We start from the raw sequence: 93722 nt of genomic DNA, 5'->3' as shown, positions 1-93722 counted from the left end.
ACTTGACGCGGTGAGTCGCAATTGATCACGGCGTTCTCTTCCGAATGAAGGCAGCCGCAGTCGCCGGCCTCCTCGCGATCGCACTGGTTCGGAAGTCCCGTGGCGTTCCCGTTGTAACCGACGGCGAGCACCTTGCGATAATCCGTGCTGGTGATCACCGTGCCGACATTCAGGCGGGAACAGGTCGAGCGATTCGCCAGCGTGCGCGCCAGATTCAGGTAGATGTTTTCAAAACTCGGTCGACTGCTTGCTTCCATGGGCTCGAGATTGCTCCTTCGACACGGTCCGGTAGCTGGGGTTGTGCCGGCCGCAGCATCAGTCTCCCGGGGGGTCGGATAATCTACCGGAGCCTCGACGAGCGCGAAACGCCCAGGGGGCACGGGCGCTTTTTTCGCTCAATCATTTCTCGTTTTTTGCCGATAGACTGGGAATGCGAGGATTGTCAACAGTCCTGCTTGCGGGTCTGTGTCTCTCTGGAACCGGATGCTGGGTCTTGGAAGAGATCGACAAGGGCCAGGCGATTCTGGAGCACCACTCTTCCGCCCCCAAGAACAAAGCTGCCGAAGAAGCGGACGGCGCAAAAGCCGGTGGCGGATTCTCTCTGGCAGCGCTGAAGGAGAAGGGCGCTGACGCCTTCAAGGATATTTCCGGTCGCGTAGAAGAAGCCCTGAAAAAAGAACCCGACCCCGAAAACGTGGTCGTCCGCTGTTGGATCGAAGGCCGCATGGAGTACGCGCGGAAATTCGATTGTCAGAGCAAGGGCGGGCGAATCGCCCAGCGCTGAACATCCAGCCGGTTCTCGCATCTCTTTGTCTCCTCGCTGCATTCCTCTCGCGGTCCAGCCATGGGCTCCGCCAGATCAATTTTGCTATTGCCTGTGATCGCATCCCAAGGAGCAGGGGCGAGGAGCACGGGTGAGCGGATCCAAGCCAGAGAAACCCAGGACGACCTACCGCCGCGACTACGCCCCACCCGACTATTGGGTAGACAGCGTACAGCTGGAGTTTGATCTCGACGAACACTGCACCCGGGTCCGGGCGATCCTCGCGGTTCGGCGCAATGAGACGCTTTCGGGAGATCCGCCGACCTTCGTCCTGAATGGGGAAGAACTCGAGCTTGTCCGGGTTGCGCTCGACGGGCGCACCCTCGACGAGAGCGAGTTCGAGGCAGACGGCGACGAGTTGCGCATCCGCAGTGTCCCCGCACAGTTTACCCTCGAAACCGAAGTGACAATCGACCCCAAGGCCAACACTGCGTTGTCGGGTCTCTACTGCAGCGGGAATCTGTTCTGTACCCAATGTGAAGCGATGGGCTTTCGGCGGATCACCTACTTCCCCGATCGCCCGGACATCATGTCGCGCTACACGACGACCATCACGGCCCAGGACGCCGACTACCCGGTCTTGCTTTCCAACGGCAATCTGGTCGAAGACGAAACTCTCGCCGACGGTCGCCGGCGCGTGCGCTGGGAGGACCCGTTCCCCAAGCCTTGTTACTTGTTTGCTCTGGTCGCCGGGAAGCTCCTCTGTCACGGCGGCAGCTTCGTCACGCAGTCGGGGCGTGAGGTCAAACTCGAGATCTGGGTCGAACCCGAGAACATCGAACTCTGCCACCACGCCCTCGTCTCCCTGCGGAAAGCCATGAAGTGGGACGAGGAGAAATTTGGTCGCGAGTACGATCTCGACATCTACATGATCGTGGCGGTCAACGACTTCAACATGGGCGCGATGGAGAACAAGGGGCTCAACGTCTTCAATTCGAAGTACGTGCTCGCTCAGCCGGAAACCGCAACGGACGACGATTACGAGGGCATCGAAGCCGTGATTGGGCACGAGTACTTCCACAACTGGACCGGCAATCGAGTGACCTGTCGCGACTGGTTCCAGTTGACGCTGAAGGAGGGGCTGACGGTCTTTCGCGACCAGTGCTTCACCGCCGACATGACATCGGACGCAGTCAAGCGCATCGCCGACGTGAAGATCCTCCGGTCTGCGCAGTTCGCGGAAGATGCCGGCCCGATGAAACATCCCATTCGACCCGACTCGTATATTTCGATGGATAATTTCTACACGCCCACGGTCTACAACAAGGGCGCGGAAGTCATTCGCATGCTCAGCACCCTGCTCGGCGTCGACGGTTTTCGCCGGGGAATGGATCTCTATTTCGAGCGACATGACGGTTCGGCGGTGACTTGCGACGATTTCGTCGCTGCCCTCGCCGATGCCAACGACGAAGATCTCGAGTCGTTCAAGCACTGGTATCGGCAACCGGGTACCCCCGAAGTCCACGCCTCGGGGAGCTACGATGAAGCCACGGGCCGCTACACCCTGAGCCTTCGCCAGAGCAATCTGGCGAGTGGAAGCGGTGGTGAGACGGAAAACGACGAAGCGCCTCCGCTGCATATTCCGGTCGTCGTGGGTCTGCTCGGGGCCGACGGCGCCGATTTTCCCCTCGATCTCGCGTCCGGGACCGCGCGCCCGCGCGGGACCAGCTGCGTGCTCGAGCTGAGCGAAAGAGAGCAGGACTTCGTGTTTCGCGGGCTTACGCAAAGACCCGTGCCCTCGGTACTGCGCGACTTTTCTGCGCCCGTAAGGCTCCGGATGGACCGAACTCGCGAAGAACTCGCCTTCCTCATGGCGCACGACGGCGATGCGTTCTCGCGTTGGGATGCCGGGCAGGAACTTGCATCCCGGCTGCTTTTGGAGCTCGCCGAAGATTCCGCCGCGGGTCGTTCGCTCTCACTGCTTCCGTTGTTCAGCGAAGCCTTCGGCAAGATCCTCGCCGACGATCGACTCGACCATTCCCTGCGCGCCCTCGCGCTGATTCTGCCGGGTGAGAAAGTTCTGGGGCAAGAGACGAAAATCATCGACGTCGACGGACTCCATTGTGCACGCGAGTTTGTCATCTGTTCCCTGGCTTCCGATCATCGCGAATCTTTGGCAGATCTCTACGGTTCGCTTGCCAGTCCTCGGCCCTATCGAAACGACAGTGGTTCGATTGCGGATCGTCGAATCAAGAACACCTCGCTCGGCTATCTCGCCTGTCTCGAGTCAGACGAGATTACGTCCTGGATCTACGAACAGTTCACCAGCGCGAACAACATGACGGATACTCAATGGGCGCTGGGGTTGCTGGTGGATCTCGGCGGCGATGAGTGCGAGCAGGCGCTTGCGGCGTTCTACGAGCGTTGGCACAACGATCCCCTGGTGCTCGACAAATGGTTTTCGGCGCAAGCCATGTGCAAACGTCCCGAAGCGCTCGAGCAGGTCATGTCCCTGTCGCGACATCGCGACTTCAGCCTCAAGAACCCGAACCGATTGCGCTCCCTGATCGGCGTGTTCTGTGCGGCGAATCAGGTTCGTTTTCACGATGCCAGCGGCAAGGGATACCGCTTCCTGGCAGACGTGGTGCTCGAACTCGACGACATGAACCCGCAGATCGCGGCGCGGATGGTCTCTCAATTCAATCAGTGGAAGCGCTTCCCATCCGAACGCCGGGCGTTGATGAAGATCGAACTCGAGCGAATTGCCGGGCGCCCAGCGCTGTCCAAGGATGTTTTCGAGATTGTCGAACGCGCGCTCAGCGACTAGGCGCTCACTTCTTGCTTTGCGAGGGCGGCCCGTTGTGCTTCGAGGCTCGCTTCCGGGTCGTGGTCGATGAAGGAAGCCAGCGCAAGTGCTCGCTCGAGCGGAATCGCTGGGTAGACCTGATCGCGCAGGGCATGGATCAATTTGAGGGTCGCCAGGGCATCAAAGCTCTCGTTGAGGGATTGGCGCGTATTCCCCTTGTTTTGAAGAGCTTTTTGGGTTGTCTCGAGTGCACCGCAAGTATTCAGGAGTTGTTCGAGGCGCGCCGCGTCTACGTCGGTCTGTTGTGCGTGAAGCGCGAGAAACTGCGAGACCGGGGCGGTGGGTTGTTCGGCGATTGATGCGAGCGTTGCGAGCCAGACGCCGAGCCAGTCGAAGCTCCGGGGATCGTATGCGGAGAAGGGTTCGCCGCTTTGCGCTCGGGCGTGGCCCGCCAACACAGCGTGTCCCGTACCAAAGGGAACCCGCTCGGATTTGCGGCCACTGAGCAAGATGGGCTCTCCGGGGAGCGATCGAACTTCGCCAACCTTCGCGAGTTTCGCGAGCAGATGAAAATCTTCTGCGGCTTCACGTCGCGGAAATCCGCGAACCTGAGCGTAGGCATTCGCATGGATCGCCATCGTGCTGCCGATCGAATGAAACGCGTAGGGCGAGCCAGCACTTCGCAACCCCAAGACGTAGTACCGCAGGAAGATTTCGTACTCCAGGATCGCCATGTCGCCTGGGGAGTTCCCGCCTGCGGGGTGGCGAAAGTCATACAACAAGGCGGCTGGCGCAGCACCGTCCGAGTTTGCCTTCAGCTCCATCGTGTTGGCAGTGGGGCGGTCGAAGTAGTCTGCCGGTAGCGTCACGTCCGCGTCGGTGCAGTGTATCCAGGGGCTGTTGCATCCCCCCGCAGCCCAGAGTGCGATGGCAAAGTCGGCGCCGATCTTGCGCGCAAGTCCAACGCCCTGGCGCTCTGGAAAACGTTGACCCGCAGAGGTTCGATCGATCAAGACCATGTCAGATTCCGAGGCCACGAGTAGTTCAACATTGGCTCCGAGCGTCTGGCGCGGTCCAGCGCGCAGATGTTCGAGGATCTTGCGGTTCGCGTTGTTCGCTTCGGCGGGACACTCGTCGCGTTGGTTGACGACCAGGACGACCAACGGTTTGCCATCCCTGCAACGGGGGACACTGGCGAGCGCCTGCAACAGCAATTCGTGCTCACCATAGGCGGGGATCACCACCACCGCCGGATAGGGTGCGCCGAGGCCTGCCAGCGCCGTTGCGAAAGTAGCTTCGGGTTCAGCGTGACGTTCGAGATATTTGCGCGCGGCCTTTGTGAGCCTTGGCGATCCGGTGGGCATTGGCGGTTGAGTGTAGTGCCTCGCTACTGTGCGTCAGTGCAGCGCGGCGCGGATTTCGAGTCGGTCCACGATCGACGCTTCGGCGTCGAGCAAGGCGTCGAGACGCGGATCGATTCGCACTGCCGGGAAGTAGGTTTGCGCCAGGTCGATAAAGACGTCTTTGTGGCGAGCCTCAGAGTCTGTGATGCCCCGGTAGAACTTTGCCAGGGCGGGGTCTGAAAGCGCGTCGGCGATCAGCCCGAATCGCTCACAGCCACGGGCCTCTACGATTCCGGCCACCAGAAGCCGGTCTAGAAAATAGTCGTCGCTGCCGCTGCGGATCTGTCCGCGTAGCTCGCGCACGTAGACGTCCTTGCGATCTTTCGCCAAGCTGAGTCCGCGCGCGATCAGCTGGCGATACACCTGGTAGAAGTGTTCGAGTTCTTCCCTGGCCAGGTCCATCATGGCGGCGACCAGACGCTCCCGGTCGGGATAGTGGCTGATCAGCGAAAGGGCCACGGCAGAGGCCTTTCGCTCGGCGGCGGCGTGATCGAGTAGAAAGGCGTCGAAGTCCTCGAGCACTGCGTCGAGCCACCGTGGGGGAGTTGATACGCGCAATCGAATCATCTCGGTTCTGGGAAAGCCTCCTCAGCTCGATCATAGGGTACAACGTTCCGGTTGCTATCCAGGGTTCTTCGCGTCAACCTTTGAAACCACGGATGCTGTTTCGTGAACGGGACTATGGGATGAATGCGATGTGTACCTGTTTGAGACGAGAAGAGAGAGAATCTTGAAATTTCGAACTGCCGTCGATTGTTGTTGGGTCGCGTTATCGATCAGCTTGCTCGCGAGTAGCGACTCCGCGGCAGAGCGGGTCGACCCCAAACCTCCGACTTTGAGGTTCTCCGCAATTCCCGACCAAAACGAGACTCGCCTGCGAGAGAAATTTGGCCCGGTGGCGGCGTACCTCAGCCAATCTCTCGGGGTTCCGGTCGAGTACGTCCACGCGACCAAGTACTCGGATGCAGTCGATCTGTTCAAGAATGGGGACATTCAACTTGCCTGGTTTGGCGGGCTCACTGGAGTACAAGCTCGACACGCAGTAAAGGGAGCTCGTGCGATCGCGCAAGGTGCGGAAGATCCGGAGTTCTACACCTATTTCATTGCGCACAAGGATGCGGGCATCGAACGAAGCGAAGAATTTCCCGTCGCGATTGCCGGCAAGCGCTTTACCTTTGGTTCCATGGGATCGACTTCGGGTCGCCTGATGCCCGAATACTTCATTCGGGAGAATACTGGGGAGAGCCCGCGCGAATATTTATCGACCATCAGCTTCTCGGGGAGCCACGATCGCACCGCCGAGCTCGTTGAGTCGGGACAATTCGAAGTCGGCGTACTCAACTATCAGGTGTACGAGCGTCGGGTGGCAGAAGGCACGACCGATCCTTCCATCGTCAAGATCATCTGGAGTACGCCGCTCTATCCCGACTACAACTTCACGGCCCATCCCGATCTCGAATCGACGTACGGGGTTGGCTTCACCGACAAGCTTCAAAAGGCGTTGATCGAGATGAACGATCCGGATCTACTTTCGGCCTTTCCCCGTAGTGCCATGATTCGCGCCAGTAACTCCGACTTCGATGCCATTCACAAACTGGCGCTGGAGCTCGATTTCATACGCTAGTCCGGAGACGTGGTGGCGAACAGCGCGGAGTTCTTGCTAGAAGGCGTATCGGTGGAGTACGGGTCCGCTCTCGCGCTCGACGCTGTCGACCTGAAAGTGCAACCCGGCGAAGCCGTGGGTTTTGTCGGGCCCAGCGGTTCGGGCAAGACCACGCTGCTTCGACTGTTCAACGGCAGCGAACGTCCGAGCGAAGGTTGGGCTCACGTCGGGGACAAGCGGCTGATCGATTTCTCCCGGCGCGAACTCAAACAAATGCGCAGCCGCATCGGCTTCATCCATCAAGGGCTCGATCTCGTTCCCAATCTGCGAGTCTCCCAGAACGTCATTGCAGGCCGTCTGGGGCAGGTGGGTTTTGCGCGGTCGCTTTCACTGCTGCTATTTCCGTCGCGCCAGATTCTGGGTGAAGTGTTCGACATTCTCGAGCGGGTGGGGATCTCCGAAAAGCTCTTCGAGCGAACCGATCGGCTTTCGGGGGGGCAGCAGCAGCGCGTGGCCCTCGCCCGGGCGCTGTTTCAGCAACCGACGGCGCTGATCGCCGATGAACCCGTTTCGAGTGTCGACCCCGCTCGCGCGCGAGACACCGTCGAATTGCTGACTCGCATTTCGCGGGAAGAAGGACTGACGCTCTGCATGAGTCTCCACAACCTCGAACTGGCGCGAGAGTTCCTGCCCAGACTCGTCGGCCTTCGCAATGGAAAGGTGATCTTCGATTGCGCGAGCGAAGACATCGGCGACGAGCAGTTCGATGCGCTCTACTCCCTCGACAGCGGCGAGATGTGGCGCAATGGGTCTTGATGATCTCCCCCGGCCAAAGCCGGTCGGAATCCGCATCCGCATATTGATCGGTCTCATTTTGGCCGGTGCGATTGCAGTCTCCCTGTTGGATCTGCACCTGCAAGATCTGATGCCCTCTTCGGGTGGCCTCGCAACGGCGGGCAAGTTCTTCTCCCGCGCATTGTCGCCAGCGCTTCAATCGGAGGGCCGCTTCGTTCCCGCCGACGCACCGCCGCTGCTCTCCGTCGCATTGCGTGCGACCTGGACAACGCTCATTACCGGGGCCGCTGCAATGAGCCTTTCCCTGGTTCTCGGAGTCATCCTCGGGTTTGCCGCTTCGTCGGCGTGGTGGAGCAATCCGGGGATCGACGGCGGCAAAGGGACGCTGGGTTTCATGCAACGCTCGATTGCTCCAGCGGTGTGTGGGCTCAGCCGCTTGACGATCATCCTGATGCGCTCGGTCCACGAATTGATGTGGGCCGTATTGTTTCTCGCCGCGATCGGTCTCAATAGCCTCGCGGCTGTAATTGCCATCGCGATCCCCTACGGCGGCACCCTCGCCAAGATGTTTTCCGAACTCGTGGACGAGGCACCGCGGGACAGCGCGCACTCCTTGCGCGGGCTCGGTGCTTCGGGCTTTCAAACGTACTGCTTCGCCTTGCTTCCCCGGGCGCTACCGGATCTCATCGCCTACGCGTTCTACCGCTTCGAATGCGTGTTGCGTTCGTCCGCCGTCCTCGGATTCTTTGGCTTTCCAACCCTCGGGCTCTATATCCGCCAATCGTTCAGCGCCACCAACTATGGTGAGGTGTGGACCTTCCTCTATGCATTGCTGGCCTTGGTGATTCTCGCGGACACCTGGAGTGGAGCCGTTCGCAAGCGAGTCTTGGCATGAGTCGCGACGAAGTCGTAGAGGAGTTGTGGCAGAATCGGCCGCGCAGCAAGTTCGTTCGGGCGAGCTTGTGGGCGGTGTTCGGTTTGATGATTCTGTCGTGGGCCCTCGGAGAGTTTGATTGGGCCGATCTCTTTTCCCCGCGCCGACGCGCGAACCTGGCGCGCTTCTTGGTCGACGTCCGACCCTATCCGCTTCAGGGTGTGGATTGGGATTGGGGGATCGCGTGGTCCTGGGGGCGCGATCTCTTTGCTGCGCGGGGAGCCGAGGCCGCTCGCACGACCCTCGGGATTTCATTGCTGGCCATTCTGCTCGCCGGAGTCCTCAGTATCGGGCTCTCGCTGCCAGCGGCGCGAAACTTTGCATCGCCGGAGCCGTTCTTGCCCCTGGGGCGACCGCCGTCTCTGTGGCTTCGATTGGCGTGGAGTACGGTCTGTCATGCGACTCGATTCGTACTGATACTGCTGCGGGCGATTCCGGAGTATCTCGCCGCGTTCCTGCTGTTGGCGATTCTCGGGCCGACGCCATGGACGGCCATCATCGCGTTGACGATCCACAATGCGGGGATCCTCGGTCGACTTGGCGCCGAGAGTATCGAGAACATTCCAATCGAAGCCCCGCGCTCACTGCGAGCCCTCGGGGCCGGGCGCATGCGGATCGCGAGCTGGATTTTCTTTCCGGAATTGTTGCCGCGCTTGCTGTTGTATTTTTTCTACCGCTGGGAAACCTGTGTGCGCGAATCCACCGTGCTCGGATTGTTGGGAATCGTCTCACTCGGTTTCTGGATCGACGATGCACGAACCCGAGGGCAGATGGACGTGCTCGTCTATTTCGTGATTCTCGGAGTGATGATCGTGATCATCGGCGATATCGTCTCGAGCCTGGCCCGGGAGTTCTTGCGGCGAGCCAACTAGGAGCCTGACCCAAGACTCCGCAATCACTTGATCGAACTGAGTAGCCCGAGCAGCCTCGACTCCTCGAGGGCCGACGTGAAACTCTCGTGGATCTGGGGAATGTCGGTTTCAGAGAGCGCGAGTTTGCACCAGACCGGATCCAGTCGCGCCGGATTGCAAATCGACTCCAGCAATCCAAAGTCGAACGAGTTGGCGAGCCAATCCGCCACGTGGATCACCCGGACGAAGGTGCGAGAGGGAAGGGGAGCCGCCTCGGGATCGTCGTGATACTTTGCCCCCTGGCCTATTGCCTCGGCAATCCGCCAGGTTTCTACGATGTTGCCTCCGATCTCCGCATGTGTGACTCCGAAGCGCTTCTTCTCCATCACCTCGAGCGCCTCCTCTTTGGCAGCGCATTGGTCGATCAGTCGCGTGTATCGCTGTTTCAGGGCGGTCGCCATCGGGAGCACCCCGATATCGTGCAACAGACCGGCCGGAAAGTATTCTGTGATCGGAAACGCGGGCTCGGAACTCGCCACAGGAGAAGCTCCTGCGACGATCTCCGCGAGCAGTCCGGTTGCAATGCAATGCTGCCAGTAGCGGACGTAGTTAAAATTGCATTTGGCTTTCTTGAAACCGTCGATCACACCGATGGTGATCACGATGCGCCGAACTTCGTCGAAACCCACCCGCGCAATCGCATCGCTGGCCGAAACGACGCGATCCGTGCTCGGATTGAAGAGGACACTGTTTGCGACCTTGAGAACCCGGGCTGTCATCGCGGGATCTTCGGCAATGACAGCCGCGACATCCAGCGCACCGTTGCGGTTCACGTCGAGGTGCGTGAGAGCGAGGTGTACGACCTGAGGGAGCGTAGGGAGATTGCGGGTCCGTGATAACTGTTTTAGTAGATCCTGATCACGTGACACGTTCAGACCTCGAGACACACTTCCACAGCAGGCGGAGTGCAACTCTCAAGCACTATCGGATTCGCGAGATGCGCCCTTGAGGTCGCCAGATCCATTGGGGAAATGGAAGTCGGATTCTGATGGAGTTGCTCAATACAACTCCCCACAGATCGGAGTCGCTTGGCGCACAGCTGTGCGAGACGACGTGGACGCAATCTCGACGAACCCGTAATCTTGTCGTATACGTCGGTCGTCTGCACCCAGGTACGCGCCCAACGAGAAGGCAAGCATCGCCATGTTGACCGACGAACAGCAACGCCAATACGATGAATGTGGCTATCTCGTCGTGCCCGGTTTGTTTGACGCAGCAGAGATCGCCCCATGGTATCAGCGCTTTCTCGACATCGTCGAGGGCAGGGTCGAGCCCGCCAAGGACATGTTGGTGATGCGCGACGTGATGGTGGCCAAGGGAGTGGTGGATCCGCAGTCGCCCGCCCGAGCGATCGCGAAGATCCAGGATTTTCACAACGACCCGGTGCTGTTCGACGGGTACGCAAAACACAGCAGGTTGCTCGATTGGGTCGAGGCGTTTATCGGTCCCGACATCAAATCGGTCCACAATATGCTGATCAACAAGCCCCCGGGCGTCGATGGCCGGCACCCCCTGCACCAGGACCTGCTGTACTTTCCCTTCCGGCCCGCCGACCTGATCGTTGCGACCTGGACGGCACTCGAGGTGTGCACCCGGGAGAACGGCTGCCTTGTCGCGGTTCCGGGCAGCCACAAGGGGGAGTTGCTCGCCCACGGAAACACGGACTGGGAGCATCAGAATTATGCCTACTTCGCCGCAAAGGATGTCGGGGCGCACGAGGGGCGCGTGCATCTGGAGATGCAGCCCGGAGATACGGTGTTCTTTCACCCGTTGTTGTTGCACGGATCGGGGACGAACCGCAGCGACGGGTTCCGGCGCGCGGTTTCGTGTCACTTCGCGAGTGCGGCGTGCAAATACTTGCCCGAGCAAGCTGGATTGCTGCATCGACCCTATCTGTTGGTCAAGGGCGAAGAGCACGCCGGCGGAATCTAGCGGGCTGCGTTTTTCGACTCAGCGCTTGGTTTTGATTTGATCGGGGTCGCGCACGGCTCCGCGCGAGGCGCTCGTCGTCATCAGTGCATAGGCTTGCAGGGCCTTTGAAACGGCGCGTTCGCGCTTTTCATCGGGTTGCCAAGCGTTGCGCCCGCGTTTTTCCATGACCGCTCGCCTGGCCTGGAGTTCTTCATCCCCGATCGCGAGGTTGATGCTTCGCTCGACGATGTTGATGCGGATGAGGTCTCCCGCTTCGATCAGCGCGATGGCGCCACCTTCCGCCGCTTCAGGAGAAACGTGGCCAATCGACAAACCCGAGGATCCACCGCTGAAACGGCCGTCGGTGACGAGCGCGCAGGCCTTTCCGAGCTTCTTGGATTTCAGGTAGGAGGTCGGGTAGAGCATCTCCTGCATTCCGGGGCCGCCCTTTGGGCCCTCGTAGCGGATGACGATGACGTCGCCTTCCTGGACCTGGCCCTGAATGATCCCGTCGCAGGTCGAATCCTGAGATTCGTAGATTCGTGCCGGTCCTTCAAAGATCAAATTCGATTCGTCTACGCCAGCGGTCTTCACGATACAGCCATCCTCGGCAATGTTGCCGTGGAGCACCGCGAGCCCACCGTCTCTGCTGTACGCGTGGCTGTTCTCGCGGATGCAACCGTTTTCACCGTCGAGGTCCGCAGATTCGTAGTACTTGTCCTGAGAGAACGCGACAATGGTTCGGACGCCGCCTGGTGCCGCCAGGGAGCGCCGGTGTGCATCGTCGCTGGCGGTTCCCGTGCGAATGTCGTTCGCGGCGATGGCCGCGCCCAGGGTCTCGGTGTGGATGGTTGCCGCGTCGGAGTGAAGGCAGCCGGCGCGTTCGAGGGCGCCGAGCAGCGTGAAGATTCCCCCGGCGCGTCCCACATCCTCCATGTGATAGCTCGACGAGGGGGCCACTTTGGCGAGCATCGGGGTCACTCGGGAAATTCGATCGATGTCTTCCATCTTGAAGTCGACTTCTGCCTCGTGAGCAATCGCCAGCAGATGCAGCACCGTGTTGGTCGAACCGCCCATCGCGATGTCGAGAGTCATGGCGTTTTCAAAAGCGTCAAAGGTCGCGATATTCCTCGGCAGGACACTGTCGTCGTCTTCTTCGTAGTAGAGCTTCGCGGCTTCGACGATACGCTTGCCCGCTCGTTCGAAGAGTTCCCAGCGCATGACGTGGGTGGCGAGCAGGCTGCCGTTGCCCGGCAACGACAAGCCGAGGGCCTCCGTCAGACAGTTCATGCTGTTGGCGGTGAACATCCCCGAGCAGGATCCACAGGTCGGGCAGGCGGACTTTTCGATGATGGCGAGGGTATCGTCGTCGATGTCTTCGTTTTGCGATTGAATGATCGCATCGATCAGGTCGAGAGATTCGGGCAGGGCGTTGCCGTGGCGATCAAACATCCCGACCGCTTTGCCGGCTTCCATCGGTCCGCCAGATATGAAGATCGTGGGGACGTTGAGGCGCATGGCGGCCATCAGCATGCCCGGCGTGATCTTGTCGCAGTTCGAAATACACACGAGGGCGTCTGCCACGTGAGCGTTCACCATGTATTCAACGCTGTCGGCGATCAGGTCGCGACTCGGCAGCGAGTAGAGCATGCCGTCGTGGCCCATCGCGATGCCGTCGTCTACGGCGATGGTGTTGAACTCGACCCCATATCCGCCGGCCGCGTCGATGACTTTTTTGATACGCTGTCCGACATCCCAGAGGTGTACGTGTCCGGGGACGAACTGGGTGAAACTATTTGCGATTGCGATGATGGGCTTGTTGAAGTCATCGTCGGTCATGCCGGTGGCGCGCCATAGCGCGCGTGCGCCCGCCATGTTCCGGCCGCGAGTGGTGGTGTAGCTGCGATATCCCTTGCTCATGAGCAGAAGTGTATCTCTTCAGCCACTGGCTGCAGCAAGAGTGGGCGGCGGCGTACTGCCCGGGCGAGTGAATTTCTAGCGGCGCCCGGCCGTCGAAAGTGCGAAGATGGGGCCCGGATTGGCCCCGCGGGGCCAGAGGGCTGGGCGTCAGCTGCGCCCGTGCTGATCAATAGGGAGAAGATCCAATGCGTTTGATGTGTTCGTTGCGTGGCGCGATGCGGTCGACGGGTGCCGTGGCACTTGTCGTCGTCGCGACACTCTGGTTCGGCAGCACGACGGGTTGCGCGCCGGTGGCCAGCCGTGGCGGCGCCGGTACCCTGAACCCGGGACTCGACGACGCCGCGCTCAGCACGGGCCTGGACAAGGTCGATCTAGACTACCTGACCGAAGAAATTCTGAACGCGTTGTTCGATTCGATCTTCTGGCAGCGCGAGATTCTCGACGCCCCAGACGATCAGCCTTGGGTCACGATCTTTCCGATTCGCAACGACACGAGTGAACACATCGACGATCAACTCGATACCTTGCTCGGCTCGATCGAGACGTTTCTGGTCAACAGCGGTTCGGTAGGGGTCGTGAGCCGCGAGATACAGGCAGAGATGATGCGCGAAGTGAAGTTTCAACAGTCGGGCGACATCGACCCCGCGACCGCGGCCCGAATCGGTAGACAACTCGGCGCCAAGTACTACTTCACGGGCAAGATCGGGGCGGTCGACGAACGACTCAACAAGCAGCGCAGGGTGCAGTACACCCTCTTTCTCCAGGTCATTGAAGTGGAAACGAGCCGGATTCGCTTCCAGCACGAGGCCGCGAGAAGCAAAGCCATCAAGCGCTGAGTCGCTCGGTGGCTCACGCACAAGCAAAGCCTGATCCGGAGAATCACGCGATTCCCGGCAGCGCCAGGCCCCCACGCTCGCTTCCGCTCTGCTTGCTGTTCCTTGGGGCGCTGCTCGCTGGATCGGGTTGTGCGACCTATTCCGACCATACCGCGGGAGCCCGCAACTACGCCCAGCGCGGTGACTATGACTCCGCCATTGCTGAGCTCGACAAGTTGCTCGGCGTCGAGGATGGTCACGCCCACCCCGAGAAATTTCGCGACGACAGCGCGCTCGTGCTGCTCGAGCGGGGCATGCTCCACCAGGCGCGGGGCGACTATGACGGTTCGCGCGAGGATCTGCAGGTCCTACCGGATTTCACCCGTCGAGCGACTTTCACTCAACGCGCTGAACATGCTGAATTATCTGGCAGTCGGAGATCTGGGAGGAGCCCGGGTTGAAGCCAAGCGCTTCACCGTGATGCGAAACTATCTGCGGGACACAAACCCCGATCACGCTCACGGCGCCATCGGCTCGTATCTCGCGGGTTTCGTCCACGAACAACTCGGCGAAGATTCGAGGGCCATGCGTCACTACAACGACGCACTCCAAGGGGGACGCATCGCCAGTCTCGCCGCACCCGTGCGCGGGTTGGCCGAGCGAGTCTCGGTTCGCGGCACCCAGGTTCGGGATCTGCTCGCAGAGCCTGGGGAACCCCCGGTTCGAGGAGGCGGAGAAATCCTGGTCGTTACGGCGGTGGGCCGGGTTCCGTTCAAGGTGCCAAAGCGCATCCCGATCGGTGCCGTTGTGGGGATCGTCGCGGCCGATGCTAGCGACAATTTCGATGTGTTGGAGCGCAGCGCTTTCAAGGTGCTGATCTTTCCCGAACTCGTGCCGGCGCTGGGGACCTACGACAGCGCGTTGGCTCGCATCGACGGATCCGACGTTCCGATGGATGCAATTACCAACTTCGGGGCCGAGTTGGTTCGCGAGTACGAAAAGATCAAACCAAAAATCATTGCGGCGGCTCTGTCGCGCATGGTTGCGCGCGCGGTGGTGGCCGAAGGTGCGCGCAAGATAGGGAAAGAAGTGGGAAACGGCGGAGAGTTGGCTGGGGTGTTGGCCGGCTTGCTCAGCGAAAGTCTGTTGGTCGCCGCCGACAAGCCCGATACGCGTTCCTGGACATTGCTTCCCAACAAGATCTTCGTTTCACGCAAGCGCGTTCCGGCGGGCACCCATCAGGTGGAAGTCGGACTCGGGTCGGGCGACTCGGTTTGGCAGCGCTTCGCGGTCGATGTTCCCGAAGGCGGCTACGCGCTGGTGATCGTCATGCCGCTTCACTGAGCCTGGTTCGGCGCGCCAGAGGGTGCCCCCGTCAGAAGAAGCCACCGATCGCGGCCATGGGGAGCAGCACGAGGTCCAGGGGAATGGTGACCAGGAAGAAGAGCGGCTTCATCGCCGGAACGATCGTCGAACTCGCCACGCCCTTGGTCAAACCAAAAATGAATCCGCTGTTGTATACGTCGTCGCGCATGTCGAGGGAGGAACTCGAACTCACGGGGGGTGAGTCGAGTTGCGACTCATAGGTTGCACCCATGCGCGTATCTGCCGCCGAAGCCGTGTCCGCACTACCGAGGCCCATGAAGAGTTGGAGTCCGAAGGCAAGCGTCACGATCAGGAGCAGGTTGCCCGCGCGTGGGAGATGCCCGGATTTCTGCGCTGACTTGTCGGGAAAAATCTTCCCCCTCATGTCGTAACCCTCCCGATGGAATTGTATTGAAATTTATTCGCCGGATCCTCTGGCCTCCGGAGTATGACGCAGATCGTCCCTGAGTTATTCACAGCACGGGTGATTCACTTTTGGGTGAGCTGGGGCTGTTTTCGCCTTCCGCTCTACTCCTCGATCAAGTCGTCGTCTGCTTCCCCGGTCAGCACCTTCTTCAGAACCTTGCCCGCAGCGTTTCGGGGCAGGGGCTCGCTGCGAACCTCCCAGAGGCTCGGAACCTTGAAGGGCGCGAGGATCTCTCCTGTCCAGACGGCGAGTGCATCGGTATCGAGCTCGCGAATGCCTGCCCTCGGGACCACGATGGCTTTGACTTCCTGGCCGAGTATTGCGTGATCCACGCCGATCACCGCAGATTCGGCGACATCGGGATGTGCGTCGATCCGGTGTTCGATCTCGACGGGATAGACGTTTTCGGCGGCGCGGAGAATCATGTCTCGCGCTCTTGCGTTGATGTAGAGGTAGCCGTCTTTCAGTTGGCCGATGTCTCCGGTGGCAAGCCATCGCCCGGGCCGCAAGGTCTCGGCGGTTGCCTCCGGATTGTTCCAGTATTCGAGCATCAGGTAGGGGCTGCGGAGATGGATCTCGCCGTAGACCCCTTCCGCGACGGCCTTGCCCTCCGCGTCCCGAATTTCGATTTGGTTGGTGATCGAGGCACGCCCGGTCGAGGTGGGGTGACTTGCGAGTTCGCTGCCCCCAATGGATGCAGCGAGCCCTCCCGATTCGCTCAGCCCATACCCCATGCCCAGGTTCTTTGCCGAGTTGGGAAACGCACGACACATCCTTTCCTGCAAAGCGGGGCTGGTCGGCGCGCCACCAAAGCCGATGTTCCGCATGCTCGATAGATCAAACTGGTCGAGGGTCGGATGCGATATCACCTGAGGTCCCATGCTGCCGAGCGCGCTCCAGATCGTGATTTTCTCCCGCTCGATCAGACGCAGCACATCTTCAGGATCGAAACGCCCGGAGCGATAAACCGTCTTGGCTCCCGCGGCCAACATCATGATGGCACCGGTGTAGAGACCCGAAAGATGAAACAGCGGTGCGGTGACGAGTGCGGCCGGAGCCGGGGCATCTCCGCTCGGGAGTTGGCCGAGTTTGCTCGCGACCAATATCCGCTCCAGGCTCAGGATTCCGTTCACTTGTACAAATCCCAGCAGCGCGCGGTGCGACACGACCACACCCTTGGGCCGTCCCGTGGTTCCACTGGTGAAGAGAATCAGCGCAGGGTCGTCTTCGACGATGGGGGTATTGGGCAAAATGGCTTCGCGTGCGAATTGTTCCAGCGCGCCGAAATCCGTTTCGATCTCGAGGATTGAAACGCCAAGGTCGGTCCCCGCGATTCGTTCGAGTCGTTTCCGATCGCCTACGAGCAACTTGCATCCCGTATGTTCGATGCCGAAACGGATTTCATCTGCGGTCCACCACCCGTTCAAGGCAGTGACGACGGCCCCGAGACTGGTCACTGCCCAGAAGGTGAAGACCCACTCGGGACAGTTTGCGGCGAGAATCGCGACCCGGTCTCCCTTTCCGATGCCGTGAGTTTTGGCCAGGCCTGCCGCGACCGATGCGACGATTCGCACGGTCGACCCATAGCTGATGCGGCGATCGCCGTGGACGATGTACTCCTTCTGGTCGTGCAGGGCCGATTGCGCCAGCAGTTCGCGCAGCGAGCCCAGCCGGTTCTTGAAGACCGCCATCCGTTCGCCCAGAACTTCTTCGTCGATCATTTCGAACGGCGCACCGGGGCCGGTGAGTTGTTGTCGGACCTCGGCTCGTATTTTCAATTCTGCTGGGCTGGTAGCGTCTGGGGCTTTCGTGTCAGCTGTCATTTCGAGAGATCTTTTTGGGTTGTTTGGTTTTGGCCGACCGGATCAGGTCGATTGCCGTCTGCTGTGCCCAGGAGCCTCGAAGTGACTCCGCGTCCAAATTGCGTGCGAGTTGCCGCCTGCTTGCCGTCGCCGGGTTCGCAATTCGCGTCCTGAGTCTACCCCGGGGTCCCCGCAACTCAAACCCGGCACTCTGCTGTTTTCCCTCTCGTTTTTGCCCCTGAAGTCGGTCGATCGCGGGTTTTGTTTTGGGGTCGTTTGGCCGATTAGGAAGTGTCGGGCCGCGCCATCTCCAATGGGCGGTATACGGAATCGGACCCGCTCAGGCGGAAAATCAGGAGTGGTTTGCGCAATGCTGGCGGTGGTCTTCGAAGATTTCGAAGGGTTCAAGAAGGAGTATCACGAGAACCTTACCAAGGGAGGTCTCTTCGTACCCACTCAAAATCCCCTCGAGCTTCGCACTCGAATCGCGGTCGGGATCGATCTCGCGTTTTGCCGCGAGGCCATCGTGCTCGAAGGCGAGGTCGTTCACTGCGTACCACCGGAACTGGCGACGGCCGGTGCCGTCCCAGGCGTGGCGGTCCAGTTCGATCAGACCGCGGCCGAATTGACGGAAATCTTCGAAAACCTGATCGGTCCGCTTTCCGATTCAGCGGAAGAACAGGAATCCGAACCCGATTCTTCTGCGACAGGGAGAAATCGGCGCGGCGCGGCGCGCGAAGTGGTGCGGGTAGGGGCACGAGTCTGCAACAGCCGAGGAGAGCAACTCCAAGGCATGACTCGAAACCTCAGCTCTTCCGGTTTGCTGTTTTCGGTGGAGGGAGATTCTCTGCCCATTGGCGAGCAGGTCGTCGTAACGCTCACGAACTCGAAGACCGGCGAAAGTCTCGATATTCCATCCGAGGTCAAGCGTCAAGTAAAGGACGAAGCCGGGGACGTACCGGCGCTGGGCATTCAATTCAGTCCGGACAAACAAAGTCAGGAAAAGACCAAGGCATTTTTGCGAAGGCTCCGGGATATGGACCACACCCGACGTCTCGGCGGGATCAGTGGTGAAATCGAGGAACTCGGCATGGCGGGTTTGCTGCAGTCCTTCGGAGTCTCTACCCATGAGGGGACCCTGACGGTGATCAACGGCAGCCAGGAGGGATACATCGCGTTTTCCCAGGGAGCTCTGGTCGCGACGCGGTCTGGGAAGGTCACGGGCAAGAAAGCGCTGGTTCGCCTGTTGCGCTGGACGACGGGCCAATTCGAATTTCACTCGCTCATCGACAACCAGATTGTGCGCGAGCCCCCGGAGCATCTGGAGGGTGCCATCCTTGACGCCCTGCGCGAAATCGACGAATCGCGACGGAATCTGGACGTTTGCTTCCCAGCGGATATCAGCTTTGAGCTGGCGCGGGACGCGATTACGAACATTGGGGCCGACCTGGGCAAAATTGAATGCGCGATCCTCGATCTCGTTCGGGTGGGTGCAAACGTGCGAAAATTGCTCGACGTCATTCCCGAAGCCGATGTGCGCATCCATAGGGCGATTTCGTGGTTGATCGAAAACGAGATTCTATTTCCGCGGACGCCGGAAAGTTGAAAGAAATCAGCCAAACCGCGATGGGCCCCTCAACGCAGTCGAGCAAACTGCCGATGTTCGCTGCATGACCAGTATCCCCAATCCGTTTCGCGAGTCTCAAGAGGACGAATCGGTACCGTCCCTGCCGAGCTGCAGCAGCATACTCGAGCGACTCGGTGAGAGATTTGACGCCTGTGGCTCTCTGGGCCTCGTCATTGTCGACGCTTCGTTTCTCGAGGTGATCGAGCGACGAAACGGAGATCAAGCCAGGCGATCCGCGTTGAAGGCCCTCGGGAATCTGGTGCAAAAGGTCACCGAGCGAACCCTCAAAGAGAGCGACCTCGTGATGAACGGCGAGGCGGGGCGAAACGAAATCTGGGTGGTGTTCCTGCGCGAAGGGGAAGACGCGGCGCTGGTTCGCCAGGAGATTCCGAACTTCGAAGTCGCACTCAAGCGTCTGATCGAGCAAAACGCGGGCAAGGCCTTCTATCCGCATCTGCGCCAGGCGCCGAGCGTGGCGATCGGTTCAGAGGTATGCCTGCGCAACCCCCGGTTCAGCACAGAGACCCAGATCATTCGAGCTGCCGAGCTGGCGCGCCGGGACTTGCAGCTCAGCTTGCAGGTGGAAGACCGCGAAAGACGGCGGCGATTTCGAGAGATGCTGTTCGAACGCCGCATCTACTCGGTCTACGAACCGATCGTCGAAGTCAACAATCGCGTCGTGTTCGGCTATGAGGCGCTGGTGCGCGGACCCGAAAAATCGGAATTCATGACGCCCTTGACTTTGTTCGGTGCCGCCGAACAGTACGACATGGTCTACGAACTCGACTGTCTATGCCGTTCGAGTGGACTCAGTGGAGCGATCGACTTCCCCGAAGGCACCAAGCTGTTCCTGAATATTCTTCCGACCGCTTTCCACGACCCCAACTTTCGCGCCGAGCGGTTGATCAAGACCCTCGAAAAATGTGAGCTCAGTCCTACCGACGTGGTGTTCGAGATTTCGGAGCAAGAGTCGATCGAGAACTTCAGCGTGTTCAAGGAGGCCCGAGACAATCTCCGGGCACTCGGATTCCAATTTGCGCTCGACGACATGGGATCGGGCTATGCGGGGCTCGAAGCCCTGCTCGAAATATCACCCGAGTACATCAAGATGGATCGCGCGTTCGTGACCGGTGTCGATGAAGATTCCGCGCGCCAGGATCTGCTCTCGACACTCCTCACCCTGGCGGAAAAGATGGGCTCCAAGGTGATCGGCGAAGGGCTCGATACCATCGAAGAGCTGGAGATGCTGGGGAAGCTCGGTATCCACTTCGGCCAGGGTTGGCTGTTTGGCCACGCGACGCCCTTGCGCGCGCGCGACTGAAAGATCGCACGCGAGCTTCCGCTTCCAGGAATTCCATGACCGCCCTCGCGAAGGCGCCTCAGCTCTGGGATTTCGATGAGATCAGGCGCAGGGCCGGGTCGAGGGATGCGAGCCCAGGGCTGTTGAATTGTGCAATCGGATCGTCCTGCTCGTCGGCGAACACGCTGCGAAAGAACGACGCCACCAGGGCACACAACGCAGGATGCATGCGCGTTTCCGAAAGCATGTCCACATAGGGACGGGTCTCCCGGGTCTGGAGCGGCCGCTTGTTTTTTTCGTGAAGACCGTGGAGCAAAGCGATGTTGTCACAGAAGTGAAAGTGATCGACACCCTCGATGCCCACCAATGCGCTGGGGCTCGCCATGCGCTCGAAGAGTGGCGCGATGCTCGTTTCGATGTCGACCAGCACGTCGCTGAGGCCCGCAATGAATAAAGTCGGAAGCGAAGGCGAGAATGGCAACTCGCCCGGGGTGAAGGCTTTGCGACCGACAAAGGGTTCGGATGCCGGCGCCAGCCCGCATACCGCGCAGATGCGAGAGTCGAGCGCCGGCAGCTTGAGGCTGGTCCAGCCACCATAGCTGTGGCCCAGGGCGCCTATGGCTTTGAAGTCGAGCGCCGGACAGCTTCCTCGGCTTGCGAGCATGGCGTCGGCGACGGCGAGCATGTCGCGCGGGCGGTTTTGACGCGCTTCAAAGTGGCGGCTCTTGCGTTGTTCTTCGCTGCGGATCTCGAGAGAATCAGAAAATGTATTTCCCACGTGGTCCGGGGCTGCGACGACAATGCCCCAACTTGCGAGATGGGTGGTGAGGAAGGTCGATTGGCGGCGAAAGCCGGAATTGCCGTGCGAGAAGAGCACCAGCGGAAAACATCCATCCGCGGGTGCAAGGCCCATCCGCGCTCGATGGGGAGCCTTCAGCGGGTGGTCCGCGGGTGTGTGCGTGGTTTCGTCATCACTGGGGCTCGCCGGGTACCAGACATCTACCGGAAGCATTCGATCGGCATCCGCCGGATCGGCCAACTTGAAACTCCACAATCCCACCGGGTAGGGGCCACGTTGCGAATGCGCGATCAAATCGGACGGCGCGATCGATTGCACTTTGCGGGACAGATTGGAAGACATTGAGAACAGGTGTAGGTCGATCGAGCGAAGTCGGCCACCCCGCATTCCCTCGCGGCAAAGTCTGTCCTGTGGCCTCACATCGCCGCACGGGTGCGCCGATGCCGAAACGGAACCGAGTGTCCTGTCAACCGATGTCACGCATGGAGATCGTCAGCTTAGAAATGCTGTCCCGGATGTTTTCTCTCCACGCACTGCTGATCTTCTCGTTGGTGTCCACCGACGTGCGGCCGGCCTGTGCGGACGCGGTCGAAACGGCCGGCGATGTTTTGCAGTTCGGCATTCCCGCGATTGCTCTGGGGATGACCGGGTACCGTCGCGATCTCCCGGGTGCCGGTTATCTGACCGCGTCGGCCCTGGTCACCGAAGCCTGGGTCTGGACGCTGAAGCTAACCGTCAAGGAAGAGCGTCCCTCTGGAGGGGGGCAGGGCTTTCCTTCGGGCCACGCCGCCACGGCTGCCTTTGGAGCGGGCTATATGCATCGACGCTACGGACTCCGCTATGCGATTCCCCTCTACCTCGGGACGGGGTTCGTCGCCTGGAGTCGCTACCACGCGCGCGCTCATCGTCCACTGGACCTGCTGGCCGGGATCGCCATTGGGCTTGGCACTTCGTTGGTGATCACGGAGCCGTGGAAGCGCGACATCGTGGTCGCTCCGCTGGCTCTGGACGGCGGGTTCGGCGCGCTCGTTGCCGTGCGGTTTTGAAGCCCGCAGTCCCGCCGTTCAATTCTCCGAGCGAGCATACTAGCGGGCGGTGAGTCGTCCTACGATGTGGAGGGGTTCGAGGGCGCCGGCATCCAGCTTTGCTTCGTCGAGGTTTGCGATCTGTTCGATGAAACGGCGGTCGCGATCGTCCGCGGGGTTGAAGTTAGGGCCGATTTCCGGGCTCACAAAGCGATCCACAAGATGCCCGAACGAGGCGAAGTCCTGGAAGACGAAGTGGGCGCGCAGATTCGCGAGCAAATCGGCTTGACCTGCCAGTCCGGCATCTTCGACCCAATAATTGGATTCGCTTTCCTGGGTAAATCGATTGAGTTTGTAGCGCTCGGGCATCAGCTGCCAGATGCGATCCCCCATCTCGCGCGCGGTTTGGCTGTTGGCGATTCCGACGCGCTCCGACACTGCGATCATCGCGCCGTCATTTGCGGCGAAGACGAGAGCTTCGATCAATGAGTCGAGGCGCTTGCTGCCGGACAGGGCGCCGTCGCTGATGATCGCGCCAAACTCGCTGACTTCGAGTGCTTGGCCGCGATCGGGCGAAAACGGAACCAGCTCCTGGTCGAGGCCCAGCTGGCTCGCCTTGCGCACGATCTCGGTGCCATGTCCCGGGTTTGATTCGGGGAAATAAATTCGGAAGCCCTCGTGACCGCCCCGGCGCAGACTCCGGGCGATTCGCAGTTCGAATTCGGGGTCGATCCCGCCGAGACTCAAGATGTGGGTCATCTCCCCCCGGTTTGCGTCCAGCAACGGATGCAAGCATCCGACAAAGTAGTCGTCGATTCCGTCGACCCCCAGCGGTGCGAGCTTCTTGGCGATCTGTTTGTCGCGCCACATATGGAAAATCGCAGGGGGCCCCTCGGAACTTCGTTTCGGCGTCAATGACGCCAAGGCGAGTTTCTGATCATCGCCTGCGCGGGAGTTCGAGGTTGCCGACAGCGTCTCCAGGTCAGTCGCGGGTTCAAAGCTGGTTGCTTCCGTCTCGGCATGCATCATGTCCGTGATGCCCTCCGTGACGTCCGTGCTGTCGCTCGTGATCTCGGCAGGTTCTGGTAGTGGCCCCAGGTCTCCGGTTGCGGCGTGATCACTTGTGTCTCGAAACTCGCGAATGTCTGATGGCGCGGTCGTGGCGTCGGACGTCCGGTTTGAGGAGGTCTCCGTTTCGACTCCTGTTCGCTCGTCGGTTCCAGAAAGCAGGGACTCAGCCTGATGGGATGCTGAAGCAGGTTTTCCGACGCCCGGGTCAGCCGCCGGCAGTACGGTTGCCGCCTTGCCGATCGAGGCCAGGGTTTCGCGCAAAGTCGCCAGCGTTGCCTCCCGCTCGGCACCACGGCTGCGCGCTCGGGCGAGAGCCTGTTGCTCGGTGGCGAGATCGTCGGTCAGCGAGTCGCGACTCATCTGTGTTCGGGTAAGCAATTCTCGCACTTCGGAAATTTCGCTGTCGCGTTTGTCGAGGCGCGTGCGCAGCAAATCGATTTCACTCGAACGATCTCTGAGGTTCTGTTCGAGCCTCGGCAGGGTCAAGTTCATCTGCGTCAATTCACTCGACTGCTGGCCGGATCGTTCCTGCTGAGCCGTGAGTTCGTTGTCGAGGGCAGAATTTTGCAACTCGACTCGCTGCAGTTTTTCGGTTGCGGCTGCGAGTTCGATCTTGCTGGTCTTCAACTCGGTGCGGCGGGCCTCGAGGGTTTCGCGCGCGATGGAAAGCGCCGCCTGCAGTTCTTCGTTCTCGCACGCCCGCGCCTGAGCCTGTATTTGATTCGTAGCCAAGGCCGCCCGCAGAGCGCTCGCCTCCGCTTCCCGGGCCGTGACGCGGTTGCGGGTATCGCCCATGGCTTCTTTGGTGCGTTGGGCGACTTTCTCCGCATCTGCTGCGATCTGCTGCGCTTTGAGGAGTTCCCGCCTCAGGTTGTTGCTCTCTTCGGTCAGGTTGCTGATGTTGATCGTTCGCGTCTCGAGATTGGCCTTCAGGCGCCGCAACTGGGTTCTTTCTTCGGCCTGGCTTTCGCATTCGAGCCGAAGTTCTTGCACGGTGTTGCGCAATGTCGTCCGTTCTTTCTGGATCTTCGCAAGCTCAGTGTCGCGTTCTGCCAACTGCTCCTCGAGAACTCGCCGGGCGGTGTGGGCCACGTGCAGGAGTCGTCGGAGCGACCCACTCTCTGCCGCCGCTGGACGCGCCGCCGCAAAGGGCTTCGGCTTGTCCGCCGCTCTGTTCGTCGCCTGGATGGGCGCCGGAACCGATGTCTCGCGGTAATGACGTTCCCGGCCGATGATCGAGGTTCGCACTTCGGCCACTTCGTGACTCAGTTCCTGGAGCCGCTCTTCGGTGTCGGTCTTGGCGCTTTGGGTCGAGGAAAGGTCGCGACTCAGGGTTTCAACTTGCTTGGCTCGGCGCTGGAGTTCTGCGCGCAAGCGATCGACGAGATCACTGTTCTCTCGCTCGATCGCAATCTGACCGTTTCGAGCCGCAACGCCTGCGATGGCGTTCGGGTCGGCGAGAGCCGAAAAGTTGGCGAGTTCGTCCTCGGCGCCGACGGTGTTGGCTTTGCGCAAGAGCGATTCATTGTCCGGACCCGTTGGGTCCGCGATGTGGGATGTGTCTGCACTGGTCATCGCAATGTCTCCCGGGCGAGGAGTTTTACGGCGCGGCGATGATCACGAGTGATCTCGTCTCCGCTCTAACTCTCGAACCACTGCGCAATCGGCAGCGGGGCGTTTCCTCTTGAGGATTGAAGAGCTGCGTTATGCATTGCGCGCAGAATGCGTGCAAATGAGAGACGGATAAGCGGGGTAAGGCCGGAGGCGGCCTCGGGGGTTTTGCGGACTCGAGGGGACTAGCGCGTCTGGGTTGCTTTCTCGACGCGTTCGAGAATCTCCGCCAGAATGCGGCGCGAAGTTGCGAAGTTGAGCCGAGTAAATTTCCCGAAACCCACGCCAAAGGTTCGCCCCTCGTTCAGCGCGAGTCTTTGATCCTTCAGGATGTGCGCTGTGGGCGAGCCCTCTACTTCGACCGCACTGCAGTCGAGCCACGCGAGATAGGTCGCTTCACTTGGATGGTGAATGATGTTGGGAAGACGCGTGGATACGAATTCCGCCACGAAGTCCCGGTTGGCCTGGAGATAGTCGCGGACACTGTCGAGCCAGTCGCTGGATTGCTGCCACGCGGCCATCGTTGCGTAGATGCCGAGCAGTCCCACACCACCTCGGAGATGACGGGGAATGCTGTGGTAGCGCTTCCGCAAACGCTCGCTGCCGAAGTGAGCAATGGCGCAACGCAGGCCGGGGATGTTGAAGGCCTTGGTGGCCGAGGCCAGCGTGATGGTGCGAGTAGCGATCTCCGCGGACAGCGATGCGATCGGGATGTGCTCGCGACCGTCAAAGACGAGATCGGCGTGGACCTCGTCGGCGACCACGACCAGATCGTGTTCGCAGGCGATCTGCGCCAGCTGTTCGAGTTCGTCGCGTCGGAACACGCGCCCGGTCGGATTGTGTGGGTTGCAGAGCAAGAGCACGCGGGTGCGGCTGTCGATGCTCGCCCGCAGTGCATCGAAATCGATCTCCCAACCGTTCGGGCCGACGACCAGGCGGTTTTCGATCAATTTACGCTTGGTGTCCGCAACCGCGCTGAGAAAGGGCGGGTAGATCGGTGTCTGCACGATGATCCCGTCTCCCGGATCCGATAGCACCTCGATGGCCACGTAGATTCCCTGCACGATATCGGTGATCACGTCGGCGTCCTTGGCTTCGGTCTGCCAACCAAAGCGGCTCGCCATTCGCTGGGAAAAGACTTCCGGCAGCCCGGTGTCACTCAGACCGATGGGGTAGCCGAGGTCACCGCGTTCGAGGGCGTTCGCGAGAATCTCGCGAATCGGATCGGCGAGGGGATAGTCCATCTCCGCAACCCACGCGGGCAGAACATCCGCTGGATAAGTGTTCCACTTCTCGCTAAGTCGAGACTTCAATACCTCGATGTCGAGGTCGTCTAGATTCAGTTCGAATTTGGACACGGGTCGTTCTCCGGTGGCGGTTTCATCCCAACCCAGCGGGTAAATGGGATCAGCGAGCGTAGTCGAGATCTGTTTAATCCGCCCGATGGGCGGAGTTTGCGAAGAAGTCTCGCAGGCGAGCCTGAATCGCGTCCCGGGTATCGCGGAATCGTCCCCTCGCGTCGTCCTCGGTTCCCCTCGCGCCGGCGGGATCTCTCAGGGGCCAATGCAGGATCTCGATATCGCCCGATAGGATCGGACAGACCTCTTCGTCACACAGCGTGATGACCGTCGCGATGCACTCGGTGGGAATCGCAGCGATCGCCTTCGAGTGGTGATGAGAAATGTCGATGTTGATTTCGGCGAGGACCTCGACGGCCAGGGGGTGAAGCTGGCCCGGGTCGGAGCCCGCGCTGTGTACGCCCACCGCTTCGGGCGCCATCGCGCGCGCGAGCCCCTCGGCGAGTTGACTGCGAGCGGAGTTTGCGACACACAGAAACAGCAAGTCCGTGCGCTCACTTTTTGTTGCTGTCATGGCGCAAGGCTCCACGCGAATTCGGACAGATTTCAAAACGAGTCAACGCGCAACGAGCATAACTGTCCGTCGGGTAGATCGACGGTATAGAAAAGGTCTGGGCCTGTGTAGTCGATACCCGGCTCTCCCGGTCGCACGCGAATTTGCGAGGGGCCGTGGTCGCCCGTCACGGTGTCGAATGGTTCGGTCAGGTTCTGGACCGTTCCGAGGGAAAAGCAGCTGCCCGGGAGTGGGATCTGGTCGCAACAAGTGTCGGTTCCCACTGCGGCTCCACAACTCATGATCGGGTCGAGGAGATTGACCTGGGTAATGGTTCCATCGCAGCGCTCCAGCACGTACGCCGACTCTCCTGCTTCGTTGATCGCCACGAACGTCCAGCCCTCACACAGGATCGGGTGGGGGCCGTCCTCGCGATCCGGAATTGTAAAGGGATTGTCGGCGTCGAAGATGCGGGCGTCTGGGAAATCGGGATCGCTGCCGTCCAGCCAGACGACGTCGCTCTGGAAGTAGAGCGTTTCGTCTTCGAAGACCCGCAGATCGATTGCGTAGAGGACCCGCAGGGTCCACGAGCCAATCATGCCGACGCGTTGGGCGGGATCGATCGTCAGACCATCGAAGCTCAGGCCAGCGTCGCCCATGGGAACGGTCGCGACGAGTCGCCGGGAGGCAGCGTCGATGACGTCTATGAACGATTCCGTCAGGATGTTGGCTTGACCGATGCCGGGGCCAACGGCCCCGCTGTTCGTGACGAATACGAGCTCGCGACCGATGCTTGTTGTGTAACGCGAGACACCCGTCGGATTGAACCCGGTCGTAAACAGCACGGGCGTGTCCACGTTCGGTTGAATCGCGGGGGGATCGGAACGGATATCGAAGTCGTAGACCAACACAGTTCCCGGGAAGTACCGGCCGAGAAAATTGTTCGGGAGATCGAGATTCGAGGTTGCCACGTACAAATGATCTGCTGCGAGGGACAAGCCGGCGGTGAAGGCGGTGAAAAAACTCGGAACGTCAGTGCGGCGGTCGCAACAGGGATGCTGGCCCACGGCGTCGCCGATCGAAGTCGTGACCGCTCCACCGGTCAAGTAGATGCAGGCCTTGGTGGTGATCGCCGTGCGCTCGTCCGAATCTGCGGGCAGATAGGGATAGTCCTCTCCGTAGTAGCTGCCGGATGCGCTGTCGGGGGGATTGGTTACGTCGAAGCTGGTGAGATCACCGTTCGGAGCGCGGAAGAACATCACCTGCTCGTAGCCGCTCGCCGCGACGAAGCCCAGCTGTTCGGAGACGCCGAGAGGTTCGCCAAGTACAGTGATCTCGCCGATCATATCCGAAGCGCACAGGCGTTGATCTTCGTCGCTGAATCCATCGTCGTCGCTGTCCGGGGGAATGATCCCCAACGTGCCCTGGGCGAGCAGTTCAGGCCGGTCGTCGTTCATGTCGAAGAAGAGGGCGGCTGGTGGGGCGTCCTGAACCGCGATCGCATGCCCAAGATCGCCCGGCAGCCAATCGAAGCCCGGCGGAAATTGTCCGACGATGGGGGCGCATTCGGTCGCCTTGATGATGCGGGTCGGTGCACTCCCTCCCGAGCCATCTCCTTCGCCGCACTTGCTTCCGAGCAGGGGAAGCCCGGCGATTGCAATCAGGAGCACGAGTTTGCGTTTCACCATTGCGCCTCCACGCCAACTCGCAGGTTGCGTCCCGGTTGTGGAAACGAAAGGCTGTCACGGATTGCGATGTTGCTGATGTTGTCGATCGCGGCGTGAGCCCACAAACGCCGAAGTTTCTGATCGCTTCGCTTCCCTTGAAGCAAGTGGCTCAGCTCGAACTCGAGTGATGCGTTCCACGAGGTTCGAGAGGGCAGCAAGTAATTCCCGCTCTCGGTAACAGAAATGGACCCTGTACGTTGCATCTCGCCGACGGCCTTTACGACGCCAGCACGTCCCAGCTCGATTCGCACATGGGTTTCGCGTTCGGCACGCCCGGGCAACCGAATGCCGTCGGGTCTCGTCCGCGCCCGCAATTCGGTGTGATTGGCCGAAAACGTGATATACGGCCCGAGTCCAACGCTGGACGAAATCTCGACTCCCTCTGTGTAACTGCGACCCGAGTTGATGGGTTGGACCTTGTAGGGACTCCTGCGCACCCAGATGATCGAGTCATCGATTTCCGAGCGAAACAGCGAGGTCGCGAGTCGGATGTTGTGAAGGAAGAAAAATGAATCAAGAACCAGCTCAAAGCCGAGGTCGTAGTTGGTGGCGCGTTCGGGCTCGAGATCGGGGTTGCCGCTAATCGAGCCGCGGTCGGGCAGGTACAGGTCCTGGAAGCTGGGGTTGCGATAGGAGCGGTTGACGTTGCCCTTGACGTGCAACCAGGGCCAGGGGGCAACGACAATTCCCAAGCTCGGGATCAGGCGGCTTCCCGATTGGTCGGTCCAATCGAGGCGCACGCCGGGTTCGATGCGGAGATGTCGTCCGAAGAATCGGACGTTGTCGCGCAGCACCCAGGCAACGCCAATGCGCTCGCGCAACCGGTCTCCGCTCGCCCGAGCGGCATCCCGAGTCAGGAGCAATTCGCTGTTGAAATGGTGATCGCCCCCCCACCCCCGAACAGTCCATTCCGGTCGCAGGGATAATGCAGTCGACATGTCGTCAAACTGATCATCGATCGGTGCCAATAGAGCGGGATTCGGGTCGTTGAATCTCGAGTTCTCGAAGCGATGGCTGAGCGAGGCCTGAATGCTCGCGCCCTCGAGACCCAGCTCGAATTCTTCCCATCGCAGCTGAGAGAGGCTGCGCAAGACACGTTGATGGGCAAGGCGCTGCTGCCCCGCAATGATGCTCGGGACTTCTCGATCGAGTCCCGGCTGCCCGCGATCGTTGTAGGAGAAGCTCTGTTGAGCGAGCAGGTAGCCCGCCGAGTCGAGATCGACTCCCAGGCTCAAATGACCGTTGTGTTGGGTGTGCTTGTTGTTGATGCGGGTCGCACTCGGGGTTGATGGGAGAATGATCTGGCCACTGGGAAGTCGAGTTTCGACGCGAGCAAACTCAAAATCTCCATCCGTTCTGAAACCGCTGTATCCGAATCCCAGATCTGCCACGCGGCCCGGCTGGGTGCGGTAGAAGGAGACGTCGTAGGTGTTGAAAGAACCCGCCTGGGCGCTGGCGAGTTGGGACGGAAAGTCGGGCCGCCGGGTTCGGAGTTCGACGACGCCGCCCATGGCACCGCTCCCGGCGCGCAGGGAACTCCCGCCTCGGGTGACAGACACACTTTCGAGCTGCGCCAGTGGAATGCTCGAGAGGTCTACGCCGCCGCCCATTCCATTATTGAGTGTCATGCCGTCGAGTTGCACCACGACCTGGGACGATGCAAAACCGCGAATGGAAATCTCGGCTCGCTCCCCCGGTCCGCCAAAGCGTCGCAGTTGCACGCCAACGGTTTGTGCCAACAGGTCCTCGAGGCGGCGCTGCTCGCCCTCGAAGCGTTGGAGATCGATCTCGCTGGAGAAAGAGGTGGCGTCCATGGGCAACGCTCCCATCTTGACCCCAACGACGATCATCTCCTCGATCGCCTCATCCTCCGGGTCCGTGACTTGTGCCGTCGCAATCTGCGGCAGCGCACTCGCCCCGAGTGCGAATGCGGCTCCGAGCAGGGCAGCCCAGTGAGGTTTGGCTCTGCGAATCATCGCCGGTCTATCTCGGTCGTCGTTGACTTGAAACGCTTCCGCGTTCGCGTCTGCGCGAGAGCCATGCGAGCCCGAGGGCTCCCGCGATCAAACCGGTCTCGGTCCCGGGTTCGGGTACGTTGATCGCACCGACTGCGTCGATGTCGAAGCCTCCCGTGATGAACGGAGTGGGAAAAGGGTCGTAGATCGGATTGCCCATGAAATCGCTCCGGGAACCGTTGCCCACGACATCCTCGATGCGCACGTACAGGATCGCATTGAGATCCACGTCGCCGCTGATCACCAGGGGGTGATTGCTGAGCTCGAACAGATCGAATTCCGTGCCGGTGCCCGCAAGACGATTGCCCCCGAGGTTGTCGTAGTCGTCGGGGTCGGTCTCTTCAAAGCTGGCCACTGCGGTCGTGCGCGAGGTGAGGGCGCCAAAGCGAGCGAAGTTGATGCCGTCGCTCGAGACTTCCACGAAGCCGAGTTCCATGAAGATCAGAGCGGGGTCACCAGAACTGATGCCATTCTCGAAGACCGCAAAATCGAAGTCGGGGCCGTCGTAGATCGGATCGGCGAACTTCACGGTGACCGACCCCGCATCGCCCAGGGATACGGCTTCGGTCGGGACGCCCGACGCGATGCCGAGGATGTCTGCGGGATCGCCATAGGTGACGTTCCCGGCTTCGGGTACATCGATGTTGATGGCACCGCGGATCAACTCGACGACCTCAGTCGCCCAGGCATTGATCTCCGCGATGGTGCATCCGGGCGCGGTGCAGTTCGCGGCACTCGCAACTTTGCTGATTGAATTCACGGCGAGGATCGCGCACACGAGCGCCGCGGCGGCCCGTGCGGGCCGTCTTCGTTCTTTCATGGATCGCATGGTTCCGGTTCCCTTCCCATCGTGCGTCGTCCCGGACGCAGGGTTGCCTCGACGGCAACGTCGAAACGACGGCGTTGCCGGATCGCAAGCGCTGCGGCGAAGTGCAGGACTGATGGACAGGGTTCAGGCGAAGCGCCGGGTCGGTAGACAAAATGTCGGACCGGTACCTCGCTCTACACTCCTGCTCCGAAGAGTCGTAAAGCACTTACCACGTTTCACCGTGGCATCCCGCATAGAGGGCCGGTCTTCTGGCTTCTGGATCACTCGATGATGCGGGCCTTCCCAGTCGTCTTTCATTCATTTGCCATTTGCGTTAAGCGCGCAATGCAAACAGGACCAGTGGCACAGATCCGCTCATCGTCCCCAGTTACAGCGACGGGCTCGCGCCGGACTTGCACCGGCTTCCCGCAGTTTCCCGGTGCAACATCGCAGTGATTCGCGAAGCACCGGGGAACCGCCTGCAAAAATTTCAACGCGCAAATCTTCGCAGGGCACCCTCTAGCTCTTGATCGAGGTCAACGATCGCCCATGCACACTGGCTTGGCAATATGAACGGCGCCACAAACCCAGTGCCGCGCGCGACTGGGCTCAGAGCCGCTTTAGCGCTCTGGCGGCACGACGGAGGCTCATGAGAGCTGGACGTTCAAGGCCGGCCACCGCGCGGACGATGTGTTCTCGAAGCCGCCAGTTTCCGTGGTTTCCCTCCTCCGACAGGAGATCGCCGTGCAGACCCAACATCATCCTCGCTACAAGAAGCGCATCCCGTGCGAATTCGAAGACGACCAGGGGCACCACCTCGGGATGGTGCTGAACGTCTCTCAGAGCGGCTTGTTCTTGAGTTCGCGGGTGACACCGCGGGTGGGGTCAAAGATCGTGCTGCATCTCTCACCTGGCAGTGGGCCGCGTTCCACCGACGTCGCCGCCCGGGTGGTGTGGAAGCGCAAGGTGCACCGCTCAGCCCAGGTGATGGGGGACGGAGGGTTTGGGCTCGAGATCGAGGGAGCGTGTGAGGGTTACGATCGCCTGATGCGGGATTTGGTGCCCGCGATGGCACATCAGGCGGCGAACGCGCAGGCCACTGCCGAAGAGGGTGGGGCGTGCGAGCCGACGCCAGCGACGTTTTGCGTGCGCGCAGCGCTCGCCGGGACACCCCGGACCCGAAGCCTGGAGATCCGCGCGGTCGACGACCAGGAGGCATGCGCTCGAGCGCTCGGCAGCCTGGGCGAGGGATGGCAAATCCTCGGTGTGGCTCCGGTAACTCCAAAGCCCTAGCGGAGCGACACCGTGTTGGCGGTGCAACGCCGCCCTGTCGGCGCAACATCCGCCCCATTCAGCCTGATTTACCCAGGAATTTCGGGCTTTTCGACAACTGGCAGAAAAAGAGGGCTATTGGTCATTGCTGACAGGCCATCCGGCTGGCAGTGTCGGGCCATGGGTTTTTGGCCTGACGACAGTTTCAAGCGAGACGCGAGCGACGGGCATCCGAAGCGCCCCAGGCGCATCGTCATGCTGGCCTATGACGACGCGCAGATCCTCGACATCACCGGTCCGCTGGAAGTCTTCTCTACCGCAGCGAGCGTGGGCGAGGCAGAGACCGGAGAGATCTCCGGTCCCGCATACTCGATCGAACTCGCAGCCCTGGCTTCCGGCCCCGTGCGTATGTCTTCCGGACTCGAGTTGGTGGCGCGCAGAAGTCTCGACGACGTGTGTAACGATGAAGCTGCCATCGACACCCTGATGGTGCCGGGGGGGACGGGAACCGAGCGCGCTGTTCAGAACCCGGCTCACATCGCCTGGATTCAAGCGTTGGCGCCCCGGGCGCGCAGGGTTGCTTCGGTTTGCTCGGGAACCTTCTTGCTCGCCCGGGCCGGGCTGCTCGAGGGGCGGCGTGTCACGACGCATTGGGCATCCTGTGATCTCCTGGAGAAGTTCTACCCGGGCCTGCGCGTCGATCCCGAGCCCATCTTCATCAAGGATGGCAACGTCTATACGTCGGCCGGTGTCACCGCGGGCATGGACCTCGCCCTCGCGCTGGTCGAAGAAGACTTTGGGCGCCAGACGGCGCTCCAAGTGGCGCGCACCCTGGTGATGTTCTTGAAGCGTCCGGGAGGCCAATCTCAGTTCAGCGCGCAGCTTTCGGCCCAGTTGGCGGAGCGAGACAGTTTGCGCGAAGTCCAGAGCTATATCGTCGAGCATCCGAACGCCGATCTCAGTGTCGAAAACCTCGCTGCGCGCAGTGCAATGAGCCCGCGCAACTTTGCACGAGTCTTCAGCGCCGAAGTCGGGAGCACTCCGGCTCGCTTCGTCGAAACGACCCGGGTGGAAGCCGCACGCACGCGACTCGAAGAAACTCGCGGCGGCGTCGAGGTCATTGCCGAAGCCTGTGGTTTCGGCAGCAGCGAAACCATGCGCCGAGCATTTCTGCGCAACTTGCACGTGGCACCCACGGAGTACCGCGACCGTTTCCGGAGCAATGCCACGGGCCAGACCGACCAGAAGGAGAAGACAGCATGACCGATTCGACGACGAGCGAGAGCAGCAAGACCATCGTAGTGGGCATCGTTCTCTATCCCGACGCCGAAGAACTGGATTGGGCGGGGCCCTACGAGGTGTTCAGCATGGCCGCGCTTGGCCAGGATCAAATGCAGGTGGTCACCATCGCGCAAAGCAAGGATCCCGTGCGCTGTTCCAAGGGGCTGCGGGTGCTTCCCGACCATTCCTTTGAGGACGCGCCCGCACTCGACGTCGTTGTGGTTCCGGGTGGGGCGGGCAGTCGCAGCGAAATGGAAAATCCAACGCTGCTTGCCTGGCTGCAAGAGATTGCTCCGGCCTGCAGCTGGGTGACCAGCGTATGCACGGGTTCGATGATCTTGACCAAGGCTGGCCTCACCAAGGGTTGCCAAATTACGACCCACTGGGGTTGTATCGAAGAACTGCGCAAGCACGCCGTCGACAGCGAAGTACTCGAACGCATCCGCTACGTGCGCGATGGTCGGCTGGTCACCTCGGCGGGAGTCTCGGCCGGGATCGACATGTCGCTCTGGGTGGTGGGACAGATGTTCAGCCCCGAGCACGCGCGCAACACCCAACGCATGATGGAGTACGACCCAGCACCGCCGTATTCTGCGGCGGTGTAGCTCTTGGTGTAGACCAGCTTCCTAATGGGTCCGTCGTCCGCGAAGGACTCTTCGGCGCTGGGCGAGCAAACCGAGAAGGACGAGGGCTGTGCCCTGGAGCAGGACGTGGCTCGGTTCGGGGATTATGACTCCGCCGGGGGGGTCCGAACACCCGCCACGGGGACCGAGTTCCACCAAAAGGTCGAAGCCCGGTGGGAACTCAGTACCGGAATTGTAGGACGTGGTTGCGTCGACCAGAATGCAACCTCGCTGAAAATTCAACGCGCGGCTGAGGTCGGCATCGCAGATATCCGCACCGCGCAGGTCGGTCGGGATGCCTCCCGTGGCGAGCGTGCACGTTGTCCCGTCGGTGACGGCGCCCAGCGCGAACTGGGTCTTGTTGAAGTTTGCGTTCGAAAAGTTCGCGCCGCTCAGATCTGTTTCGCTCAGGTCCGCGAAAGCCAGATCCGCGGCTGAGAAATCCTTGCTCGATAGATTCGAAGCGGAAAAGTCGATCTGCCGCAGGTCGTTGTTCGCAGCGGTGGTAAAGAAGTCATCGGGCACGCTGTTGAAGTCGAAGCCCGACAGGGTGGCGCCGACCAGGCTTGCCCCGGTGATGTCCAGGCAGTCCATGAGCGTGGCGCAGAAGGTTACCGTGGGATCGAAGATGGCGTTGTCGAGATTGGCGCCGGCGAAGTTCGTAGTGCTGTCGAAGTCGATGTTGATGAATCGGGCGCCACTGAAGTTCGCAGAGGTTGTGCATGTCATTGTGGCAGAGGTGTCTACGTTTGCGAAGTTTCCTTCGAACAATGCACTTCGTGCATCGACGCCGCACAGGTTGGCACCCTCGAAATTGGTACAGATCTCGACGCCATCAAAGATGCGACAGCCGGCTCTGGCAGACACCAAGCTAGCGTTCTCGAAGATCACACCGGATAGATCAGTCGCTGTAAAATCCACCCCGGAGAAGTCTCGATCGCTGAAGTCGAAATTTGAAAGATTGGAGTTGATGAAGAGCGCGGCGCTAAAATCGATGACTTTATCCGCACCGGTGCCAAAACTGACGACAGTGAGGTCGAGACCACTCAGATCCGCGTTCGACAGGCTCGAGTTCGTTCCGGTGATGCTGAGGCATGCGCCCATGGGAATACACAGATCGACCACTTCGGTAAAGTCGGTGCTCGCAAGGCTTACGTTCTTGAACGTGGCGCCGGCGATGTTGGCGGTCATGAAGTCGCGTCCCGAGAAGTTGATCAGGATCTCGGGGTTGCTGCTTCCGAATGTCGCGCCTTCAAAGGTCACACAGCCTACGGTGTCACAGAACGGCTCGACGGAGAACAACTCCGCGTCCGTAAAATCGATGCCGTTCATATTCATGCCCGTGATGTTGGCACCGCTGAAATCTGTGCGGGTGAGGTCGGGTCCGTCGATCGTCTGAAAGAAGTCTTGTGGGGTGGCGCCTGCTGAGGTGTCATCGAACAGGTCGGTGAAGTCGATGTTTTGGAAGCTTGCCCCAGCCAGCTTCGCTCCCACGAGGGTGAGACACGACACCGTCGTCTGTTCGAGTGGCGCACAAGAATCTTGCGAAGCGGCAACCGTTCCGCACAGAACTCCGATGCCCTCTCCGTTGCTATCAGGGATTTCATCGAGGATCGCATCCGTCAGGTCGGCCCCATTGAGGTTCGCACCCACGAGATCCGCGCCGGTCATGTCTACATGGTGAAGGTCGAGGGTCGCTCCCACGATCTCTAGCGTCGCGTGGGCAAAGGAGACACCTTTGAGGTTCGGGTATGGGACCGGGGGAGTTTCATCGTCGGTGACTTCCGTAACTCCGTCGGCTTGCTTGACGGTCGCCACTCCCTGAAAGACATCGGCCAAATCCACGTCGTCAAAATTCACGTTGGTGAAGTTGGCACCTTCCAGTTCGGAGGCGTCCAGGCTAAACGTCGCCCCCGAGATCGTGGCACGGACAAATACGGCATTTCGCAGGTCCGCGCCCGACGTCGCCAGTCCGGTCAGTCGCTGTCCCGTGAGATTTGCGCAGCTGAAGATCGTCGCCCTCAGGTCGGGTGTCGGATCGATTGTTGCGACGTTGTCGTCATCGCTGGTGCAGATGTCGTCGCGGCTCTCGGCTGCGTGGCCCAGCTTCGTGAAGAAGTCGTTGGGAAGCCCCGAGAAGTTCTGGTAGCTGAGATCGGCTCCCGCGAGAACTGCTCCATTCCAGAGTGTGAGAGCATTGAAATCGAACCCGCTGGTCGGGGTAACGGACGTGTGGCTGAGATTCGCATTGGTGAAATTCACGCACTCAGCGCTGGCGTTGGTGATCGCGCCCCCAGCGAATAAGTCGAGTGGGGCTTGGGTGAAATCCGTGCCGCTGAAATCAGCAGCCTCCTGGTCGTTGCAGTCGGTGCTGCCCACCAGACTTGTCGCGGAGAAAGTGGGGCAGGTGGTGACCGAATCGACCGTCCTGCAGATCGTTGCGTCCTTGAGGCGAATGCCGTCGAGGGTCGCGCCGGTGAAGTCTGCACCGCTGACGTCGCTGCCCTCGAAGTCGGCACCGGTCAAAGTGATGCTCGAGGAATTGTCCGAAAAATTGTAGTCCTGGAGATCTGCGCTTCTCAGCTTGATGCCGCTGAGGTCGGGATCGACGAATTGGAAGAGCTCGGTAGCAGCGTTGGGTGCACCCAGCATGTCGGTGGTGACGAGGGACGCGAAGCTCGTATTCGAAATATCTGCACAGTCGAGCATTGCCCCAGTGATCTCAGCGCAATCGACGCCCCCGTTGCAGCTGCTCACGAGGCCATCGAGCGTTGTGTTGCCCAGGTCGGCATCGACGAACTTGGTGTTGGTCACCGTAACCCCGGTGAGGTCTGCACCGCTCAGGTCGTAGCCCGTGAGATCCAGGCCGCTCAGGTCCGAGCCGCTGAGATCGACTCCGGAGAACATCGTGGTGTTGGTACCGATGAGGCCATCGAAGTAATCATCGAACTGCACGTTGGTGAATTTGGCACCCGTCAACGTGGCCCCAGTGAAGTCGACCCCCGTGAGGTTGGCACTGTCGAAACTCCAGTTGGTCAGGGTGACTCCGGTGAAGTCGAAATTGCTGAGATCTTGCGAGTCGAGATTCACTCCCAGTGCGTCGGCCGCAGTCTCACCGGCCCCGGGGATGAACGAAACCGTGTCCTCGAACAGGCTGGTAGAGCCCGTGAGATCTACGCCAGCCAAAATGATGCCGTCGAGTTGAGAACCACCGCCGCCGTTGAGTTGGGTGGCGCTATCGAACTGAGCGCCGGTGAAGTTCACTCCAGAAAGATCGGAAACCGAGAAGACTGCACCCGAAAGATCGGCGTTGCTGAAATCGACGTTCGTGAGATCGGCGCGGGTGAATATCGCACCCGAAAGATCGGCGTTGCTGAAATTGGCGTTCGTGAGATCGGCGTCGGTGAATATCGCGCCGTCGAAGAAAGTTGACGTCAGCATGGCGCCCACGAGAGACGTAGACGTACCGATGAAGGTCGCACCGCTGAACGTGCCGCCGCCGCCGTTGCTGCCGTCGAGAATCGCGTCGTTGAAGTACACACCGGCCATGCTGGCATTGGATAGATTGGAGGAGGTGAGGTTGGCGCCGGTGAAATCCAGACCGGTGATGACCGCTCCGCTGAAGTTGGCACTGACGAGGCTCGACCCTACGAAATCCACCATGGCCGCTACAACGTTTGCGTCGCTGAAGCTGGCGTTGTCGAGGTCCATGTAGCTGAGGTCATTGACCAGCGTGCTGAGTGCCGAGCACGCCAATATGTTGTCGAAGGTGACACTGCGCATACGAATGTTGTGTTTGCCGGCGACCAGACCCGTGTCGACGAACACCCCCGAAAAGTTTGCGCAATCACCACAGTCTTCGGCGAAGTTGTCGATGTCACCTACGTTGGTGGTGCAACCCAAGTTGGCGAAATCGAGCACGACGTTGCTGAAGCTTGCGTTTGTGAAGTCGGTGCCGCCGAGTTTGGCCTGGACAAAGCTCGAGTCGGTGATCGTGGTGTTGCGGAAATCGGCCTTGATCCCGACCGGATACTCGCTGGCAAAAGCCGCGCAAAGAGCGATGTCGTCCGCGTCACCGGGGGTGATCTCGCAAATGGAGTCAATCAGATCGAACTTCGTGTCTGTAAAGTTCGAGCCTTCAAAGCGGATCCCGGCGACAAATACGTCGGAAAAATCCCCATCCTCAAAATCGAGATTGCGCATGTCCGAGCCGCGCAGATCAGAGCGGCTCAGGATCGTCAGGCCCTCAACCAGCGGGTTCATCCCCGTCGGGTCGTCGCCCCAAAGCATGCACCGGGTCGGAGACAGCAAACAGGGTTCGGAGATGCCTGCGAAGACGGCGCCGGTGAGGACGGCGCCTCGAAAATTGGCCCCCGAGAAGACGAGCAGGTCTCCCACTGTATCTGGACCGAAGTATGTGGAGGTAAAGATTGCGTTCGTGAAGTCAGTTTCGACAAACGAGGGACAGATGTCCGGAAAGTCGCTGGATGAATCTCCGTCTGGATCAGGGACGCAACTGAACTGGGTATTGCTGAAATTGGTACCCGTGAAAATTGCTCCGTCGAAGTTTCCCGCGCGTACGATGGCTCGCTGGAACTTGGCACCGGTGAAGTCGGCGTCCGTGAAAATTGAGAGTCGAATGTATATATTGTTGAGTATTGCAGACGTCAAGATTGCGTTGTTGAAGTCGGAGTCGGTGATGTCGGTAAAGGAGAAGTCTGTCATGTCGAGATCAAATGGAGTTCCGATTGTTTGGATCCCGTCTATAGATTCAAATTTATGGACGTGTCCGGCGTGATCCGTGACGCCGCCTTCATCGACAAACAACGTCTGCGCCGACGCTCCGCTCGAAAGCGAAAGCGCCGCGCACAAGACCAGCAGCAGGCCAGGGCGCCGTCCGAGCCAGGCTCGAGGTTTGGATGTCAGCAACGTCAACTTCATCGCAGTACTCAATCTCCGAAGAGTTCGAGGATGTCACTCCCTCGAACAAATCGCGTCGGGTGAATGGCTTCAGCCAATTGCTCCAGGCTGATTCCGTCGGGTTTGATGTCTTGCAGCCAGCGGCGCTGAATGCGTTTGTACTCCCCGGACGTCAAGCCGAGGTTTCGATGGTATGAGAACAGACGATCGAGATCTTCTAGCGCCTGGTAGGCGTCAAATTGTGAATTGGGTCGGTTGCGCAAATAGCGGCGGAACTCGAAGCCCAGTACCCGGCGTGTAGTACTGGTAGCCAAGTAGTCGTCCAATGCCGCCTGCAAGGCCTGGCGGACATGCTCCGCGCGATTTCCATCCTTTCCGAACAGTCGATCGAAGCGATCGGCCACGGCTTCCGCGTCCCGTGCGAGGACGCGCGAAATCGACACGGTGACCCGGTCGGATGACCGGTCGGGCAGGTCACTGCCGACATCATCAATGATGCCGGCGCCATCGAGGCGGCCGTGGATGGCCCGAGGTGAGTCCGTGCGGGCCTCGATCTCGAGTCGCGCCAGCAGGGCTTCGTCCGATGGCATGAAGGGTTCTGCGCGCCAGGCCGTGGGTGCCGGCACGATTTCCTTGCCAAAGAATACGCTCGAAAAATCGTCCCGGGTCGCACCGGTGGGGTGCAGGTCGGGAGGGGCGTCGGCCAGAGTCCAATCGAAGTCAGCGGCCGCGATGGCGCGGTTGTTGGCGTTCAAGCCCGCGACGGGAAACGACGCCAGGTTTGCGTCTGCCGTATACGGATTGAGCAGGCCAAAGCTCGCTGTCTTTCCGCTGCCAATGAGTTCGATTGCGCCGTTGAGGTGAATCGTATTGGCGACGAGGTCGACGCCCGCATCACTCGCGAGCGATCCGTCGAGGCCCAGGTAACGACCGGCGCTGCGCAGCACGATGGCGATTCGGGCGGCGATGACATCGATCGTGACCGCCGACAGATCCCCGATCAAGGCTTCCAGTGCGCCTGGCTTTCCGATCGTGAGCGCACCCCCTACCGAGAGCTTCTCGCCCTCGGACATGGCAAATTTGTTGACGTCGAAAACCAAATCCCCGCTCCGCTTTCCGATCGTCGCGGTGGTCGAGGCGCGTTCCGTCACGGGGATCTCGCCGCTGAACCCGTCGAGATCTGCCTCGGGAGTCGCGAAGATCTCGACACTGTCGGCGCGCACCATCTGTATTGCACCGTCGCCGCCAAATTCGACGCGCGGGAAATCTGCTGACGTAGGATCCAGGTTGATCCTCAAGCTGCCCGTTGTCAGCAGATCGATATCGCCGTCGATCCGCAGGTGCTCGCGCACGTTCAAGGTGAGGTCTTCATCCTTGCCCGCCATGACCGCTGAGATATCTTCGGTGAAATGCAGGGTGTCCCCGGTCAGCTCGGCCGTGTTTTCGATTTCCACCGTTCCGTAATACGTCTGGTCTGTGATCGTGGCCAGATGGACATCCGTGATGCGGATACTCAGCGGGTCATTGACCTTTCCAATGACGAGGGAGTTGAGCTGGATGTCAGCGTCGCGGTCCGGCAGGTCGGCGCTGACTTTGACGTCGAAATCGCCTCCGCCCTTGCCGAGCAAGGTGAGGTCTACCCCCTGCAGGAACGGGTCGCTGCCGACCAACATCTTCGAGGCGATCTGGGTCGTGAGCTCGACATACCCAGCAATCGATTCGAGGGTGTAGTGGAGCAATGGAAAACTGCTCCGCAAATCGAATTGACTCAGATCCGGGAGCGCATCGAGCGAAGCCATCGCGCAATCTACGGCGCCTTCGCAGATGTCGGCACTATCGTGGCGAATCGTGAAGCGCAGGGGATCGAGCGCGGGACCCGATTCCCCCTTGTGAAAAATTACGTCCAGATCGCTCGCTCTTACGATCCCGCTCCCGTTGGCAGCGAGGATGATCTCGTCGGCGGTGATGTCCACGCTGTCGTAGGCGGTAAGGTCCGTGTCGGTCGCGGTTACGTCCTGGATTGTGACGGTTCCCTGGCCGAGGGGGTCGGCGGCTCCGGCCGTCAGCTCGAGCTGAGCGACCGAACCGGCGGTGCCTGGGAAGTAGGGAACGAACGTTGCCGCTAGATCCGTAATCGTGATGTTCCCAGCATCCGAAACCAGGCGGAGGGTTCCGATCTCGTTCGGCCCTTGGATCTGGATCAACCCGGCGATCAAGCTTTCACCGTTTATGGCGATGCCCAAATTATCGACGAAGCCCGCGTCCTGGCGGATCTCGAATACAGTGTCGGGCGGGTCGCCGGAATCGGCGGTGTCGACAAAATTGAACTCCGTCGAGTTGGTGGTCACGTCGACAGCAGGAGTTTCACCGTTGCCCGCGAGTTGGCCATCCACGCCCGCGCGAAGTCTGATCGCGTTGGCGGTGAGGATCACAAGCTGCCCGAAGCTCAGGTCGCCGTCGGAGCCCGCGTTTCCGGCGTTTATCTCAATTCCGGTTTCGGAAACGATTTCGAAGTTGTCCACGCTCGTCGCGTCGCCAATGACGAGTGAATGATTCGCGTTGATGACCAGGTTTGCCAGGTTGTAGGTAGTCGACGAGCCCGAGGATTGATTCCAGTCGATCATGGCGTCGTCCGCGCGCAGCACAATTCGCAGATCCATGAATTCGACGTATTGTGCTGCGCTATTGAGTTCCACATTTCCCTCGAAAGTGTCGAGCTCGAGGCGCAGGGCGGAATCGTCGTCGGGATCGTCGTGGGTCGTCAGGAGCGGGGCGCCAAGGCTGTCGCGAATTTCTTCCAGAACATCTTTCGTGATGTCTGCCTCTTGGGAAAGCAAAATGGCAATGGGCGTAGTCGCAGGCGAGCTGGCGAAGTCAATCAGAGCGGGAGTGAAGAGTTCTGAAGCGTCGTCGTCCTGGCTGCGCTCGAAGTCGGTAAATGTGGGCACATTCTCGCTGGCGAAGTCGTAGATCGAGATGCTGAGCGGGACCGAACCCTCGGTATCGAGCAGGTCATCGGCGCGGAGTTCGATCGTGTTCGCCCGGATTTCCAGATTGAACGAAGCGTTTCCTTGTGCGAAGTCGGAAACGAGATCGAGATTGTCATCACGCGCGATTGTGACGTGTTCTCCCGAGAGGATGAGGCGGTTGGTCGCCAACGGCAGGTTGTCGAAGTCGGTGATCAAGATGCTCGGCGGCGGTGCAAATAATAGACTGCCGTCGTGGTCCGAGTGGACGACATAGATATCCGGTGCGACGCCGTTGAAGAACTTATCAATCAAAGGAAGGTTGTTCTGCGCGATGGCGTCGTCCTGGCGGAAGACGAATGTTGTGACCGGCACGGTGTCTCCACCCGCTCCCCGGAAAGTCGGCCGGTTTTCAGCAGCTGCATTGTTGTCGAGTATGACCCGCGATTCGATTTGCCCCGCCAGGCCATCGCCGGCCACCAGGCGGATTTCGTCTGCGTCAATGTTGAAGCTCGTATCGGTTTCACTCCCGTCCAAGCTTCCATCGAAGCTGAGGTCGCCGGTTCCCGACATGCCTGCGCGAATCACCAGCACCCCGCCGGCGTCAACCTTGAACTCGTTGTTGAGATCCCGGGTATAGGCGAAGGAATCGAGACCGCCGATATCGAGGTTCTGTACCTGAAGGCTACCGCCGGTGAACACCGGGTCGATCGTGCCGAACGCGTGAAGCGAGAGGGATGTGTCTTCCAGCTTGCTGTTGGCAATCTCGTCGACGCCGCCGATCCCCCCAGCATCCGAGCGCAGGGCGTAGTTTACGCCGGCGACACCCGACACGAACTGAGTGGTGTTGTTGGGGATGGTTGCGTCGGTGATGGAAGCCGACTGCCGCAGTGTGAATGCGGTCGAGCTACCCATGAGATCGAAATTGACCTGCTCCACCATACCGGCCGCATCCAGCGCGAGGACCCGGGGTGCATCGACCAGGCTTCCGCCGCTGGCTCCGCTTCCGGCCCAGAGGGTGATTTCGTTCGCGGTAAGGGTCGGCGTCGAAGCGCCGTTGAACGTGAGGTCTCCAGCGCCCCCGGCGCCCCCGCGCAGCAACATCGAAGCGCTACTGGTGAGCGTCAAGTCGGCGTCGATCGAGAGTCCCGCCTCATCGGTGTTTGTGAGTGTCCCCAAGGCCCCCGCCGTAATGCTGAGGTCAATGGGGTGGGCGACGCTGGCGGCGTTGATCTCGCTGGCGAGGGTGCTCCCCACCGCGAAGGCATCGAAAACTTCGAGGTTCAGGCTGGACTCCACGTTCAACGTGCTGCCGGTGAAGTTGATGTCTTCTTTTGCAGAGAGGGTCAACTCGTCGCTGAGCGCCAGATTGACACCCGTGAGTTGAATGTCTTTGTCGAAGGATCGCAATGTGAGCTGATCCAAAGCGGTTGCAGGAACGATGAACTGGGTGGTGACGGGCGCGTTGTTGCCGTCGATCGTGGCATCTTGGCTGATCGTCAGCTCTTCCGGGTTCGCGGTGCCGGCACCATCAGCGAATTGCAACCCGCCACCCGTGAGAACGACCTCTGAGGTTGCAAAGGCTCCAGTGCCGTCCCCCGCAGTGAGATTGATCTGGTCAGCGGCCAGTTCGATCGAGCCGAATGTGCTGTCGATGCTCAAATTCTGACCGCGATCGGCCCCCGCTGAGATATTGATCCGGCTGTCGGCGAGCAGTTTGATGCCGCTGGTGCCTGTCGCCTGGAGGCTTGTGAACAGGCGCGCGGCGATCGTAATATCGCCATCTTCGTCGGGGTCGCTACTCGTGTTGCGAGTATCGATCGTGGCTTCGCCGATCGTCACGTTCGAGTCGCTGAGTACGACGAAGTCTCCGCCGCCGGTTTTCAGCATGGGATCCGTCGTTACGCTCCGACGGTCAATGATCTCAACGCCCCGAGCATCACCCACGACCGTTACGGTAATATCGCCGCCTACGAAATCGCTGTCGGAATTTTCCGTGTCGATCTCGCCGTAGATATTGACGAGGGTCTCTCCGTCCCCGCCGGGGCTCGTGATGGCATCCGTGAATGCAACGAGGTCGACCTTGCCTCCATCGGTGACGATGACCCCAGTCGTTGCAATCTCGACTTTCCCGCCGGCCTCGCTGAAGCTGCTGCCATCATCGCTGACGGTGAGGGTTCGGACCGCCTGGACAAATACGTCCCCGCCCCCCGAATCGAGGGTTCCAGCGACGCTGACGTCGGCGCCGAATAAATCGATATTCCCCCCATCGGTGTCGATCGTCTTTGTGGCATTGAGATTAACGTTGATGCCGCTGAGCAACACCGAGCCGCCGCCGGTTTCGATCAGCGCATCGATCGTGAGGTCACCCAGCAACGCGTAGTTGATCGTCTCGTGTTCGAGTTCGGGTTGACCCGAGTCGTTCGCTCGGAAGTCGAGGTCGAGAGTCAGATTGCTGTCGTTGTTGCTGATCGTGTTGCTGATCGTGATGTCGCCAGCGGCGAACAGGGACAGCGAAGCTTTGGTGTCGAACAGGGCGCCGCCCGAAAAAATCAGGTCAGCCTTGAAGTTGATATTCCCAACCTCGTCACCCGCATCACTCCCTTCGCCCTGGGTCGTGATGGTGACGTTCGCACCGCTCAGTAGAACTTCCTTGAGCAGGTCGACTTGAATCTCAGAGGGGTTAGAACTGCCAAACACCGTAGTAGTGAAGACTAGATCGGGGTCATAGCTCCCGTCTTCGATGAGATCGTCGTCCAGGCAAGTCGTCGTGCAAATCGCCACGATGTCAATGTTGAATGGATCGAGCAACCACTCCCCACCGCGATCGTCCGCGTTGCCACTGCGCGCATAAATCAGCGGACTGCTCAACACGTCGAGATGCTCGAGCCCCGAGGTCTCGACAAAGCCACCATTACCAGAATCGACTCCGCCGAGCGCAGAGATCGTGCCGTAGCTGCGCGTACCCCCGTCCGACCACACGATGATCTTGCCACCGTCGCCCGAGTGCGTGGCATCCGCCCGCAACAGGGTGTGCTTGCCGACGTAAGTGCTCTTCGACGTCCGGGTGCCGGCTGCTCCGCCGCGATCGCCGCCGACCAGGATCTCGCCTCCGCCGGAGTGCCCGGATGCGTCCAGCACGGCTTCGTCTGCGATGGCCACGTAGTCGCCGAGAACGGCAATGGTTCCCCCGACACCGCCTACCTGGGAGTTTCCTGCGTCGAGTATCCCGCCACCGGAGACTTCGACCAGACTGCCTTCCCCCGCTTCGAGTCTGATTTCACGGGCTCGAATGCGCCCCTGGTTGCGAATGGCGAAGGAGAGCATGTCCCCGGCCAGCAAACGCACGCTCCCCGTTCCAGCGTCGATCGTCCCCGAGTTGTCGATCGCCGGGAGTTCGTCGAACTCTCCTGCATCGCTCAGTCGGCCTGGGTCGGGGAGTTGCGCGTGGATCACCACGTTGCTGTCGTGTTCGCGCAACCAAACCTCTTGGCCCACCACGGCGGTCAAGGTGCCGTCGGCGATGTAGATCTCTCCGCCGTTGGTGATGCGGGCACCGATCAGCAGCGCGCTGTCGGCGTGAATTTGGCCGAAGTTGTGCACTTCGCCGTTGATGTTTTCGGCGTGGAGATCTCCCGCCCGGAAATCCTGCACTGAAACGTTGCCCGCGATCGTGACCAGGCGCGTCACATCGATATAGGATCCGTCGGCAAAGGTCACTCCCGCTTCGTTGGCGAACACGCATGACTCGCAGTCGATCCGCCCGCGAAACACCGAAGGTGAAATCCCCTGCGCCTGATTGAGCACGCTATCACCCTGGTTCTGAATGAACGTCAGGGTGTTGTCGGCTTGCTGATCCATGACGTCCCAATGGATCACCGCCCGACTCGTATCCTGCTCGAATGTCGTGTGGGTCTGGGTGTTTTCGGTGAAGGCCCCGTCCTGGGTCGTTGCGTTGCCGATCGCGGTTGCGGTGGATTCGTTCGCGAAGCTCACGCTGGCGGGGCTCACGAAGAAGCTGAACAAGGTGAGCCAGGCAACCCGGCGCTTCCACGGGCCGTTGCGCACGCGCAGATGCTCTGCCAGGCGAGGGGAAGACTTGCCTCCCCGGCTCCGGACACCACCCTCGCGTTTGAAATTACAATCTCTCATTGCCAACCACTCATCCGTTTCTGCTTGCTCCCGCCTTCATTTCGTCTTCCACATTCAACCGAAACCCGCCTGCAAACTCGCTCGAGATTGCCGTTCAGTACATGATGCTGAAGAGGAAATGAAACTTACCCTTCGGGTCAATTTTGACCCGGCCAGCCGAGTTGCTGTGCGATTCCACGATGCCCCGGGCCCAGTCGGCGCGCAGGCGCATGTTTCCCTTGAACGTCGTTTCCAACCCTACACCAGCGGACATCAATAGTTGGTCGGTTTCGAAAACACCCTCGCCGCCGTTGCGGTCGCTGTACCCGACGTCGAAAAAGCCGCGAAGCACCAGATCCCAGTCAGGTCGGCCATACACTTGCTGGGGGCTTGCGCGAAAGTCGCCGATCAGGGGGACGCTCAGGGGTTGCCGTCGGATCGACAGGGCGCGGGGCAAGTGGAAGCGATACTCGACGCTACCTATATAGACGGAGTCGCCGACCGACGCGCCTTGCTCAAAGCCCCGCACGCTGTACAGGCCCCCGATCAGCTGGGAGATCTGCGGGATCAGGCGGTAGTTGAAGGCGTATTGGCCGCGAATGCTGAGCGCAATTTCGTGTGCGAGGGTCGAACTCTCGGCCGTCGTGGGATCGGCCCAGGCCTCGCGGTTGAGCAGCGGTTCGAGATAATGGCTGATCCCGATGTTCCAGTGCAGCGCGACCCAATCTTTGGCGGCATCCGGGCGACTCTGGGCACTGAAGTCTTCGTTACTTCCCTTCGCACTGCCCACCTCGACGCTCAGACGACTGCGCAGGCTCGAGTACTCGTTGACGCGCTCGATTTTGGCACCAAAGGTTCCGGTCGAAAGGTCGAGGTTTCCCTTGTTGCCGAGCGTTGTGTTCTTGAACTCCACTCGGCGAAGTTTGGCGACGACAAAGGTGTCGATGAACAAATTGTTGCGCTGCCAAGTTTCGTAGATCAGTTCGCCAGCGAGGTTCCAGTCCGTGGTGATCGCCTTGTCGACCTGGGAGAGTTCGGGTTCACCGAAGCCGATGGCGACTCGGCTAAATCCTCCCGATGCGCGCAAACGCAGACGGTCACTTCCCCACCACGGAATCTTGTCTCGGTTGATCCAGCTCCGCCATCCCGGCTCGAAGCCGCTGTTCTTCATCCAACGCGGGCGCTGCTCGCCGAACCAGGGCAATTCGTAGGAACCGTTGATGCCATTGAGATTGTCGAAGCCGGCGTTCAGGTATTCGAGATTGAGGATGTCGTCACGATTGGTGAGCTGGCGGTGAATGAACCCCAGGCGACTTTGCCAGTTGTTGGTGCGTGCGGTGCCGGTGTCTGCAACCTGCAGGTATGCGGTAAAGGGGCGTGCCTCGTGAACTCGATAGTCCAACGCCACGCCGGTGCCGTCTTCAGAAGCTGCGAGCGCTGCCTCTACATGGCGACCGGGATGTCGATTCAGCCGAAACAGATAGTCCTCGAGCACGTCTTTTTGAATCAGATCCGTGGTTCCCTCGCCGGCGTAGATCAGGGGTTGCAGAGGAGACTGATCGCGAATCTCGTTGTGGTATTTGTGATCGACCACCCAGTCACCCCGGATACGGTCGCCCACGGCGATGGTGCGGACTTCGTGAATTCGCCCGGTCGATATCAAAAATCTCAGCAGCTGCCGCGGTTCGTGCTCGGATTTGACGCGCAGATCCTTTTCGCTGCGCGGATCGATGTCGAGCGGGTCGGGCAGGACGTAGACGCCCAACAGGCCGAGTTGATGAGTCGCGCGCAACAGTGAGCGAGAAATTGTCGCCAGCGCACTGGCGTGAAAGCGGGCCAGCGGCTGCGGATCACCCGTGAGGGTTACGCGCTCGATTTCAGCGCCTGGGCGGGGAGCAACATATCCGCTGGCTGTGGGTTGGAGATCGACTGTGTGGGGGAAAATATGCACCAGCCAGGGATGGTCGGGGTGGGGCTCGCGGTAATTGAGGGCGAAGCCGTCCACCTCGAACACCGGGCCGTCGGCACCGGTTTCCGACCGGGTTTCCGAAAATGCCGGTAAGCTCACGAAAATGCTGTACAAAACGGCGAACAGGACGAGACGTCCGCGGTTGCGGAATGGGGGGCGCGTCGGGAACCCAGGGGGGCAGACCCGGCTCATCGACCAGTCTCTCTAAACGCGGGCATGGGAGCCTACTCGCTTTGTACGGCAGTTATCTGTTTGGGGGTGTACAGCCTTTGACACCCACAGCACTGGAAGTAGTTCGCCTAAATCACGGAGAGAACACGCCTTTGAGCGAATCTCTCCCGGGCGCGCCCCACTTTAGCGAGCATATGCAAAACATCGAGCCGATCGGGGGACTTACTCGATCCCCGCCGCCACGGGGAGCGCTCTCCATCTTGGCCGAGATCCGGGCGAGATCGATCATCGGATCTCAACGTCCGGTGGTCATCGATGCGATGATCTGTTTCAGGTCGGCTGCGTTCGCTTCTTCGAGCGGAGCGCACGAGCGCAGTTTCTCCGCTTCACCCGGGTTGGAACACGCGTCGGCAAAGGCCCGCCATGCCGCCGCACCCGCGAGTTCTGCTTCGGCCTAAAGCGCAAACTGATCCGGCAGCGCCAGCCCATCGAACAGGCCCAGATACTGGTGCTGCAGCTGTGGATTGTCTTTTAGCATCTGTTCCTGCATCGCCGCCGCGTCGGGCTCCAGGGATTCGACCCGCTGAGCGATTTCTTCTTCGCGCCCGGCGCAGCCGAGCAGGGTACTGCGCTGGTCCTCATCGCCGATGGCTTCCGCCCAGGCGCGATAACGCGAGGCGGCGATTCTTTCGGCGAGCGCTGCGAATATACGTTGATCTTGGGAGCTGTACTTGGCGATTGCGGGCCCGACGAGCTCCGCGATGGTGATGTTCTTTATCATTGAGCCTCATTGGGTAAATTCGGTTTGCCGGATCGTGCTCTCGCCGGCCGGTGACCTGTCACCCAGTTTAGCCGTTGTGTTGTTCCACGTCGCTTGTCCGGAGCCGAAGGTGAGCTGCTGTGGGGTTGATCGAAACCGGAAAGGGGAGCGCTATCGTGCGCTGAGATGACAGCTCGGCATCGGGTGCGATCGCGGGTTTGGGAGGGAGAAGAAGCAGATGAAGTGGGTGCTCTACGGGCTGGTGGCGTGCCTGGCGCTTACGTTTTCGTTCTTCGCGCTCGGGGCCAACTTCGAACGTTTCATGAATCGGGTCGAGCCGCTTCCACTTCCAGTCGTGAGTGAACACGCTCGGGCGCTGCATCGGTCATCGTTCGTGGTCGACCTGCACGCAGACTCCTCGCTGACGGGGCGCGACTTGCTCGAACGCTCGGAGGTCGGCCATGTCGATTTGCCTCGGCTGGTCGAGGGCGGCGTCGGGCTGCAGTTCTTTACTGCGCCGACCCAGGTTCCGCTGTCCTCTGATATTCACGCAACCGACGGCAACGACCTCGACTTGTTGACCCTGATGGAGTTCGCACAGCGGGGCCCGTCTGGTCTGTCGAGTCCGTACCGACGGGGAATGCTGCAGGGAGCCCGGATCCGTCGCACGGTCGAACTCTCTCGGGGCCAACTGGTCTTGATCCGGACGCGTGCAGATCTCGAGGCGCTGCTCGACGCGCGCGCCAGAAACGAGAACCGGATCGGAGCCCTGCTCGGACTGGAAGGCGCGCAGGCTCTGGAGAATCCAGCAACAGATTTGGCGCGCTTTGATCTCGCTGGCGTTCGGATGATCGGTCTCACGCACTTTTTCGACAACGCCTATGCGGGTTCGGCCCACGGAATTGAAAAAGGCGGGCTCACGCCTCTGGGTCGCGAGTTGGTGGCGGGCATGGTCGACCGGGGCATCATGATCGATCTCGCGCACGTTTCGCCTACGGCCATAAATGAAGTGCTCGCCATGGTGAAGGTTCCAACGGTGGTTTCCCATACCGGAGTCAAGGGAACCTGCGACAACCCCCGCAACCTTTCCGATCGACAGGTGCGCGCGATCGCTGAGGGCGGTGGGGTGATCGGAGTGGGGTACTGGGTGACGGCGGTCTGTGGGACGTCGCCCCAGAAGATTGTCGCCGCGATGCTCCACATCATCGCGCTGGTGGGAGACGAGCACGTTTCTCTGGGCTCGGACTACGACGGTTCGACCACCGTCGCCTTCGATACCAGTCAGTTGCCCGTGCTCACCCAGGCCATGATCGACGCCGGGCTCTCCGATGCATCCATCGCAAAAATTTTGGGTGGAAATATTTTGCGGGTCATGCGACAAGTACTGCCCGCAGGATGAACCCCCGCCCGGGCGGGCAAACCCGCGACGCGACAGGCCTTTGCAATGGTTCCGTCGGGTTGGGTTCAGCCGGAACCCGAGCCATCTCTAGAATGAGGGGAATTAACACCGCATGGACTTCGGGTTTAATTGGCCGATGGCCTCCGTGGAGTTCAGGTCGAACCCAAAATTCCCGATAGAAAATCCGTGCTTGCCGGTTTGTGATGTGTTCGGTGTCGCGCGCCAATGTGTGCGTGCGAAATTCCGTACTATCGGAGCCTCGAAGCGTGGCGGGGCTTCACGCGGGTCGAACTTTCGGTTTTGAAGGACAAAAGTTGGGAATGGTTTCCGGTTTCAACACGAACATTCGCCACCGCGGCGTTCTCTTCCACGTCCAGAGTGAGGCGAGTGGTGTCAGCAACCCGCACATCCTCACGCACTTGTTCAAAGGCGGAGACATCCTCGCCTCCATGAAGGGCGAGTACGCCGACATGCTCGGAGCGGATGATCTCGATCAACAAGTCCGATCGATGATGGAAAACCAGCACAAGACCATGCTGCGCGGTCTGACCAGGGGAGAACACGACGAAGCGATCGTTTCGCGTCTGGGCCCCAATATTTTTGACGACGAGAAGGGGCCGGACACCGATGTTACTATTCCTCCGCCGGAGATCGTCGAGCCAAGCCCGGTTGCGACCAAGGCTTCAGAGGAGACGCCCGCAGGTGCAGCGCCTTCCAATGGAACAGAGCCCGAGTCGGCGAAGGAGCAGCTGACCCGCGCCTTCGGTGACGGTGTGGTGTCACAGAAACCCTTGGACGAAGTCGTACTCGATTTTCTCGTCGATAACGCACGTAAGCGCAAGCGTCCGCCAAAGTGACGCTGCGAGAGCCCATGCGTAAGGGCTCGAGCGACGAACTTTCGGTGCGGATGTATCACGTATCCAAGTCGTACTCGGCGGGTACGTTTGCGCTGCACGACGTGAGCCTCGAGTTCAAGCGCGGCGAGTTCGCATTTCTCACCGGTTCCAGCGGCGCGGGCAAGACCACCTTGCTCAAGCATTTGTTCGCCGCCGAACGTCCAAGCGAAGGCCAGATCCTGGTGCTCGGTCGCAACATCGCCCGGCTCGAGGGGGCGGCCATTCCTTATCTGCGCCGTCGCATTGGAGTCGTGTTCCAGGACTTCAAACTGCTGCAGAATCGCACCCTCGAAGAAAACGTCGGGATGTCGTTGGACGTTCTCGGCACGCCCCGCCGCGAAACCCGCAACCGAACCTTTCAGGTGCTCAAACAAGTGGGGCTGCAGCACCGGCGTTTCCATCATCCGCTTTCGCTTTCGGGAGGTGAGCAGCAGCGGGTCGCGATCGCCCGGGCGCTGGTGAACCAACCCGAAATCCTGCTCGCAGACGAGCCCACGGGAAATCTCGACCCGGAGCTCACCCTCGAAATCATGGATCTGATCGTCGATTCCGCGACCCGCGGTACCACCGTGATCGTCGCCACTCACGACATGCACTTGATCGAGCGCTACGGCAAGCGGGTGGTGCGTCTCGAAGCAGGTCGCGTCGTCGAGGATATCCCCGCCACTGGGCGTATTGTGTGAGTCGAGTCCGGACAGTCATTTTTCTCCTGATCCGGACCGCGTTTCGCGGCATGCGCTCGAGCGGTGTGACGTGCATTGCCGCAATCGTGACGATCGCGGTAACCCTGGTCCTGGTGGGAGCCTTCGCGTTGCTGGTGGGCAATATGAGCGGGATGCTCGAGCGAATCGGCCAAGATCTCCAGGTCACCGCCTACCTCGAACCCGATCTTCACATGGAGGAAGCGCGCCTGATCGCCGTCCGGGTGGCGACGGTCGAAGGCGTCCATTCCGTGAGCCTGGTATCGCCGGAAGAAGCCATGGCTCGCTTCGAAAAGACCGCAGGTGCCGCAGCCATGCTCGAAGGCCTGGACAGCAACCCGCTGCCGACGTCGATCGAAATATCACTGCTGCCCGAGCATCGCACCGAGCAGGGTCTCCAGATCGTGGCAGAGGCTCTCGAAGGCCTGCCCGGAATTGCGGAACTTGCCAAGGGGCAGGAATGGATTGGCGGATACACTCGGGCTGCAGCGCTGGTCCGCTTCATCGCCGTGGGCCTGGGCGCCGTGTTGGCGATTTCGGCGCTGATGATTGTCGCCAATACGATTCGTCTCGCGATCTACTCCCGGAGCGACGAACTCGAGATTCTTTCCCTGGTCGGGGCGTCCCGCACCTTCGTTCGCGTGCCCTTCTTGTTGGAGGGAACGCTGCAGGGCATGGCCGGTGGGTTGCTTGCCGTGCTCCTGCTCTATATCGCTTTCGAACTCTTTGCTCCTCAAATTCAATTCGGCCTTTCCTTCTTTCTGGGTAGCGCGAAACCCCGCTTCTTCGACTTTGGCGAGTTGATGAGTCTGGTGCTGGGCGGGGCGACACTTGGAGCCATTGGATCGCTGGCTGCGCTGCTGGGATGGCGCGGAAACTCGGGTTAAGTCGTGTCCGCCCGGGATTGCTCTCGTCTCGCGAAGGCTGATTATTTTCGAAGGGCTGCCAGTGCATTGGTTCTCGTCGCAGCCCTGACCTCCGCGACTGGGGCTCGAGCACAAGAAGAGGTTGATGAATCCGAGGGCGGACTGCTCAACGAACTTCGTGAGCAGATCCTCGATGCCCGGAAACGCGTCGGACAGAAGGAAGAAAAAGAGCGCGAGATCTTTGGCCGCCTCGAAGAGATCGACCGCAGAGTCGATGCGCTGACCCGCAAGGTCGCGGCTGCCAAGATCGCCGCCGAAAGCGCGCAAGTGGCCCTGGCCGAGAGCCTGAAAAATGAGGCCCGGGCGCAAGCAAAACTCGACCGAACTCGCGACGCCATGAGCAAGCGGGTCGTCGGTCTATACAAAACCGGGGAAGTCGGACCTCTGCGGGTGCTGTTCTCTTCGAGCTCATTGCCCGAACTGATCAGCCGGGCGTCGTTCTTGCGCAAGCTGCTCGAACACGACACCGACCTGGTCGAACGGTTCAATCGCGAACATCGAGCGTTGGAGGCAGTGCGCAGTGAGGCGCAGCGCCGAGCGCAACGGCGAGACGAGACGGCACGAGAACTGGAACATCGCAGTGTCGCTTTGAGAGAAGAGCGCGGCAGCAAGACCACATTGCTAGCTCGGGTACGAAGCGATCGGTCAATGGAACGGGCGATGTTGGTGGAACTCGAACGCGCGGCGCGAGCTCTCGAAGAAAAACTAGTCGCGCTTGGCGAATCCAGTCGTCCCGGGGCATCGGGACTCGACAATGTGCACTTCGAGGCCCAGAAGGGGAAGCTCCCCGCTCCGGTCCGGGGCGAGGCCACCTCTGCGTTTGGTCTGGTGATCGATTCCGAGTACCGCACCGAGACCTTCAATAAAGGCATCGAGTTCGGCGTCGCACTCGGCGACTCGATCCACGCCGTGGCGTTTGGCGAGGTGCGTTACGCGGGTTGGTTCCTCGGTTATGGGAAGATCGTGATTCTCGATCACGGCGACCGTTACTTCACCGTCTCGGGTCATCTCGCCGATATTTTCGTCGAAGTCGGCCAGACGGTCGACCGGGGTGATACCTTGGCGACCGCCGGTGAGTCGGGTTCGCTTTCGGGACCCAGCTTCTATTTCGAGGTGCGCCGGGGCGGTGAGCCACTCGACCCAGTCGAGTGGCTGCAGTAACCCGACTAAACCCGGCTGAGGTGTTGGTTCTTCGATCAGCTGCTAGTTTTTCTCGCCCAACGCTGGATTGTCAACAGGGTAGGTGTCAACAGGGGTAGGTGTGATGTCGCTAGGCGTTTCTCATTCTTGGCGTTCTTTCATTCTCGGCTGCGTGCTGACGGTATCGCTGCTTTGCATCGTGGCGGCCGGCGTCACGGCGGCGAGTTCTCGCTACGAGGATCTCGCGCTCTTTTCGACCGTCTTGACCCACGTTCGCGGGAACTATGTCGAAGCCGTCGACGAACACGATTTGCTGGTCGGCGCGCTCAACGGCATGTTGCGCGAACTGGATCCGCATTCTGCCTTTCTCGACTCCGAGGCCTATCGAGAAATGCAGGTCGATACCCGCGGTGAGTTTCACGGTCTGGGGATCGAGATCACCAAGCGACAAGGAGAACCGATCGAGGTCGTCTCCCCGATCGACGGAACTCCCGCAGATCGAGCCGGCATTCACGCGCGCGATCGCATCGTGACGATCTGCCCGACCGAGCGTCCCGACGATTGGAGCGAAGACTGTCGTGGCACCAAGAACATGTCGCTTCTCGAAGCCGTGCACTTGATGCGCGGACCCAAGGGATCCGAAATCACGATTCACATCTTTCGCAAGGATTTCGACGAGCCGCGACCCTTTACGCTGACGCGGGATGTGGTGAAACTCAATAGTGTCGAGGGGAGGTTGCTGGAGCCGGGCTACGGCTACGTGCGAATCAGCGCATTCCAGGAGCGAACAGACGAAGAAATGCGCGATGCGCTCGAAAAGATTCACCGCGAGACGGCCGCAGCGCACAGCGATCCCGAGTCCAAAGCAGGTGTGGGCGTCCTCAAAGGTCTGGTGATCGATCTGCGAGACAACCCGGGCGGACTGCTCGATCAGGCGGTGAAGGTTTCCGATACCTGGTTGAGCGCTGGAGTGATCGTCTACACCCAGGGGCGTGAAGTAACCCAGCGCGAGGACTACATCGCGAGTCTCGACGGCACCGAACCGGACTATCCGATCGTGGTGCTGGTAAACGAAGGAAGCGCGAGCGCGTCGGAGATCGTGGCGGGCGCGTTGCAGGATCATCAGCGAGCCCTGGTGCTCGGGGTAGAGACATTCGGCAAAGGTTCGGTGCAGACCGTGTATCCCCTGGAAGGCGGGGCCGCGTTGCGTCTCACGACAGCGCTCTACTACACGCCCTCTGGGCGCTCGATTCAGGAGACCGGGATCCAACCCGACATCGTCGTCGAACAACCCCCAGAGTCGGACGAAATGGTGGTGCAGCCCCGACGGGTGCGAGAACGGGATCTCGAGGGACACTTCACCCAGGAAGAAGCCGATCCGGAAAGCGAAGGGTCGGCTGGCAGCGGTGAATCTGACGATTCCGCAGACAGGCCAGACCGACAACTCGACCGCGGTCTCGAAGTCCTGAAGACCTGGCGCTACTTCGATCACCTGCGCAAATCCGCTGATCCCGCGACCGATCCGCCGCAGCATGGCTGAACCCGAAAGCCGAGCATCTGCCCGCAAGATCTATTCAGTCGGTGCGCTGCTCGCGGGGATCAACGGTCTGCTGCAGGACCGAGTCGGCCGCGTGTGGGTGCAGGGGGAAATCAGCAACCTCCACCGCGCTTCTTCCGGTCACTGCTACTTCACCTTGAAGGACGATCGCGGCCAGCTGCGGGCGGCGTTGTTTCGCGGCGCAGCAGGGCGACTGCGTTTCGAACTCGAAGAAGGCACCGAAGTCATCGTGAGCGCGGATGTCGGGGTTTACGAAGCCCGCGGCGACCTGCAGTTGATCGTCAAGAACGTCGAACCCGTCGGCCTTGGGGCGCTGCAGCTGGCCTTCGAGCAATTGCGACGCAAGCTCGAAAGCGAGGGGCTCTTCGAGGCAGATCGCAAGCTGGCTTTGCCCGAGATCCCGAGGCGCGTGGGTGTCGTGACATCGCCCACGAGTGCAGCGGTGCGTGATGTCATCGATGTCAGCGGCCGCCGCTTTCCGGAAGCCACGCTCTTGATCTCCCCAACCCGGGTGCAAGGAGAGGGCGCGGAAAACGAAATTGTTGCAGCCCTCGACGCGTTGGTCGCCCATGGCAATGTCGACGTCATCCTCGTCGTGCGAGGTGGGGGATCGCTAGAAGATCTTTGGGCGTTCAACAGTGAGGTCGTTGCCCGGGCGGTTGCGCGTTCTACGGTTCCGATCATCAGCGGGGTGGGGCACGAGACGGACGTCACCATCTGTGATCTGGTCGCCGACTTGAGAGCTCCGACGCCTTCGGCCGCCGCAGAACTCGCGTTGCCGGACCGCGAAGCGTTGGCGGCGGGACTGTCGGGCAGCATTCGTCGCCTGGTCAACGGCATGACCGGATTGATTGAAGCGGCCCGCAGTCGGCACATAAAAGAAAGAGACGCCCTGCGCATGCTCGCGCCAACTGCACGGGTGGCTGCCCAACGCGCAAGGTTCGTCGCGGCCGCCCGGGCGCTCGGCCGCTTGGGGCGGAGTCTGCACATTGGGGGTCGCGGGTTGCTGGCTGCCCAGGCGGCACGGCTCGATTCGCTGTCGCCATTGGCTGTTCTCGGCCGGGGCTACGCGCTGGTCCGCCGTGGCGTCGACGGGAGCATTGTGCGTCGCGCCGAGGATGTGGACGCGGGGGATTCACTGGCGATTCGGCTGGCGGAGATCGAGTTGGACGCCACCGTGGATCAGGTGCGAAAGCTCCCGGTACGCTGATCGAGCGAGCGGCCGAGATTGTCGGTCCGGTGTCCGGAAACCCAATGAAAGCGATAGCTTGGATACCCTCCGCGATGGCAGCGGTCGCGCCCCTCAGGTACGATGCCCGCCAGCGCTTAGCGCGCGTTCCCCTGAGGCAAGCAACCTCGACCGCGGCATGAGCATGTTGAGTAGTGAGTAGTGAGTAGAGAGACGGCACCCAAAACACATGGCAGCCCGCAAAAAAGCCAAAGCCAGCAAAGCCGCAAAAGACGGCAACGGTAGTGAACCTGCCGAGGCCCTCGGCTTCGAAGCGGCGCTCGAACGACTGGAAGGTCTGGTAGACCGGCTGGAAGACGGCGATCTCGAACTCGAAGAGTCCCTCGGCGTGTTCGAACAAGGCGTCGCGCTCTCGAAGCAGTGTGCGGCCAAGCTCGAATCCGCGGAACGCAAGGTTGAGCAACTCGTACGAGAAGGTGGCGAGTGGCTAACCAGGCCCTTCGAGGATACAGGGGTCGACGGGGTTGATGACGGCGACTACGAGGAGCGTTGAGGGTGGATCTTCAGGAATACATGCGAGATCGCGTCCCATTGGTTGACGCCGCACTGGAAAAGCTGCTGCCCGGCGCCGAAGAACCGCCGATCGCGCTTCACGCCGCGATGCGCCACTTGCTCTTTCCCAGTGGCAAACGCTTTCGCCCGATTCTGGCCATGGCGGGGGCCGAAGCTGTCGGTGGCTCGCCCCAAGACGCCTTGCCCATAGCCAGCGCCGTTGAACTCATTCACAGCTACAGCCTGGTGCACGACGATTTGCCCTGCATGGACGACGACGCCCTGCGCCGGGGCCGACCCACGGTTCATGTTCTCTACGGTGAAGCGATCGCCGTATTGGCGGGCGACGCGCTGCAGAGCCTCGCATTCGAGGTCCTCGCCAGTGCGGCAAATCCCGGCAATGCCGAAGCTGTGGCCCAGGCCTTGCGCGGCCTGGCCGCGACAGCGGGCTCCCGGCAATTGGCGGGGGGCCAGGCGGACGATCTGGCCTACGATTCAGGCGACGTGAACCCAACCCGGATCGAAAGCGTTCATGCCCGAAAGTCCGCGGCCCTGATCGCGACTTCGATCACGGGTGGCGCACTGTTGGCAGGGGGGAGCGCAGAACAGGTGTCCCAACTCGAGGAGTTTGGCCTGGAAGTCGGGGTGGCCTTTCAAATCGCAGACGACCTGCTGGACGAAGACGAAGAAGATCAGTGTTCACTCGCAAAAGCCTTGGGCCACGAAGGCGCTGCCGCGAGAGCCACCGAGTTGTTGTCAAGTGCTTTGGGACGAATTGATGACATGGGTGAGCCTGCGGCTCCCCTGCGTGAACTGGCCCGATTTGCAGTGCAGAGGATGGTATGAGCGACGAAATATTGTTGTATTCGATTGATTGCCCAGCGGATCTTCGCAAGCTCCCCAGGGAGCGAGTCGAGCAGGTCGCGGACGAGATCCGCAGTGAGATCTTGCAGCGGGTTTCGCAGACCGGCGGCCACCTGGCTTCGAGCCTTGGCGCGGTAGAACTCATTACTGCACTTCACTACGTCTTTGATACCCCCACCGACCGCGTCGTATTCGACGTGGGCCACCAGGGTTACCCCCACAAAATGCTCACGGGCCGGCGCAACGATTTTGATACCATCGGCCAGCTAAATGGCATCTCCAAGTTCTTGAGCCGGAGCGAATCTCCCTACGACACCTTTGGTGCGGGGCACGCCGGCACTTCCATTTCGGCGGCCCTCGGCATGGCGCGCGGCATGTGCCACCGGGGAGAAAACGCCCTCGCCATCGCGTTCATCGGCGATGGTGCCATGACCGCAGGGATGGCCTTCGAGGCGCTCAACCACGCTGGTCACATTCAGGCAAAGAACCTGATCGTGATCTTGAATGACAACGAGATGTCCATCAGCCCCAACGTGGGTGCCCTGTCTTCGTACTTGTCGCGCAAGTTCTCCGCCCCGCTGGCGCGTCGCATGAAGGGCTGGGTGCGAGATTTGATTACCAGCATGCCCGGCGACATGCTCCACTGGGCGCGCAAGGCTGAAGAATCCATCAAGGTATTCTTCTCACCGGGCTTGCTCTTTGAAGCGCTGAACTTCCACTACGTAGGCCCGATCGAAGGGCACCGCATGGATGTCGTGCTCGAGACTTTTGAAAACGTCAAAGAGATGATCGCCGCCGGAGACGGCCCCATCCTGATCCACGCGTTGACCGAAAAGGGTCACGGCTACGAGCCCGCCGAGCGCGACCCGCTGAAGTACCACGGAGTGACCAAGTTCGACGTCGAGTCCGGACAGTTCGCCCCCAAGAAGAGTGGCCCTCCGTCTTATACTCGCGTGTTTTCCGACACCTTGATCCGCCTGGCCCGAGAAGACGAGCGCATCATCGGGATCACCGCGGCCATGGCCCCGGGAACCGGGCTCGACCGCTTCGAAAAGGAATTCCCCGACCGCTTCTACGATGTGGGCATTGCCGAACAACACGCCGTGACCTTTGCCGCAGGCCTGGCCGCAGAAGGGATGAAGCCCGTCGCTGCCATCTACTCGACCTTCTTGCAGCGCGCTTACGACCAGGTCGTGCACGACGTCTGTGTGCAGAATCTCGACGTCACCTTTGTCCTGGACCGAGGCGGACTCGTGGGCGCCGATGGGGCCACCCACCAGGGTCTCTACGACTACACGTACCTCCGCTCGCTCCCCAACACGGTCGTGATGGCGCCCAAAGACGAAAACGAACTGCAACACATGCTCGCCACCGCGATTGATTATCCGGGACCCGCCGCCATTCGCTTTCCCCGCGGATCGGGCCTGGGCGTGCCGATGGATCCCGACATCAAGGCCATCTCCCTGGGCGAAGCCGAGGTCTTGCGCGATGGTGATGATGTATTGATCGCCGCGGTGGGCAGCGTGGTGCACCCCGCGCTCGAAGCTGCCAACGAACTCAGCAGTCGAGGCGTTTCCGCTGCGGTGCTCAACGCGCGCTTCATTTGCCCGTTGGATACCGACCGGCTGATCGCGCTGGCGGAACGCTGCAAGATGGTCGTGACCGTAGAAGAGCACACCGGTGCCGGTGGTTTTGGCAGTGCGGTGCTCGAAGCGCTCTCGGCATCGGGTTTGCACGTTCAGACGCTTTGCCTCGCGCTCCCAGCCGGGATCATCGAGCACGGTCACTCGCTCGAGGACTTCGGTCTCGACGCTGCTGGCATTGCAAAGAGCGTGCAAGAATTTCTTCGCTCGGACTGACCTCCTGCCGAGTCCCATCCCCACGAAAGAGGCCCACCCGGATGAAGGGCAAACGCCTTGACGAACTCTTGGTAGCAGAGGGACTGGCCGAGACGCGCTCTCGCGCCAAGGCGCTGATCATGGCAGGGAAGGTTCTCGTCGACGACCTTCCGGTGGACAAAGCCGGGACACAGATCAAGGCTGAAGCAAAAATCCGGATCAAGGGTGAAGCGAGAACCTATGTTTCGCGGGGCGGGGACAAGCTTGCCGGCGCCCTCGATGATCTGGGGATCGATCCGACGGGATTGTATTGCCTGGATATCGGCGCGAGCACCGGGGGATTTACCGATTGCCTGTTGCAGCGCGGGGCGCGAGGGGTGGTCGCGCTGGATGTCGGGCATTCGCAGTTGCACGACACGATCCGGCGGGATGCGCGGGTGCACGTTCTCGAGAAGGTCAACGCGCGGGAGATTGCGCCAGAGCATTTGCCCGAGCCGGTGGATCTGGTGGTGGCCGACGTTTCGTTCATTTCGCTCGAGTTGTTGCTGAAGCCGATACAGGCTGTGGCGCCCCGGGCAGAATTGCTCTTGATGGTGAAGCCGCAATTCGAAGTCGGCAGGGGTCAGGTGAGCAAGGGTGGGGTCGTGACCGATGATGCGTTGCGGGCGGGGGCGGTGGAGAAGATTTCCACCTGTGCTCGGGAGTTGGGTTACGAGGAGTTGGGGCGGGTGGATAGTCGGGTGAGTGGGCCCAAGGGAAACCGAGAGATTTTTCTTTGGCTGAGGAGTTAGGCTCGCAATGGCCGAGTTGCCCGAGAGGGACCCGATCGACGATGGTTTCGGCGGCGCAGTGGCCAGGCGTCTCGAGCAACTCGGACTTCTTCCCAGTCTATTGATCGCAGCATCCAGTGGTTTCGTGATCGCACTGGGGGCGCCTCCCGACGGCTTGCGATTTGCCAACTGGGTGGGCTTCGTTCCGCTGATCTTGATGGCAACCCGCGACGCCGTAAGTACAAAAGAAGCGGCAGCCATGGGTCTCGCGGGGGGACTCGGGATCGGGCTCGGCGGCTTTCCATGGATCGGCGAGATGCTCGTGAAGTTCGCCGGAGTGCCGGTCGTCGTAGGTTGCCTCGGGGTGTTGCTGTTCTCGGCCTGGATGGCAATCCCTTACGGAATCTGGGCGGCTGGACTCAGGCTGGGTCCGCGACGGGGCTTGCCGGGTTGGCTCTGGCCGGCGGCGCTGTTTGCAGCCGTGCAGTATTCGTGGCCGGTTCTCTTTCCATACTCTCCGATCCTCGGCTTTGCCGAGACGCCTCCGATGATGCAACTCGCCGAGGTGTTGGGGGTTCACGGAATCGAGGCCGTGGTCGTGGCCGCATCGGTGTTCCTCGCTCGCGGGATCGTGGCGCGGGGCTGGCGGTCTCGCATCGGCAACCTGGTGCTCTGGTCGATCGCGCCCCTGCTTCTGTACGTCGGCGGCGATTTGCGAATGCAGGCCATCGATCGCGAAGCCGAGAACGCGCCCAAGCTCCGGGTGGGAATCATCCAACCCAACCTCGGAATCCATTCGGTTTCGCGCGGACAGAAAATGCAGCGTCTGACGGAAACCTCGCTGCGCGCAGAAGAGCAGGGCGCGGAACTCATCGTGTGGCCGGAGGCCGGGACCTACCCGTATCTCATCAGTCGACCATTTACCGGGGACTCGAACCAGGCGCGTAGCCGGGTGCTTGCCCGGCACAAAACGCCCACGGTCTTTGGAGCGAGGTCTCGCGATCCGGGGGCTCGCTTCAACTACAACAGTGCGTATTTCATCGATGGCGCTGGCCGCGCGTTGGGTGCCTACGACAAGGTCAACCTCGTTCCCCTTGGCGAGTCGATCCCGATCATCGATCCCGCTTGGGTAACCGAGCGAATCCCCGAGATCGGACACCGCCTGGCCGGAGATACACCGGCGCGGTTCGTGCTCCCCAGACGAGCGCGCGGGCCCGCTGGTCTGGCAAACGTCGATCCGAAGGAGATCTCGTTTGCACCGCTGATTTGTTACGAAGACATCATCCCAGGTTATGTTCGCCTGGCCGCTGCTCAAACGGGCGGAGTCGACTTGTTCGTAAATCTGACGATCGATTCGTGGTATGGAGACACGGCTGAACCCTGGGAACACCTTGCACTGGCGCAGTTTCGCGCGGTGGAACATCGCGTCCCCATCGTGCGCAGCGTGAGCACTGGGGTGAGTGCGGTGATCGACGCCAATGGCCGGGTCGTCTCCTTTGTTCCACTGCGTCCGGTGACGCCCGAAAACCTCGAAGAATTCCCCCCCGAGTTGCTGGTCGAGACCCTGTCCCTGGCGCGCAATACCGCGCGGAATCCAACCGTGTATGCGCGCTTCGGATGGATGTTCCCGCATCTATGTCAGTTGGTGGCGATCCTGGGTTTCGTCAACTGGCTGTGGCGCTCGCGTCTGGAGACGTAGTACCCGAGTCGTCTCCGAATTCGCACCCGATCAAGGCCCGACGACACTCCACGCCAGTAGCAGCAGCGACAAGATCGACACGCCGCGTGCCGCATGACTCGTGGTCCCCGACCACAGTCGGTAACCCGTCCAGGCGAACATCACCAGCAACACCGCGTCGAAGGTCGAGATCATGACCACTCGACCTCCCGCCAGATGCGCCCGGAAAGGATCAGCATCAAGACCGAGATGCCCGCACCCATGGCGATGATTTCGAGGGGGACGTCGAGGCGGAGCTGGCCCGGAGCGAAGTCGGGGACAACCGTGTCGAGGGTGGGGTTGCTCACGACGCTCATGACGTGGAGCACGGCCCCGGGCGGTTTGGGGTCGAGCGCGGCTCGGAAGAGAGACCGCGCGCTCAAGGCCAATGCCGACAGCACGAGTACGAACCCAATCAGTCGCCTTCCGCCCAGCAGGTCATAGGCGTTTCGCATCTGAATGAACAGTAGGGCGAACGCGGTGTTGGGAAGGATACAGGTGGTGAGAACCGTCAGGGCAAGGCTGCCCCAGTGGAGCTGGACTCGGGCGCCGAAGGCTTCGACAATGGGGGCGAGTGGGGCCAGCGACTGAGAGGTTTGAACCGTCCAGTAAATCGCGAGCACCATGAGCAATGCGACGGTCGCAGTGCCTCCCATGTAGAGAAAGCGAATTGAGAGTTGGACCTCGCCGGATACCGGGGACTGGTAGAGCATGACCATTTCGCCGCGATCCGCTTCGCGAGCGTGTGAGATCCAAAAGCCCAACAGCATGAGCCCGGTGAGCCCTACGGTCGTTGCGGCGGTTACGGCCTGTCGCGGGCGAACTGCGAACTGGAGTTCTTCTGGGATCGCAACCGGAATGACGGATGGCGCTGCGGCCGGATCGTCATCGACCTGTGCTTGAGCGACGGGAGGTCTGGAGCCAGGTTCAGATTCACTCCCCCAGGTGCGGGAGAAACTCCAACTAAACGACGAGCTGCCGTCGCGGCTTTCACGGCTCATCCGAGCGCTCGACCGGCCAGAACTCACGCAGTCCGGGGGTATGCAATCCGTTTCGCTTTCGCTTGTGGCGCTGGCGAGGGGTAGATTCATGACGTCCAGACCCGTCACCACTCCGGGCAGCGAGAGCAGGATCAGCGCAAACACTGCAAGCCCGATCAGGGCTGCATAGATCACCCAGGCGGTTCGCTTGAACTCGAGCCAGAGCAAGGTCGGCAGTGCGTTCATCGCATGTTGCTCCGGTACGTTTCGACCACGCTGCTGCCCGCCGATCGCAGGTTCTCGGCGCGCTCGTCGAGTAGCACCTTGCCTTCTCGCAAAATGACGATGCGGTCAAACAAGGCTTCTGCGTCTTTGACTTCGTGGGTGCTCATGATCACGGTGGCGTCGGAACGAAACTCTGAGAGCACCGCGTCGATGATGGCTTCCCGTGACATGAAGTCGATCCCCGACAGTGGTTCGTCGAGCAAATAAAGGGAGACTTTCCGGGCCAGGGTGGCGGCGAGCAGTAATTTGGTCTGGTTGCCCCGGGAGAGCGCCTTGAAGTTGCGGTCCGTCACCTCTAGTTGCTCGAGCAGTCGTTCGAAGCGCAGGACCGAAAAGTCGGCAAACAGCCCGGACATGAATCGCGCGACATCGTCGGCGCGCATCCATTCGGGAAATACGCCTTGGGTCGATAGAAATGCGAACAGGTGTTGTTGTTGGCGTGGGGGCTCGTGTTGGATCCGGATTTCGCCGCTCGTGGGGGCGAGGAGTCCCGCGGCCAGACGCAAGAGCGTGGTCTTGCCCGAGCCGTTCGGCCCCAGCAGCCCCACGATTTCTCCCCGCTCAAAATCGAGGCTTGTCGGGTACAGGCCTCGGGAGGGTCCGTATTCTTTCGAGGCCTCTTTGATTGACAAAAGCATCACACGGCCTTTGCGGCTTGTCGCGCGGCGGCCAGGTCGCGCGGCAGGGTTCGACTGGCCTGCCAAAAGAAGTATAGAGCGGTGCCCCCAACGGAACCCACGCTCAGCAGCGAGTAGCGGATGGACATGTCACCGTACTGCGCCGCGAGGGCGTCATTCAAGAATCCCATCAAGAACGGGCCGAGTCCGAGGCCGACCAGGTTGACGATGAACAAGTTGATCGCAGAAGCTGTAGCGCGCATGCTCGGGGGCACTAGGCCCTGGGTCATGGCAAACATCGGGCCGATGTACATGTTTGCGATGAAGTAGAAGAGTGCAAAACAGCAGAGCGCAAGAGTGGTGTCTTCGATCAGCAAGAAGCCCACGAGCAGGGGAAGACTCGCGACGGTCTGGAGCGCGGGCAAGCGCATGTACCAACGTTCATCGTGTCGACCGAGGCGATCGGCCAACAATCCGCCGCAATACACACCACCACAACCCGCGATCCCAAAGATCAGCCCCAGGGCAAGTCCAGCGTCGGTTTGGCTCATGTGATGTACCCGGCGCAAAAACGTTGCGCCCCAGAGCATGAGGCCATAGCCCGCCAGGGATTGCACCGCGGTTCCAGCGATGATGTATCTCATCGCTGATACACCCAGGATCCCCTTGATGGCGTCCATGAGCGGAGGTTGTTCGGCGACCGGCACTGCAATGCCCTCGCTTCGATCGGAATAGCCCCGGGGCAATTCGCGCACGGTAAATCGAACCAACACGGCGAGGGGGATGCCCGCGAGCCCAACCGTGAGATAGACCGAGCGCCAGCCGAAGTTGTCGGCGATGTAGCCGCCGAAGATCATCGCGCAAGCGATCCCGACGAAGATCCCCATTCCGTAGAACGAAAGGGCGGTGGCGCGTTTGTGCGCGGGAAAATAGTCGCTGATGATCGAGTGGGAGGGCGGCGAACCCGCGGCCTCTCCAATCCCGACCCCAATTCGCGCGACAAAAAGCTGTCCGAAACTCGTGACGAAGGAGGTCAGTGTGGTGAAGCCGGTCCAGACCAGCAGGCCGAGGGTCACGACATTGCGACGGGAGCCGCGGTCGGCGTAGCGGGCGATCGGAATTCCGGCGAAGGTGTACATCAACGAGAATGCAAAGCCGCCCAGGAATCCCATGTAGGTGTCGGAAAGCTGAATGTCCGCTTTGACTTCTTCGAGCACGATCGACAGGATCTGGCGATCCATGAAATTGAAGACGTAGACGATGAACAGCACGCCGACTACGTAGTTGGCGTAGCTCGGCGATATTTCACCGTCAGATTCAATCTGCTGCGTGCTCGGCTCCGGCGGCATGCTACTTCCTTGGGTTCTTCAGCGGGCTGCGAGTTTTTGCTGGCTCCAGACGATTTCGCTTTCGGCGAGAGATTCGATTTCGTCCGCACCGTAGCCCAACTCCAAAAGAATCTCGTCTGTGTGCTGTCCCAGGGTTGGGGGCGGCAGGCGGACGCCGCCGGGAGTCCCGAAGAATTTGATCGGAATATTGGTGACATCAATCGTACCCTGGGTCGCGTGTTCGATGGATACGATCATCTCGTTGTGGCGGATCTGGGGATCGTTGACGACGTCGGGCATCTCGTTGATCGGCGCGGTCAGCAGATCACCGGCCACCAGGATCTCGACCAGCTCGTCGCGAGCAAAATCCATGCAGCGCGCTTCGAGTTCGCGATCGAGTTCATCTTCGTTTTCCCTGCGAGCGTCAATCGTCGCGAAGCGCGGGTCCGACACCCAGTCGCGATCGAGAGTCTCGCAAAGCTTGACGAAGAATTTTTGCGAGAAGCAGGTGATCACCAGCTTGCCGTCCTTGCACTTGTAGATACCCGACGGTGCAAAGTAGAGACTGCGATTTCCAGTGCGCGGCGTATCGAAGTTCGCGTTCTGGTAGGCGCCAATCGGATTCGACATGGCGTGGGTCAAGGCGTCGAGGAGAGAGACTTCGATGCGCTGACCTTCGCCGGTCTTGCCCCGGGCGATGATTGCAGCGAGTGCCGCACTGCAGACGAGTTCGGAGGTCATCACGTCGATCAAGGGCACCGTGAGTCGCACCGGCGCGCCATCGGGCTCTCCATTCTGGGCGAGCAGTCCCGCGTAGCCCTGGGCGAGAAAATCGATTCCAGGTCGTCCCGCGTAGGGGCCGTCGTAACCAAAGGCCGTGACACTGATCCAGATGAGATCTTTGCGGTGCTTGCGCATTTCGTCATAGCCGAGTCCGAGTTTCTCGAGCGCGGCGCCTCGCATGTTCGTGATCAGAATGTCTGCAGTCGCGACAAGTTTGCCCAGCACCTGCTGGGCCTTCTCGCCCCGATCCATGTCGATCACGATGTCGCGCTTGTTCCGGTTGAGGCTCATGAACGCTGTGCGTTGATCGCCCCGGCGCGGGCCGAGATGACGGCTGTCGTCGCCAAACGTGGACTCCACCTTGATTACATCGGCGCCCATGTCCCCGAGCAGGGTCGCGGCGTAGGGGCCGGCGAGCATGCTCGCGATATCGAGGACACGGATCCCCGAAAGTGGCCCAGCGGCAAGGTCTTGCGAGGCTTTTCTCATCTGAATTCTCTGGCCTCGTGTGGGGCGGTTCTGCTCGCGACGCCCCGAGCGTAGCGCGGCGACCGGAAACTTTGCGCCGGGCTAGGGGATGACTTCCTGGGCCTTGAGTTCTTCGATCTGATCCCACTCCATGCCGAGCAGTTCCATCAACACGATCTCGGTGTCCTGCCCGAGTTCGGGTCCGAGGGTGTCGACCTGGCCGGGGGTCTTGCTGAGGGTGATGGGCAGGCCGCGGATTTCAACTTCGCGATCGACTTCGCTGCAGTGGGTCTTGAGCAAGTAGTCGTTCTCCCAGGCTTGGGGATCCTCGCTGAGTTCTTTGAAGCTCTGGATCGGGGCCGCGTCGATGCCCGCGGCCTTGAAGCGGTCGGTCCAGTCTTGCGCCGTGCCCAGGGCGAATCGGGTGTCGAACTCTGCGATCAACGCGGCGTTGTTCTGCTCCCGCAGCGCAGCAGTTGTGAACCGCGCATCGTTGCCCAACTCCTCGGTCCCGAGAATCTTGCAGAGCGCAGCAAAGCCTTCGTCGCTGTTTTCCTGGCACAGGAAGATCCATTTATCCTGGGCGCGATAGCGGTTCCAAAGTGGGTTCGGGGCTCGAGTGCGAGATTGTTGTGCCGAATAGAATTCTTTGCCCGTCGCCAAGTAGGGTTGGAGCGTCGGTGCACCCATGAAGAGTTGTGCGCCGTAGAGAGATGCGTCGACTGCTTGACCGCGCCCGGTCTTCTTGCGTTGGTAGAGTGCCAACATGATTCCGAAGGCGCTCATGATCCCGCCGTATGCGTCGCCACTTCCCATGCCCAGATAGATCGGCGGTTGACCGGGTTCACCCTGTCTCGTCATGATCCCCGTCAGGGCCTGCACGTTGATGTCGAAGGAGGGCTTGTTCATGCTGCCCTGTTGTCCGTGCCCGGTATTGGTGACGTGGATGATGCGAGGATTGATCTTGCTGAGTTTCTCGTAGGTGAGATTCCACTTCTTCAAGTTGTCCATGCCCTGGTTCCACAGGAAGACGTCGGCCTGTTCCACCAACTTGTAGAAGAGATCTTGTCCAGCCTGTTTGCGCAGGTCTATGGCCAGGCTCTTTTTGTTGCGATTGATCACCAGGAAGTATTGGTTCCAATCGCCGATCTCGAGTGCTTTGATGCTGCGAACGCCGCGCGCCGGATCGCCTCTGACCGGGCGCTCAATGTGAATGACTTCCGCGCCAAAATCGGCCAGATATTGTGAACTCACGGGTCCCTGGAACCAGACCGTGCAGTCGAGAACGCGAATGCCTGCGAGTGCCTTGGACACGCTCCGCTCCCTAGCCCGTTTCCAGGGCAAGAACTTCTGCTTGGCTCATGCTGAGCAGGTCCCGCGTGATTTCTTCGGTGTGCTGGCCTCTGTCGGGTGCCACGCTTCGCAAAGCTGCCGGGCTTTCGCTCATGTAAATGGGGAAGCCGAGGGTCTTGATCTTGCCATGTTTCGGATGCTCGAGATCGATCACATAGCGGTTCACCCGGGCCTGGGGATCGTCAGCCGGAAATGCGTAGCTTTCGATCAAGTCCGCCGAAACCTGCTTCTCGGCGAACAATCTTTCCCAATACGCGCCGGGCTGCTTCGAAAACAACTCGTCCAGTGCTTGCATCATCTCGAGGCGGTTTGTTCCGCAGCGTTTCTCGTGGCTGTCAAAGCGCGGGTCGTCGATGCTGAGGCCGACAATTTCGGAAAACACGGGCCACCATCGGTCCGTGTCGGGCATGGCCAGGGTGACCCAACGACCATCGGCGCAGGGATAGGATGGGCCGCTCATCGGGTTGCCCATGTCGAGGCGCGATACCGACTCGAGAATGCGGTCCGCCCGCACGGCAAGGTAGGCCTGCAGGTCGAGACTTGCGGCGTACATGTTGCCCGCGAATAATGACGCGTCGACGATCTGGCCTTCGCCGGTCTCTTCGCGATGCACCATCGCGAGCATTGTCCCAAAAGCCAGCATCACGGCCGTATGCATCTGGCCGGTTCCGCTGTAGACGGGAGGCTGGCCGGGTTCGCCGAGGGTCGACATCAGCCCGACCCGCGCGGCGGCGAGTTCGTCGAGTGCGGGGAGGTCGCGGTCGGGACCAAGCGGTCCAAAACCCGAACCCCGGGCGAGAATGATGTCGGCGCGCAAGCCACAAAGGGAGTCGTAATCGAGGCCCTTGGCTTCGAGGGTCTTGAAGGGCAGGTCGGTGATCAGGATGTCCGCTTTGGCGAGCAGCTTGTCGAGGACGGCTCGCCCCGTGGAGACTTCGAGATTCAGCGCCACGCTCTGTTTGTTGCGATGAGCGAGTTCGGCGTGGGAATCCCAAGCCTCGGCGGGATGCATGCCATCGCGATTGCTCACCGGCTCGGGCACGCCGATGTTCTCGACCCGAATGACCTTCGCACCAAAATCACCCAGCAATGCGGCGGTGATCCCGGTGAAGAACTCCGTCGTCAAGTCGACGACAACCACACCCTCGAGTGCCGAACTCATTTGACTACTGATTCCGTCTTACCACTTTGAAACGACGTCGAGGGTGAGATCTTTCAGCTCGACGGAGTCCGGGAGTGGGCGTCCCAACCATTCACTGTAGAAGGTGTCGAGGTCCGGCAAGAATTCGAAGTCCGGGGGGCAACCCCGGGGCACGGCCTCGATTTCGAGTTGGCTGCCGCAACCGGGGCAGATGTATTCCCGGAGCTGGGTCCAGGCCGGGTCGGGCATCTCGCGCCCTTTGTAGATTTCGCCGAGGGACGCCTCGTCGTCGCGTACATGAATCAGGGACGACAGCTTCCAGTTGACGCGGTAGTCACCAAAGTTCTGACCGCAGCGACATTTCACGACGCGTTCGCCATCCGCATCCACGATGAAGAGCATCGGGGTCAAGGGCAGCAGGATCGTATCCTTGAACTCGACCCGCTCCTGCATGATCTCGACATACTTGTCGAAGCGGTCCAGGTCCTTGGCGCTTTTGAGCATGTCTTGGGTCGCTGGCCAGGGGAGCACCCCGTCGATCAGCTTTTCGATGTCGGCTTTGTGAAACTCGGCCATTTCTACTCTCCTGGGCGCTCGTCGAATGAATCGGAATTAGAAAACGAAGTCGCTTGGAAGTTTCCAGAACGCACGTAACTCGTCACCGTAATCCGGAGAGAGATCCATGGATGTGCGCCACATGTGGAGCACGGCCTCGTCCATGTTTTCTCTCGCTTCGATTTTCTTGCGCTCTTTTGCCCACCACTCCTTGAACGGCACCGCCTTCTTGATTCGCTCTTTGCGAATTTCCTTGCGTCGCTTCTCGCTGGCCGCGACATCGACGGTGAAGTCTTTCTCGCCTGATTGTTTCACCACCAGTCCGTGAATTTCTTCTGCTATCCGGCGGCTGGTCCAGCCCTTGTTGAGGTCTTCTTCGACGCTCGCTGGGTTGCGGGAAATGGGGTCTCCCATGGCCTGGGCCCCCGATACCGGATGCAGGATTACGTCGTAGTTCTGCAGCGGCTCCGGCGTCACGAAGGGCGCCACCGCTGCCGCTTCCATCTGCCGCGCCTTCAGAATCTTGGTGATCGTCGGATCCTCTGCCGGTCCCCGTTCGTGGATCAGCGGCTGCTGGTTGTCGATCAACTCCTTCAGGTTCGTATCGTGCGCGTAACTCGGGCGATCGGGCCAGGTGGGATAGGCGCCGTACATGCCGTGGTTCGGCAGTACCTTGCTGCGAATACCCGCACAGCCGCATTGATAGTCGATCCCGGTAGTCCCGTAGATCATCCACACGGCGGTGTGCCCGAGGCCGCCGCGGAACTGGCCGTAGCCCCCGGAGTCCGGCTCGATGTTGCGGCCGAGATACATGATCGGCAGGTAGCCTTCGATCACCTCTGCCGAGCCGAAGTCGGCGTTGGGGGTGTAGATGCACCAGGCACTGTTCTCGCCGTCCGAGTAGCCACGAGCGGGTGAGCCGTTGCTGGCTTGTTCGAGAGTGAGGCTCGCGAGGTACATCCCGAGTTGGGTCTGGCCGGCGAACTCTGCCGTCATGGTGGTCGCCGCGCCCGCCGCCATTTCTTCGACGAAGCCGCGCATCTGGAAGAGCCGGCCAAAGACTTCGTAGAGGCTGCTCATCCAGATCACGGCGGGTGCCCAGGCCACACCACTCGATGCGAAGAAGTCTTTCTCGAAGGGGTTTGCCCAGGAACCGCTCGGCGGTGTTTCGACTTCCCACGATGCGGTTGGGCCCGAGTTGAACATGTCGAATCCGACGATGTGGGAGTAGGCGTTGAGCAGACCACTCTTGAGTGCGGTCGGGCTGATGTTCTCACCGAAGGGCACGGTGGCGCTCGCGCCGCGCAGTGAAAGCTTCACCGTGGCGTCGGCGTTGACCGTCATCTCCATCGGCAGGTTGAAGAGGCAGTCGATGTCCTGAATCGGATCCAGAACGCGCTTGCCCTTCATCGCCAGGTCCTTGAACTGGGATTTGCGAATCCGTCCGGGGATCGCCTGGGTACGGACCCGCGAAACCGCATAGCGTCGGCTGTCCTCGACATACTCTTTCGAAGCGTCGAGGATGAAGTCGAGCCCGTACTTTTCGATCACCTCGAACAACCGCTCTCGAATCGTAATGCAGCCGGCGAGCCGTCCGCGCGCATCGCCGAGCACGTAGTCGGGTGTCCGCGTGCGAGATTTGATGCGCAGGGCATACCAGGGAAAGTACTTGTCGTTTTCGCCGACTTTCTCCATCGAGAAGGTCAGACCGTCTGCAAACACGTTCGGATTCAGGAAGCCGATCGAACCGGCCTGCGCCATGCCGACGTCGTTGACGTGGGTGACGGAAGTCGCCCAGGCGATCAGCTTGCCTTCGTATACGATCGGCATGCACATGTCGAAGTCGGGGGTGTGAATGCCGCCGTAGTGCGGGTCGTTGTTTTCGAAGATGTCCCCATTGTTGAACCCGGGGTAGTCCTCGTAGCCGAGCCGGATGAAGTTCTTGATCATGTCGGCGAGCAGGCCCGGGTGCGCCGTAATTCCCCGAGACACGCAGATGGCGTCACCCGTCGGTGTGTGCAGGGCCCAGAGTGCGTCACCGCCCTCCGCGGCCACTGGCGATGTGGAGGCCATGCAGCCCACCGACCAGGCGGCGTTGCAAATGTTCGAAAGTATGTGCCAGACGGCTTCGTAGGTGCCGGGGTCACTCTCCTTGCGCGCGAGCTTCTCGTAACCAAAAAGGTGCCCGGTCTTTTTGAAGAGTTCTTCGTTGGCTTCCAACTGCTGCTTCAGACTCAGTTCAGTCATGATTCGACACCCTTTCGAGCCAATAGATCTCGTGTTCATCGATGCGCACGTGCCATTCCGGGGGGACGAACAGTGTGGTGTTGGAGGCTTCGACGACCGCGAGGCCGTTGATCTCGTTGCCGGGCACCAACTTCGCCATGTCCCAGATGTCCGCATCGTGCCACGCACCGCGTTGGAAGACCTGGCGCTTGCCCTTGAAGGCTTGCTTGGAGGGCTCTTTGCCCTGCAGTTCGTGCTTTCTGAGCTTGGGTTTTACCGTGTCTACCTTGGCGATGACGCAGACTTCGGTCAGCTGGTATTCCTGGGTGTCGGGCTTGGCCGCCATCGTCAACATGGTCGTGTAGACATTTTCGAAGTGGGCGATGAGCTTGTTCATGTCCGCCACGGTTGCGAGGGTGTCGACCGGTGACTCGACTTCGATGTCGTGGAGCTGGCCCAGAAACTTCATGTAGACCACCCGACTCGTCGTGATCTGACTCTCCTCAAAGCCCTCGGCCTTGAGTTCGTCGATCAACTCCTTTTCGAGTTCGTCCCAGGCGAGGGCGACCGGAGCGAGGTATGCGAGCTTGGTGGTGTCGTCCATCGCCGAAGTGAGCGCCGAAGCGATGCTCTTGTGCCGGCGATGCGAATAATCCATGCACGCGCCGCCCCAGGCGGAGAAGCCACCCGCAAACGGGACCGTGCAGACGGCCTTCCACGGATAGTCCCCGGCATAGCCCAGCATGTGCAGCGGCCCGGCGCCTCCATAAGCGAGCAGCACGTATTCGCGCAGGTCGTGTCCGACCATCAGGCTCTGCACGAGATGCTCGCGCATCATCACGTTGAGCAGCTCCAGGCAAGTTTCGGCCGCCACGTAGACATCCATGCCCAGCGGTTCGGCGACCTTCTCCTTGAAGAACTTATAGGATGTGTCCTTGTTGATCTTGACCTTGCCGCCGAGGTAGTTGGTCTCGCTCAGAATGCCCAGCAGCAGATTGGCGTCGTTGATGGTCGGGATCTCGTTGCCCGCGTCCATGAACGTCGGTCCGGGCGTGCCCCCCGCCGAATCGGGCCCGAGCTTGATGCGGTTGGTCAGGGGATCCACGCGAATGTAGGTGCCGGTGCCCGCACCGATGGAGGTGATGCCCAGCATCGGCACGTTCACGTACATGCCCTGGAAGCCGGGCTCCCGCTCGATCGGCACGATGCCCGCGGTGATGGTGCCCGCATCGAAAGAAGTGCCTCCGACATCGGAGCACACGATGTTCTCCTCGCCAATCACGGTCGACAGGTACTTCGCGCCCATCAGGCCGCCGACGGGTCCGGACATTGCGGCTTCGAACAGGCGCGGATAGCGAATGTTCGTGATGCCTCCGTATCCGAGCACTGTCTTGAGGCTGTGTTGGTAACCGGTCTTGATCAGCTCTTCTTCGATTCGAAAGAGCTGCTTGCGCGCGGAATCCGACGCGTAGGCCTGCAAGACCGTGGCGTTGGCCCGGGAAATTTCCCGGGTGGTCGGTGCCACCAGACTCGAAAGCTCGAGCACGACCTCCCGGCCCACTTCCTTCATCACCTCGCGAGCAATCTCTCCCGCGCGACGCTCGTGCTGGGGGTTGGTGTACGACTGAAGAAAGATGATCGCGATGCTCTCGACTTCTTCGTCGACGATCAATTCGCGGATGCCCTGGCGAACTTCAAACTCGTACATCGGGATGATGACCTGGCCGAACATGTCGATACGCTCGGTGACGCCCCGCGCAAGCCGGCGCGGAACCAACGGCGTGCGGTGCTTGCGGTACTGCATATGGGTGATCTCGCTCCACTGCGCACCGATGAACGTCTGGGAACCTCGGCCCTGAGCGATGATGTCTTCGAAGCCCTTGTTGACGAGGATGCCCGTCTTGTAGCCGCTCATGTTGATGACGGTGTTGAGCATCGAGGTGCCGGTGTAGATGGCGGTTTCGATCTGCTTGCCGAAATCCTTTCCTTCGGCTTGAGAGATCCCCATGAACTCCAGGGCTTCCCAGAAGGACTCCATGTAGCCGATGCTCTCGTCCTGGGGGGAAGTAGGCGCTTTGCCGATGACGGTGTTGCCTTCTTCATCGACCACGATGACGTCGGTCATGGTGCCGCCGGCATCGCACGCTACGAGATAGCGGGACATCGAAAACAGTTCCTCCTGAGCGATTGCGCAGCCAGGTCGTGCTGCGGTTCAAGCTCGTGGCTTCCAGTTCGATCTAGCGGACCCTGTCGCACAAAACCTCGCGAGGACTGTATCTAACTCCCGGCCCGGCTCGCCACGCCTGTGCCGGTTCTCGACGCACACACTGTGGTGGAAGTCCAGACAGGGAACCGGGTCTGCGCACACACCATCACCGACACTCTCTCGCCCCACGGCGCCTGCGCAAGCTTCAGAGTCACGGAATGTTCGGTACACGAACCGTGGTGGCTGCGGAAAATGCAAGCAGAATACCCGGCGCTGACAGCTTCTCGGTCGTCGTCTAAGGTGGGGTGCAGCGCCGGGCAGATCTCCTGAACATGGAGCCCGCTTCAGGTTTCTCGCGAACGGAACAAGGAGAGTGAATTCATGCGCATCACGATCTGCGTCAAAGAGGTGCTCGACCCCGACGCAGTCAACAACTATGCCATCGCGGGTCGCCTGGAGATCGGCGAAGACGGCGTGAGTCTGACCCAGACCGCGATTCCCCGGCTGATCAACGGTTTTGACGAGCAGGCGATCGAGGCCGCACTTCGCATCAAGGACGCCGGTGTCGACTGCACGATCTCAGTCGTTTCGATCGGCGAGGACCCGAGCAAGATCTTGAAGCACTGCGCTGCGCTGGGTGCGGATACACTGGTGGCGATCAAGCTGCAGACTTCCGAGCTGGACTGTCACGGCACCGCTGCAATTCTGTCCGCGCAAATCGAAAACTCTGGCGGCGCCGATCTGGTGTTGTGCGGTCGCCAGGCCTCGGACGACGACCAAGGTGTGGTTCCCGCCTTGATCGCCGAGAAGCTCGGCATGCCGCTGGTGACCTTTGCCCGGTCCGTCGAGGCTTCCGGAGAGACCCTGAAGATCATCCGGGTCATGCCCGACGGCAACGAAGGAGTCGAAGTCGCCTGTCCTGCGGTGGTGACTGTGAGCAACGAACTCGGGGATCCGCGCTATCCCACCGCCGCGTCGAAGATCAAAGCTCGCAAGGTGAAGCCCGATCAGCTGAGTCCTGCCGATCTCGGGCTCAGCGAGGCAGATCTCGTCCCACGTGCCAGGCTCGTAAAGCAATATGTGCCGACCATTCAAGGCAACTGTGAGTTCGTCGAGGGCGATTCTCCTGCCGAGCAAGCGGAAAAGTTGATCGCGCGGCTGCGCGAAGAGAACTTGCTGTCATAGCGAGGGAGATCGCTGTCGAGATCGATAGGAGAACGCAAACCATGTCGTCAAATGCCATTGTGATCTGCACCTGGGGCGAAGATCGAACGGGACTGCCCGCCGGTGCGGAAGAAGTTCTCACGTTGGGCAGCAATCTCAGCCGTTCCCTTGACGTCGAACTGAACTGGTTGACCCTCGGTGAATCGGCCCCGGGGATCGCCGACATCGCCGCACAATACGGGGTCGCGACGCTGCAGCAGATCGACGATCCGAAACTAACCGGGATTCCCTCGGACGCAGCCGTCGAGGCGCTGGCCCAGTATTGCGAACAGGTTTCGCCGCGAGTGGTGATGTTCAACCAGGCCGCGGCCACGCGAACCATTGCGCCGCGGCTGGCGGGTCGAATTGCCGGCACGGTGATCATGAATGCAACGGAACTCACCGACGACGCCGGTACGCTTCAAGTTACAGCGTCCGCTTATGGTGGTGACACCCGGGTGCTCTACGAATGGGCCGGGGAGGGAACGCTGGTGGTTTCCGTGTCCGCGAACGCAGTGACTGCCGAATCCCCCGACGCCGGCACAAGCCCGGCGAGGGAGGGCGTTGCGGTCGATCTCACATCCGTCGAAGAGCGAATCAAGGTCGTCGAGGCCGCAAAGTCCGAAGGACCACGCCTCGAAGACGCCGAGATCATCGTGTCTGGGGGGCGCGGGCTCGGCGCGGTCGAAAACTACAAGCTGATCCGCGAATTGGCCGAGGCCATGGGGGGCATGGCGGGCGCGTCACGGCCGCTGATCGACGAAGGTTGGGTCGATTCGAGTCACCAAGTTGGACTCACGGGCAAGATCACCAAGCCCACGTTGTACGTCGCCATCGGCATATCGGGTGCCAGCCAGCATATGGCGGGATGCGGCGCGGCCAACGCGATTGTCGCGATCAACAAGGATGCGGAGGCGGCCATCTTCAAGCACGCGCGCTTCGGGATCGTCGGAGACGCGTTGGAGTTGCTACCGGAACTGATCCGCGCGGCCAAGGGCTGACTCCCCATTCGCTAGCATCCCGACAGGAGGTTCGACATGTCTGTTGATTCCATTGAGAGCGCGGAGGGGCTCTTTGTCGATACCCCGGACGGGCCGAGGTTGCTCGGTTCGGTCTGTACCACCTGCAAGACACCGTACTTTCCGCGCAGTGCCGGGTGTCACCATCCCGACTGCGACCTTTCAAAGATGGAAGACACCACCTTTGGCCCCAGCGGAACGATCTGGGGTGTCACGATTCAGAACTATCCACCGCCGCCTCCGGTTGTGTGTGACGATCCGTTTCAACCCTTTGCCGTCGGGATGATCGACTTGCCTGAAGGTTTGCGGGTGTTGGGGCGCATCGTTTCGGACGATCCCGAATCGGTCGCGGTCGGGGATGCGGTGGAGTTGATCCTGGCGCCGTTGGGCAGGGATCACAGTGGTAGCGAAGTCATTTCCTGGCAGTTCCGACCGGTCTAAGGCCGACTTGACGGCCCGGTTTGGGTCCCGCGGAGGAGAGCGCAATGAGAGATGTCGCCATTCTCGGCCAAGGACTTCATCCTTGGGGCAAGTTTCCGGACATTCCAGTGACCCAGTTGTGCCGCACGGCGGTCGAAGCGGCGCTGGCCGACGCGGGGATCAAGTGGCGGCAGATCGAGGCGGTGGCTGCGGCGAGTTCGCGCTTCTCCGGCGGCAAGGGCTGGGGGCTCAACGGAAACGACATCGTCGAAGACATGGGTTCTACGGGCATTCCCGTCTACAACATGTCCGCTGGTTGTGCCGCGGGCGCCAACGCGTTCAACGTGGGCCATATGCTGGTCGCGAGCGGCCAACACGATTTGGTGCTGGTGATGGGCGGAGAGAAAATGCCCAAAGGATTTGTCCAGACCTCAGGACTGGATGACGTAACCGACCCCGAATATCTGCGACAGCGCTGTGTGGGTCTGCCGGGGCCAGGCTTCTGGGCAATTTTATGTCGCCAGCGCATGGCGCAGTACGGAACCACGGAAGAAGACCTTGCGGCGATTGCGGTGAAGGCTCACAAGCTCGGCGCGCTCAACGAGTTTGCGCGTTTCCGCAGCGAGTTCACGATGGACCAGGTGCTGAACTCGGCAATGGTGAACTTTCCCCTGCGCCTGTACGAAATCTGCCCTGTGAGTGACGGTGCTGCTGCAGTGGTGTTGTGTTCAGCGGAGATCGCCAAGAAGATGGCGAGCAAGCCGGTTTGGGTGGGCTCGAGTGTGGTGGCGACGGCTAGCTTCGACGACGGGCTTCCGCGCCAACTCGCCTGCACGATCGGCGAAGGAAATCCGCACCACAGCGAAGCGAAGATCGCTGTATCGAAAGCGATGAAAGCGGCCGGGATTGAGCCGGGCGATGTGGATCTGATCGAATTGCAAGACAACACCGTCTACTACGAACTCGCGTTTCCCGAAGAGTGGGGGTTCATCGAGCCGGGAACCGCTGAGCAATGGGTTGCCAAGGGTGAAACCATGCCCACGGGCAAGCTGCCGATCAACCCGAGTGGAGGCTTTCAGAGTTTCGGGGAAGCGACCACCGCCCAGGCCCTCTGGCAGATTGTCGAAGTTGTTTCGCAGCTACGGGGTGATGCCGGAGCGCGACAAGTCCCAAATGCCAAGATCGGCCTCGCCCAGAGTCTGGGACTCGGCGGAAACGCCACGGCGACGGTGCTGCGCGTCTGAGCAAGCTGCTGTTCCCTCAACTGCGAGATCGCGTATGGCGGCGTCGATCGCTTCGGTTGCGGTCGTGGTGTCGCACCCGCTTGGTGTGACGGCCGACGTGTCGATCGTTGTTCCTGCGGTGGTCGCGAGTGTTGTGATGGACAACTTTCGTGTGAGTATCGTGGCGAACGCTGTGGCGGTAACTGTGTCGATCGCTGTGGCGGTAACTGTGTCGATCACCGTAATGAACATTGTGGTGACGATTGTGACGATAACGGTGGCCACTGTGGTGACTGCCATAGTGCCCGTGTCCACAACCAGCATGGTGCTGATGTACCACGTGGTGTTGCGAGTGAAGTCCAAAGAAGAAGAGTTGGGTCACTGCCGCGATGTGTTGGGCAGTAATGTGTCCAAGTTCGTGTTCGAAACCTGATTCAAAATTGTCGTTGGCCTGGGCAGATCCCGCCCAAAACAAGAACCCGATCGCGAGACCTGCCGCGCGCGTGCGGCATTTGCGTTCGGGGCGGGTCTTCTGTGTCTGTGTCAGCGCGGCTTGGAGCCCAGAATTTCGATTCATTGGAGCCTCCTCTGGCCCGCGTTGAGTCGTTGTGCGGGCTCACCGAATTCGACGTGAGAGGCTGTTCTTTGATTCACTTGAAGGTCGGTCCCCGTGGGGGCAAAGGTCGCCTCAAGCGTTTTCTCGAACCCGACGATAGGGACGGAACATCAACGGGAGACCGCAGAAGTGGACAAGAGAGGCAGTCCGAGATTCATCACGCGATTCGATTCGCTGGTGTCGGCCGAGCAGGAAGAAGGTGCAGGGGTGCTCGCCGAAATCTCGTATTCCGGAGCGCGGCTCGCGGAGACGTCGATGCGTCCACCCATCGACACCAAGGTCACGCTTTACATTTTTGTTCAGCCTGTCGCGCCGTTCGAACTGACCGGCACTGTGGTACGGCACACCGATACGGGTTTCGTACTGACCTACGATGTTGTCGACGACGAAATTCGACGTTGGGTCGACGATGTGACCGCGCTGGTGTCGATGCCCGAAACGGGTTGAAACCCGAGCTCGCAGAGGCTTTGACCTCGGGCGGGGTTCTTTAGAAACATCTCTCCGCAGAAGCAGTAGAAGCGACCCTCGTGTCGGGCGCGCCCACTGTTTCGTCCCTGGGCACTTCGCCGGGGGTGAACTTCGCCATTCCCGCTATAGTGCTTCGCGCCATTGCGCGAGGGTTTCGCGGCACCGCGCAATTCGCTCTACGATCTCAAATCAGGTGCGGACGAAGCAGGCGCGTAGCACGTCGGCATTCATGTCAGGAAGGAATCAACATGGGACTCTTGGATGGAAAGGTTGCAATCGTCACCGGCGCAGGAGGCGGATTGGGGCGCGCGCACGCAATGTTGCTGGCAAAGGAAGGGGCTGCGGTCGTCATCAATGATCTCGGCGGTGCGCTCGATGGATCTGGCGATGGGTCCAGGGTCGCCGAAAACGTCGTGAAGGAAATCAAGGACGCGGGAGGTGAAGCGGTCGCGAACTTTGGTTCGGTGACCAGCGAAGCCGATGCACAGGCGATGGTCGCCCAGGCCGTCTCGTCCTTCGGCAAGCTCGACATCCTGATCAACAACGCCGGCATCCTGCGCGACAAGTCCTTCAAGAAGATGACAAGCGATCTGTGGGACCCCGTCATCGAGGTTCATCTGAAGGGAACGTATCATCCCACCAAGGCAGCCTTTGCTCAGATGATCGAGCAGGGCACCGGCGGGCGGATCATCATGACCAGCTCGACCTCGGGTTTGATCGGCAATTTTGGCCAGACGAACTACGGGGCGGCGAAGGCCGGCATCGCCGGGTTCATGCGCTGTCTGGCGATCGAAGCCGTGAAGGCAAGGGTGACGGTCAACGTGCTCGCACCCAACGCATACTCGCGCATGACCGCAAATCTGTTTCCCGAGGGCTCGGAGGAGCGTTACGCACCCGAGAAAGTCTCGCCGGCGATCGTCTGGTTGTGTTCCGACGAAGCGGAAGACATCACTGGGCGCCAGTTCGTCATCAGCGGCAACCGAGTCACGTTGCTCTACCAGGCGGGTTTCAAGATCGCCGAGCGGGACGGGAAAGAGGCCGCCTGGGATGTTGCTGAAATTGGCCAGCAGATTCGCAAGTCGATGGACGAATGGCCCGCGCCGGCAACGGTTCCGGAACTGGTCTTCTAGTCCGCTTTCGCGCAAGCGTTCGAGCTAGATTTCAATCTCTTGTTTCGCTTCGTCTCGACTAGGGAAGCCGTTTTTTGGGCCGCTTCGCCCAACTCGTCGAGTGATCCGTGGATGTAGTCCATCAAATCCCAGAGGTCGGGGATGAGTTCTCGACAAGCGACCAGACCAAAGTCGAGGGCGCCGTTGTAACTCTGCACAGTGATGTTGAGTCCCACCCCATCGTTGATCGCTGCCACCGGATAGATGGCTACGAGCCGGGTGCCGACGCTGTAGATCGGAAATTGTGGTCCGGGTACATTCGAAATCACCACGTTGAAGGGCGGGTCGACGAGGTTGGCCACCGTGGCTCGAGCGATCACCCGGGCCGCGCGCGCGGCCACTGCGGGTGGCGCAAACTGGGCAAAGTCCTGGAGCAGCGAAGCGGGTAGGGCTTCATGTTGTTCCTTGGCGACGCGCATCGATTGATGAATCGCCTGGAGTCTTTGTCCGGGGTCTTCGACGTGCGTGTGGAGCGATGTGGTCATCGCCGACACCTGGTTGCCGAAGTTTCCCTGTTGCTCTCCGGTCCGCACAGAGACCGGGACCATCGCGATCAATGGATCGCGGGGCAGATCGTGACGCTCCTGCAAATAACGGCGCAGGGCTCCGGCGCAAATGCCGAGTATCACATCGTTGACCTTGACGCCGAAGGTGGTCTTGATTTCCTTCACGGCATCGAGAGGAACCGAGCCGAAGGCGAAGCGTCGATGGGGACTGATGCGGTCGTTGAACGATGTGCGCGGTGTTGGGGTCGAGGCTTCAGAGAGCATTGGGTCGGGCTTGCGACCGAGCAGTTGATTGATGAGTGAGGCGCCCGGCACTTCTTCGAAACCGAACGAGGCGGCGAGTGCCGGAAAATTGCGGACCAATTCTCGGGCGAGTCGAAAACCCTTGCGGGGTGCGCCCGCGATTCCCCAGACCCCACGCATCAGCATCTCGATCTGGGTCGGCACGGGTTCGGGTCGCCAGGCCCTGCGCGGCGCTCCGATCTTGCGCGGCTCGGGGGAGAGGTCGAGGAGGGTCGTCAAGATCTCTGCACCCGAGACACCATCGACCGCACAGTGGTGAATCTTGGTGAGTTGACCCACCAGGCCGCCTTCGAGGCCCTCGATCAAATAGAGTTCCCATAGCGGCCGGCTGCGGTCGAGGGGCCGCGCGACGATACGCGACACCAGTTCGGCGAGCTGCTGCTGATCGCCCGGGGGCGGAAGCCCGATGTGGCGAACGTGAAAGTCGAGATCAAACTCGGGATCTTCGATCCAGTAGGGATGGTCGAGCCCGAATGGAACCTCGACCAGACGGCGGCGAAACGGCGGCAGCAAATGCAAACGCTCTCGGATGACGCGCTTGACTTCGTCGAGGGTGATCGGGGCCTTGGCGCTTGTCGGGTCGAAGATTGCGAGCCCGCAGACGTGCCCATAGGTCGTCCGGGTTTCCATGTTGAGAAAGCTGGTGTCGAGACCGGTGAGTTGTTCCATCGTGCGACTCCTGGCGAGTACCTGTTCGTCGAGAGATGAACTCGAAAAGCGGCCACGCGAGGGGAGAGATGGTGACAGATGAAGCGCGATTGGGGCCACCCCGGGGTGAGGGGGTGGGGTCTCGGTTTGGGAATGAGAATGGAAATAAACGGCGACGGTTCGTTGTTTTTTTGGGGGAGTTAGAGTCCGCGATAGTTGGGGCGGCGCTTTTCAAGGAAAGAGGCTGTTCCCTCTTTGGCGTCCTCGGTCATTGCTGACATGACCGCTGCCACTCCCTCGTAGCGGAGCATGTCTTCGAGGGTCGAGTTGAGTGATTTGTAGATGAAGTGTCGGGCAAGGTCGATTGCGACGCTGGGTCCCCGGGCCAACTTGCGGGCGTAGTCCATGGCCGCGCCCAGGGCTTCGCCTTCCTCGACGAGTTCGTCGATCAAGCCTTCCTTGTAGCACTCGTCAGCTTCGAGGATGCAGCCCGTGGTAATCATGTTGAGGGCTACAGGCAGGCGGGTGACCCGGGGAAGGAAGTAGCTGATCCCGCAGTCGGGTGCGAAGCCGAGGCGCACCATTGCCGCACTCATGCGGGTCGTCTTCGAACCGAAGCGTCGATCACAAGCCAGCGCGTAGGCAAGTCCGGCGCCCATGCACGGTCCTTCGATCGCCGCGATGACCGGTTTGTCTACTGCAATGATCATGCGGGTGAACTCCGCGAACATCCCCGCTGGATGCTTGCGTTGAAAACGCTCGAGGGGCCGATCGGACAGTCCGGGAATTGCTCGCGCGGATTTTCCGCTCAAGAACTCGGCGTCGCCCCCGGAAGAGAAGGCACCACCCGCGCCTGTGAGGACGATCACGCGAACCTCGTCGTTGGTGCGAAGATCGGAAAGCAATGCCGCCATGGCTTCACACAACTCCCAGTTGACGGCGTTCAAGCGGTCCGGACGGTCGATGGTGAGGATGCCGATGCCATCTTTGATCTCAAAGGTAAATTGATCTTGCACGTCCATGATTCCCGCTCCCTTGTGGTCTCGTATCGTGCTGAGTCTTTTAGTCGAGTTGTTTCATTTCTGTTGTTTCATTTTTGCTGTAGCGCCGCAACGGTCGATTTAACGAAGTCTTCGTCGGCGCGAGCCTCCGCAGGCAAGTCGAGTAGCACCGTGTCGAAGATACCATTGCAACGCTCTCGGCACTTGCTCGGGAAATCGTCCCAGAGGCTGATGATCGCCCATTCTTCGAGCATGTCATCGCTGATGCACTTATGGAGTTCGCTCCACTTGCCCTCGCGGGTCATGCGATGCAGTTCCTGCGCGGTGTCCATCCAGCCGTGGTGCTCGAGTACCGAATGGTAGGTGGGGGTTGAAGCGTAAAACGCGATGTGTTGTTTCTGTTCTTCCATCGCGGCGCGCAGGCCTGCTTCGTCTTTGGCCAGGCACAGGAACGGTGCTCCGATCACGTCGATCTCCCCGAGCGACCGCCCCGCCTTCAGAGCTCCCTGGGCGATGGCCGGGATGACGCACTTCTCGGTGAAGCTCAGAGTCGCGATCGGATGCAGGCGCAAGCCGTCGCACAATTCTCCGGCGAGTCTCGCCATGTAGGGGTTCACCGCGGCGATCAGGACTTCGGGCGGGTCGAAGTCGATGGGTCCCGGGTTGAAGAACGGATTCATCAGTGAAAAATTGTAGTACTCACCCTCGAAATACGTGGGCTTCTCCTCTTGGAACGTCGCGAACATGGCGCGCATGCACTCGAGGTACTCGCGCAGGCGAGGTCCCGGGGCACTGTCCCAAGGTGTCGCGTAGCGTCGCGTAACGTGGGCTTTGACCTGGGTCCCGAGACCCAGGCGAAAGCGACCCCCCGAAAGCTGTTGCAGATCCCATGCGATCTGGGCGGTTACCATCGGACTGCGCGGGAAGGCGACCGCAATGTTGGTTCCGATGCTGATCTTCTCGGTGTGTTCGGCGATCAGCGGAATGGGCAGGAAGGGATCGTGGCCGGCTTCGGGCACCGTGATCCCATCAAAGCCCAGTGATTCCATGTGCTGCGAGATGTCGGCGATGTGACGGATGTTGGTGACCGGTTGTCCCTTGCCGGCATACTGCTCGGTATCGGGGCCGAGAATCACGGTCTCGACTTTTATCCCCATGTCAAGTGTCTCCAGACAAATCGCCGTATATGTGATGAGTCAGTGCGATTTGCTTTGAGTAGTCAGTATTTCGAATGTGGGGCTGTATTTTACCGATACATGAGCCCACGGATCGTCGGATTGCACTGCTGCATTATGTGCGAGATCGCATCGCGGGTCGAGGCGCCTCGTTGCGACGTCGTGCGGGTCAGCGCGAACTGGCATTGATTGCCAGTTCGTTTGTAAGCTAAGGAAAAAGGAAGATGATGCTTCGCATTGGACTATCGAGCGCGATCGCGTGTTTTTTGACGGTTGCGAGTGCGACCGCCGAACCCCCAGCGATTGTTGCCGAACCCCCAGCAACCATTGCCGTCGATGTTTTCTTCAGAAACCCCACCATGAGCCAGCCGACGCTTTCGCCCGACGGGAAGCACATCGCGTTTGTATTCTCGAATGACGATATTCAGCGCGTCTTTGTTCGCAAGGTCGTCGGGAGCGACCCTGAGGGTCTCGCCGTGTTTCCGATGCAAGAGGTGCGGCTCGATTCGATCGAATGGGCAAATTCGCGTCGCTTGCTCTTGAGCACGTCGGTGTCCGATCCCGACGCGCGAGAAGTCAATCCCTCGAAGACTCGATTGTACGGCGTCAATCGCGACCGACCGAATTTAAAGTGGCTCGGAGAAAAATGGAGGAAAGGAGAATCTGCGCGGCAAGACCACTTCGAAGACAAGGTCATCAGCCTGCTGCCCTCCGAGCGAGACTACGTGTTGGTATCTCATCTTGAACGTGGGGAGGAGATTCCGAGTGTCAGCCGGTTGAACATCGTTTCTGGCCGGCTGCGTCTACAGCACGCCGCCAGCCAGGGTATCGGCGAGTGGTACGTGGACCAGAAAGGCAACGTGCGAGCTGCCGAGGCCTCGGATCAAGCAGCGGATGGCAAGAGCTATACCCTGCTCGCACGTAGTCAGGTAAGTCAAGAACTCGAACCGGTCTTTGAAGCGGAAGATCATCGAAACAACAGATTCCGGTTCGCCGGATTTCACGAAGACTCGAATCTGCTTTATGTGATTGCGGATCACGAGGGGCGGGATGCGCTCTTCGAGTTCAATATCGCTAGCCGTTCCTTGGGCGACCTCGTGTTCGCTCACCCTGAGTTCGATGTCACCGGTGCGCAGTACAGCGAAGCGCGTCAGAAAATCGTGGGAGCCAATTTCACGGCTGACGGGCCGGAAATCGCCTTCTTCGATGCAGACGAGGAGAGAGAACAAGGGGCGGTCGATAAGTCATTGCTCACGGTTCAAGGGCACAGGACGAGTAATCGAATTGTCAGTGCGACTGCCGACGGAAACCTTGCAATTATCGAAGTGGGAAACCACGTTCAACCTCCCGTCTACTACGCCTACGATCGTTCGAAGAAAGAGATCAACTTCATCTTCGAGCAACACCCGGACATTCCTGTCGATCAACTGGCCGAGGTCAAGCGAATCAATTTTGCGGCACGGGACGGAAGCAACATACCCGGCTATCTGACGCTCCCGACGGATCCCGGGAGCGACAAGCTCCCGATGATCGTGCTCCCCCACGACGGACCGTCGGCTCGCGATGCACTGGTCTACAACCCGGTGGTCCAGTTCTTTGCCAACCGCGGATTCGCCGTTCTGCAGGTGAACTATCGCGGTAGCAGCGGGTTTGGACGCGAGTTTCGGCTCGCCGGAAACGAGGACTGGGGTCGCGTGATCCAGGAAGACATCGCCGATGGCGTCAAGTGGGCAATCCGTGAGGGAATTGCCGATCCCGATCGAGTTGGGATTTTTGGTACGGGCTTCGGAGGCTATTCGGCATTGATGGGGCTCGTGACGACACCGAAGCTCTATCGCGCGGGTGCGAGTTTCGCGGGGATTACCGGTCTCGACACCTCCGGCGACGACGGCGGAGGGGTGCGCATGAATTCTCCTCTTCGCAACATCGATGAAATCCAGGTTCCGGTGTTGCTGGGGCACGGTGCCAGGGATTCCCGCGTCGCAGTCGATCACGCTCGCAAGCTCAAGCAGGCCCTCGAAGCTGCGGGAAAGAACGTCAAGTACCTGGAGTACGCCGACGACGCTGAGGGTCTGGTGCTCGAGAGCAGTCGAATCGATTTTTATTCGCAGCTCTTGAGTTTCTTTGAAACCAACCTGGCCGCCAGCACCCCACCGCCGGCACCGGCGAAAATCTCGGAGACGGCGCAACCGATGGACGCGCCAGCAGAAGCAACCGACGATCTCGCAGAACCCATCGCCGAGCCAGCAGACTGAGCGGTCCATCTTTCTCGGCGATCCTGAGCTGTGGACTCCCCGTGGGAGGAGATGAATCCTGCGCGCGCTTCTGTCTGACCTGCTGAGAGGGCATACCTCCTGCTAACGTGTGTTCTTGCGGCCCGTCGCTGACGCGACGGGTTGTTGGAGAGCACTTCGAGATGACGGCCACCCGGTTCAGTGATCAGGCGACGCAGTCTGAACTCGCCCAATACGAGCGCGACGGATACTTCGCGCGCTCGTCGGTCTTTGATGAAATCGAACTAAAGCCCCTGTGCGACGGCGTGGAAGCCATCCACCGCAAAATCGAGCAGGCCGCCGAAGCCGCGGACGTCAAAGCACCTCGCTTGATCGACGGCAAGCGCTACCAAAATGTACTCGGGTCGAGTGTCCAATGGGAATGGCGGGACGGTTCGAAAGAAATCCGAACCATGGAACCCTATCACCATCTCGACGCGACCCTCAATCAGATGATCGATGACATCCGCCTCTGGGGTCCGGCCCGGGCAATCGTCAAGAGCAACGACATCAGTTTGTTCAGCGACAAGCTCAACTTCAAGCGCCCCGGCGGCGCCCCTTTCCCATGGCATCAGGACAACCCCTATTGGGCATTCTTGTGCAACCACCTCGATCAACTGGTAAGCGTGGCCATCATCCTCGACGACTCCAACACCGACAACGGCTGCCTCTGGTTGATCCCCGGAAGCCACAAACACGGAGCCCTCGCATGCTTCGAAGACCGGGGCAACGTCGGCCGTCTATACACCGACATCGATCGTCACGATCTGAACGAACCCGTGCCGATCGACCTACCGGCGGGTTCGGTCGTGTACTTCCACGGCGATATTGTTCATGGCTCGCAGGGCAACAAGACCCAGGAGGAGCGGAGGCTGCTGCTGCTCACCTATCAGCCCGGTGGCTTGGCGCGCTGGCAGCAGGAAAGTGTTCGGGGTGTGGGGGGGTGACGTGTTGCGAGGCTTTGGGGGTGAGGCGGGGGGTCTTGCTGTACTGGGCGTGTTGCCATTTGGGCAATGAGGGAAAGGGGGGTTTTCGGGGGTGGTAGTTATTGATGGGCATTGCGGTGGCGCGGACAGGGGGTGAATTTTAGTTTGCGAATTGTAGTTGTGTTTATTTTGTTTATCTGACGCATTATTGGGTTGATAAGGGCGATGGTTCCTGCTACAGTAGAGGCATGGCAGTAATCAAGCAGCTCGAACTTGCTGACTATGTCTTGCAGAAGCGCATGACCTCTGGACATGGGGGTCCGCGCAAAGGGGCTGGGGCCAAGCGAGTTGGGCGGGGCCAGGTGCCTCATCGACAACGATCTGATTTCAATGAACTCACTCCCGCCCATGTGACATTGCGTGTTGTAAAGGGGCTCTCGAACCTTCGGCGACGATCACTCGTGATGGAAGTGCGGAAGACATTCGCCAAGGGGTGGGAGCGCGGCGACTTTCGGTTGGTTGAGTATTCCATCCAGCACAATCATCTTCACATGATCGTTGAGGCCGAGTCTCAAGATGCCCTCTCTCGGGGCATGAAGTCGATTGCTGCTCGGTTTGCATTGGCTGTGAATCGTGTCTTTAAGCGAACCGGTAAGGTGATTGCAGGTCGCTATCACGTTCAGCTTCTTACTTCACCCACCCAGGTGCGAAACGCGCTTCGCTACGTGCTTCTCAATATTCGAAAGCACTTCAAACAGAGAACCGGCCATGCGCCGCCGGTGAAGATCGATGAGGCCTCTTCGGGTAGCCGGTTCGACGGCTGGCGCGCAAGCTCCGAGAGCTTGCGCGTGAAGGCATCCACCCAGGAAGAAGTAGGAGTGGCCAAGGCAGCAAGCTGGCTCCTCAGCAAAGGCTGGCGCAGACGCGGTCTAATCGACCTCTCCGCAATACCGGGCTAAGAACTCTCCTCCACCCAATCCTCTCGCCGGTGCCCACCCCGTCCGCACTACCAAACCGCCCTTTTCTCTAACCGCCCAACGGGCAACCAAGTCCGGTCAAAGGAAGCCCCGCAACATCCAAACCTATCCCCGAAGTGAAATAGCCGGTTCGATCCTTGAAGCCCTTACCGCCGGAAGCAAACCCGAAACTACGCCGACTATTACGATCACGAAGAAGATGACGATCAAACTGGCGGGGACGAACACTGGCGGGACAGCGCCGAGGGTGCTGTTCCTCACCCAATTTGCCATGACGAAAATCAAGCCGGTTCCGATGGCTGCACCCATTGTGCCGGAAATCATTGTCACGCACAGACTCTCGCAGAGAAATTGGGTGAAGATTGCCGAGTTCGATGCACCGATTGCCTTGCGCAGGCCGATCTCCCGGGTTCTTTCGGTCACGACAACCAGCATGATGTTCATCACGCCGGCGCCGCCGACGAAGAGTGTGATCAAGCTTGCGCCGGCGAGGAAGATTTTCAAGCCACTCAGGATCCCTTCGAGCAGTGTCATCACTTCGTGAATGTTGAACGATCCCACCGCGCTCGTATCGTCGTGATCAAATCCCTGATGGAGTCCGAGCACTGCTCGCGCCACGTCGATCGCACTCCAACTGATCTCCCGGGTCCGGGGTTCGAAGATGATGGTGCCGACACTATCGTCGTGGGTGAACCGGCGCTGAGCAGTAGTCACGGGAATGAACGCGAGTTCGTCGTCCTGGACTCCAAGGTTTACGATTTGGTCTCCCTTTTCCTTCGACACCCCGATGACTCGGAAGGGAATCGACTCGATTGTGATCCTTCGGCCTACCGCCGGCGTGTCTCCAAATATTCGCTGTGCAGCGACGAAGCCCAGGAACACGACCTCACGGCTGTCGAGGACATCGCCCCGGCTGATCGACCGGCCGACGGCGATTTCGTAGTTTCGAATTTTCACCGTGTTTTCGTCGGCGCCGCTCATCGCGATCAATTTGCTGCGCTTGCCCGCTCGAACGAGCTTGAAGCTGAGCCAGAGGTTCGCCGCAGCGTGATCAATCGAACCGATCTTGGAGATCCGTTCGATGTCCTCCCTCTCGAACACCACGTTTCTCGTTGCGCGTTGACCCGAGGTGTCGTTCGTGATGGCGCCCGAGAAGAGATAGACAATGCGCGGCCCGATCTTGCTCACCATCGCTCCAAAGTGTTGATCGTATCCCGTTGAGGTGGCGGACAAGAACGTCAGCATCAGGACGCCCCAGAAAACACCAAGCGAAGTAAGACCGAAGCGCGTCGAGTGTGCGCGCACATTTCGGAAAGTATCGGTCATGAGTTCGGACCACATCATAGATGGAATTCTGCCTTCACTCGGCGCTCATCTACTCTGCGCGCAGTGTCACAGACGGATCGACTCGGGATGCACGCCAGGCGGGAACCGTCCCCGAGACGATTCCAACCAGAACCATGGTGACGACCGCCACCGTCACGACCTCGATGGTCAGAATAGGTGCGGGAATTTTTTCCGGGACTGCTACAGCGTCGACAACGCGACAAAGCAAGACTCCCAGTCCTACGCCAATCGCGCCCCCGGCGATGGCGATCACGAACGTTTCCAGGAAAAACTGCAGCAGGATGTCCCGACGTCGGGCGCCAACGGCAAGACGCACTCCAATTTCCTGTTGTCGTTCCTGTACCGCGTCGAGCATCATGGTCAAAATGCCGATCCCGCCTATGACCAGGGTCGTTGCGCTCAGAATGAACAATACGATGTCCATCCCAGCCAATGGTATTTTGCGCAGGGCACTGATCGGACTCCCGATCAAGACCGCCTCTTCGTCCGTTGGCGACACCCTGAGCACCGAAGACAGGACGCTGCGGATCTCCACCTGAAGAGCGTCAAAGTCTTCGCGGTTCCGTAGCCGCAGCAAAATCGTCGTCAGAATTTGATCACCCGTTCCCCAGTCGGGAGTGATCGACAGAAGCGTCGAAATGGGAACCCAGATTTGCTGGTCGATCGGGGTTCCCCCGTCCTGCCAATACTGGGTCCCGACCTCGTCCAGAAAGCCCACCACCTCATACGATTGGCCGTGAATGCGAATCCATGACCCGAGCTTTCCCTTTGGACCGAGCAGGTCGCGGCGAGACTCAGCACCCAGGACGGCCACATGTCGCCGCCTTTCGACGTCGCGTTCTTGAATGAAGCGGCCCGCAGAAATCGAAACTCCGCGCATCTCCATCGTCACGGGCTCAACTCCCCGAACATTGGTATGGAGGGATTTCTGGCCATAGTTGGCGATGTAACTGCTCGAAACTTCACCCACGACGAGATTGGCGAGATGTACGCGTTGGCGCAGAATCGTCACGTGCTTGGGGGTAAGCCAGAGATGTCTTCGATCTGCCGCGGGCGTAAAGTCTTCGCCAATTCGTCCGGCCCAGATCTGCAACATATTCTTGCCGACCTTCGTGTAGCCGTTCTCGATCATCTGTTTGGTTCCCGCGCCCCAGGACATCAGGAGGATGACAGAGGCGGTCCCCCAGACCAGACCAAAGAGCGTGAGAACCGTGCGCATGCGCTGGGCGCGCAGGGTTCGAAAGGCATTGCGAAGGGCTTCGAACAAATCCACGGCTTACGCCTCTAGTGGTTCTGCTTCGGATTGGACTTGACCATCGCGAATGAACAAGCGCCGTTCGGCCGCTGCACCGAGCCGCTCGTCGTGGGTCACCATCACGATCGTGCTTCCCGCGCTCCTGAGCTCGTGCAACAGATCCATGATCTCACCCCCGGTCTTCGAGTCGAGATTTCCCGTGGGCTCGTCGGCCAGGATGAAACTGGGATGATTGACGAGGGCGCGCGCAATCGCGACGCGCTGTCGTTCTCCACCCGAGAGTTCCGAAGGCAAGTGTTTCATCCGCGCCTCGAGACCGACGCGAACCAGAACCTCTCTCGCCCTTTCGTGACGTTGCTTGCGACGCACATCTCGGTAACTCAGGGGCAGTTCAACGTTCTCGATCGCATTCAAGCGGGGGAGCAGGTTGAAAGCCTGAAAGATGAACCCGATTTCTTCACCCCGCAGACTTGCCAGCTCGTCCGGCGCAAAGCTTTCGATCGAGCGACCGTTGAAGTAGTAGCTGCCGGACGTCGGTTGCATCAGACATCCGAGTACTTCCATCAAGGTTGTCTTGCCGGAACCGGAAGGCCCCATGATGGCGAGCAACTCCCCCGAAAATATCTCGAGGCTTACATCGTCGAGCGCGCGCACCTCGACCCGACCACTCGAATAAACCTTGCTGACGTTCCTGAGCGAAACTACGGAGGCGGTCATCGCAGCAGAACGAGATCGCCCTCGGCAGCGCCGCTCAACAACTGAACGCGATCGCCCTCGACGATTCCAAGTTTCACGCTCAAACGACCTCCCGGATTCTCAGCTTCCGTCGGGGCGCGGCTCAAGTAAATCTCGTCTCCCTCGTAGTGCAACGCCGTCTCCGGGACCCAGAGCACATCGGTCGCGATTTCTGTCACGATATCTGCATCCGCGGACATCCGAGGCAGTAGACCCCGGGCATCCACGTCATCGACTTCAACTTCGACTTCAAAGTACGTGACGTTCTGCACTCGCGTTCCAATTGGAGAGATACGTCGAACGGTGCCCGCAAAGGTTCTGATTGAACCAAATGCTTCGGTACGGATTCTTGCTGGCTGCCCGACGACAACCCGCGCGATTTCGTTTTCATCCACCTGGCCTTCTAGATGAAGGGCCGTCGTCGAGGCCAGGGTCAGTAGCGATGTTCCGCCGGTGACAGCGAGCACCGAAGAGACGGCGCTGCCTTCTTCGATCGGTATCTCCAGGATGATTCCGTCCATGGGCGCGCGCACTGTCGCATAGCGCAGCTCGACCTCCAGGCGCGATACCAAGGCTTTGGAGCGGGTAACCGAGGCAACCGCTCGCTCGTTGCGCGCATTCGTATCGTCGTACTCCTGATCCGGCATCGTTCCGGCCTGCTTCAGCACATCCGCGCGACTCTGCGCCAGCGCCGCATAGCGCATCTCGATCTTCGAGGTTTCAAGATCGGCGTGAACCTCTCGCAGGCGGACTTCCAGCAAGTCGCTGTCGATCTCGACAAGTATCTGCCCTGCCTTCACCAGATCACCGTCTTGAACGTAGATTTTTTGAACGATCCCCGAGATGCGGGGGCGGACGTCCACCATGCGCTCGGGTTCGAGGGTTCCGGTGGCGACTACGATGCGTTCAAGGGTGCCCAATGCGACGGCTACACTTGGCGGTGGACCCTCGGTATCCCCAGGGGAGCAGGCCGTCGCAGCCAAGACAAGGCTCGCCAACATCCGACTCGTGAATCTCGCGCGGAGCGTTGCCCTCAGGTTTTTCTTTCTCGCTGCGCTCGCCGTGGGAATCTCTGATTGCTTTGAGATATTTCTCGGCACGGCGACCGAACAGCCATCCGACCTCAACTTCACCACCCGTTCGCCCCCCAGTGCTCCGCGAATCAACACGCTACCACAAGCCAATACCCGACATCGGGGCTTGGAATTCTAAAACACTTCTTTCATGGCGGGGTCTGGCACCAGATCCAGGCACCGGTTCGAATCGAGGTGACGTTATTTTGTGTCACCCCTGAAGATGCGCAGCCATCCGCGACGCGAGTCACCAGTCGGGGCGTCGTCACTTCAGCAGTTCGCCCGGGGGGAATACCCTAGCGAAACGTGATGAACTGCAGGCGATGGGCCCGGGGCGACCCACGGAGTTCCCATTTCCAAACCCATATCTGTTAGAATGATCATGTCGCAGTGGCGAAATCGCTGCCCAACGGATTTCGACCCCGCGCCCGAGACCACCAAAAAATACTCCGAGGAGAGCCAGCGACGATCAACGTCTGAGACCATCGTTTCGAAGGGAGACAGCCATGCA

General features: G+C 60.4%; 73 protein-coding genes and 1 riboswitch. Of the genes, 38 read left to right on the top strand and 35 right to left on the bottom strand.

Annotated elements, in window-relative coordinates; all coding sequences use genetic code 11:
• A partial coding sequence (locus IH881_05295; protein ID MCH7867091.1) for a hypothetical protein occupies nt 1–257 on the bottom strand: 257 nt, incomplete at its 3' end.
• Nucleotides 258–439: 182 nt separating this feature from the next.
• Between IH881_05295 and IH881_05290 the strand changes: the two genes are divergently transcribed.
• Both IH881_05290 and pepN read left to right on the top strand, forming a co-directional pair.
• Complete coding sequence (locus tag IH881_05290) at nt 440–784, top strand: hypothetical protein (GenBank protein ID MCH7867090.1); 345 nt, start codon at nt 440–442, stop codon at nt 782–784.
• Nucleotides 785–914: 130 nt separating this feature from the next.
• Entirely contained in the window at nt 915–3590 is a 2676-nt protein-coding gene (gene pepN / locus IH881_05285) for an aminopeptidase N (protein MCH7867089.1), read from the top strand.
• On the opposite strand, the gene IH881_05280 is transcribed toward pepN, so the two are convergent.
• Together IH881_05280 and IH881_05275 are read right to left on the bottom strand one after the other, a co-directional pair.
• Nucleotides 3587–4933, bottom strand: coding sequence for a hypothetical protein (locus IH881_05280; GenBank protein MCH7867088.1), 1347 nt, complete (start codon nt 4931–4933; stop codon nt 3587–3589). The genes pepN and IH881_05280 overlap by 4 nt on opposite strands.
• A 33-nt stretch (nt 4934–4966) precedes the next feature.
• Nucleotides 4967–5539 carry a tRNA-(ms[2]io[6]A)-hydroxylase gene (locus IH881_05275; protein ID MCH7867087.1) on the bottom strand — a complete coding sequence of 191 codons (573 nt, stop codon included), beginning with the start codon at nt 5537–5539 and terminating at the stop codon, nt 4967–4969.
• A 163-nt stretch (nt 5540–5702) separates the two neighbouring features.
• Here IH881_05275 and IH881_05270 point away from each other — a divergent pair, with 163 nt between their 5' ends.
• From IH881_05270 to IH881_05255, 4 genes are read left to right on the top strand one after another with little or no spacing between them, the layout of a single operon-like run.
• On the top strand, nt 5703–6596 hold the full coding sequence (locus IH881_05270; protein ID MCH7867086.1) for a putative selenate ABC transporter substrate-binding protein: 894 nt from the start codon (nt 5703–5705) through the stop codon (nt 6594–6596).
• Between the two features lie 12 nt (nt 6597–6608).
• On the top strand, nt 6609–7391 hold the full coding sequence (locus IH881_05265; protein ID MCH7867085.1) for an ATP-binding cassette domain-containing protein: 783 nt from the start codon (nt 6609–6611) through the stop codon (nt 7389–7391).
• Nucleotides 7381–8265: an ABC transporter permease subunit gene (locus IH881_05260; protein MCH7867084.1), complete on the top strand. Its 885-nt coding sequence runs from the start codon at nt 7381–7383 to the stop codon at nt 8263–8265. Before IH881_05265 ends, IH881_05260 begins: the two co-directional genes overlap by 11 nt.
• The gene (locus tag IH881_05255; GenBank protein ID MCH7867083.1) at nt 8262–9176 is read left to right on the top strand and encodes an ABC transporter permease subunit; all 915 of its coding nucleotides are present in this window, start codon (nt 8262–8264) and stop codon (nt 9174–9176) included. The genes IH881_05260 and IH881_05255 overlap by 4 nt, the downstream gene beginning before the upstream one ends.
• 23 nt (nt 9177–9199) lie before the next feature.
• Here IH881_05255 and IH881_05250 read toward each other — a convergent pair whose 3' ends face one another.
• Entirely contained in the window at nt 9200–10084 is an 885-nt protein-coding gene (locus tag IH881_05250) for an HDOD domain-containing protein (GenBank protein ID MCH7867082.1), read from the bottom strand.
• A gap of 274 nt (nt 10085–10358) precedes the next feature.
• Here IH881_05250 and IH881_05245 point away from each other — a divergent pair, with 274 nt between their 5' ends.
• The gene (locus tag IH881_05245; GenBank protein MCH7867081.1) at nt 10359–11147 is read left to right on the top strand and encodes a phytanoyl-CoA dioxygenase family protein; all 789 of its coding nucleotides are present in this window, start codon (nt 10359–10361) and stop codon (nt 11145–11147) included.
• Between the two features lie 18 nt (nt 11148–11165).
• Here the strand turns inward: IH881_05245 and ilvD are convergent, their stop codons facing one another.
• Nucleotides 11166–13046 (bottom strand): dihydroxy-acid dehydratase, encoded by a 1881-nt coding sequence (gene ilvD, locus IH881_05240; GenBank protein MCH7867080.1) that lies wholly within the window; start codon nt 13044–13046, stop codon nt 11166–11168.
• Nucleotides 13047–13231: 185 nt separating this feature from the next.
• Here ilvD and IH881_05235 point away from each other — a divergent pair, with 185 nt between their 5' ends.
• The 3 genes from IH881_05235 to IH881_05225 are packed head-to-tail and all read left to right on the top strand — an operon-like array spanning nt 13232 to nt 15205.
• Nucleotides 13232–13882: a penicillin-binding protein activator LpoB gene (locus IH881_05235; GenBank protein ID MCH7867079.1), complete on the top strand. Its 651-nt coding sequence runs from the start codon at nt 13232–13234 to the stop codon at nt 13880–13882.
• 8 nt (nt 13883–13890) lie between these two features.
• Nucleotides 13891–14322 (top strand): hypothetical protein, encoded by a 432-nt coding sequence (locus IH881_05230; protein MCH7867078.1) that lies wholly within the window; start codon nt 13891–13893, stop codon nt 14320–14322.
• Nucleotides 14276–15205, top strand: coding sequence for a hypothetical protein (locus tag IH881_05225; protein ID MCH7867077.1), 930 nt, complete (start codon nt 14276–14278; stop codon nt 15203–15205). The genes IH881_05230 and IH881_05225 overlap by 47 nt, the downstream gene beginning before the upstream one ends.
• A 31-nt stretch (nt 15206–15236) precedes the next feature.
• Here the strand turns inward: IH881_05225 and IH881_05220 are convergent, their stop codons facing one another.
• Together IH881_05220 and IH881_05215 are read right to left on the bottom strand one after the other, a co-directional pair.
• Entirely contained in the window at nt 15237–15611 is a 375-nt protein-coding gene (locus IH881_05220; protein ID MCH7867076.1) for a hypothetical protein, read from the bottom strand.
• 143 nt (nt 15612–15754) lie between these two features.
• Nucleotides 15755–17476: an acyl--CoA ligase gene (locus tag IH881_05215; GenBank protein MCH7867075.1), complete on the bottom strand. Its 1722-nt coding sequence runs from the start codon at nt 17474–17476 to the stop codon at nt 15755–15757.
• Between the two features lie 349 nt (nt 17477–17825).
• Here IH881_05215 and IH881_05210 point away from each other — a divergent pair, with 349 nt between their 5' ends.
• Together IH881_05210 and IH881_05205 are read left to right on the top strand one after the other, a co-directional pair.
• Entirely contained in the window at nt 17826–19061 is a 1236-nt protein-coding gene (locus tag IH881_05210) for a PilZ domain-containing protein (GenBank protein ID MCH7867074.1), read from the top strand.
• A gap of 64 nt (nt 19062–19125) precedes the next feature.
• A complete protein-coding gene (locus tag IH881_05205; protein MCH7867073.1) occupies nt 19126–20403 on the top strand; it encodes an EAL domain-containing protein in 1278 nt (425 codons plus the stop codon).
• Between the two features lie 58 nt (nt 20404–20461).
• Here the strand turns inward: IH881_05205 and IH881_05200 are convergent, their stop codons facing one another.
• Complete coding sequence (locus IH881_05200; GenBank protein MCH7867072.1) at nt 20462–21421, bottom strand: hypothetical protein; 960 nt, start codon at nt 21419–21421, stop codon at nt 20462–20464.
• A 263-nt stretch (nt 21422–21684) separates the two neighbouring features.
• Between IH881_05200 and IH881_05195 the strand changes: the two genes are divergently transcribed.
• Entirely contained in the window at nt 21685–22227 is a 543-nt protein-coding gene (locus IH881_05195) for a phosphatase PAP2 family protein (protein ID MCH7867071.1), read from the top strand.
• 39 nt (nt 22228–22266) lie between these two features.
• On the opposite strand, the gene IH881_05190 is transcribed toward IH881_05195, so the two are convergent.
• From IH881_05190 to IH881_05165, 6 genes are all read right to left on the bottom strand, one after another.
• Nucleotides 22267–24852, bottom strand: coding sequence for a hypothetical protein (locus IH881_05190; protein ID MCH7867070.1), 2586 nt, complete (start codon nt 24850–24852; stop codon nt 22267–22269).
• A gap of 221 nt (nt 24853–25073) precedes the next feature.
• A complete protein-coding gene (locus IH881_05185) occupies nt 25074–26246 on the bottom strand; it encodes a putative C-S lyase (protein MCH7867069.1) in 1173 nt (390 codons plus the stop codon).
• A gap of 73 nt (nt 26247–26319) precedes the next feature.
• Complete coding sequence (locus tag IH881_05180; GenBank protein ID MCH7867068.1) at nt 26320–26760, bottom strand: arsenate reductase ArsC; 441 nt, start codon at nt 26758–26760, stop codon at nt 26320–26322.
• A 32-nt stretch (nt 26761–26792) separates the two neighbouring features.
• Nucleotides 26793–28427, bottom strand: a complete 1635-nt coding sequence (locus IH881_05175; GenBank protein MCH7867067.1) for a hypothetical protein — start codon at nt 28425–28427, stop codon at nt 26793–26795.
• Nucleotides 28421–30442: a TonB-dependent receptor gene (locus IH881_05170; GenBank protein MCH7867066.1), complete on the bottom strand. Its 2022-nt coding sequence runs from the start codon at nt 30440–30442 to the stop codon at nt 28421–28423. The genes IH881_05175 and IH881_05170 overlap by 7 nt, the downstream gene beginning before the upstream one ends.
• A gap of 7 nt (nt 30443–30449) precedes the next feature.
• Nucleotides 30450–31301 (bottom strand): PEP-CTERM sorting domain-containing protein, encoded by an 852-nt coding sequence (locus IH881_05165; protein ID MCH7867065.1) that lies wholly within the window; start codon nt 31299–31301, stop codon nt 30450–30452.
• Nucleotides 31302–31530: 229 nt separating this feature from the next.
• Nucleotides 31531–31784, bottom strand: a riboswitch (cobalamin riboswitch).
• A gap of 249 nt (nt 31785–32033) precedes the next feature.
• Between IH881_05165 and IH881_05160 the strand changes: the two genes are divergently transcribed.
• The 3 genes from IH881_05160 to IH881_05150 all read left to right on the top strand — a co-directional run bounded on the left by IH881_05160 (nt 32034) and on the right by IH881_05150 (nt 34447).
• Nucleotides 32034–32582, top strand: coding sequence for a PilZ domain-containing protein (locus tag IH881_05160; GenBank protein MCH7867064.1), 549 nt, complete (start codon nt 32034–32036; stop codon nt 32580–32582).
• A gap of 159 nt (nt 32583–32741) precedes the next feature.
• Entirely contained in the window at nt 32742–33824 is a 1083-nt protein-coding gene (locus IH881_05155; protein ID MCH7867063.1) for a GlxA family transcriptional regulator, read from the top strand.
• Entirely contained in the window at nt 33821–34447 is a 627-nt protein-coding gene (locus IH881_05150; protein ID MCH7867062.1) for a DJ-1/PfpI family protein, read from the top strand. The genes IH881_05155 and IH881_05150 overlap by 4 nt, the downstream gene beginning before the upstream one ends.
• A gap of 21 nt (nt 34448–34468) precedes the next feature.
• Here IH881_05150 and IH881_05145 read toward each other — a convergent pair whose 3' ends face one another.
• The 4 genes from IH881_05145 to IH881_05130 form a co-directional block, all read right to left on the bottom strand.
• Nucleotides 34469–39406 carry a pentapeptide repeat-containing protein gene (locus IH881_05145; protein ID MCH7867061.1) on the bottom strand — a complete coding sequence of 1646 codons (4938 nt, stop codon included), beginning with the start codon at nt 39404–39406 and terminating at the stop codon, nt 34469–34471.
• An 8-nt stretch (nt 39407–39414) separates the two neighbouring features.
• Nucleotides 39415–46503: a hypothetical protein gene (locus tag IH881_05140; protein MCH7867060.1), complete on the bottom strand. Its 7089-nt coding sequence runs from the start codon at nt 46501–46503 to the stop codon at nt 39415–39417.
• 94 nt (nt 46504–46597) lie between these two features.
• Entirely contained in the window at nt 46598–48550 is a 1953-nt protein-coding gene (locus IH881_05135) for a hypothetical protein (GenBank protein ID MCH7867059.1), read from the bottom strand.
• Between the two features lie 526 nt (nt 48551–49076).
• On the bottom strand, nt 49077–49403 hold the full coding sequence (locus IH881_05130; protein MCH7867058.1) for a hypothetical protein: 327 nt from the start codon (nt 49401–49403) through the stop codon (nt 49077–49079).
• A 217-nt stretch (nt 49404–49620) separates the two neighbouring features.
• On the opposite strand from IH881_05130, the gene IH881_05125 reads away from it, so the two are divergent.
• The 12 genes from IH881_05125 (at nt 49621) to lnt (ending at nt 62914) form a co-directional block, all read left to right on the top strand.
• Complete coding sequence (locus IH881_05125; GenBank protein ID MCH7867057.1) at nt 49621–50781, top strand: dipeptidase; 1161 nt, start codon at nt 49621–49623, stop codon at nt 50779–50781.
• 266 nt (nt 50782–51047) lie between these two features.
• Entirely contained in the window at nt 51048–51638 is a 591-nt protein-coding gene (locus IH881_05120; protein MCH7867056.1) for a hypothetical protein, read from the top strand.
• Between the two features lie 14 nt (nt 51639–51652).
• Nucleotides 51653–52360, top strand: a complete 708-nt coding sequence (ftsE, locus tag IH881_05115; GenBank protein ID MCH7867055.1) for a cell division ATP-binding protein FtsE — start codon at nt 51653–51655, stop codon at nt 52358–52360.
• Nucleotides 52357–53265, top strand: coding sequence for an ABC transporter permease (locus IH881_05110; protein MCH7867054.1), 909 nt, complete (start codon nt 52357–52359; stop codon nt 53263–53265). Before ftsE ends, IH881_05110 begins: the two co-directional genes overlap by 4 nt.
• A gap of 3 nt (nt 53266–53268) precedes the next feature.
• Nucleotides 53269–54465 carry a peptidoglycan DD-metalloendopeptidase family protein gene (locus IH881_05105; GenBank protein ID MCH7867053.1) on the top strand — a complete coding sequence of 399 codons (1197 nt, stop codon included), beginning with the start codon at nt 53269–53271 and terminating at the stop codon, nt 54463–54465.
• 103 nt (nt 54466–54568) lie between these two features.
• The gene (locus tag IH881_05100) at nt 54569–55984 is read left to right on the top strand and encodes a S41 family peptidase (protein ID MCH7867052.1); all 1416 of its coding nucleotides are present in this window, start codon (nt 54569–54571) and stop codon (nt 55982–55984) included.
• Nucleotides 55977–57212 carry an exodeoxyribonuclease VII large subunit gene (gene xseA / locus IH881_05095; GenBank protein ID MCH7867051.1) on the top strand — a complete coding sequence of 412 codons (1236 nt, stop codon included), beginning with the start codon at nt 55977–55979 and terminating at the stop codon, nt 57210–57212. The genes IH881_05100 and xseA overlap by 8 nt, the downstream gene beginning before the upstream one ends.
• Nucleotides 57213–57420: 208 nt before the next feature.
• Nucleotides 57421–57744 (top strand): exodeoxyribonuclease VII small subunit, encoded by a 324-nt coding sequence (locus tag IH881_05090; GenBank protein ID MCH7867050.1) that lies wholly within the window; start codon nt 57421–57423, stop codon nt 57742–57744.
• A 2-nt stretch (nt 57745–57746) separates the two neighbouring features.
• Nucleotides 57747–58589 (top strand): polyprenyl synthetase family protein, encoded by an 843-nt coding sequence (locus IH881_05085; protein ID MCH7867049.1) that lies wholly within the window; start codon nt 57747–57749, stop codon nt 58587–58589.
• Nucleotides 58586–60466 carry a 1-deoxy-D-xylulose-5-phosphate synthase gene (locus IH881_05080; GenBank protein MCH7867048.1) on the top strand — a complete coding sequence of 627 codons (1881 nt, stop codon included), beginning with the start codon at nt 58586–58588 and terminating at the stop codon, nt 60464–60466. Before IH881_05085 ends, IH881_05080 begins: the two co-directional genes overlap by 4 nt.
• 41 nt (nt 60467–60507) lie before the next feature.
• Entirely contained in the window at nt 60508–61236 is a 729-nt protein-coding gene (locus IH881_05075) for a TlyA family RNA methyltransferase (GenBank protein MCH7867047.1), read from the top strand.
• Nucleotides 61237–61243: 7 nt separating this feature from the next.
• Nucleotides 61244–62914 carry an apolipoprotein N-acyltransferase gene (lnt, locus tag IH881_05070; GenBank protein MCH7867046.1) on the top strand — a complete coding sequence of 557 codons (1671 nt, stop codon included), beginning with the start codon at nt 61244–61246 and terminating at the stop codon, nt 62912–62914.
• A gap of 30 nt (nt 62915–62944) precedes the next feature.
• Here lnt and IH881_05065 read toward each other — a convergent pair whose 3' ends face one another.
• From IH881_05065 to IH881_05020, 10 genes are all read right to left on the bottom strand, one after another.
• Complete coding sequence (locus IH881_05065) at nt 62945–63088, bottom strand: hypothetical protein (GenBank protein MCH7867045.1); 144 nt, start codon at nt 63086–63088, stop codon at nt 62945–62947.
• Nucleotides 63085–64158: a hypothetical protein gene (locus IH881_05060; protein MCH7867044.1), complete on the bottom strand. Its 1074-nt coding sequence runs from the start codon at nt 64156–64158 to the stop codon at nt 63085–63087. Before IH881_05060 ends, IH881_05065 begins: the two co-directional genes overlap by 4 nt.
• Complete coding sequence (locus tag IH881_05055; protein MCH7867043.1) at nt 64155–64835, bottom strand: ABC transporter ATP-binding protein; 681 nt, start codon at nt 64833–64835, stop codon at nt 64155–64157. The genes IH881_05060 and IH881_05055 overlap by 4 nt, the downstream gene beginning before the upstream one ends.
• Nucleotides 64835–66163, bottom strand: coding sequence for an MFS transporter (locus IH881_05050; GenBank protein MCH7867042.1), 1329 nt, complete (start codon nt 66161–66163; stop codon nt 64835–64837). The genes IH881_05055 and IH881_05050 overlap by 1 nt, the downstream gene beginning before the upstream one ends.
• 18 nt (nt 66164–66181) lie before the next feature.
• A complete protein-coding gene (locus tag IH881_05045) occupies nt 66182–67414 on the bottom strand; it encodes a CoA transferase (GenBank protein MCH7867041.1) in 1233 nt (410 codons plus the stop codon).
• Nucleotides 67415–67495: 81 nt separating this feature from the next.
• Nucleotides 67496–68707 carry a CoA transferase gene (locus tag IH881_05040; GenBank protein MCH7867040.1) on the bottom strand — a complete coding sequence of 404 codons (1212 nt, stop codon included), beginning with the start codon at nt 68705–68707 and terminating at the stop codon, nt 67496–67498.
• A 10-nt stretch (nt 68708–68717) separates the two neighbouring features.
• Nucleotides 68718–69908, bottom strand: coding sequence for a CoA transferase (locus tag IH881_05035; protein ID MCH7867039.1), 1191 nt, complete (start codon nt 69906–69908; stop codon nt 68718–68720).
• A gap of 18 nt (nt 69909–69926) precedes the next feature.
• On the bottom strand, nt 69927–70463 hold the full coding sequence (locus tag IH881_05030; GenBank protein ID MCH7867038.1) for an acetone carboxylase subunit gamma: 537 nt from the start codon (nt 70461–70463) through the stop codon (nt 69927–69929).
• A gap of 36 nt (nt 70464–70499) precedes the next feature.
• A complete protein-coding gene (locus tag IH881_05025) occupies nt 70500–72689 on the bottom strand; it encodes a hydantoinase B/oxoprolinase family protein (GenBank protein ID MCH7867037.1) in 2190 nt (729 codons plus the stop codon).
• Entirely contained in the window at nt 72682–74832 is a 2151-nt protein-coding gene (locus IH881_05020; GenBank protein MCH7867036.1) for a hydantoinase/oxoprolinase family protein, read from the bottom strand. The genes IH881_05025 and IH881_05020 overlap by 8 nt, the downstream gene beginning before the upstream one ends.
• A gap of 423 nt (nt 74833–75255) precedes the next feature.
• On the opposite strand from IH881_05020, the gene IH881_05015 reads away from it, so the two are divergent.
• The 7 genes from IH881_05015 to IH881_04985 all read left to right on the top strand — a co-directional run bounded on the left by IH881_05015 (nt 75256) and on the right by IH881_04985 (nt 80953).
• Nucleotides 75256–76059 (top strand): electron transfer flavoprotein subunit beta/FixA family protein, encoded by an 804-nt coding sequence (locus IH881_05015; protein MCH7867035.1) that lies wholly within the window; start codon nt 75256–75258, stop codon nt 76057–76059.
• Nucleotides 76060–76535: 476 nt separating this feature from the next.
• Nucleotides 76536–77078, top strand: a complete 543-nt coding sequence (locus IH881_05010; GenBank protein MCH7867034.1) for an electron transfer flavoprotein subunit alpha/FixB family protein — start codon at nt 76536–76538, stop codon at nt 77076–77078.
• A 36-nt stretch (nt 77079–77114) separates the two neighbouring features.
• Entirely contained in the window at nt 77115–77537 is a 423-nt protein-coding gene (locus IH881_05005; GenBank protein MCH7867033.1) for an OB-fold domain-containing protein, read from the top strand.
• A 44-nt stretch (nt 77538–77581) separates the two neighbouring features.
• Entirely contained in the window at nt 77582–78760 is a 1179-nt protein-coding gene (locus IH881_05000; GenBank protein ID MCH7867032.1) for a transporter, read from the top strand.
• A gap of 34 nt (nt 78761–78794) precedes the next feature.
• Nucleotides 78795–79172, top strand: a complete 378-nt coding sequence (locus IH881_04995; GenBank protein MCH7867031.1) for a hypothetical protein — start codon at nt 78795–78797, stop codon at nt 79170–79172.
• A gap of 312 nt (nt 79173–79484) precedes the next feature.
• Complete coding sequence (locus IH881_04990; protein ID MCH7867030.1) at nt 79485–79802, top strand: PilZ domain-containing protein; 318 nt, start codon at nt 79485–79487, stop codon at nt 79800–79802.
• Nucleotides 79803–80071: 269 nt separating this feature from the next.
• A complete protein-coding gene (locus IH881_04985) occupies nt 80072–80953 on the top strand; it encodes an SDR family NAD(P)-dependent oxidoreductase (GenBank protein MCH7867029.1) in 882 nt (293 codons plus the stop codon).
• On the opposite strand, the gene IH881_04980 is transcribed toward IH881_04985, so the two are convergent.
• The 3 genes from IH881_04980 to IH881_04970 all read right to left on the bottom strand — a co-directional run bounded on the left by IH881_04980 (nt 80950) and on the right by IH881_04970 (nt 84607).
• On the bottom strand, nt 80950–82470 hold the full coding sequence (locus tag IH881_04980) for a wax ester/triacylglycerol synthase family O-acyltransferase (protein MCH7867028.1): 1521 nt from the start codon (nt 82468–82470) through the stop codon (nt 80950–80952). The genes IH881_04985 and IH881_04980 overlap by 4 nt on opposite strands.
• A 179-nt stretch (nt 82471–82649) precedes the next feature.
• The gene (locus IH881_04975; GenBank protein MCH7867027.1) at nt 82650–83471 is read right to left on the bottom strand and encodes an enoyl-CoA hydratase/isomerase family protein; all 822 of its coding nucleotides are present in this window, start codon (nt 83469–83471) and stop codon (nt 82650–82652) included.
• Nucleotides 83472–83539: 68 nt separating this feature from the next.
• Nucleotides 83540–84607 (bottom strand): TIGR03617 family F420-dependent LLM class oxidoreductase, encoded by a 1068-nt coding sequence (locus IH881_04970; protein ID MCH7867026.1) that lies wholly within the window; start codon nt 84605–84607, stop codon nt 83540–83542.
• Nucleotides 84608–84849: 242 nt separating this feature from the next.
• Here IH881_04970 and IH881_04965 point away from each other — a divergent pair, with 242 nt between their 5' ends.
• The 3 genes from IH881_04965 to IH881_04955 all read left to right on the top strand — a co-directional run bounded on the left by IH881_04965 (nt 84850) and on the right by IH881_04955 (nt 88783).
• A complete protein-coding gene (locus tag IH881_04965) occupies nt 84850–86880 on the top strand; it encodes a S9 family peptidase (protein ID MCH7867025.1) in 2031 nt (676 codons plus the stop codon).
• Nucleotides 86881–87041: 161 nt separating this feature from the next.
• Nucleotides 87042–87845, top strand: coding sequence for a phytanoyl-CoA dioxygenase family protein (locus IH881_04960; protein ID MCH7867024.1), 804 nt, complete (start codon nt 87042–87044; stop codon nt 87843–87845).
• A 227-nt stretch (nt 87846–88072) separates the two neighbouring features.
• Entirely contained in the window at nt 88073–88783 is a 711-nt protein-coding gene (locus IH881_04955; protein MCH7867023.1) for a transposase, read from the top strand.
• A gap of 123 nt (nt 88784–88906) precedes the next feature.
• Here IH881_04955 and IH881_04950 read toward each other — a convergent pair whose 3' ends face one another.
• The 4 genes from IH881_04950 to IH881_04935 are packed head-to-tail and all read right to left on the bottom strand — an operon-like array spanning nt 88907 to nt 93139.
• Nucleotides 88907–90145, bottom strand: coding sequence for an ABC transporter permease (locus tag IH881_04950; GenBank protein MCH7867022.1), 1239 nt, complete (start codon nt 90143–90145; stop codon nt 88907–88909).
• A gap of 31 nt (nt 90146–90176) precedes the next feature.
• Nucleotides 90177–91421 carry an ABC transporter permease gene (locus tag IH881_04945; GenBank protein MCH7867021.1) on the bottom strand — a complete coding sequence of 415 codons (1245 nt, stop codon included), beginning with the start codon at nt 91419–91421 and terminating at the stop codon, nt 90177–90179.
• A 3-nt stretch (nt 91422–91424) separates the two neighbouring features.
• Nucleotides 91425–92120 carry an ABC transporter ATP-binding protein gene (locus tag IH881_04940; GenBank protein ID MCH7867020.1) on the bottom strand — a complete coding sequence of 232 codons (696 nt, stop codon included), beginning with the start codon at nt 92118–92120 and terminating at the stop codon, nt 91425–91427.
• The gene (locus IH881_04935) at nt 92117–93139 is read right to left on the bottom strand and encodes an efflux RND transporter periplasmic adaptor subunit (protein ID MCH7867019.1); all 1023 of its coding nucleotides are present in this window, start codon (nt 93137–93139) and stop codon (nt 92117–92119) included. Before IH881_04935 ends, IH881_04940 begins: the two co-directional genes overlap by 4 nt.
• Nucleotides 93140–93722: the final 583 nt, after the last annotated feature.

This window comes from Myxococcales bacterium (assembly GCA_022563535.1).
In the GTDB taxonomy this organism is placed as follows: Bacteria; Myxococcota_A; UBA9160; order UBA9160; family UBA4427; genus DUBZ01.
The sequence above is the reverse complement of the archived record's forward strand: the minus strand, read 5'-3'. Positions and strand labels throughout refer to the sequence as shown.

Excerpts from the sequence above, each read along its gene's own strand:
- IH881_05165 (MCH7867065.1), bottom strand. The coding sequence starts at position 31,301 with ATGAAAGAACGAAGACGGCCCGCACGGGCCGCCGCGGCGCTCGTGTGC.
- IH881_05045 (MCH7867041.1), bottom strand. The coding sequence starts at position 67,414 with ATGAGAAAAGCCTCGCAAGACCTTGCCGCTGGGCCACTTTCGGGGATC.
- lnt (MCH7867046.1), top strand. The coding sequence starts at position 61,244 with ATGGCCGAGTTGCCCGAGAGGGACCCGATCGACGATGGTTTCGGCGGC.
- IH881_05015 (MCH7867035.1), top strand. The coding sequence starts at position 75,256 with ATGCGCATCACGATCTGCGTCAAAGAGGTGCTCGACCCCGACGCAGTC.
- IH881_05125 (MCH7867057.1), top strand. The coding sequence starts at position 49,621 with ATGAAGTGGGTGCTCTACGGGCTGGTGGCGTGCCTGGCGCTTACGTTT.
- IH881_05035 (MCH7867039.1), bottom strand. The coding sequence starts at position 69,908 with ATGAGTTCGGCACTCGAGGGTGTGGTTGTCGTCGACTTGACGACGGAG.
- IH881_05130 (MCH7867058.1), bottom strand. The coding sequence starts at position 49,403 with ATGATAAAGAACATCACCATCGCGGAGCTCGTCGGGCCCGCAATCGCC.
- IH881_05100 (MCH7867052.1), top strand. The coding sequence starts at position 54,569 with ATGTCGCTAGGCGTTTCTCATTCTTGGCGTTCTTTCATTCTCGGCTGC.
- IH881_05020 (MCH7867036.1), bottom strand. The coding sequence starts at position 74,832 with ATGTCCCGCTATCTCGTAGCGTGCGATGCCGGCGGCACCATGACCGAC.
- IH881_05245 (MCH7867081.1), top strand. The coding sequence starts at position 10,359 with ATGTTGACCGACGAACAGCAACGCCAATACGATGAATGTGGCTATCTC.
- IH881_05170 (MCH7867066.1), bottom strand. The coding sequence starts at position 30,442 with ATGATTCGCAGAGCCAAACCTCACTGGGCTGCCCTGCTCGGAGCCGCA.
- IH881_04960 (MCH7867024.1), top strand. The coding sequence starts at position 87,042 with ATGACGGCCACCCGGTTCAGTGATCAGGCGACGCAGTCTGAACTCGCC.
- IH881_04940 (MCH7867020.1), bottom strand. The coding sequence starts at position 92,120 with ATGACCGCCTCCGTAGTTTCGCTCAGGAACGTCAGCAAGGTTTATTCG.
- IH881_05195 (MCH7867071.1), top strand. The coding sequence starts at position 21,685 with ATGCTGTCCCGGATGTTTTCTCTCCACGCACTGCTGATCTTCTCGTTG.
- IH881_05145 (MCH7867061.1), bottom strand. The coding sequence starts at position 39,406 with ATGAAGTTGACGTTGCTGACATCCAAACCTCGAGCCTGGCTCGGACGG.
- IH881_04950 (MCH7867022.1), bottom strand. The coding sequence starts at position 90,145 with ATGATGTGGTCCGAACTCATGACCGATACTTTCCGAAATGTGCGCGCA.
- IH881_05025 (MCH7867037.1), bottom strand. The coding sequence starts at position 72,689 with ATGACTGAACTGAGTCTGAAGCAGCAGTTGGAAGCCAACGAAGAACTC.
- IH881_04985 (MCH7867029.1), top strand. The coding sequence starts at position 80,072 with ATGGGACTCTTGGATGGAAAGGTTGCAATCGTCACCGGCGCAGGAGGC.
- IH881_05140 (MCH7867060.1), bottom strand. The coding sequence starts at position 46,503 with ATGAGAGATTGTAATTTCAAACGCGAGGGTGGTGTCCGGAGCCGGGGA.
- IH881_05005 (MCH7867033.1), top strand. The coding sequence starts at position 77,115 with ATGTCTGTTGATTCCATTGAGAGCGCGGAGGGGCTCTTTGTCGATACC.
- IH881_05155 (MCH7867063.1), top strand. The coding sequence starts at position 32,742 with ATGGGTTTTTGGCCTGACGACAGTTTCAAGCGAGACGCGAGCGACGGG.
- IH881_05210 (MCH7867074.1), top strand. The coding sequence starts at position 17,826 with ATGCTGGCGGTGGTCTTCGAAGATTTCGAAGGGTTCAAGAAGGAGTAT.
- IH881_04995 (MCH7867031.1), top strand. The coding sequence starts at position 78,795 with ATGGCGGCGTCGATCGCTTCGGTTGCGGTCGTGGTGTCGCACCCGCTT.
- IH881_04965 (MCH7867025.1), top strand. The coding sequence starts at position 84,850 with ATGATGCTTCGCATTGGACTATCGAGCGCGATCGCGTGTTTTTTGACG.
- IH881_04980 (MCH7867028.1), bottom strand. The coding sequence starts at position 82,470 with ATGGAACAACTCACCGGTCTCGACACCAGCTTTCTCAACATGGAAACC.
- IH881_05215 (MCH7867075.1), bottom strand. The coding sequence starts at position 17,476 with ATGACAGCTGACACGAAAGCCCCAGACGCTACCAGCCCAGCAGAATTG.
- ftsE (MCH7867055.1), top strand. The coding sequence starts at position 51,653 with ATGCGTAAGGGCTCGAGCGACGAACTTTCGGTGCGGATGTATCACGTA.
- IH881_05180 (MCH7867068.1), bottom strand. The coding sequence starts at position 26,760 with ATGACAGCAACAAAAAGTGAGCGCACGGACTTGCTGTTTCTGTGTGTC.
- IH881_05150 (MCH7867062.1), top strand. The coding sequence starts at position 33,821 with ATGACCGATTCGACGACGAGCGAGAGCAGCAAGACCATCGTAGTGGGC.
- IH881_05225 (MCH7867077.1), top strand. The coding sequence starts at position 14,276 with ATGCTGAATTATCTGGCAGTCGGAGATCTGGGAGGAGCCCGGGTTGAA.
- IH881_05055 (MCH7867043.1), bottom strand. The coding sequence starts at position 64,835 with ATGCTTTTGTCAATCAAAGAGGCCTCGAAAGAATACGGACCCTCCCGA.
- IH881_05060 (MCH7867044.1), bottom strand. The coding sequence starts at position 64,158 with ATGAACGCACTGCCGACCTTGCTCTGGCTCGAGTTCAAGCGAACCGCC.
- IH881_05205 (MCH7867073.1), top strand. The coding sequence starts at position 19,126 with ATGACCAGTATCCCCAATCCGTTTCGCGAGTCTCAAGAGGACGAATCG.
- IH881_05220 (MCH7867076.1), bottom strand. The coding sequence starts at position 15,611 with ATGAGGGGGAAGATTTTTCCCGACAAGTCAGCGCAGAAATCCGGGCAT.
- IH881_04975 (MCH7867027.1), bottom strand. The coding sequence starts at position 83,471 with ATGGACGTGCAAGATCAATTTACCTTTGAGATCAAAGATGGCATCGGC.
- IH881_05260 (MCH7867084.1), top strand. The coding sequence starts at position 7,381 with ATGGGTCTTGATGATCTCCCCCGGCCAAAGCCGGTCGGAATCCGCATC.
- IH881_05175 (MCH7867067.1), bottom strand. The coding sequence starts at position 28,427 with ATGGTGAAACGCAAACTCGTGCTCCTGATTGCAATCGCCGGGCTTCCC.
- IH881_05255 (MCH7867083.1), top strand. The coding sequence starts at position 8,262 with ATGAGTCGCGACGAAGTCGTAGAGGAGTTGTGGCAGAATCGGCCGCGC.
- IH881_05030 (MCH7867038.1), bottom strand. The coding sequence starts at position 70,463 with ATGGCCGAGTTTCACAAAGCCGACATCGAAAAGCTGATCGACGGGGTG.
- xseA (MCH7867051.1), top strand. The coding sequence starts at position 55,977 with ATGGCTGAACCCGAAAGCCGAGCATCTGCCCGCAAGATCTATTCAGTC.
- IH881_05235 (MCH7867079.1), top strand. The coding sequence starts at position 13,232 with ATGCGTTTGATGTGTTCGTTGCGTGGCGCGATGCGGTCGACGGGTGCC.
- IH881_05275 (MCH7867087.1), bottom strand. The coding sequence starts at position 5,539 with ATGATTCGATTGCGCGTATCAACTCCCCCACGGTGGCTCGACGCAGTG.
- IH881_05280 (MCH7867088.1), bottom strand. The coding sequence starts at position 4,933 with ATGCCCACCGGATCGCCAAGGCTCACAAAGGCCGCGCGCAAATATCTC.
- IH881_05050 (MCH7867042.1), bottom strand. The coding sequence starts at position 66,163 with ATGCCGCCGGAGCCGAGCACGCAGCAGATTGAATCTGACGGTGAAATA.
- IH881_05075 (MCH7867047.1), top strand. The coding sequence starts at position 60,508 with ATGAAGGGCAAACGCCTTGACGAACTCTTGGTAGCAGAGGGACTGGCC.
- IH881_05190 (MCH7867070.1), bottom strand. The coding sequence starts at position 24,852 with ATGACCAGTGCAGACACATCCCACATCGCGGACCCAACGGGTCCGGAC.
- IH881_04935 (MCH7867019.1), bottom strand. The coding sequence starts at position 93,139 with ATGTTGGCGAGCCTTGTCTTGGCTGCGACGGCCTGCTCCCCTGGGGAT.
- IH881_05000 (MCH7867032.1), top strand. The coding sequence starts at position 77,582 with ATGAGAGATGTCGCCATTCTCGGCCAAGGACTTCATCCTTGGGGCAAG.
- IH881_05090 (MCH7867050.1), top strand. The coding sequence starts at position 57,421 with ATGGCAGCCCGCAAAAAAGCCAAAGCCAGCAAAGCCGCAAAAGACGGC.
- ilvD (MCH7867080.1), bottom strand. The coding sequence starts at position 13,046 with ATGAGCAAGGGATATCGCAGCTACACCACCACTCGCGGCCGGAACATG.
- IH881_04955 (MCH7867023.1), top strand. The coding sequence starts at position 88,073 with ATGGCAGTAATCAAGCAGCTCGAACTTGCTGACTATGTCTTGCAGAAG.
- IH881_05080 (MCH7867048.1), top strand. The coding sequence starts at position 58,586 with ATGAGCGACGAAATATTGTTGTATTCGATTGATTGCCCAGCGGATCTT.
- IH881_04970 (MCH7867026.1), bottom strand. The coding sequence starts at position 84,607 with ATGGGGATAAAAGTCGAGACCGTGATTCTCGGCCCCGATACCGAGCAG.
- IH881_05065 (MCH7867045.1), bottom strand. The coding sequence starts at position 63,088 with ATGATCTCGACCTTCGACGCGGTGTTGCTGGTGATGTTCGCCTGGACG.